The 115,343-nt window shown below is 30.0% G+C and carries 100 protein-coding genes (2 of these 100 running past the window's edge); 17 read left to right on the forward strand and 83 right to left on the reverse strand.

The window, feature by feature from the left end; genetic code table 11:
• Positions 1-43 carry the beginning of a BMC domain-containing protein gene (locus tag RSA29_RS00990; RefSeq protein ID WP_346932337.1) on the reverse strand. The gene continues 305 nt to the left of window position 1, outside the view, so only the first 43 of its 348 coding nucleotides appear in the window; it begins with the start codon at positions 41-43; its stop codon lies beyond the left edge, outside the window.
• Positions 44-284: 241 nt separating this feature from the next.
• Entirely contained in the window at positions 285-1,418 is a 1,134-nt protein-coding gene (locus RSA29_RS00995; RefSeq protein WP_346941767.1) for a 1-propanol dehydrogenase PduQ, read from the reverse strand.
• Between the two features lie 986 nt (positions 1,419-2,404).
• Between RSA29_RS00995 and RSA29_RS01000 the strand changes: the two genes are divergently transcribed.
• Entirely contained in the window at positions 2,405-2,947 is a 543-nt protein-coding gene (locus RSA29_RS01000; protein WP_346944338.1) for a hypothetical protein, read from the forward strand.
• Between the two features lie 40 nt (positions 2,948-2,987).
• Positions 2,988-4,064: a hypothetical protein gene (locus RSA29_RS01005; protein ID WP_346941765.1), complete on the forward strand. Its 1,077-nt coding sequence runs from the start codon at positions 2,988-2,990 to the stop codon at positions 4,062-4,064.
• A gap of 87 nt (positions 4,065-4,151) precedes the next feature.
• Here RSA29_RS01005 and RSA29_RS01010 read toward each other — a convergent pair whose 3' ends face one another.
• The 8 genes from RSA29_RS01010 to RSA29_RS01045 form a co-directional block, all read right to left on the reverse strand.
• Positions 4,152-4,904, reverse strand: coding sequence for a creatininase (locus RSA29_RS01010; RefSeq protein ID WP_346932341.1), 753 nt, complete (start codon positions 4,902-4,904; stop codon positions 4,152-4,154).
• Positions 4,905-5,034: 130 nt separating this feature from the next.
• Entirely contained in the window at positions 5,035-5,922 is an 888-nt protein-coding gene (locus RSA29_RS01015; protein WP_346941764.1) for a tocopherol cyclase family protein, read from the reverse strand.
• Complete coding sequence (locus RSA29_RS01020) at positions 5,915-7,360, reverse strand: FAD-dependent oxidoreductase (RefSeq protein ID WP_346941763.1); 1,446 nt, start codon at positions 7,358-7,360, stop codon at positions 5,915-5,917. Before RSA29_RS01020 ends, RSA29_RS01015 begins: the two co-directional genes overlap by 8 nt.
• Before the next feature lie 308 nt (positions 7,361-7,668).
• The gene (locus RSA29_RS01025; protein ID WP_346941762.1) at positions 7,669-11,196 is read right to left on the reverse strand and encodes a 5'-nucleotidase C-terminal domain-containing protein; all 3,528 of its coding nucleotides are present in this window, start codon (positions 11,194-11,196) and stop codon (positions 7,669-7,671) included.
• Positions 11,197-11,420: 224 nt separating this feature from the next.
• The gene (locus RSA29_RS01030) at positions 11,421-12,137 is read right to left on the reverse strand and encodes a phosphatase (protein WP_346941761.1); all 717 of its coding nucleotides are present in this window, start codon (positions 12,135-12,137) and stop codon (positions 11,421-11,423) included.
• 143 nt (positions 12,138-12,280) lie between these two features.
• A complete protein-coding gene (locus RSA29_RS01035) occupies positions 12,281-14,062 on the reverse strand; it encodes an ABC transporter ATP-binding protein (protein ID WP_346941760.1) in 1,782 nt (593 codons plus the stop codon).
• Complete coding sequence (locus RSA29_RS01040; protein WP_346941759.1) at positions 14,062-15,789, reverse strand: ABC transporter ATP-binding protein; 1,728 nt, start codon at positions 15,787-15,789, stop codon at positions 14,062-14,064. Before RSA29_RS01040 ends, RSA29_RS01035 begins: the two co-directional genes overlap by 1 nt.
• Positions 15,790-16,194: 405 nt before the next feature.
• Positions 16,195-17,385, reverse strand: coding sequence for a pentapeptide repeat-containing protein (locus tag RSA29_RS01045; protein WP_346941758.1), 1,191 nt, complete (start codon positions 17,383-17,385; stop codon positions 16,195-16,197).
• A gap of 365 nt (positions 17,386-17,750) precedes the next feature.
• Between RSA29_RS01045 and RSA29_RS01050 the strand changes: the two genes are divergently transcribed.
• Entirely contained in the window at positions 17,751-18,263 is a 513-nt protein-coding gene (locus tag RSA29_RS01050; RefSeq protein ID WP_346932349.1) for a ferritin, read from the forward strand.
• Positions 18,264-18,380: 117 nt separating this feature from the next.
• Here the strand turns inward: RSA29_RS01050 and RSA29_RS01055 are convergent, their stop codons facing one another.
• From RSA29_RS01055 to RSA29_RS01065, 3 genes are read right to left on the reverse strand one after another with little or no spacing between them, the layout of a single operon-like run.
• Positions 18,381-18,659, reverse strand: coding sequence for a hypothetical protein (locus RSA29_RS01055; RefSeq protein WP_346932350.1), 279 nt, complete (start codon positions 18,657-18,659; stop codon positions 18,381-18,383).
• Between the two features lie 28 nt (positions 18,660-18,687).
• The gene (locus tag RSA29_RS01060; protein WP_346932351.1) at positions 18,688-19,080 is read right to left on the reverse strand and encodes a hypothetical protein; all 393 of its coding nucleotides are present in this window, start codon (positions 19,078-19,080) and stop codon (positions 18,688-18,690) included.
• A 26-nt stretch (positions 19,081-19,106) separates the two neighbouring features.
• The gene (locus tag RSA29_RS01065) at positions 19,107-19,478 is read right to left on the reverse strand and encodes a DUF2089 domain-containing protein (protein WP_346932352.1); all 372 of its coding nucleotides are present in this window, start codon (positions 19,476-19,478) and stop codon (positions 19,107-19,109) included.
• A 422-nt stretch (positions 19,479-19,900) separates the two neighbouring features.
• Between RSA29_RS01065 and RSA29_RS01070 the strand changes: the two genes are divergently transcribed.
• Positions 19,901-20,272: a hypothetical protein gene (locus RSA29_RS01070; protein ID WP_346941757.1), complete on the forward strand. Its 372-nt coding sequence runs from the start codon at positions 19,901-19,903 to the stop codon at positions 20,270-20,272.
• Between the two features lie 64 nt (positions 20,273-20,336).
• Here the strand turns inward: RSA29_RS01070 and RSA29_RS01075 are convergent, their stop codons facing one another.
• From RSA29_RS01075 to nagA, 13 genes are all read right to left on the reverse strand, one after another.
• Positions 20,337-20,609, reverse strand: coding sequence for a hypothetical protein (locus RSA29_RS01075; RefSeq protein WP_346941756.1), 273 nt, complete (start codon positions 20,607-20,609; stop codon positions 20,337-20,339).
• Positions 20,610-20,929: 320 nt separating this feature from the next.
• The gene (locus tag RSA29_RS01080) at positions 20,930-21,682 is read right to left on the reverse strand and encodes an exodeoxyribonuclease III (RefSeq protein ID WP_346941755.1); all 753 of its coding nucleotides are present in this window, start codon (positions 21,680-21,682) and stop codon (positions 20,930-20,932) included.
• Between the two features lie 193 nt (positions 21,683-21,875).
• Positions 21,876-22,919 (reverse strand): ABC transporter permease, encoded by a 1,044-nt coding sequence (locus RSA29_RS01085; RefSeq protein ID WP_346941754.1) that lies wholly within the window; start codon positions 22,917-22,919, stop codon positions 21,876-21,878.
• Entirely contained in the window at positions 22,906-23,940 is a 1,035-nt protein-coding gene (locus RSA29_RS01090) for an ABC transporter permease (protein WP_346941753.1), read from the reverse strand. The genes RSA29_RS01085 and RSA29_RS01090 overlap by 14 nt, the downstream gene beginning before the upstream one ends.
• On the reverse strand, positions 23,927-25,525 hold the full coding sequence (locus RSA29_RS01095; protein WP_346941752.1) for a sugar ABC transporter ATP-binding protein: 1,599 nt from the start codon (positions 25,523-25,525) through the stop codon (positions 23,927-23,929). The genes RSA29_RS01090 and RSA29_RS01095 overlap by 14 nt, the downstream gene beginning before the upstream one ends.
• 116 nt (positions 25,526-25,641) lie before the next feature.
• The gene (locus RSA29_RS01100; RefSeq protein WP_346941751.1) at positions 25,642-26,781 is read right to left on the reverse strand and encodes a DUF3798 domain-containing protein; all 1,140 of its coding nucleotides are present in this window, start codon (positions 26,779-26,781) and stop codon (positions 25,642-25,644) included.
• A gap of 272 nt (positions 26,782-27,053) precedes the next feature.
• Positions 27,054-28,184 (reverse strand): Ig-like domain-containing protein, encoded by a 1,131-nt coding sequence (locus RSA29_RS01105; RefSeq protein WP_346941750.1) that lies wholly within the window; start codon positions 28,182-28,184, stop codon positions 27,054-27,056.
• 168 nt (positions 28,185-28,352) lie between these two features.
• Positions 28,353-29,789 (reverse strand): HAMP domain-containing sensor histidine kinase, encoded by a 1,437-nt coding sequence (locus tag RSA29_RS01110; RefSeq protein WP_346941749.1) that lies wholly within the window; start codon positions 29,787-29,789, stop codon positions 28,353-28,355.
• 4 nt (positions 29,790-29,793) lie between these two features.
• Positions 29,794-30,477 (reverse strand): response regulator transcription factor, encoded by a 684-nt coding sequence (locus RSA29_RS01115; protein WP_346941748.1) that lies wholly within the window; start codon positions 30,475-30,477, stop codon positions 29,794-29,796.
• A 397-nt stretch (positions 30,478-30,874) separates the two neighbouring features.
• On the reverse strand, positions 30,875-32,152 hold the full coding sequence (locus RSA29_RS01120) for an MFS transporter (RefSeq protein WP_346941747.1): 1,278 nt from the start codon (positions 32,150-32,152) through the stop codon (positions 30,875-30,877).
• A gap of 208 nt (positions 32,153-32,360) precedes the next feature.
• Complete coding sequence (gene truA / locus RSA29_RS01125) at positions 32,361-33,101, reverse strand: tRNA pseudouridine(38-40) synthase TruA (protein ID WP_346941746.1); 741 nt, start codon at positions 33,099-33,101, stop codon at positions 32,361-32,363.
• 188 nt (positions 33,102-33,289) lie between these two features.
• Positions 33,290-33,595: a hypothetical protein gene (locus RSA29_RS01130; protein WP_346941745.1), complete on the reverse strand. Its 306-nt coding sequence runs from the start codon at positions 33,593-33,595 to the stop codon at positions 33,290-33,292.
• A gap of 196 nt (positions 33,596-33,791) precedes the next feature.
• Positions 33,792-34,889, reverse strand: coding sequence for an N-acetylglucosamine-6-phosphate deacetylase (gene nagA, locus RSA29_RS01135; RefSeq protein ID WP_346941744.1), 1,098 nt, complete (start codon positions 34,887-34,889; stop codon positions 33,792-33,794).
• 257 nt (positions 34,890-35,146) lie between these two features.
• Here nagA and pdaA point away from each other — a divergent pair, with 257 nt between their 5' ends.
• Together pdaA and RSA29_RS01145 are read left to right on the forward strand one after the other, a co-directional pair.
• Positions 35,147-36,148, forward strand: coding sequence for a delta-lactam-biosynthetic de-N-acetylase (gene pdaA, locus RSA29_RS01140; protein WP_346941743.1), 1,002 nt, complete (start codon positions 35,147-35,149; stop codon positions 36,146-36,148).
• A 251-nt stretch (positions 36,149-36,399) separates the two neighbouring features.
• Positions 36,400-37,941 carry a PLP-dependent aminotransferase family protein gene (locus tag RSA29_RS01145; protein WP_346944339.1) on the forward strand — a complete coding sequence of 514 codons (1,542 nt, stop codon included), beginning with the start codon at positions 36,400-36,402 and terminating at the stop codon, positions 37,939-37,941.
• Positions 37,942-38,034: 93 nt separating this feature from the next.
• On the opposite strand, the gene hydF is transcribed toward RSA29_RS01145, so the two are convergent.
• The 7 genes from hydF to RSA29_RS01180 form a co-directional block, all read right to left on the reverse strand.
• Positions 38,035-39,285 (reverse strand): [FeFe] hydrogenase H-cluster maturation GTPase HydF, encoded by a 1,251-nt coding sequence (hydF, locus tag RSA29_RS01150; RefSeq protein WP_346941741.1) that lies wholly within the window; start codon positions 39,283-39,285, stop codon positions 38,035-38,037.
• Positions 39,286-39,296: 11 nt separating this feature from the next.
• Positions 39,297-40,676 (reverse strand): [FeFe] hydrogenase H-cluster radical SAM maturase HydG, encoded by a 1,380-nt coding sequence (gene hydG, locus RSA29_RS01155; protein ID WP_346941740.1) that lies wholly within the window; start codon positions 40,674-40,676, stop codon positions 39,297-39,299.
• A 158-nt stretch (positions 40,677-40,834) separates the two neighbouring features.
• Positions 40,835-41,884, reverse strand: coding sequence for a [FeFe] hydrogenase H-cluster radical SAM maturase HydE (hydE, locus tag RSA29_RS01160; protein WP_346941739.1), 1,050 nt, complete (start codon positions 41,882-41,884; stop codon positions 40,835-40,837).
• Between the two features lie 51 nt (positions 41,885-41,935).
• Positions 41,936-42,184 carry a TM1266 family iron-only hydrogenase system putative regulator gene (locus RSA29_RS01165; protein ID WP_346941738.1) on the reverse strand — a complete coding sequence of 83 codons (249 nt, stop codon included), beginning with the start codon at positions 42,182-42,184 and terminating at the stop codon, positions 41,936-41,938.
• A 600-nt stretch (positions 42,185-42,784) separates the two neighbouring features.
• Complete coding sequence (locus RSA29_RS01170; protein ID WP_346941737.1) at positions 42,785-44,149, reverse strand: hypothetical protein; 1,365 nt, start codon at positions 44,147-44,149, stop codon at positions 42,785-42,787.
• A 26-nt stretch (positions 44,150-44,175) separates the two neighbouring features.
• The gene (locus RSA29_RS01175; protein ID WP_346941736.1) at positions 44,176-45,522 is read right to left on the reverse strand and encodes a hypothetical protein; all 1,347 of its coding nucleotides are present in this window, start codon (positions 45,520-45,522) and stop codon (positions 44,176-44,178) included.
• A 353-nt stretch (positions 45,523-45,875) separates the two neighbouring features.
• Positions 45,876-46,913 (reverse strand): M42 family metallopeptidase, encoded by a 1,038-nt coding sequence (locus RSA29_RS01180; RefSeq protein WP_346941735.1) that lies wholly within the window; start codon positions 46,911-46,913, stop codon positions 45,876-45,878.
• 553 nt (positions 46,914-47,466) lie between these two features.
• On the opposite strand from RSA29_RS01180, the gene RSA29_RS01185 reads away from it, so the two are divergent.
• The gene (locus tag RSA29_RS01185) at positions 47,467-48,036 is read left to right on the forward strand and encodes a TetR-like C-terminal domain-containing protein (RefSeq protein ID WP_346934466.1); all 570 of its coding nucleotides are present in this window, start codon (positions 47,467-47,469) and stop codon (positions 48,034-48,036) included.
• Between the two features lie 32 nt (positions 48,037-48,068).
• Here RSA29_RS01185 and RSA29_RS01190 read toward each other — a convergent pair whose 3' ends face one another.
• Positions 48,069-49,790 (reverse strand): oleate hydratase, encoded by a 1,722-nt coding sequence (locus tag RSA29_RS01190; protein ID WP_346941734.1) that lies wholly within the window; start codon positions 49,788-49,790, stop codon positions 48,069-48,071.
• Positions 49,791-50,011: 221 nt separating this feature from the next.
• Here RSA29_RS01190 and RSA29_RS01195 point away from each other — a divergent pair, with 221 nt between their 5' ends.
• Entirely contained in the window at positions 50,012-50,905 is an 894-nt protein-coding gene (locus RSA29_RS01195; protein WP_346941733.1) for a DUF4349 domain-containing protein, read from the forward strand.
• Between the two features lie 80 nt (positions 50,906-50,985).
• On the opposite strand, the gene RSA29_RS01200 is transcribed toward RSA29_RS01195, so the two are convergent.
• From RSA29_RS01200 to RSA29_RS01325, 26 genes are all read right to left on the reverse strand, one after another.
• On the reverse strand, positions 50,986-53,055 hold the full coding sequence (locus tag RSA29_RS01200; protein WP_346941732.1) for an ATP-binding cassette domain-containing protein: 2,070 nt from the start codon (positions 53,053-53,055) through the stop codon (positions 50,986-50,988).
• A 12-nt stretch (positions 53,056-53,067) separates the two neighbouring features.
• Entirely contained in the window at positions 53,068-55,152 is a 2,085-nt protein-coding gene (locus tag RSA29_RS01205) for an ATP-binding cassette domain-containing protein (protein ID WP_346941731.1), read from the reverse strand.
• A 243-nt stretch (positions 55,153-55,395) separates the two neighbouring features.
• Complete coding sequence (locus tag RSA29_RS01210) at positions 55,396-56,556, reverse strand: iron-containing alcohol dehydrogenase (protein ID WP_346941730.1); 1,161 nt, start codon at positions 56,554-56,556, stop codon at positions 55,396-55,398.
• 187 nt (positions 56,557-56,743) lie between these two features.
• Positions 56,744-57,109 (reverse strand): MerR family transcriptional regulator, encoded by a 366-nt coding sequence (locus RSA29_RS01215; protein ID WP_346941729.1) that lies wholly within the window; start codon positions 57,107-57,109, stop codon positions 56,744-56,746.
• Positions 57,110-57,165: 56 nt separating this feature from the next.
• A complete protein-coding gene (locus RSA29_RS01220) occupies positions 57,166-57,624 on the reverse strand; it encodes a helix-turn-helix transcriptional regulator (protein WP_346941728.1) in 459 nt (152 codons plus the stop codon).
• A gap of 80 nt (positions 57,625-57,704) precedes the next feature.
• Entirely contained in the window at positions 57,705-58,349 is a 645-nt protein-coding gene (locus RSA29_RS01225; RefSeq protein ID WP_346941727.1) for a hypothetical protein, read from the reverse strand.
• Positions 58,350-58,512: 163 nt separating this feature from the next.
• The gene (locus RSA29_RS01230) at positions 58,513-59,562 is read right to left on the reverse strand and encodes a MerR family transcriptional regulator (RefSeq protein WP_346941726.1); all 1,050 of its coding nucleotides are present in this window, start codon (positions 59,560-59,562) and stop codon (positions 58,513-58,515) included.
• A 151-nt stretch (positions 59,563-59,713) separates the two neighbouring features.
• Positions 59,714-59,836 carry a hypothetical protein gene (locus tag RSA29_RS01235; RefSeq protein WP_346933546.1) on the reverse strand — a complete coding sequence of 41 codons (123 nt, stop codon included), beginning with the start codon at positions 59,834-59,836 and terminating at the stop codon, positions 59,714-59,716.
• A gap of 34 nt (positions 59,837-59,870) precedes the next feature.
• On the reverse strand, positions 59,871-60,662 hold the full coding sequence (locus RSA29_RS01240) for a histidinol-phosphatase HisJ family protein (RefSeq protein WP_346941725.1): 792 nt from the start codon (positions 60,660-60,662) through the stop codon (positions 59,871-59,873).
• 192 nt (positions 60,663-60,854) lie between these two features.
• Complete coding sequence (locus RSA29_RS01245) at positions 60,855-62,744, reverse strand: beta-galactosidase family protein (protein WP_346941724.1); 1,890 nt, start codon at positions 62,742-62,744, stop codon at positions 60,855-60,857.
• A 91-nt stretch (positions 62,745-62,835) separates the two neighbouring features.
• Positions 62,836-64,548, reverse strand: a complete 1,713-nt coding sequence (locus RSA29_RS01250; protein WP_346941723.1) for a methyl-accepting chemotaxis protein — start codon at positions 64,546-64,548, stop codon at positions 62,836-62,838.
• A gap of 282 nt (positions 64,549-64,830) precedes the next feature.
• Positions 64,831-65,880, reverse strand: coding sequence for an ABC transporter substrate-binding protein (locus RSA29_RS01255; protein ID WP_346941722.1), 1,050 nt, complete (start codon positions 65,878-65,880; stop codon positions 64,831-64,833).
• Positions 65,881-65,885: 5 nt separating this feature from the next.
• Positions 65,886-66,668, reverse strand: coding sequence for an ABC transporter permease (locus RSA29_RS01260; RefSeq protein ID WP_346941721.1), 783 nt, complete (start codon positions 66,666-66,668; stop codon positions 65,886-65,888).
• A complete protein-coding gene (locus tag RSA29_RS01265; RefSeq protein WP_346941720.1) occupies positions 66,665-67,495 on the reverse strand; it encodes an ABC transporter permease in 831 nt (276 codons plus the stop codon). The genes RSA29_RS01260 and RSA29_RS01265 overlap by 4 nt, the downstream gene beginning before the upstream one ends.
• A 1-nt stretch (position 67,496) precedes the next feature.
• On the reverse strand, positions 67,497-68,546 hold the full coding sequence (gene potA, locus RSA29_RS01270; protein WP_346941958.1) for a spermidine/putrescine ABC transporter ATP-binding protein: 1,050 nt from the start codon (positions 68,544-68,546) through the stop codon (positions 67,497-67,499).
• Between the two features lie 118 nt (positions 68,547-68,664).
• On the reverse strand, positions 68,665-69,204 hold the full coding sequence (locus RSA29_RS01275) for an XRE family transcriptional regulator (protein ID WP_346933553.1): 540 nt from the start codon (positions 69,202-69,204) through the stop codon (positions 68,665-68,667).
• 682 nt (positions 69,205-69,886) lie between these two features.
• Positions 69,887-72,976, reverse strand: coding sequence for a beta-galactosidase subunit alpha (gene ebgA / locus RSA29_RS01280; protein ID WP_346941719.1), 3,090 nt, complete (start codon positions 72,974-72,976; stop codon positions 69,887-69,889).
• Between the two features lie 185 nt (positions 72,977-73,161).
• Entirely contained in the window at positions 73,162-73,446 is a 285-nt protein-coding gene (locus RSA29_RS01285; protein ID WP_346941718.1) for a hypothetical protein, read from the reverse strand.
• 114 nt (positions 73,447-73,560) lie between these two features.
• Entirely contained in the window at positions 73,561-74,004 is a 444-nt protein-coding gene (gene aroQ, locus RSA29_RS01290) for a type II 3-dehydroquinate dehydratase (RefSeq protein ID WP_346941717.1), read from the reverse strand.
• Between the two features lie 133 nt (positions 74,005-74,137).
• Positions 74,138-74,956 (reverse strand): shikimate dehydrogenase, encoded by an 819-nt coding sequence (gene aroE / locus RSA29_RS01295; RefSeq protein WP_346941716.1) that lies wholly within the window; start codon positions 74,954-74,956, stop codon positions 74,138-74,140.
• A gap of 45 nt (positions 74,957-75,001) precedes the next feature.
• The gene (locus RSA29_RS01300; protein WP_346941715.1) at positions 75,002-75,280 is read right to left on the reverse strand and encodes a chorismate mutase; all 279 of its coding nucleotides are present in this window, start codon (positions 75,278-75,280) and stop codon (positions 75,002-75,004) included.
• A 307-nt stretch (positions 75,281-75,587) separates the two neighbouring features.
• Positions 75,588-75,932 (reverse strand): cupin domain-containing protein, encoded by a 345-nt coding sequence (locus RSA29_RS01305; RefSeq protein WP_346933559.1) that lies wholly within the window; start codon positions 75,930-75,932, stop codon positions 75,588-75,590.
• Between the two features lie 54 nt (positions 75,933-75,986).
• Positions 75,987-76,955 carry a patatin-like phospholipase family protein gene (locus RSA29_RS01310; protein ID WP_346941714.1) on the reverse strand — a complete coding sequence of 323 codons (969 nt, stop codon included), beginning with the start codon at positions 76,953-76,955 and terminating at the stop codon, positions 75,987-75,989.
• A 252-nt stretch (positions 76,956-77,207) separates the two neighbouring features.
• Positions 77,208-77,969 carry a peroxide stress protein YaaA gene (gene yaaA, locus RSA29_RS01315; RefSeq protein WP_346941713.1) on the reverse strand — a complete coding sequence of 254 codons (762 nt, stop codon included), beginning with the start codon at positions 77,967-77,969 and terminating at the stop codon, positions 77,208-77,210.
• A gap of 109 nt (positions 77,970-78,078) precedes the next feature.
• Positions 78,079-78,732, reverse strand: a complete 654-nt coding sequence (locus RSA29_RS01320) for a pentapeptide repeat-containing protein (RefSeq protein ID WP_346941712.1) — start codon at positions 78,730-78,732, stop codon at positions 78,079-78,081.
• 242 nt (positions 78,733-78,974) lie between these two features.
• On the reverse strand, positions 78,975-80,135 hold the full coding sequence (locus RSA29_RS01325) for an MFS transporter (RefSeq protein WP_346941711.1): 1,161 nt from the start codon (positions 80,133-80,135) through the stop codon (positions 78,975-78,977).
• 267 nt (positions 80,136-80,402) lie between these two features.
• Here RSA29_RS01325 and RSA29_RS01330 point away from each other — a divergent pair, with 267 nt between their 5' ends.
• A complete protein-coding gene (locus RSA29_RS01330) occupies positions 80,403-81,311 on the forward strand; it encodes a patatin-like phospholipase family protein (protein ID WP_346933564.1) in 909 nt (302 codons plus the stop codon).
• Between the two features lie 49 nt (positions 81,312-81,360).
• On the opposite strand, the gene RSA29_RS01335 is transcribed toward RSA29_RS01330, so the two are convergent.
• The 5 genes from RSA29_RS01335 to yeiL all read right to left on the reverse strand — a co-directional run bounded on the left by RSA29_RS01335 (position 81,361) and on the right by yeiL (position 89,754).
• The gene (locus tag RSA29_RS01335; RefSeq protein ID WP_346941710.1) at positions 81,361-83,454 is read right to left on the reverse strand and encodes a sensor domain-containing diguanylate cyclase; all 2,094 of its coding nucleotides are present in this window, start codon (positions 83,452-83,454) and stop codon (positions 81,361-81,363) included.
• Positions 83,455-83,535: 81 nt separating this feature from the next.
• Positions 83,536-84,918 (reverse strand): MATE family efflux transporter, encoded by a 1,383-nt coding sequence (locus tag RSA29_RS01340; RefSeq protein WP_346941709.1) that lies wholly within the window; start codon positions 84,916-84,918, stop codon positions 83,536-83,538.
• A gap of 108 nt (positions 84,919-85,026) precedes the next feature.
• On the reverse strand, positions 85,027-87,087 hold the full coding sequence (locus RSA29_RS01345) for a methyl-accepting chemotaxis protein (RefSeq protein ID WP_346941708.1): 2,061 nt from the start codon (positions 87,085-87,087) through the stop codon (positions 85,027-85,029).
• Between the two features lie 273 nt (positions 87,088-87,360).
• On the reverse strand, positions 87,361-88,569 hold the full coding sequence (gene rsgA / locus RSA29_RS01350) for a ribosome small subunit-dependent GTPase A (RefSeq protein WP_346941707.1): 1,209 nt from the start codon (positions 88,567-88,569) through the stop codon (positions 87,361-87,363).
• A 489-nt stretch (positions 88,570-89,058) separates the two neighbouring features.
• On the reverse strand, positions 89,059-89,754 hold the full coding sequence (gene yeiL, locus RSA29_RS01355) for a transcriptional regulator YeiL (RefSeq protein ID WP_346941706.1): 696 nt from the start codon (positions 89,752-89,754) through the stop codon (positions 89,059-89,061).
• 258 nt (positions 89,755-90,012) lie between these two features.
• On the opposite strand from yeiL, the gene RSA29_RS01360 reads away from it, so the two are divergent.
• Entirely contained in the window at positions 90,013-90,435 is a 423-nt protein-coding gene (locus RSA29_RS01360) for a DMT family transporter (RefSeq protein WP_346941705.1), read from the forward strand.
• 81 nt (positions 90,436-90,516) lie between these two features.
• Positions 90,517-90,972, forward strand: coding sequence for a DMT family transporter (locus tag RSA29_RS01365; RefSeq protein WP_346941704.1), 456 nt, complete (start codon positions 90,517-90,519; stop codon positions 90,970-90,972).
• Between the two features lie 47 nt (positions 90,973-91,019).
• Here the strand turns inward: RSA29_RS01365 and RSA29_RS01370 are convergent, their stop codons facing one another.
• The gene (locus RSA29_RS01370; RefSeq protein ID WP_346941703.1) at positions 91,020-91,640 is read right to left on the reverse strand and encodes a DUF488 domain-containing protein; all 621 of its coding nucleotides are present in this window, start codon (positions 91,638-91,640) and stop codon (positions 91,020-91,022) included.
• Between the two features lie 293 nt (positions 91,641-91,933).
• On the opposite strand from RSA29_RS01370, the gene RSA29_RS01375 reads away from it, so the two are divergent.
• Together RSA29_RS01375 and RSA29_RS01380 are read left to right on the forward strand one after the other, a co-directional pair.
• Positions 91,934-92,419: a permease gene (locus RSA29_RS01375; protein ID WP_346941702.1), complete on the forward strand. Its 486-nt coding sequence runs from the start codon at positions 91,934-91,936 to the stop codon at positions 92,417-92,419.
• Positions 92,420-92,424: 5 nt separating this feature from the next.
• Positions 92,425-92,952, forward strand: coding sequence for a permease (locus RSA29_RS01380; protein ID WP_346944344.1), 528 nt, complete (start codon positions 92,425-92,427; stop codon positions 92,950-92,952).
• A 130-nt stretch (positions 92,953-93,082) separates the two neighbouring features.
• Here RSA29_RS01380 and RSA29_RS01385 read toward each other — a convergent pair whose 3' ends face one another.
• The 5 genes from RSA29_RS01385 to RSA29_RS01405 are packed head-to-tail and all read right to left on the reverse strand — an operon-like array spanning position 93,083 to position 97,453.
• Positions 93,083-93,547 (reverse strand): DUF3990 domain-containing protein, encoded by a 465-nt coding sequence (locus tag RSA29_RS01385; protein ID WP_346941700.1) that lies wholly within the window; start codon positions 93,545-93,547, stop codon positions 93,083-93,085.
• A 25-nt stretch (positions 93,548-93,572) separates the two neighbouring features.
• Entirely contained in the window at positions 93,573-94,703 is a 1,131-nt protein-coding gene (locus RSA29_RS01390; protein WP_346941699.1) for a DUF5808 domain-containing protein, read from the reverse strand.
• 1 nt (position 94,704) lies between these two features.
• The gene (locus RSA29_RS01395; RefSeq protein ID WP_346933578.1) at positions 94,705-95,091 is read right to left on the reverse strand and encodes a GntR family transcriptional regulator; all 387 of its coding nucleotides are present in this window, start codon (positions 95,089-95,091) and stop codon (positions 94,705-94,707) included.
• 15 nt (positions 95,092-95,106) lie between these two features.
• Positions 95,107-96,747, reverse strand: a complete 1,641-nt coding sequence (locus RSA29_RS01400; RefSeq protein WP_346941698.1) for an ABC transporter permease — start codon at positions 96,745-96,747, stop codon at positions 95,107-95,109.
• The gene (locus tag RSA29_RS01405; RefSeq protein ID WP_346941697.1) at positions 96,740-97,453 is read right to left on the reverse strand and encodes an ABC transporter ATP-binding protein; all 714 of its coding nucleotides are present in this window, start codon (positions 97,451-97,453) and stop codon (positions 96,740-96,742) included. Before RSA29_RS01405 ends, RSA29_RS01400 begins: the two co-directional genes overlap by 8 nt.
• Before the next feature lie 372 nt (positions 97,454-97,825).
• Here RSA29_RS01405 and RSA29_RS01410 point away from each other — a divergent pair, with 372 nt between their 5' ends.
• A complete protein-coding gene (locus RSA29_RS01410) occupies positions 97,826-98,038 on the forward strand; it encodes a DUF3955 domain-containing protein (RefSeq protein WP_346941696.1) in 213 nt (70 codons plus the stop codon).
• A gap of 234 nt (positions 98,039-98,272) precedes the next feature.
• Here RSA29_RS01410 and RSA29_RS01415 read toward each other — a convergent pair whose 3' ends face one another.
• The 9 genes from RSA29_RS01415 to RSA29_RS01455 all read right to left on the reverse strand — a co-directional run bounded on the left by RSA29_RS01415 (position 98,273) and on the right by RSA29_RS01455 (position 108,039).
• Positions 98,273-99,046, reverse strand: a complete 774-nt coding sequence (locus tag RSA29_RS01415; RefSeq protein ID WP_346941695.1) for a GNAT family N-acetyltransferase — start codon at positions 99,044-99,046, stop codon at positions 98,273-98,275.
• A gap of 357 nt (positions 99,047-99,403) precedes the next feature.
• On the reverse strand, positions 99,404-99,922 hold the full coding sequence (locus RSA29_RS01420) for a L,D-transpeptidase (RefSeq protein WP_346941694.1): 519 nt from the start codon (positions 99,920-99,922) through the stop codon (positions 99,404-99,406).
• A gap of 146 nt (positions 99,923-100,068) precedes the next feature.
• Positions 100,069-101,268, reverse strand: a complete 1,200-nt coding sequence (locus RSA29_RS01425; protein WP_346941693.1) for a DHHA1 domain-containing protein — start codon at positions 101,266-101,268, stop codon at positions 100,069-100,071.
• 214 nt (positions 101,269-101,482) lie between these two features.
• Entirely contained in the window at positions 101,483-103,525 is a 2,043-nt protein-coding gene (locus RSA29_RS01430; RefSeq protein ID WP_346941692.1) for a translation factor GTPase family protein, read from the reverse strand.
• A gap of 257 nt (positions 103,526-103,782) precedes the next feature.
• Positions 103,783-104,394, reverse strand: coding sequence for a class I SAM-dependent methyltransferase (locus RSA29_RS01435; protein ID WP_346941691.1), 612 nt, complete (start codon positions 104,392-104,394; stop codon positions 103,783-103,785).
• Positions 104,395-104,411: 17 nt separating this feature from the next.
• On the reverse strand, positions 104,412-105,305 hold the full coding sequence (locus RSA29_RS01440; protein ID WP_346941690.1) for a radical SAM protein: 894 nt from the start codon (positions 105,303-105,305) through the stop codon (positions 104,412-104,414).
• A gap of 127 nt (positions 105,306-105,432) precedes the next feature.
• Entirely contained in the window at positions 105,433-106,740 is a 1,308-nt protein-coding gene (locus RSA29_RS01445) for an FtsW/RodA/SpoVE family cell cycle protein (protein WP_346941689.1), read from the reverse strand.
• On the reverse strand, positions 106,728-107,072 hold the full coding sequence (locus RSA29_RS01450; RefSeq protein WP_346933589.1) for a helix-turn-helix transcriptional regulator: 345 nt from the start codon (positions 107,070-107,072) through the stop codon (positions 106,728-106,730). The genes RSA29_RS01445 and RSA29_RS01450 overlap by 13 nt, the downstream gene beginning before the upstream one ends.
• A gap of 151 nt (positions 107,073-107,223) precedes the next feature.
• Positions 107,224-108,039 (reverse strand): MerR family transcriptional regulator, encoded by an 816-nt coding sequence (locus tag RSA29_RS01455; RefSeq protein WP_346941688.1) that lies wholly within the window; start codon positions 108,037-108,039, stop codon positions 107,224-107,226.
• Positions 108,040-108,324: 285 nt separating this feature from the next.
• On the opposite strand from RSA29_RS01455, the gene RSA29_RS01460 reads away from it, so the two are divergent.
• Together RSA29_RS01460 and RSA29_RS01465 are read left to right on the forward strand one after the other, a co-directional pair.
• Complete coding sequence (locus tag RSA29_RS01460) at positions 108,325-109,578, forward strand: OFA family MFS transporter (protein ID WP_346941687.1); 1,254 nt, start codon at positions 108,325-108,327, stop codon at positions 109,576-109,578.
• Positions 109,579-109,706: 128 nt separating this feature from the next.
• A complete protein-coding gene (locus RSA29_RS01465) occupies positions 109,707-110,351 on the forward strand; it encodes a glycosyltransferase (protein WP_346933592.1) in 645 nt (214 codons plus the stop codon).
• 197 nt (positions 110,352-110,548) lie between these two features.
• On the opposite strand, the gene RSA29_RS01470 is transcribed toward RSA29_RS01465, so the two are convergent.
• A complete protein-coding gene (locus RSA29_RS01470) occupies positions 110,549-112,108 on the reverse strand; it encodes an oligosaccharide flippase family protein (RefSeq protein WP_346941686.1) in 1,560 nt (519 codons plus the stop codon).
• 186 nt (positions 112,109-112,294) lie between these two features.
• Between RSA29_RS01470 and RSA29_RS01475 the strand changes: the two genes are divergently transcribed.
• Positions 112,295-113,134, forward strand: coding sequence for a patatin family protein (locus RSA29_RS01475; protein ID WP_346941685.1), 840 nt, complete (start codon positions 112,295-112,297; stop codon positions 113,132-113,134).
• 144 nt (positions 113,135-113,278) lie between these two features.
• On the opposite strand, the gene RSA29_RS01480 is transcribed toward RSA29_RS01475, so the two are convergent.
• Both RSA29_RS01480 and RSA29_RS01485 read right to left on the reverse strand, forming a co-directional pair.
• The gene (locus RSA29_RS01480; protein ID WP_346941684.1) at positions 113,279-114,589 is read right to left on the reverse strand and encodes a sodium-dependent transporter; all 1,311 of its coding nucleotides are present in this window, start codon (positions 114,587-114,589) and stop codon (positions 113,279-113,281) included.
• 475 nt (positions 114,590-115,064) lie between these two features.
• On the reverse strand, positions 115,065-115,343 hold the end of the coding sequence (locus RSA29_RS01485; RefSeq protein ID WP_346941683.1) for an AAA family ATPase. Its footprint extends 3,093 nt past the window's final position; only the last 279 of its 3,372 coding nucleotides appear in the window; its start codon lies off the right edge, out of view — the gene reads right to left on this strand; its stop codon occupies positions 115,065-115,067.

Here is a 115,343-nt window from a genome sequence, read left to right on the forward strand (position 1 = left end):
CTGGTACAAATTCTTGTATAATTCTTTGTTTATCCTCACCCACGCTATCACCTTACTTCCTTATATATGATATTAATTTTCACACTTCTAATTGCAAAACATTATTTTTAGTATTACCCACGTTTACTCAACTATTCTTAAATCCAAATATATTTTTAAAAATAATAAAAGCTCCTTGAAAATATAAATATTTCAAGGAGCATCGTTGCTCGAATTCTTACACTACTTTGTGCATAAGATGATTATATATTTAAACATTTACCCTGTCAATAATTTTTTCTTAATTATTCTTTAACTTTTCCGATGATTTCAATAACATCAAGCGGTGTTGGTACCTTAGGATTTGTTGCAGTACATGCATCTAAAAGTGCAAGGTCTGCAATCTCATCTTTTAAGGCACTTAAGTCTTCCATGGAAACTCCACACGCCTTTAATGTTGTAGGCATTTTCATTTCCTTTTGTAGCTTTTTAATTTCATTTATAAGACTTCTAACTCCTGCTCTTGCATTTCCACATGGCAACCCTAATAATTTTGCTATAGTTGCATACTTTTCTGCCGCTCTTGAGAAATCTTGATTTTCGTAACCAATAATATCCGCATTAAATTCTACAATATATGGTAACAATAATGCATTTGTTCTTCCATGGGGCACATGAAACTTCCCACCCAATACGTGAGCAATACCGTGATTTAGCCCTAGTGATGCTGCATTAAAAGCTATCCCAGCAAGACATGATGCATTATGCATTTTCTCTCTTGCCTCCATATCTGATCCATCCTTGTACGCTTTTAATAAATATTTAAAAGATAATACAAGTGATTTTTCTGCCAACGCATCTGAGAAATCCGAAGCATTTGTAGATACATAGGCCTCTAACGCATGGGTAATTACATCCATTCCAGTATCTGCTGTTATTGATCCTGGAACACTCTTCACCAATTCAGGATCAAGTATTGCTATATCCGGAAGTAAATCATCAGATACTAGTGGATATTTTGTGCCCTTTGCTTTATCTGTAATTACAGAAAAAGATGTTACCTCTGAACCAGTCCCACTAGTTGTTGGAATTGCTATAAATTCCATATCCTTAACCGATGTTATTTTTTTTGAAAAATCCATAATTGCCTTAGCTGCATCAATAGCAGAACCTCCACCTAATGCGATTAACACTTCTGGTTTAACTTTTTGAAGTTCTTCAATTCCTTTAACTATAATTTCAATAGGTGGATCTGGAACTATATCACTAAATATAGTTATATCAGCATTTTTCAATCTGTCAGTAACGTTGTTAATCATGCCCGACTTAACCATGAAAGGATCTGTGACAATAAAAATCTTTCTATTACCTATCATTTCTAGTCTTGATAATGCTCCTTGACCAAAATAAACCTCTGTTTTCATTTTAAAATTATTCATTATAAACTCCTTTCAACTATGTAGCATTAAATATAGTCTTCAAATTTATTTAAATATTTATACGGTAAGTTTAATTAAAAATAAACTCTTTATTAAATTCACACTATAAATAGACGCAAAAAGCTCCATAGGATTTTTCCTATGGAGCTTCGCCGCTCTTATTGTACTACATTGTACATATAAAATATACTCTCACATAAAATAAAAGTCAACGAAATTTATCCTCTATGCATTATTTAAATCTACTTAATTTATTACACTCTTAACAATTAAATAGATAATAAATTTTGAATATTTAGTCTTATGTCTATATTATACGTTTACACATCCCTATATTTGAAATATAATGTATTTAAATAAATTGTATTAGAAATAATTGCTAGCAGGAGGATCCTATGAACAGACAAACTTCTTATCCTAATGTGAAAAATAATATTATAACCCTGTATCCTAAAGAAACTAAGCATAATACATGGTATATAATTTCAATGTGCTTACTCTTCTTTTCTATGATATTTCATTTACTATTTTCTAATACCCTAAACATCACAGGACGGTTTCCTTCTATATGGATTATATTACTATTACTATCTATAGTTGTGTCTATTACTAACGGAGTAGAGTTTCGTTCATCCCTTTATATGATTATCATCTATATTCTTAGTATTTCTATGATTTTAAATTATTTATTATATAAAAATTCTATATATATACATAGTCATATTATTTTCATATACTGCTTTTGCTTTATTATAATTTATAAAACTATTAAAGAAATAACTTACAAAAAACATCTTAAAATATCTTTAACCCTAATACTGTTAACATGTTTTTTATTAACAAATTATTACATTGTTAACAATAGAATTATTAAAGATACATATCTTAACATACAAGCTAAAAAAGCCCTAAATATTAGCCAATTTTCTATTTTACCTGTAAGCTTATCGCAACTTGAATGTATAGATGAACTATCCCTTAAAAATGTGACTTATTTAAATGGTATAGAGTACATGAAATCTCTTGAAACACTATCTATTCATGATAATGGTTTAATATTAGACTATTCACCAATTGCAAATCTAAGCAACTTAAAAACACTGAGCCTTAATAAGGTTAATTTAAATATACTCAGTGATGTTGATACAATTGATAATGTTAATAATTTGAAAATTATATATCCTGAAAATGATTCTATTAAAACTCTTCCGCTATTTCCAGATGTAAATAATTTAACCATTAATTTTAGTGGAACTTTTAATCTTTCACTATTAAAAAATTTTCCTAATGTAAGGGAGTTTTCACTTTGTGTAGAAGGTCCTTTTATCTCTAACGGACTTGAAGTTATTAATAACCTAGAAACATTGAATTTATCATATGCTTATATCTCTAACTATAATAACCTTTTTGACATACCAACTTTAAAAAACATCACCTTAAGTAATTGTAATATAGTTGAACTAGATATTTTTTTACAAAAAGCTAATGAAAAAGGAATATCAGTAACTACAGATTTAACTACTAATTGATAATAAACTCTATAAATAAACTCTATATAAGGAGGTAAGAATGGATAATAATACTTTAATTGAAACTGTAAATTACAAAAAAAATTACTTCATCGCATTAATTACACTAATTATATTTGCACTCATTCAACTCTTTTCATCTGCCAGTTATGATATTAATGGCAATTCTCCAGGTGTGTGGATTTTGCTGTCAATAGTAGGTATAGCTGCTCACAGAGAAATTTGGAAAGAATATATTTTATTTCTTTTCCCTGTATTAAACTATTTCCTATTCAAATTTTTTAAAATTTATATACCTAACTATATTGTAATTTTTCTTATTCTAGCAATTGTTGTTATCTGCTATGCAATTAAAGAAAATTCAAGTAAAATAAAGTTTAAAATCTCCTTAGTTATAGTTATAGGTGCACTATTTTTCTCTACAAATTACTATCTTTACTCTACACGTATAATAAAAGATGGCAATCTTGAAGCCGAAATAAAACAATCTGAAAAAATAAAAAAACCTGCCTTTATTCCTGTAACACAAAGTGAATTAAACACTATAGAAAATATCTGGATTAGTAACGTAAAAAACTTAAATGGCATTGGTAATATGAACTCTCTTAATAAACTTTTCTTAGACGATGAAAATTTTATTATGGATTACAAGCCTCTTCTACAATGTAAAAATTTAAAACACATGTCCATTTGGTATGGGTATTTAGAAAAATTTAGCGAGATTGATACCTTTGAAAATTTAGAACACTTAGAAATTATTTTTCCTAAGAAAGGTTCACTAGATGATATGTCATATTTTCCCGACGTAAAAACCCTTGATATTCAGACTAATAATCCAATTAGTCTTTTAGGATTAAAAAACTTTCCTAATGTTGAACATTTATCACTATCAGTTTCAGAAATTTCAAACTTTGATGGAATTGAAAGCCTTACTCATTTAAAGGAACTAGAACTAAGCGATAGGCTCATTGAAAATTATGATAAATTACTTAACATAGATACTCTAGAAAAGATTATTTTATATAATCCCATAAACGCTAATGACGAGTTTATAAATGCAGCTAATGCAAAGGGAATAAAAACAGAAGTTGTCCCTACCTATTCATCTATATACTAAGATAAATTTGTATATAAAAATTACATAAACAAAGAAGTGGTAACCACTGCAATGATTTCCACTTCTCTTATTTATATGTACCTATATTTACATTCCAAATTCCATATTAACAATTTTGTTCATCTCATCTATTACTTCATTTACTATAAGTTCACCCTTTTTAGCACTGCTCGTTCTGGCAATTGAAAGTAATCCTGATGGTGGCACTATATCAGATGGTATAGGATAAACTTGATAATTTGGAGCCTTGTCTATTTTTTCATCAACTAATCTATCCATATGCACAAGTTCTGGCTCAAATTTCATAATTAGTGATGTTTCTGTTATTGCTGCATGCTCTAAAGCCCAACCTGGAAATGGAACTTCATCAAATATCTTATTTATAGTTTCTTCTGAAACTAAATCCCACCAACTCATAAGTACTATTTTTGAATTCATTTTTCTATCTCTACATATTAAATCTAAAGCTTCTGCTATAAATCCTTGGTTTTCATAATGACTATTCATCACTACTATTTTTTCTACACCGTCTCTTAGTAGTTCTTCTATTATATCTTTAACTATAGCCACTAAAGTACTTCCATTTAGATCTATAGTTCCTGGGAATAATGGTCCTCCCCCACTAGCTGGTTGTGATTTGTAACCATAGCTTATAGCCGGCATAACAATTCCATCAATTCTTTCAGCAAGTAATGTAGCCATGTTTTTAGATATTATTGTATCAGTATACAAAGGTAAATGGGGTCCATGTTGTTCAACTGCACCTATTGGAAGTATAACAACATCCTTCGATTTCCTTTCATTAAATTCATACCATGTCATATTCTCCATTAAATTCATAAGCCCCTCCAAATTTCACATTAGTTAATTTATACCCTCATTTTACCCCTTTTTTTCATAATAGTAAATATAAATCCTATTATAAACAAATTCACAACATAGTTCCAACTTTTTACTCACCTTTATTATTCTACGCTTCCACACATTCAAGACTACAATTATTGCTACTTAGATTAAATAATAATTTATCACTAGCATAAAATTTAAATGATGCTACACAAGCTGCATTTTCATGTATGGTTCTAGACATCTCACCTCGGTTTGGAGCTAATAATTTTTGTGGATTTTCACCCTTAACTTGAATCTCTAGCCTATACTTACCCCTTTTTAATTCTATAAGCTTATTAGTACAATTAATTATTTTTACTCCATTATAAGTAGCAAATCTGTATTCTTTACCCTTATAATATACAACACATATACACCCTTTAAAATTTAATCCCATAAAGGGTATATCTGCTATTGATACCATTACGCAACATTTATCTTTTTTAAAATCATTACATTGAACCCAATGATAAGTTTTAGGGAATGAGCTTCCCCAGTCCTTTTCAATATATCCTCTTCCACCACTTAAGTTTATTCTTTCACAATTAACGAATATTTCTCCACTTAATTCATGGTATAAACTTATAACTCCATGATTACATTCCATAAATGGTATAACTGAGAAAGGCCCCATGATATCATACTTTATTGGAGTTATTTCTCCATACTTTATACTGCCTGATATAGATATATCTTCACTTTCAATATTAAGTTTAATCCCCCTTTCTGAAAATATATTATTTCCTATAACTACTTCTAGACTTTTATTATCAACTAAAAATTCATCAAATGGATAGTTAATATTATATGAATTTGTATTTGTGATAACCTGAATAAACGCTAATCTATTTCCTTTATCATCAATATTTATTCCTGGTATAAAAGCTATTGTATTATTATCTTTTTGATGCTTAAAATACCACCCCTCAAAAAAGTTCTTTTTCTTACTAGCACCATGAAAATTATTCATTATTATTACTCTTAGTGGTAGGACTATCTATTATACTTCCATCATAATTAAACCTTGACCCATGACAAGGACAATCCCATGATAATTCATCAACATTCCATTCAAGCTGACACCCTAAATGAGGACATTTTGTTGATACAATATACCTCTTCCCATTTTCATCCTTATATACTCCAACTTTCTCTCCATTGTAGTCTACAATTCCCCCATGCCCATTCTGGATATGGACTATATCTTCATCCGGTATGTTAACTAGTTGTGCTATAAATTTTTTTGTAGTTTCTGTTCCATCCTTCATTAAATTCCCTATGGATGATGACATATCAAATCTACTTGGAGAATATACCTCTGAAAATTTATTCTTATTTCCTGATATCATATCTGCTAATATCATTGCAGCTACCATAGAATTTGTCATTCCCCACTTATTAAATCCAGTTGCAACATAAATATTAGGTGTAGACGATGAATACTTACCTATGTAAGGTATCCCATCCATGGTCATACAATCCTGTGCAGACCAATGATATTTCTCTTTGGAATTTGGATAAAGTTCTTTAGCTAAAAGTCTTAACTTATTATAGTTTCCCCCTTTCTCATTTTTCCCTGTTCTATGGGATTCTCCACCAATTAATAATAAATCCTCATAATTTCTAAATGAGTTACCATTTTTATTAACATCTAGGTACATACCCTCCACGTTACTTGCATTTTCTAATGCTAAAACATAGGATCTCTCTTGATGCATTTTCATAAAATAGAATCCTGGAACATTCATAATAGGGAAGTGAGTTGTCACAACTATTTTTTCTGCTATAATTTTACCTTCTTCTGTAATAACTACATTTTCTTTTTCCTTAATTTCAATAGCCCTTGTGTGCTCATATATAGTTAATTCCTTTGAAATTTCTTTCAAAAACTTGATTGGATTAAACTGTCCTTGATTATTAAATTTTAATGCAAGCTTAATATCAAAGGGTAAATTAATTTTCTCTACAAGCTCTGCACTAATTCCTAGCCTTTTTGCAGCCTCAAATTCAAGCTTAAGTTCTTCAACCTTATCCAAAGAATATAAATAAGCTGATTTTATTTGGAAGTCACAATCTATTTCATTCTCATTTATTATTTCTCTATATTTCTTTATTGCTAGCTCATTTGCATCCGCATATTGTCTTGCTTTTTCTTCTCCAAATTCTTTTATTAGCTTATTGTAAATTAAATTATGCTGTGATGTAATTTTTGCAGTAGTATTCTCTATATTTCCACTAGCAATTGTTCTAGCTTCAATTACAATAACCTCATGCCCTTGCTTTTGTAGCATGTATGCCGTTAATATTCCAGCTAATCCAGCACCTATTACAACTACCTCAGTCTTTATATTACTATTTAAAGATTCCATCTTTTTAAAACCACGACTTTTACTCCATACAGATTCCATATAATCACCTTGTATAATGAATATTCAACGAAAATTCATTGCACTTTTCCCTTCTTAATATTTTTTTACCATACTTAACATAAGCCGCTATCGATTAGTTTATTCTTTCATTCTTAGTATACCTTTTTTAAGATTATATACGCATATTTTTTCAATTCTCACATGACTAATTTAAACAAACTTTAATTCTCCGAGAAAAAAAACTACCCACAAATAAAAGTATACTTCTACTTGTGAATAGTTTTTTAATTAACATTATTTTCTATTAAGGTTATTACTAACTTGGTACTAAAATGTATAATTTGTTTTTATGCTGATTTTTTTCTCTTTATTATACATCCTCCTAATGCAATTGACATAATAGCAATCATATCTGCTGTTAATGGAATACCTGTTTGTGGTAATTCACTTGGTTTATTAGGATTACCATCTGTATCTGGATTTTCTGGTACTGTATTATCTATAGTAGTGTCTTCTCCTACCACTAATACTTCAAAATCTATATTAGGTACACCATTCACTTTCCAGTTTTCAGCCATTGCATCCCTCATAACTATATTCGTATTGACTACATTCTCAGCTTTTGAGAAATCATACTTATCTCCACCGGTTAACATAAAGTCATTTATAGCTACTGAATAATATTTACCTGCTTCAATCTTACTTCCATCATTTAATCTTATTGATGAAACCTTACCTGTCTCTTTATCGTACCAAACCTTTATGCCCGCAAATTGTCCCCATGCAAAGCCATTAGTATTAATACCATGCTCGATTATACTATATAAGTCTGAACCTGTAACATCAAGCTTTACAATAGTGTTATCGAATGGTAATATTTCATACATATCACCAACCGTTACATCACCTTTTTCTAAACTTCTTCTAACCCCACCACCATTAGTTACTCCAATTTGAGTTCCTACGATGTTTCTCATAGTTTCAGCCACAGTTACACCAAGTGGAGTCACTGCTGTATTTTTATCATCATGACTTAATCGTTCTTCTAAAACTGTTACTTTTTCTCCTAATATACCTTTTAAGTCATCTTGTATTTTATTTACTAAAGTTTCTACTTCTTTATCTACTGGAAGTGTCCCTTCAATACCTTGGAATACATGAACATATGGCTCTACATTCAGAAGCTTATTATTATCATCAAAAGTAAATGTTAACTTAGCTAAACCTCTACCATTATATCCACCTTCTACTACTGGTACTCCATCAACCTTTCCTGAAACAACAGCATGGTTATGACCCGCTATTACTGCATCTACTCCATCTACTCTTGCTATGTCCGCCGCTTCTCCTGTAATTACTTTAGTCTTGCTATCTTGATATGCACCACAGTGCGCTATAACTACTACTGCGTCTACATTTTCTTTATCTCTAACTATTTTAGAGTATTTATCAACTGTTTCTACTGGATCTAAAAACTCTACATTCTTAACATTTTCAGCTAAAGTTGAAGATGCTGTCTCTGGTGTAGAAATTCCTATCAAAGCTATTTTAGCTCCATTTTTCTCAACTATTTTATATGGTTCCGCATAGCTTACTATGTCCTGAGTTCCTTTATTAACTATATTAGCAGCTAAGAACTTAAATCCCCCCTGTTCTGACCAAGTATTAATATTATCAACACCCCAGTCAAATTCGTGGTTACCTATTGCTGCCCCCTCAAGCCCCATTGACTTAAGCATCGCAGTCACCGGTTGTCCAATTGTAAGATTAGAAATAGCCGTACCTTGATATAAATCTCCTGCTGCTACCGGTATAACACCATACATATCATTTTCCTTTGAATTATATTTATTAACGACTCCAGCAAGCTTTGCCGCACCTATATTTTTGCCAGACTCTAATACATTCCCATGAAAATCATTAAAACTTAAAATATCTACAGTGTTTTTGGTTAATTTTCTAAGTTCCGCCAACTTAGTCATTTCACCCTTTTGAGTTAATTGCAACACTACATCATTCCAAGTTAACGGCTTAGCAACCATGCCATAGTTGACTACTGGCTCAATAGTGGCATTATTAATTAATTTAACAACTTCATTTCTTAATTTTTCATTATATTTAATTCCTGTTAAATGCCAATTGTTATCTACATTTCTAGTAATTTCTCCACTTTTAACTTCAACTATATAATTTGCAATCATATCTCTAATATCTGAAAGTGGATCATTCGTAGACTCATAAATTTTTGAATGCTGACCTTCATCAAAAATTTTAGCAAGATTTGAGTTATATCTATAGTCATTTACAGTTAGGTAAACAACATCTATATCCTCGACTTTCTTGTCATCATTAAAATATAAGTTTTCTATCCTGTATCCTAATGGCTTAGAAATATTAATCTCATATTTAACTCCACTAAGCATGTCATATTTATAAGATGCAAACTTATCATTAAATGAAACAGTAAAGTCCCCTTCTTCAAATGTATTATATACATCTGCTGTCCACTCTAAATATTTTTTTATTTGCTTCCCTGTAGTTTTAATTGTATATAACTTATTATCAAATTTATATATATTAGCTAAATCGGCCTTTGTAATAGCTCCTGCCTTTAGGTTAGAAGCTGCTGATAGCATTGCTGCACCTGATACATGGTACACTTTACTTGGGTCTACGCCTATAGATGCTAACTGTTTATCACTATAATACAATTGAACTTGATTAATTAAGTCTGTTACCCCTTGATCAGTAACAAATGACTCTGGTATTCCATTTACTTCATCATTATTCGCAAGGTTTTCTCCAACTAATTTACCAATTGCACTTGTCGCATCAGCTACTGCAATATCATGATATATTTGTAACTTTGTATTTAGATTTTCATCTACTGCTGATTCCTTAGTCAATTTAATAACACTAGAAGTTTTATTTACAACCTTAAATCCACTATCAGTCTTTTCTACTTCTAAAATAGCCTTAGAAACACCTTGACCTCCATTAGTTGGTTGAGTTATTAAAACTCCATTAACCGTCTGATTTTGTATCGTTGTATGGCTATGACCTGCAACTATCATAGCTAACTCTGGATTTAAATTCGCTATATCTGTAGCGCTGTCCCCATTCCCATATTCTGAAGTTAAACCCATATGAGATGTTACTATAAATATGTCTGCTCCTTCTCCAGCTTTTATTTCAGATATAACTTTTTTAACTTCTTCATCAGGTCTTGTTGGTTCATATCCGACTAGCTTGTCCGCATCCCATCTAGTTATGTTGTTTGTTACAACACCAATTGTAGCAACTTTTATGCCACCGAATTCCTTTATAGTATATGGGTCAAATACGCGCTTACCATCTTTATAAAGATTTGCACATAATACATCAGTACCACCTGCTTTTGATTGTTCAGCTATTTTATTTAAAACTTTCATTCCATAATTAAACTCGTGGTTTCCTAAACTAAAGCTATCATATCCTATGGTATTCATGCCCAGAATCATCGGATTTGTATTTTTGTTTAAATATTCCTCTTTTAAAAATAAATGATTGTAATTTCCCTGTATAGTATCCCCGTTATCTACAACTATGGTATTAGGATTCTTGGCTGTTTCCTCCTTTACAATCGTTGCAATTTGGTTTAGTCCACCTACTGCTGATGACATCGTTGCATAATCGTAATTTTTGAATTTACCATGCAAATCGGTAGTCGACAATACTTGAATAGTAGTTTTTTCTGACTTATCTGCCTCCGCTAGAGTTGCATTTACTTTTTGATTATCATCTGCATATACTTTAATTGTATTTGCAGGCATAACCATGGTTATTAGCAGTGCTAATGCTGTCATAAATGCGGTTAGTCTTTTTTTAACTATCATACTCTTCCCCCCAAATATAATTTTTGATAAAGTTTATACTTACTAAACCTCATCACTATATATTTTATCGCTGTATTCTCCCCTTTTCAATACCTTTATTCTATTTATTTACATAACGGTAAATAAATAGAATAAAAACACCTTGATATGAAACTAATAAGTTATTTCACATTAAGGTGCTTATTTATATCTTTAAATCTTATACTTAATCTACATATCTACAGTTACATTTTCCTATTTAATATGTAGTCTAATGAATCTATACTAAAATTCAATACAAGTTCTTCTGGAAATTGCAGTTCTTCTAGTATTTTATAACAATATGAAAACTCTCCCACATCGTAACAAATATGAGCGTCACTTCCCATTATCACTTTTACTCCATGCTCTTTACATAGAAGTAATAGTTTCTTTTGGTTTTCTTGGGCATTGTCTCTAAAACTCCCTGGAACTAAAGATGAGTTATTTATCTCAAAAACCATGTTCTTTTTCTTAGCTGCTAAAACTAACTTTTCATAGTCTAATGCATATCTACTATCATCTGGATGACCTATAACTTTAACATTTGGATTATCCATTACTTTCAATAATGCATTTGTATTTTCTTCTAATGTTCCTGGATTTATGCAAGGTGGATGTAAACTAGCAATAATATAATCTAGCTCTAGTGCTAAATCTTCCTGTACATCTATCCTACCCTCAAAATCAATTATATTTGCCTCAATTCCCTTTAAAATTCTTACGCCCATAATCTCTTCTTTAATAACTCTCATATTCTTAAAATAAAAGTATGATGCTGTACCTGGCATACGCTCTGCATGATCTGCAATTCCAAGTATTTTTAAGCCCTTATTTTTAGCTTCTTCTATATTTTCTTTTAATGTACTAAACGCATGACCACTAGAAATAGTGTGTGTATGCAAATCTATTAGCGCTTTCATTAAATCACTCCTTACCGCTGTCGTTGCTTAAATAAATTCTACTTTTACATTATAACTCATAACTTGTAATATATCATAAATTTAAAGTTTAATACTTTCTAAGTTTCTATGTGTTTATCATTATTCATTAAAACTTTTACCTCTTAATTTGCTTCTTGCGCCCCAAATTGGCTATTATAAAGTTTTTCGTAGAAACCACCCTTTGCTATTAACTCTTCGTGATTTCCTTGTTCTATAATATTCCCATCATCCATAACTAATATTAAATCTGCACTACGAATAGTTGAAAGTCTATGTGCAATAACAAAACTCGTTCTACCTTTCATCAAATTCTTCATAGCTTTTTGTAGCAATAATTCTAGTCTAGTATCAACAGAACTAGTTGCTTCATCTAGTATTAATATTGTAGGATCCGATATTATAGCTCTAGCTATTGTTAATAGTTGTTTTTCACCTTGTGATATATTTGAAGCTTCTTCATTAAGAAACATATTATAACCATCTGGAAGTGTTTTAATAAAGTGATGCACATTTGCAATTTTTGCAGCTTCAACAATCTCTTCCTTTGTAGCTCCAAACCTTCCATATTCAATATTTTCATAAATTGTTCCATTGTATAACCAAGTATCTTGAAGTACCATTCCAAATATTGAACGTAAATCCTCACGTCTCATATCTCTAGTGTCTACTCCATCTATTTTTATAGTTCCGCCTTCTATGTCATAAAATCTCATAAGCAGATTTATTAAAGTAGTTTTACCCGCTCCTGTAGGACCAACTATTGCCACCATCTGACCACTTTTCACTTCTGCACTTAAATCATGAATAAGGTTTCTATCTTTGCTATATCCAAATTTTACGTGTTCAAAAGTGACATCCCCACGTGGATTTTCAAGTCTCAGTGAATCCTTTTTATCTTCAAGCTGTTCTTGTGCATTTAATATCTCAAATACACGTTCAACTGCTGCAAATGCAGATTGTATTGCAGATGATAATTGAGTTACTTGAGAAAGCGGTTGGTTTATTTGCCATATATATCTAATAAATGCCTGAAGATTACCGACTGTAATTAATCCACCAATAGAGTAAATTGCTCCAAGAACCCCGATTGCCGCAATGCCTAAATAACTTACTAAAGACACCAACGGAGACATTATACTTGATATAAACTGGGCTTTAAATCCATTCTTACAAAGATCATTGTTAATTTCTTCAAATTCTTCTATAGCGTCATCTTGTTTTCCATATAACTTTATTTCATTAAATCCAGTGTACATTTCTTGAACTTTACCATTTAATTTACCTAATGCTTCTTGTTGTTTATAAAACAAATTTTGTGATTTGCTAACTATAAATTTAGATACAAAATAACTAAGTGGTATTATAAGTGTCGCTATTAGTGCCATCTTCACATTAATTGTAAACATCATAACAAGTGCTAATGTTAATGATAGAATGGATGTTACTACTTGACTAAAACTTTGCTGTAGTGCATTTGAAATTGTATCTATGTCATTAGTTATTCTGCTTAATACATCACCATAGCTATTTCTATCAAAATAACTTATTGGTAATTTTCTTATTTTATCTTGCACTGCATTTCTTAAATCTCTCATCGTATTTTGAATGGCGTTTGTTAGTAAAAAACTTGATATGTATGTTGATACTGTACCAAAAATATATACACAAGCTAAGATACCTAATATCCTTAAAATATATGAAAAATTTACACTGGCACCTGCAATGCCCTTTGTTATATTGTACACATCACTTGTCAATTGTGTTATTATTAATCCCTCTGTCATTGGAGCAATCGCCGTAAAGACAGATGCTGATATTATGAATAAAATTGCACCAACAAAAGATTTTTTGTAAGGTTTTACAAATGGAGCTATCTTATTTATAGTATTTCTTAATTTTTTCATTATTTTAGCTCCTCCTCTGTAAGTTGAGATGAGGCAATCTCATGATATATTTCACAATTTTTAAGAAGTTCTCTATGGGTACCTATACCTACTACTTCTCCCTCATTTAACACTATAATCTTATCTGCATCCATAATAGAACCTATTCTTTGGGCAACTATTAGAACTACTGAATTCTTAGTTTCACTTTTTAATCTTGCCCTAAGTATTGCATCGGTTCTAAAGTCTAGTGCTGAAAAACTGTCATCAAAAATATAAATTTCTGGTTTTCTTACCACAGCTCTTGCAATTGATAATCTTTGTTTTTGACCACCAGATACATTTGACCCACCCTCACTTATTGGTTCATCAAATTTTTGGCTTTTATTGTTAATAAACTCATATGCTTGAGCTATTTTTGCTGAATTCTCAATCTCTACTTCATTGGCACTTTTCTTACCAAACTTAATATTACTACCTATACTACCTGTAAACAACAAGGTTTTTTGAGGTATAAATCCAATTTTTTTACGCAATGCCTTTAAATCATATTCCCTTACATCTACTCCATCTATTTTTATTTTACCCTCAGTGACATCATAAAATCGTGGAATTAGATTTATTAATGTACTTTTCCCACTTCCTGTACTTCCTATAAATGCAACAGTTTCACCTTTTTTTGCTATAAATGATATATCTTTAAGTACAGGTTCTTCTCCATCTGGATATGTAAATGTAACATTATCAAATTCAACTACGCTCCTAATTTGTGTATCCTTAACTCCATTTTCGGGACTTTTAATAAGCGGATCTTCATCTAATAATTCTTGTATTCTATTAGCTGAAACCTGTGCCTTAGGATACATAATAAACACCATAGAAAATAACATAATAGAAAACATAGCGTGAAATAAATATTCTATAAATGCAACTAATTGACCAACCTGAAGACTACCTACATTTATCATATTACTTGAAATCCAAAAGATAGCTAATATAGCTAGATTAAGAAGAAAAAAGAATGTCGGTTGAGAAACTGCCATAAGTTTATAAAGCTTCTTAGATACCGATGCATAGTCATTGTTTATACTTCCAAATCTTTCTCTTTCATGGTCATCATTACCAAATGCTCTAATAACTCTTATTCCAGTTAGATTTTCTCTTGATATACGATTTAACCTATCTAATTTTTTTTGTTGTTTATCCGATATTGGATGTGATAATTTTGCTATAATCACTACTCCAATAACTATGAATGGTACCGTTACGCCTAATACTACAGATAGTTGTAAATTCGTTCTAAGAATCATTATTAAACTTACAATAAACATAACTGGTGTAAGTAATGCTGTTCTTAGTAGTGTATTCGTAAACTGTAATAGTTGAAATGCATCATTCGTAGTTCTAGTAATCATAGAAGATACACCAAATTTATCATACTCACTATGGGAAAACTCCTGAGATTTTCTGAAAATATCATTCCTCATATCTCTAGTTATATTTGTTGAAATCTTCGAAGAACAATATCCAAGTAATATTGTGCCTAGAACTCCAATTATAGAAATTCCTACGATTATAAGCCCCATTCGCTTTATATATTGTATATCACTATTTAGTATACCCTGATCGATAACCTTAGCCATTATTGTTGGTATGCCTAATTCAACTAGTGCAAATCCAAATACTGATACTACATTAAGTAAAATAAGCATCTTGTAATTTTTTAAATATTTTAGTATTAATCTCATTTTTCAGACCTCGCCCTTTCATAATGCTTGATTATGTCCAAATTAATTATAAGGAATATTTCATATGTATATCTTAATTAAAACATTAATATATTATTCAAAACCTTAATTCCACTTATGGTTATTTATTGTTTATTTTAAAATATTTACGATTGAAAGTATATTTACATTGTTCATCATAATGTTTGTCCATTATTATATACTACACCATTCAAAGCATAATTAGTTAATTAGTTAATTTTTTTTAATATATGTTCACATTTTCTAACTAAAATGAATCTACTTATAGTTTTTAATACTTCATACCAGTTCAATATCCATTTGTTCTCTGCCTTTGAATTCAAATTATTAGTCCTAAAAATAAAAAACCGTCCCTTTTAAAAATAAGAGACGGAATTAGCCGTGTTATCTTACTAGTTTTCTTGTCAAAGTACCAATCCCGACTCCCATCATAATTACCCCTATGACCATTTCTAAATTGCAAAGCATATATGATATTGGAATTGTGGTTGCATTATCTGCTCCTAATCCAGTAAAGACTTCTACGCTTAAGTTTAAGGACCAGTTCAACTGGGTCATAAATTCTCCAAAATTGTGAGGAATCCCAATTCCCCATATATAACTAATTATTTCCCCCTCCATATCTAACCCAATAGCAAGATATAAAATTGTAAAAACAACTATCATAACTAAAGAACTTATTAATGGATATAGTATTCTTTCTCCATATCCACATGTAAGCCAATAAATATAAGATGTTATCTTAGGTAATACTTTCTTCAAACTTTTCCTTTGCATAGTTTTGCATAAGTAATAATACTCACCAAAATTATTCTTTAAGTTGTTTCCATTAAATTTATTGGCAATGGTTTCATAGACCATGTATAATCCTTCATATTCTGATTTAGTTTTTTCCCTAGGTTCAATCTTATCTATAAAAGTTTTCTCATCTATTTTAGTTTGTAACTTATCATTAAACTCTAAATCTTCTATATATGTGTTAACTATCTTTACGCCCGATAAATCCGCGTCTACTATATCAATTTTTTTCATTTCGGAATTTATTATTATAGTACTAGTCATATCTGTCATTTCAAAATTTGTATCCTTAAGATAACATTCACTAATTATTAGATAAGTAATATCAGTGCTTAAAAATTTACTATAAATTTTACATCTTTCAAAACTACAAGATAAATTATCTTTTACATTTAGTGATGGTACATTTTTAATTTCCTGTAAGATAAAAGAGCAATTTTCAAAGATTACTCCTCCTCCACCGAAATCACATTCTACAAAATTACATCCAACAAAAGTGCAATTTTTAAACTTAATATTATAAAACTTACACTTCATAAACTTACTGCATATAATATTTTTATTACTAATCTCACAAAACTCTTCTTCATTTTGCGTTTTTGAATTGTTTATTGTTCTTTTCTCAAACATCCTAAAGCTATATTTTTCATCAGGTTGAATTTGCAAACAACTCTTATCATTACTTATTTGTTTAAATAGTTTTTCATTATTATCCCTTCTATGACGAAGCTGCTGTTTTGCTACAACTACTTCCTCTTTAAAGTTTATATATGGCATAGTAAATTACCTCTCTTAAACTTTCTTAATATACTTAATAGTAAATATACTTATTTAGAGAACTATATCTTAATGCTAAATTCTAACTAGTTCTTTATTTGTATTACGGTCGCTCTATTTATATTGTGCATAATAATGATTTCCTATGTATTGACTAAGTTATAATTTTTACGATTTAATCCTTTTTAATATTTATCTGATATTTGATTAAATAATTTAATATAGTATATTTAATTATTTAATCAAAACGCACATTTATTTAGTACTTCTTGTTTGAATTTGATAAATTATAGAAAATCATGTAATATGATAATAACTTATTTAAGTTTTTAAAATAAAACTAAGGTTTATAAGGAGGTACACTAATGTTAAGCGAAAATTTACTAAAAAATCTTAATGATCAAGTTAACTTTGAGTTCTATTCTGCTTATACTTATTTAGCTATGGCAAGCTATGCTGAATCCGTTGATTTAAGCGGATTTGCTAATTTCCTTAAGGTTCAAGCTCAAGAAGAATTATTCCATGCAATGAAATTTTATGATTACATATTTCAAAAAAATGGTGTTGTTGAGTTAGAAACGATTGAAAAACCAGAGGCTACCTACGAAAGCATTACAGACGTATTTGAGAAGGGTTACAATCACGAACAAATTGTTACAAGTAGAATTTATAAATTAGCTGATATTGCTTCTGATGAAAAAGAGCATTCAACAATAAGTTTACTTAAATGGTTTATTGATGAGCAAGTTGAAGAGGAAAATAACTTCAATAGTCTTCTTAAGAAGGTTAGACGAGTTGAAAATAATTCAGCAGCTCTATATATGTTAGATGAAGAGCTTTCTACAAGAGTCTTCACCCAACCACCAACAACTGTATAGACAAATTATAAAAGTGGTATATTAGAATAATTTCTAATGTACCACTTTACATATTAACCTTAGTTATACTCTTTATACTACTAGTAATTTAAGATAAATCAATAATTAAAATTAATATTAAATTACTATTTTAATTGTTTCACCATCACTACTCTGTATATCTACTAGCACTAGTCCAGGATAATTTTTATTTAACTGCTTAATTGCTTCTTTTACAATCTTGGCTTGTTGCTTATTCATTCCCCTATTTTTTTCTTTAGTCCCATTCTTTGATACAGTAATAAATTTAGACTGTAGCGCCAATGGTAATATAAATGCACCCATAGAAATACAAAACCTAGGAATACAAATGCGGGTACTTTTTTCTGCCCCTTTATCTTTAATATCTATTATCATCACATAACTCCCCTTAATGAAACTACTTTTAAGCTATCTCAACTAATACCTTATCCCCATCTTCTGTATCAACTTCAACAATAGGCCCTATAATACCATTGTCAATAGCTTCTAAAATCATATCCATTTGAATATTGTATTTATCAATATTCCCAATTACTGTGGTACCTGAAGTTGCCATTATTTTTACAATTTCTAGAGGTATTGTAACCTTAACATTATCGCCATCATGAGATTTTACTCTTACATAAAGCATTCTTATACCATTTTTTGATTTCGGTATATTAAAAAAGTCACTATCATCCATAACCTTAGATTTTTCATCACCATTATTACCTAATGTTTCTAACAATTTGCTAGCCTGTTCCCCTGTAAGCTTACCCTCTTCTACCATTTTTAAAATCCTTAACTTATCATCCATGATTATTCCTCCTACCTTTATTTTTCTTACTTAATCTTATTTAATAGTTCTATTGCTTCTTCAGAAGTTATTTCCCCGCATTCAAGTCTAGTAATAATACTCTCTTTCTCTTTTACTTTAGCATTTTGCTTCTTTTCTACAAGACCTAAAGCTTCATTTACATCCTCAAGTTTTCCTCTTACTGTAGGGTATGATATACCCAAAGCTTTTTCAACATCCTTTATATTTCCTCTATATTGTAAAAATGTTTCTACAAACTTCAATTGTTCCTCACTTAATCTTTCAAATTTAGAAAATGTGAAATCATTTTCAATAATTGTATTACATTTTTCACATTGAAGTTTCTTTATCTTTATACTTCCTGAACACACAGGACATTTTGTTATGGCACTATACATGAACGTCACTCCCTTTAATTAATTATAATTCATATAGGAAATTTTGTAAACACATTTTTAAATAATATTAATATTAATATTAATATTATTCTATATAACCATATTTATTATTAATAAATTCAACCTTCTAATTAAATTGCTCTTATTGCGTATGTAAATCATGTTACATAAATAATAAATGTACTATAGGTAACAAACTAATTTAATTATTAAATTTTAATGTATACAAACTATAAATAATATAATTAAATTTTAACTATACCGCTAATTAAAATATGTATACCTATGAACATATTTTTAATATTGTTATAATATTTTTAAAATTTATGTAACTTAGTGGAATTCTATTTAACATTTCTAAATTTCATGTTATAATAACAATTAAACTATAAATATAAAAATTGGAAGGGAGTGAATTTTGTATGGTAATAAAACTTACAGTAAAAAGTATCATGAGTTTAGGTCTATGGGGAAGACTTTGTGATTATAAGGGGTGGGATAAACTTATAGTTAGAGAAGGTTTAATCTCTCTAGATACAGAAGTTGAATTTGATGATGAATTTTTAAAGAAGGATCTTGTACCAATAGAACAATTAAAGGTATTTTTATTTAATGTCGATACCGAAGATGCTAAATACTGTGGTACACTCCTTGCTAAAGACTTAGACGATGCTAAAATTAGAATTGGAACAATACACAATGTAACTAAAATCACAACAATTCAAGAGATTACTAAGGAACAATTATATAATATGAAGAATAAACACATTGTAATTTCAAGAATGCCTCTTTAGATTGCAAAAGAAAAATTAATTAAGCCCTAGTGTATAAAACTATATACACCAGGGCTAATTTTTATTAAAGCTCTTTAAACTCTATATTATGTGGATGATGAAGTACCGCATCCCTTTCTACTTTAAGAATAGACGTATTTAACTTCTCACCATTAATGTTTAAAGTTATATTGCTGTGGTCACCAAATCTTTTTAAAAATGTTTCTATATCAGAGCACTTAACACTAATTGGTAGTCCTTCACCATTATTCTTAAATATTATACCTATCGTTCTTCCCGCATTTCTAAAGGTCCTTCCCTTAATCTTTAAATCTCTTATACTAGCTTCTATTATCATAGTAATCCCCCCTCATTTGCCTAAGGTATCTTCAAAAATAAACAAGTCAGTATCCTCATTTATTTTGAGTTATACGTCGCCAGTCAGACCACTTATGTAGTTCTACTATCTGCCGAACCGCTTCCTTCTCTAACTCAAAATAGCCTTCATAGCTTTGACTTATTATTTGCTTTCAGATGCCTAAGTTTAATTTCTTTACATTATATTTAAGGGCATTCGATAATATTACCCAGAGTGCCAAAATAATTTTTTTACTAAACCTTATACATTCTAAAAAAACTTTCATAGATATATAATATCCATGAAAGTTTAAGTTCTACTTATTTAATAACGAGTTCAACTGGACAATGATCTGACCCTAAAATTTCATTATGAATCTTAGCAGATATCAAGCTATCCCTTAATTTATCTGAAGTACAGAAATAGTCAATTCTCCATCCTGCATTCTTCTCCCTTGCCTTAAATCTATAAGACCACCAAGAATATGCTTCCTCTAAATCAGGATAAAAATATCTAAATGTATCAATGAATCCTGCTCCTAAAAACTCAGTAAATTTATTTCTCTCCTCATCGGTAAATCCAGCATTTTTTCTATTAGATTTAGGGTTTTTAAGGTCAATTTCCCTATGTGCTACATTTAAATCCCCACAAACTATAACAGGCTTAATGTTATCTAATGCTTTTAAATATGTCCTAAAATCATCTTCCCAAACCATTCTATAATCAAGCCTTGCCAGTTCTGATTTTGAATTTGGAGTATACACTGTTACAAAATGAAAATTCTCAAATTCTAAGGTTATAACTCTTCCTTCTTTGTCGTGATCCTCAATTCCCATACCATACGTTACTCTTAATGGTTCAACTTTAGTAAAAATAGCTGTACCTGAATATCCCTTCTTCTCAGCATAATTCCAATACTGATGATATCCTTGTAACTCTAAATCTATCTGTCCTTCTTGAAGCTTACTCTCCTGAATACAAAATATATCTGCATCAACCTGATTAAAGAAATCCAAAAATCCCTTTTGAACGCAAGCCCTAATTCCATTAACATTCCACGAAATTAATTTCATATTTTATTCCTTCTTTCCACAATGAATAGTGTATCTTATTTCTAAACAAATTAATTTTGTATTTACTAAGCTGCAAAAACCACGGTTCCATAAACTATGATAGCAACAATCTCATCTAATAAATATCTACTTACCATACTGTTTTTCAATACTTTTCAGCTTATATCTATCTAGTTTTAACATAATTTCTACGTTAAAGCTTTATCCGTTGTCGTCTATCGTTTTTAAGATTTATTATAAATGCAAAAACTATAGTTCCATATGCTATAAATGTTCTAAAATATTCTCCAAGGGCAGGGTTATTAAACATTTTTGGTATAGCTATAGGCGATACTATAAACATGGTGTGAAATAGTATGATTCCTAAAAAAGCATTTTTTATATTCGCCTTACTTAAAGTTGCTCCACCAGCTAGAAGTGCTGCACAAGCAAATGTATCAATGTTTAAATGTCCAGAATATACATTTATGTTTCCAAGACTAAACATAAACATTATATGTCCCATGGAAGCAATTATTGTAGATATTACTATAGCCTGCCTTCTTATCTTATCAACATTTATTCCTAGCTGACTAGCTACTGTCATATTTTCTCCAACTGCCTTTAATTTATATCCTATTTTAGAATTCAATATATATATGATTATTAGAGCTACTAAAATGATTGCTCCAATAGCAACTATTTGATTCGCTTTAAATAATTTTGAGAATCCCATAAGATCCACCATATTTCTAACGCCTACTCCAGTGGATAATAGAATTTCCTTATTCCTAGGGGTTATTATAGTTCCATAGCCTACCATAAATACTAAATGATATACACTAGTTCCTAGAAATCCAATGATTATACTTGTTATCATTTCCTTCCCTTTAGCTTTATTTAATATAAATCCTATTAAGTTTCCAAAAATAGTCGAAAGAACTCCTGCGATAACTATAATTGCTACTATTCCCATAACCCCTGTAATATTAAAATCTAAAACTATAATAGCTGCTGACTGTGCACATATAGCTCCTATGGTAATTGCAAAGTTTAATCCCATTCCCGCAACTATTGGTATTATTAGTGATAGAACCATTATAATATTTCTTATGAATCGACTATATAACTCTCTCGATAAAAAATCTAATTTTATTCCACCAATGATTATTCCTAAAATACTCATTACAATAAAAATACAAGGGACTATGAGCTGAGTCTTTTCAAAGTCTTTAAAAAATGATTTAAGCCTTCCCATTTTTCTTCCTCCCTTTATATAAGAATGCGTATAATAAAATTCCATTAGTTATTATCATTCTTAGAACTTCTGATAGTTCTGGAATTAAGAGTTCATTAGCTACAGGTACTGATATTAGATAGGTTGTTTGAAATAAAAAAGTTCCAACTATAGCATGAATCACCGTAGCTTTATTTCTAGTAGCTCCACCTATTAATATTGCAGATATAGCTGGAAAAGCCATCATAAGCGGACCATCATAAAGCTGTATAAATCCATAGCTTTGAGAGTATACACATATTCCAATTGCAGCTATAGCCGTTGAAATTATTATAGCGATGGTTCTTGTCTTATTTACATTAACTCCCGATAGCCTAGCAAAATTTTCATTTTCTGATATTGCCTTCATCGCATGCCCTAACTTTGTTTTAAAAAGAAAATGTATTAGTAAAGATATAATAATTAAAAATATAATTAATCCAACTGGTATTTTAAATTGGCCTATATGTATAACTAAGCTATTATCCAAAATTCCACCGAATGTATTTTCAAGATTTATTTTTGGTCTTAGACCCTTACCTCCAACCGGGTAAAGCATTTGCCTATTTGTAAATGGTGCTATAGTCCAAAATATATTCATCAATGATACAAAAGAAAATCCTGCAAAAACTCCAACAATCTCTTCTTTGCCCTTACATCTGTTTAAAATCAAAGAATATATGTATCCAAATATTACACCTATGAGACTTCCTAAGAATATAGCTGTGAAGAAACCTAAGTATCCCTGTACATTAAATTGTATAGCTATACATATTCCTATAAGCCCTGCTATTATCCCAACCGGTAATCCAAAATTCATACCTATACCACAATTTATCATTGGAATTAATGATAAAACTAAGACACAATTCATTACAAGCTTAATAATTGATTCATTTATTAAGGTTATTGGATTCAATCCAATAGATATAACCGCCATAAATAATACTATTAAAAATACTATTATAATTGCCTGTGGTATCTTTATACTAATTTTTCTCATAACTCCTCCTCCTTCTTCCTGATATAGCTAAACTAAAGACCTCTTCGTCTTCATCCGGTGATAAAATATCAAATATTTCACCTTCATACATTACTACTATTCTGCTACAAATCCTTCTTAACTCATCTATTTCACTAGACGCAACTACCACAGTTGTATTTTGTTGCCTATTTATATCAAGAAGCATGTTAAGTATTAATTCCTTTGAATATATATCTATCCCTCTCGTTGGTTCGCCAATGAATAAAACCTTAGGATTTGTAGTAAGTGCCCTTGCAATACAAACCTTCTGTTGATTTCCACCACTTAATTCTCCTACATATTGGTTTTTATCTGTACATTTAATATTAAAATCCATTATCGCTTGTTCCGCATAGTTATCAATTTCCTTATTATTGAAAAATGATAAGGATTTTAATATTCCTTTTTTTAAAAACTTATGCTTACTTTGAACCGCTGTAAATACTATATTTTCCTTAATACTTTCATTCAACATGAGTCCAAGCTCTTTTCTTTCATCTGGTATCATTACAATACCACCTTCAATAACCTTTTCTGTGTTTTTTATATTAAGATTCTTACCTTCATATATAACTTCTCCATCTAAATTATAAAGATTCATAATTCCGTAGTTAAATATGTTCTGACCATGACCGGCAAGGCTCGTTATTCCAAGTATCTCCCCTTTAAACACATTCAAATCTAAATCTTTAAATTCCTTATTTCCATCAAATATATTAACTTTATTAAATCTTAATATCGCTTCATTATTCACGTTTTTAATTTCTTGATTCGAATTCTCACTACGTGCTCTAACTATTTTCTTAGCAATCATCTTAATCGCTATTTCTTCAATAGTAGTATCTTCTTTAATCTTGGTTTCCACTATTTCTCCATCTCTAAAAATAGTTATTCTATCACAAACATCCATTATTTCATCTAACCTATGTGTTATAAATATAATAGACGTTCCATTATCTCTAAGTTTTTTTATAATCTCTATAAATACCTTTGCATCCTCTTTATTTAAAGGTGCTGTTGGTTCATCTAATATTAAAACCTTTAAATTCTTTTTATCTATTTCTCTTGCAATCTCTATAAATTGTTTTAAGTTAAGTGGAATATTTTTAACCTTAGTATCTATATTAAGGTCAAGTGCTAGTTCTTCCATAGCTTTGCTAGCATCAATCATATTTTCACCTTTACTTACGTAGGTAAACTCCTCTGGCATAAAATTAAATCCCTTAAGGGTATTTTCTCTAGTTATTTTTATATTATAAGCTATATCTTCTCCATTAATTAAGGATAACTCCTGATGTACCATGCCAATTCCATTATAAATAGCATCACTTGGAGATTTTATTAACACCTTTTTTCCTTCTATAAAAACTTCCCCTGTGAATCCGCCCGTATTATGTATTACACTACTTCCAAAGAGAATATTTAGAAAAGTACTTTTACCAGAGCCATTTGCTCCAACGATTCCATGAACTTCTCCTTTTTTTAGATTAAAGTTCACATTCTTTAACACCTGAACCTCTGAAAAAAACTTATTAATATTTTTAGCTTCTAAAACTGCATCCATATTACTCGCCTCTTTTCATTCTTATTTAGAAAACTTCACTCTAAACTATATATTAATTTGCTAATTTTAAAAAGCCCTAAAGCGATTTTTATCTACTTTAGAGCTTTAAAATTATATTAGTATACTATTTGATCCATTATGAACATAAAGTAGTTTTTACTGCCTTCTTTTAATGGTGCAAAATCAACCTCTACATCAAAAGTATCTTTTGCAAATTTATTTAGGAACTCTACATTTAATACGTCCCCTGCTGTTTTACCATTATCAATTATATATTTAGCAAGTTCAACCGCATATTCTGGTAAGAATATTGATGCTGGTATTGGCCATCCACCAAGTCTTCCATCCATACCTTTTTCTTTAGCTTTTTCTGAAATCATATCATTAATTTTATCAAAATTTGTGATATCTGCTTCTTCTATCTCCAGATTCATTACTGTTGGATACGCTTGAGTTGGAGTTGGACAGCATTGTTCTGCAACTGTGTATTTTAATTCTAATGCTTTACTTAGTATAACTTCATACATTCCACAATTACTTCCAAAAATATTAGTCTCAGGACCATATTTCTCTATTTGTCTTGGAATATCTTCATTTAAAAACTGTTGCATAGCTGTTGGTCCATTTCCTGTTTGTGGATCTGGTGTAACAATTTCAACAAATTCCATTCCAAGTGCCTTACACGTTGCTTCCATCATATCTTTTCTCTTAGAAACACTTTCTTTAGCTAAGTGAGTTGGGAAAGAATAATGTATAAATGTCTTGCTTCCCATTGATTTCGCAAGCTCTACTATTGTTCTTCCTCTTTCTGCCCAGTTTGTATCTAAATTGATATCTATGTATTGGCTCATTAACTCTGGATCATCCCAGATTGGAGCGGTTATTGTTATTATGTCAGGTCTCTGCTCTTTAACCTTTTGAAGTGCTGGAAGTAATCCAGATTGTCCCGATACAACTACTATAGCCTTAACTGCCTCATCATTTGCAAAGTTAGTTATTTGACTTATAGCCGTCTCTATCTCAGTACTGAAATTTTCTGGCAAAGTAACATGTTCAACCATATCTGGATATTTCTTTTTCATATTTTCTCCAGCTCTAAATTCATCCTCTGCCACAGATAAAGTTGGTGTAACTATTCCAATTTTAAAATCGGTTCTCTTGTTTTCACCTGATTTATCATTTGACGTTGTATTTCCACAACCAACAAAAGCTAAACTAGTTAATACTAATACTGATGCAATAATTCTTTTTATCAATTGTCATTCCTCCTAAAATGTATTTTATTAATTACTTATTATACATTTCGTATTATATATTACATGAGTATAAATTGTAAACACTCTATGCCCCTCTATTACAAATATAAATACATACTATACTTTCATTTGTAATGCCTATATGACTCTTATTGTCTGTTTAAATTTCTTAATCATATTTTAAATCTATCAAGTTTACAACCTTATTTTTCATATTATTAAAAGCCCAATAAGATATTTATCCTATTGAGCCTTCTACCCTTTATAATAATCTATGGTGTAAATTGCTTTTCTACATTTACAACTATTCCATTTTTAATGTCAATCCAATATAATAATGGTCTGGCGTAATCCTTATACTTTTTATACTCCTCCTTACTGCTGTAACTAGACTCATTGTTATGGCTATCTATATAGGCTCTAATGGTATCATAATTTACCTTTACTAAATCTATTGAGTAATACTTTGATGGATCTACTTCATAATCTAACATTTTAAATATAGCATTTCTATCAACGGTATAAGTAACTAAAGATTTATTTGGATTTTTAATGAAATAACCATTAAGCAATCTAAAATTTTTATCTTCTTCAGTTGCTGCCATCACATTATTGTTACCATAATCACCATCAGTATTTGTTAAAATGAATTCCCCTTCCTCTGTTCTCCAGCCTTTACCTAATTTTCGTGCTTCTGCAAGAGCCTCTGCATCTTTATAAAATTCAGCTTCATCAAATGAAATATATATACCTTCTTCACTTTTATATAAATCATGTATAAATCCTACCATTCTACTATATGAATTTTCCTTAACCTCTAAATTTACTTTTATATTTTTCCCATGTTCCTTTGTAATACCTTCGTAACTAAACATTCCTATAACACTTGTATTTATACTATTTTCATTCCAAGTCACATAATCATTAATAATTTTATTATTTATTTTAACTTCTACCTGTTCAGGTAACTCATATGACTCATCCTGATATACAGATTTACTTATGATTACACTTTCAAAATTTTCTTGTATACTTTTCAATATAGATTTCATATTCTCTACATCTACATTATTTTCAATAGCTAGTTTTATAATAGCATAGGCATCATCATATCGCTTATATTTAAGGTATTCATCCTTTATATCAATATAAACTAGTTTATAACTTTTGCTTTTCTCCGTAGCTGCTTCATATGACGCTTTAGCTTCATCGTATTTTCCTTCTGATAAATATTTATTTCCTTCTTGAATATATTTATTTATTTGACTTTCTTCTATCTGTATATCTTTTTCAACATTATCAGATATAATCGTTTCCTTATCCTTTACACATCCCCCTAAAGCAATTATTCCTACACATATTATAAAGACTAACTTCCATATCTTAATACTGCTATTTTTCATATATATCACTCCTCATTTAATAACCCTAATATAATTATATGATTAATTTTTTGCCAACTATAGTAAAGTTATTTCCAAGTTGTTACTAATATCAATTTAAAGATATTTTTCTACCCTAATAATATTTTTGTATATGTCCACTAAACTATATTAGGTTAATACCCTAACTTAGTTTTCTATTTTAATAGGTATTTTAACTTTCACAATGATTTTTTCCCCATTTTCAATATCTATACTTCCATAGTGATCCTTTACAATTTCATTGCACAAATACAATCCCAACCCTCTGCTCTCAATTTCTGAATACTTGTTAGACTTAACAAAAGGTTCAAAAATATGGTTGTATATCTCTGTAGGTATAATTCCTGATTCGCTTTCTATTTCTAATTCATACTTGCCTTTAAGTATTTTCCCTCTAACATATATATTGAAATTAGGCTTTGAATACTTTATTCCATTATCTATAAGATTAATAAATAGTTCTCTTATTCTATTACTTTGTCCTATTATTACTCCATCTGAAATATTACTAATAATCTGAAGTGAATACTTGCTTGCCTTAATACTCATATCTTCACATATCTCTATTAAAAGATTCCCTACTTGAACCTCTCTTATTTCTTCATTTGTATACGATAATCCTTTAGATATCCGTATTAAATTTAAAATCAAACTATGTAGCCTTTCGCTTTCTAAATATATTCGTTCTATAGCTCTTTTATTAAACGCTTCATCCTGAATCATTTCATCTTTAAGCATTTCTGCATACCCTGAAATTGCAGTTAATGGTGTTTTAATTTCATGTGTCACATTATCAAAAAAAACCTTCCTTGCTTTTTCTAACACCTCAACCTTTTCTTTCTCTCCCCTTATTGTTTCTATTTGTTCTCTTATTTTCTCCTTCATATTTATAAATTCCCTAGATAATATAGATACTTCATCATTTCCATCTAATTTAATTGAAAAATTATAGTCTCCATCCCCTACCTTCTTTACACCTTCTGTTAATTTAATAATAGGTTTTGTAACCCTACTAATTATTAGAAATGATAAAATAAATATTAAAACAAATACTCCAACCTCAATTATAGTTATGAATAGTAATGTGTTGCCATTATCACTATATATTTCTTTATAGTCTTTCACTATACTAAGTATCCCTAACTTGTCCCCATTTATAAATATTGGATAGGACAAAACTCCATAAACAGTATTATTTTCATACTTTAAATTAACTACTGCTGATCCAGATTCTGCCGTTTTACTTCCACTAATCAATATATCATTGAAACTCTCAGTTGTATTTCCTATAATTATACTTCCATCATTATTTCTAATTTCCATTAAGCATTGAAAATTAGATGATATATATTTCTCCAAATAATTGCTATCTTTACTAAGTCTATCCTCCTCATATTCTAAATCAGTAGCTAGAAGTCTATATTTTATTGATTCTCTTGTACTATACATAATTTGTTTTAATGAATTATTAATAGAAGTCTCCATTCTTAATATTAGAATATATCTAATAGATAAATTAAGAATCAAACCAGAAATCATTAAAATTGATGATATCCCGAGAATAAATTTAAATCTTATTTTCAATTTTTCACCTCATTACATACCCTACTCCAAAAACTGTGTCTATTAATGACTTATCACAATTGGAGTCTAATTTACTTCTCAACCTTCTAATATGAACATCTACAGTTCTAATATCGCCATCATAATCCAACCCCCAAACTTGATTTAAAAGCTCCTCTCTTGAAAATACTCTATTTTTATGTTTTACGAGGAACTCAAACAAATCGTATTCTTGTGGCTTTAACCTAACTTCTTCATCATTTTTTAAAACTATCCTACTGTCAATATTTATTTTTACGTGAGTTGATATATCTATAAACTCACTTTCACCCTTAAACTTATATTTATCCACACATCTTAAAGCTGTTTTTACCCTGACTAATACCTCTTTTATATGAAAAGGTTTTGTTATATAATCATCTGCGCCTAGTTCTAAGCCTAAGATTTTATCTACTATATCATTTCTTGCTGTTAATATTATAATTGGGATTAAATATTTACTATTAATTGTTTTACAAAGTTCAAAGCCATTTTCATCTGGTAAGTTTAAATCTAATAAAGCTAAATCTGGCTTAAATTTTTCTACTATTTCTCTTCCTTCTTTTGCTGTAAATCCACTTCTTACACTGTATCCCTCTGACCTCAATGCCGTCGATAATATGTCATTTATGGATATTTCATCTTCTACAACTACAATCTTGATACTCATAAATCCCCCACCTTTAAATATGAATAACACAAAAACTATACGAAGCTAATTAGTACTTCATATAGCAATTTAATTTTTTATATTTTATTAAATCTACGCACGCTTCACGACCTTTATTTAGATTATATAGTATAATTTTCCAAACAACAACTTCATGCTTATCTTCAATAGCTCTTTACATATTATTTCCCCTGTAACCTGATACTTAATTAATTTCATTGCTGCCTATTTTGTATTAGGCGACTGTAAATAAATAACAATTCTAAAGGTGTTAAGAATATTTTGAGTTAAATAATGAAACATGGTCCACAGATGGTATCACCATCTAAGGATTCTGCCCACGTAGTATACCGCAAAATAATCAAACATACTGACTTGTTTATTTTGGTGATATGCCTTAATGTCTTCTATATTCTATATGTCTACTTTTAAAGCTACAATTGCATGATTTCTTCTCAACTGCATTGACCATAAATCCTCTTGATTTTATGTAAAAAAACAACACTCCAAAAACTAATATAATTGCTCCATATAAATAATTACCTCTATATCCATATTTATTTAAAATCCATCCTCCGATTAAATTTCCCAATGCAACAGAAACTCCATTCACTAACATTTTAACTGCAGCAAATATATCTCTATCCTCTGACTGTATATTACTCATCATAAGACTATCTAAGGATGAAACAATAATCCACGCAAAAATACATCTAATAATCAAAACCACAATAAAAATCTTTGTACTTAACCCTAATGATAAAACAAAACAACTTACTGTAGGAATCACAAATATTATTATATTAAATGCACTTACCCCAATTTTTTCTATTATTACAGGCATTAAAACTATCCCTATCATACTTAGACTTGTTAATGTAAATGTTATATATGATATTATGTTATTCCCTAAATTAAATGACTCCTTAAGTATTAAGTTATTATATGGTCCTACTGCACTAAATCCTATTGTTGTAATAAATAGTAGTGCAGAAAATACTTGAACCTTCTTATCTTCTCTTAAAAACACAATAGAGTTCTTTATAGATTTTTTTATCTGCTTCCCATCTACTTCACACTTATAATCTTTCGGTAATAACCAATATCTAATTGCACCTGCAATTACTATTAATATAATAGCTACAAAAAACAATTTTCCATACCCTACATTTTTGAAAATATATATTTTACTAATATTCCCTGCAATAACGGCACCAATAGCTCCACATATGAAATTAACTGCGCACTTATAACTGTAAACACAGCACTCATTTTGGCCTATTGCATAAGAATAAATCAACTGAATTTCAGTCACTTGTATAAGTGAAATACCTATACTTACTAGTATTTCTCCCACAACAATTAATATTAAAGTTGAAAAAATCATATGAAATAATATTCCAACGGCGAATATTATTAGCCCCAAACACAGTAAATTCTTCCGCCCTATAATCCTGATAAAGGGCCCAATAAAAAATCCTATCAATCCAAATAATGAGCCTATGAAAAAGATAACCCCAATTGTACTTGGAGATAATTCTATGAAATTGTAATATAGTATTTGCAAGAAGAAAAATATTCCTGTAGCAATTGCAAAAACCCCTTCACTGAAAACCATTATATGTACATTCCTTGGGAAGTTTCTTATAACCTCAAAATTTTTAGTTTTAATCATCTTATGTCCACCTTAAATATTTATTCTATATGTAGGTTAAACAAAATTCAAATAGTTATGCAATGAATAGCTTTAGATACTATTAATTTCATATAAAACTTAGTTTTAACAGTTGTACATAACTTTAATTTATACAAAAATAAAGAGAGTATCTCTACGCGGGTACTTTTTTAGTACCCTCCGTAGCTCTACTCTCATTTAAATATTTCTATTGATATTCAACTTCTTTTAAACATAAACCTTTAGCTTGTGCCATTGGACCTGCTTCTGATCTTTTCTTTTCTTCTAAAATTCTTGCTATATCACTAGGTTTTAGTTCACCCTTACCAACTTCTAGAAGAGTTCCTGCTATAATCCTTACCATGTTTAATAAGAATCCATCTCCATTAATCTCTATTTGAACCATATCTCCATCTTCTATTATCTCTATGAAGTTTATTGTTCTAACTGTTGATTTACTGTCAGATTTTAAAGCTGTAAAACTTTGAAAATCATGAGTTCCAATTAAAATATCAGCAGCTGCTCTCATAGCATTAAAATTAAGTTTTGCGTCTGTATGATATGTATACTTTCTACTAAATACGTCTCTATGCTTACTATTATTTATAGTATATACATAGGTTTTTGCTTTTGCATTATATCTTGCATGAAATCTCTCATGAACGTCAGTCACAGATTTAACTACGATATCATCTGGTAAATACTCATAAAGATAATCAAAAATATCTTCATTTGTTAATGTAGAGTGAGTGTGAAAATTAGCTACATAATTTTTTGCATGAACTCCTGTATCTGTTCTACCACAACCTACAACTTGGATATCTTCACTAGTCATCTTACTTAGCACTTTTTCAATTTTATCTTGGATTGTTGCTACATTATCCTTTTGCTTTTGCCATCCCTTGTATCTAGTTCCATCATATTCTATTACCAATTTTAAATTTCTCATAAATTCTCCTTAAGTATGTTTTTTATTTAATCTATTTTTTAATATTTTCCCAATATAATATTAGGTAATTACTATAAATTTATCTTTAAATTTATTTAACTATATTATTTCCTAGCTATCCTATCTTAGTATATACTTTTTACTAAGATAAATCTATTAAACCTTATTTTATTTTATATTTTTCTGTTTTATCCCTTACATCTCTTACTTATTCCATCATAAAGATACTCTAAATACTCAACATCTACATTCTCATTTTTTAACATATCAATCCGCTCTCTAGCCTTTTGTAATGATTCTTTAGCCTCAATATAATCTCTTTGCTTTATTGAATTACTTGTATACTCTAACAAGTAGTCTACCTTTAATACAATTTTAGCAAGATTCTCTCTGTCTTCATTTACTAGCTCTAGCAAAAGTGAATATATCTTCGGCGATGATTTTTTTCTATGGATATTTAACAACTCATTATTTTTACTATTCTTTTTTCCCATAATTTTAGTCCTCACTTTAAATTCATTTAATAATTTTTTAGGTATCTAAAAATAAATAACAAGTCAAAGATGTAAATAATATTTTTAATTACACAAAGACTCAGGTTCCGTAGATGGTAGCACCATCTAATAGTTCTACTATGCAGTGCAACACAAAATATTCGAACATACTGATTTGCTTATTTTTGGAGATGCCTTATGCGCTAAATACAACATTACCCTTACATAGCGTTTTTACAATGTTATATTTTTCATCTAAAATTACTATATCACAATCCTTCCCAATATCAAGACTTCCTTTTCTATCTAGAATTTTCAAATTTCTTGCGGGATTTGTACTTGCCATTGTCACGGCCTCTTCTAGGCTACATCCCGTAAACTCAATTACATTTTTAACTGCCTCTATCATAGTTAGACAACTCCCCGCCAAGGTATTATCTATTAGTCTAGCCTCATTCCCACGTTTTATTACTTTTTGTCCCCCAAGTTCATATTCCCCATCATAAAGGCCTTTAGCTTCCATTGAATCTGTTACCAATACTATTTTTTCAATACCTTTTATTTTATAAATAGATTTCACAGTATCTCTATGAAGATGTATCCCATCACATATTATCTCTACCGTTAATTCATCTAATGATAAACCAGCTGTAACTACACCAGGTCTTCTATGATGATGTGGACTCTGTCCATTATGAAAATGTGTAACACTTTCAAGACCTTCATATACTGCACTCTCTATTTCTGAAAAGGTTCCATCACTATGGCCTACTGAAGGAATAATATTATTTTTCACAAGGTATTTTGTAAACTCGTAGTTATGATCTAACTCAGGTGCATATGTTAATTTTCTTATTTTGTCCTTTGAAGCCTTTATAAACTCTTTCATAAGTGAAATATCTGGATTCAATATGTAATCTTCCAGTTGTGCCCCTTTATATTTTTTATTAAGAAATGGGCCTTCTAAGTGTATTCCTAAAATTTCAGCTCCAAGGACACTATTATAATCTATTATTTCTCCAAGATTCTCAAGTGCACTTTCAATGTTTCTACTGCTTTGAGTTATTGTAGTGGCAAGAAACGCCGTAACACCTTCTTCTGGCAATTTTCTCACAAATGATTCTATACTCTCGTAATTACAATTCATAAAATCAACTCCATATCCTCCATGTGTATGTTCATCTATGAATCCCGGAACCGCATAATATCCTTGTTCTATAACTAATGGTTTACCAACTTCAGCAATTTTACCATCTTTTATATATATTGTTGTATTACTCAATACCTTTATCATATATTATTACCGCCTTTTTAAATTTTATATTCTCCTTAACTTCCATTTTTACATTTATATCTATATAATCATTTATTTGTTTTATTTTATATAGTAATATAAATTTACCATATATTTTATTATAAAATAATTTTTATAAATATTAAATATTTTTATTAAGCATCCTTATAATAAAAATTTATTGTATTTTTTTTAACCTATACACACATCCTATTCGTATATTAATTATAATAATATATTATTAAAGGAGGATTAAAATGAACAACAACTCTATACAAAAATTTTCTTTAGTCCTTTTAATTAGCACCTGCTTCCTATTTGTAGGATGTTCGTCTAAGTCTGAATCTGTGACTAACACTACTCCTAATAAAGATGTGTTTAATACCATAACAGAACTAGATGAAAATATAATTAAAGGTACTTCTAAGGATGAAAAAGAAAAAACTCCATCGACATCTGGAAATGAAATTACTTCGTCTAATCCAAAAAATAAAGATGAAATTCCTCCAGCTACTAATTCTTCCACTGAGGAATCTATTCCTTCTACTTCAAAAGTTGAAGCAAATAGCCTAGATAACACTAAAATTGCCTGGTGGTTTAAGCCAAATAAACAGCATATTACACCTGAAATAAATCTTAAAATTGGTTTTGATTTAAATAAATATGATAGCCACTATGTAGGTGATACCAGCAGAAAAGTTCTATATTTGACCTTTGATGAAGGTTATGAAAATGGATATACTGCTAAAATATTAGACACATTAAAAGAAAATGATGTTAAAGCAATATTTTTTGTTACTTCGCCTTACTTGAAAAGTAATCCTGATTTAATAAAGAGAATGGTATCCGAGGGACATATTGTTGGAAACCATACAAATCATCATCCATCTATGCCAGATGTAACTGGTACCGATGAAAAATTTAATAATGAATTTTCAGATGTTGAAACCAAATATAAAGAAATAATAGGTACTGATATCCCTAATTATTTTAGACCTCCAATGGGTGAATATTCCGAGAAATCTTTAGCTATGACTAAAAATCTTGGCTATAAAACAGTATTTTGGAGCTTCGCATATCATGATTGGGATATAAATAAACAACCTGATCCCGTTAAAGCAAAAGAAACTATAATGAATGGACTTCATAATGGTTCAATTATGCTTATTCATGCAGTTTCAAAAACTAACACTGAGATTCTTGACTCTGTATTAAAAGAAGCTAAGGCTCAAGGCTACGTATTTGAATTATTACCATAGTTAATATCTATCTTTATAAATCCTTATATACACTCTTCTAATATATAGATAAATGACACCTAATGATATAAAAGTCTTTAGGTGTTATTATATTTAATTCACCTATCGCTACCCGCTATCCCGCATATTCATAAGAACTTCATACTCTACAACTATCACCGCTCTTTACAATGATTTCTATAAAATATATAATCATTGTAACGATACAATAATTGTATATTACCCATAGTGAATATATTTTGAAAGGAATTATGCCAATGAATATTGTTTCAATCGAATTAGACAGAAAATCAACTACACCTATGTATATTCAAGTTGCTCATAATATAGAGTCTTCAATCAAATCTGGAACTTTAAATGTTGGTGATAAACTACCACCTATTCGAAAGTTAGCTAGTGACCTAGCCGTTAACAATGTAACTATAGTTAATGCTTATAAGCAACTAGAGGTTAATGGCTATGTTAATGCTATAAAGGGTAGCGGATATTATGTTGCAGAGCAAGATATTCTTTATAAACAATATACTGCTGCAGCATCCGAAAAAACACCTATTGATACTGAAGATAACATCACGTCCTCTCACTCCACTGAGTATACCAATGATTTCAAATTAATGGCTAGTGGACAGATAAAAATCACCTCTAATACTATTAATTTTGCCAGTGCTACTCCTGACCCCAGTATTTTCCCATTTGAAGCCTTTAAATCTGCTTTAAATGAAGTACTAGACAGAGATAAAGGTTATGCCTTTGGCTATCAGGAAAGTAATGGCTATGAACCCTTAAGAGAATCCTTGTGTGATTATTTCCTCCGTGAAAGTAATATAATCGCTACTCCTGGTAGTATCCAAATAGTTTCAGGAGCTCAACAAGGCATAGATATAATTGGTAAAGCTATTCTTAAGCCTGGTGATTATGTTATCACAGAGAACCCTACTTATACTGGTGCTACCGCTGTATTTAAGTCTCGAGGTGCAAATATTATTGGTGTCCCAATAGAAAATGATGGAATTAACACTAAAATTTTAGAAGCTAACATTAAGCTTTATAAACCTAAATTAATATATGTAATGACCCAATTTCAAAATCCCACTACAATTTCTTACTCTAAAGAAAAACTGAAAGAGCTTCTAGCCCTAGCGGATAAATATAATCTATATATTGTTGAAGATGATTCTTTATCAGGACTTTCTTATGATAATTCGTCCACATCATGTACTTTAAAATCTCTTGATACTAAAAATAGGGTAATATACATTAAAAGTTTTTCCAAACTTCTAATGCCTGGACTTAGAATTGGTTTTTTAATATGTCCAAAACCTTTAATGGCTGAACTTCTAGCTGCAAAGCATACCACTGATATTTCTTCCTCGGGGCTAATTCAACGTGCCCTTCACCTTTATTTTAAGAATGGTCATTGGGAAGAACATCTAAACTACATGCGAGAGATTTATAAAGTTAAATTTGAAGTAATGGTTGAAGAATTAACTAAGCTTAAAATTTATGGAGTCAATTTCTTTAACCCCAGTGGTGGTCTTAATTTTTGGGTTACACTACCTAAAGGTGTCTTAGCAAGTGAACTTTATACAGAGTGTGCTAAAAAGGATATCCTTATAGTTCCTTGCAATGTCTTTTACGTAAATAAAGAAAAAAACATGGATAATGCTATAAGAATTAGCTATGCAGCTACTAACGTTGAGGAAATCCGTGAAGGAATGGCCTTAATTAAAGAATGTCTAGTAACACTTATAAATACACCTAAAAAGACATCTTATATCGGCTCACTTATTTAGACTTTATCATATAAAATAAGCGACAATTAATATAATCTTATCCTCTTGGATAAATACTTTATATTAACTGCCGCTTTTTATTTTATTATAATCCTATCTAAATACACTTAATGTCCTATCAAGTATTCCTGTTAAATATGCCATTATAACCCCATAATTTGTTATGGAAGTACCCTTAGCTTTACACATATCTATTCTGTTTAATACTGTTTTTCTATTAATCATACAGGCCCCACAATGAATTATTAAATCATAGTTTTCTATATCCTCTGGGAAGTCATGTCCAACTCTATAATCATAATTTAATTCAAAACCTACATGTTTATTAATCATTTTAGGTATCTTTACTCTTCCAATATCTTCATGAGAAACATTGTGGGAACAACTCTCTGAAATAAGTATTTTAGAGTCTTTTGTTAGTTCCTTAATCTTATTTGCACCTTCTACAAAGGCTGATAATTCACCCTTATGCCTTGCAAATAAAATCGAAAAGCTTGTTAGCTTAATATTTGCTGGTACAATTTCACTTACCTTTTTAAATGCTTGTGAATCAGTTATAACTAAATCCACATCCTTAATATCTTCAAGTGCAGCTTCTAATTCCGTATCTCTAACTACATAACTCTTTATACCGTGATCTAAACAGTCCCTAATGCACTGAACCTGTGGAAGTATTATTCTTCCCTTTGGAGCTTCTGAGTCTACTGGAACTACAAGAATTACCTTGCTATTGTAAGGTAGTAAATCCCCCACTATAGGAAGTTCATCTTCCTCCTCTTGAAGCTTTTCAACTAGCTTGTTTTTAAGGTCTTCAATGCCTTCCCCACTGGCAGTGGATACCAAAATTCCGCCAGCTATCTTACTTCGTAATTCCTTTAAATCTTTTTTATCCTTCTGTGGAATAAGTATTTCCTCTACAGCTTCATTTTTTAAAGCTTTAAGTACCTTATTCTCAACAGTGTCTATCTTATTTACTACTAGAATGTGTGGAATATTATACTTTTTTAAATTTAATCTAGCTTCTTCATAGGACTTCATATCTAAATCATTAACATCCATAACATATAGTGCGAAGTCTGTTCTTTTCATAATATCAAAGGTCTTATTACTTCTTAATTCCCCAAGTTCACTATTATCACCAAAGCCTGCAGTGTCAATAAATAATACTGGCCCTATTGGTATTAACTCCATAGCCTTTGAAACAGGATCTGTAGTCGTTCCCTTCAGTTCAGAAACTATAGAAATCTCTTGTCCGAGAATCTTATTTATTAAAGATGATTTACCTGCATTGGTTTTTCCAAATATAGCTATATGCTTTCTATTAGAATTTGGCGTAGTATTCATACTTTCCCCCCCTATATATAAAGGTCTCTTTCTCCCTGTTTCAACTTTTCTATATTGCTTTTTATTAATTCTCTAATATCTTCTCTCTTTATTTTTGCTGTTTGTTCATTGATTAATGCTTCTGCCTTCTCAACAATTTCTTTGTCACCATAATCTAAAGCATATTCCATCAATGTTGTCATCGCATTTGGTTCACATACATTTTGTATCTGTCCTGATTTTGCAAGTCTCATAAATCTCTCACCAGTTCTACCTTGTCTATAACACGCAGTGCAATAACTTGGTATATATCCATCCTCCATTAGAGCCTTTAATACTTCTAAAGGTGTTCTCTCATCGGAAGTTTTAAATTGATCTACATTCACATGGCCTTCTTCCTTCTCCTTGTATCCTCCAACACCTGCAATAGAGCCAGCACTTACCTGTGATACTCCATATTTTAATACTTCTTTTCTCATCTCTTGGGTTTCTCTAGTGGATAATATTAACCCTGTGAAAGGCACAGCTATTCTTAAAATTGCTACTACCTTTTTGAACATATTATCATCAATTATATTCGGGTAATCCTTTAAGCACATTCCCTCAGCTTCCTTTAGTCTTGGAACAGATACTGTATGGAAGCCAACTCCATATTTCTCTTCTAAATGCTCATTGTGCATCATAAGAGCCAATACCTCAAATTTGGGGTCAGCTAGGCCAAATAAAACTCCTGCTCCTACATCATCAATTCCACCTTCCATAGCTCTATCAAAAGCTGTTGTGTGATAATCATAGTTTCCTTTTATACAATTTGGATGCATAAGTTCATAGGTTGGTTTATGATAAGTTTCTTGAAATAAGATATAAGTTCCTATATTGGCCGCTTTAAGCTTTTTGTAATTTTCTACAGTAGTAGCTGCAATATTTACATTTACCCTTCTTATCTCACCCTTATTATTTTGAGTTTTATAAATAGTATCAAGACATTCTATAACATAATCAATAGGAGCATTTACTGGATCTTCTCCAAGTTCCAATGCCAGTCTTTTATGACCCATTTTCTCTAAAATTCTAACCTCTTCAGCTACTTCTTCCATAGTTAATTTTTTTCTATTAAACTTATTGCACCTTTTATATCCACAATAAGTACAATTATTTACACAGTAATCACTAACATAAAGTGGCGCAAATACAACAATTCTTTTCCCATATATAGACTCTTTTATATCCCCAGCTATTTTGTACATTTCTCTTAACTGTTCTTCATCTTCAGTTTGAAGTAGCATAGCTATATCACTATGGTTTAGTCCCATTCTATTTTTAGCCTTGTTTAGTACCTGACCTATTTGTTCCTTTGTTGCATCCTTAGCCTCTACCAATAAATTTTCAATATACTCATGATTAATAAACATATCCTTACCCCTTTATCACTTTATTTTTATTTTACTTATATCTTTATTTTGCCTATATTTATATTTGTGTTTATATCTTATCAGCGCCGCATTATACTAATCCTCTAAGTGAAATTGTAAAATCTTGTAAAACCCTTTTATTTCCAATCTTCAGCATCCTACTTTCTTACCCAACCAACGTTATGACCCTTAGTTACTTCTATTTCAAATCCAATGCGGTTAATTTTCTCTTCTATTTTACTTTTATATTCGGCAGCCTCATCCCCTGTATATACCTTTCCATCATATAGACTATATTTCTGTCTTACCTGACTTGGCGAAAGATTTGGCATAATAACGTTAGCTCCTGCCTTTATTCCTTTTTCTCTACCCATTTCATCGATAGTTCCAAGGGCTGTAGTTGCTGGCAATAATACCTTTGGAAGTAGTAATCTTACTAAAGCTAACATTATTACAGTCTTATCTACAGTTCCCGGTGCTTCATCTTTAAGAATCGTATCCTTATGTGGTATAAATGGACCTATTCCACACATTTCTGGCTTTAATTCCTTTAGAAATAATAAATCATTAACTAAGTCCTTATTTGTCTGACCTGGAAGTCCCACCATGAATCCTGCCCCTACTTCAAAGCCTATTTTTCTCAAATCCTGAAGACATTTTCTTCTGTTTTCAAAACTAGCTCCCGGATGAAATTTTTCATAAAGCTCTTTAGTCGCTGTTTCATGCCTTAAAAGATATCTATCAGCCCCTGCATCATATATTTTTTTATAAGACTCATAACTTCTCTCTCCCATAGAAATAGTTATGGCATTGTCTGGGTATTCACTTTTTAGACCTCTTATAATCTCTATAAGTTTTTCATCTGTAAAATAGGAATCTTCTCCACCTTGAAGTACAAAGGTCTTATACCCTAACTCATTTCCAACCCTTGCACATTCTAAAACATCTTCTAATGTAAGACGGTATCTTTCCGCCCTCTTATTTCCCCCTCTAATTCCACAATAAGCACAATTTTTATTGCAATAATTAGTAAGCTCAATAAGTCCTCTGATATATACTTTATTTCCATAAACCTTCATTCTTGTCTCATTAGCTTTTTCTATTAAAATAGCTTTACTTTCCTCATCTAGATTATCTAAAACATAAAGTAGCTCCTCAGAAGATAAATCATTAGTTTCATATAGCCTGTTTATTAATTCTTTAATCATACTATCCCACCCTCCTTGAAAATATTTATCTGATATCATCTATGTGTGTAGCTATATCTCTTTTTTAGAAATGGAGGTTTTCACAATAACGCCCTCTATGTTTCCTAGTTTTCCTGTAAGACTATTTATTTCATCTAACTCACCACTTATAACAATTGACACAACTGAAATTCCCTCTTCTAAAGGAATCCCCATTCTCCCTCTTATGCCTCCTCTAAATTTAGTTATTACTTCATTAAATTCATGCTGACAGGTCTCTGGATTTTCTAATATTGCACTTATTACCGCTATCTTCTTCATTCTATATTTCTCCTTCTTAATATCTGGTATAACCTTAGTTAAACAGATTATATTCACTTATTTTTACTAAGGCATCTGAAGATGCCTAACTATAATTAAATTGATTTTAAATTTATCCACCTATTATCTGACCTTATTAGGATTAAAATAAAAGAAAAGCCTAGTTTTCTCCTCACTGAAAGAAAACTAGGCTCAAAACATTCAATATTAATCCTTAAGACTTCTACATTTTATATTAATTATAGAAATCTTAATATAACAATAAGTAGTGACTATATCCTTAAATATATCATACCTATTGACCCTAATAAAATATTTAGAACTATGCTTGTTTCTTTCAGATTAGATTTCTCTTTTCTGTTAGATTCATTTTAATTAGAATTTATATTATTGAATTAAACGAAGATTTCTCTCTGAATATTCAATCAACTGTATATATTAAGAGTAATACATCTTTCCTTTTTTTTCAAGATGTTTGTTGTTTTTTAAATAAATTTATATAACTTTCATTACATCATTAGTATAACTTTACTTTTAATATACCCAAATGCTATAACTCTTAATTATATTTATATAAATATATTGATGTAAATACTATATCTAATTTCCTGAATTATTCATATCATTCATCATTTTATACCATTCCTCACTGATACTAGGTTGATTTATTATAATAACTCCCTGAAAATAGTCTGTTGTCATCCCTGGATTTTCCTTAAAATATTCATCATCTACAAGAGCGTCATTATTTTGGAAATACTTAAGTTCAAATTTTTTCTTATATGGACTTCTGCCATTGTCTAACCTTATTATTACATCCCCTTCATTCAGTGCTGTATCTTTTAATAATTTTTTTAGCTCTTCTCTTGCATTGGAAATGTTTGTATATGATTCATTTTCTAACTTTATAGGGTCACCGCCATAAATTGTATTAAAACTATATACCTTATCCTTATAATTCTTATCTTCATTCATAAGACAACCTAGTGATTTAATCCCATAAACCTCTCTTTGGTAGTTGCCACCTTGAATTGAATGCATGTAAAATTTTTCTTTTCCATACTCCTTATATATTTTTTCAAAGTTTTCATACATTAATTTTGAAGCAAGGTTTTGTATTGTTTTAAAATACTCCTCACCTCCATCTCCTGAAACTTTAGGAATGTATTGCAAATTTTTAATATTATTAATCACATGATTTATTCCATAAAAATCATCACCTAATGCTTTTTTATAACTTTTTAAATCCTTATTTATATCATTCTCAAAACTTTCTATAACCGCTAGAAGCTTTGCAGTATTATTCTTAACCTCCTCTGTATCCAGTCCATTATAATATATATTAATTCCCTCTATATCCTTCAAAAATTTATTTATTGTGCTTATTTGTTCTTCAGATAACTCTTTATGTTTTTCAATTAAGATATTAAAATAAACATTGACCTTTTCTTTTACTTCCACAGGCACGATTCCGATAACTTGTATTTTCTTCTTTTCACTCAGTTCCTTATTCTTCAAATATAGTTTTTTAAACATATCTTTTTTAGAACTACTTAAATATGAAAATTGTCGTTCCATATTATAATACTCATCTAAAAATTTTTCATCTCCACTTTGTAAGTATTCATTTAAAATAGCCGTCTGTGCATATCCATCTTCAATTAAAAAATACTTCAAATCCCAATCATCTATAAGATAAGTTAAAAACTTTTCTTGTAGATCATTGCTCTGCTTTATATGATATTGTCCTCCTGTAATAATAATTTTTTTATCTTCTATATCATTCTTAATTAATTTTAAATCTGAGTTGTTTTCATAATTACTTAAATCTAAGGCATTACTATTTTTCTTTACATAGTCTTCTTCCTTTACTGGTAATGAATATTTTAACCCTAATAATATTATCGCAAAGACCACAACAAATATAATTGCAATAGTTCCTTCCTTATTTAACTTAAATTTCACTGATATTCCCCCTTCTATGCCTACAACTAATCCCCTGAATTTTTTATCATTTCATACCATTCATCACTGATACTAGGTTGATTTATTACAATAACTCCCTGAAAATAATCTGTTGTCATACCTGGATTTTCATTGAAGCACTCATCATCTCTCATAGTGTCAAAATACTTAAGTTCAAATTTTTTCTTATATGGACTTCTTCCACTATCTAACCTTATTATTACGTCCCCTTCATTCAATGCCGTATCTTCTAATAATTTTTTTAGTTCATATCTCATATTTGAAAGATTTGTATATTCTCCACTTTCTAATTCTGCCCGTCCACCACCATATATTATATTAAGACTATATACCTTATCCTTAAAATTCTTATCTTCATTCATAAGCACCCCTAGTGTTTTAACCTTATAAATCTCTTTCTGGTATATACCACCTTGTGATGAATTCATGTAAACTTTTCCTTTTCCAAATTCCTTATACACTTTTGTAAAGTTTTCATGAATCAGCTTTATAGCAAAATTTTGTGCTAATATAATATCCTCCTCACTATTATTACCTATAATTTCAGTAATCCGCTGCAAATTCTTAATATTATTAATTACATGTTTTATCCCATAAAAGTCATCACCTAATGCTTTTTTATAACCTTTTGAATCCTGATCTATATCATTCTCAAAACCTTCTATAACCGCCAAAAGCTTTGCAGTATTATTCTTAACTTCCTCTGTGTCTTGTACATAATAGCTAATATTAAACTCTTCTATATCTTTTAAAAACTTATTTATTGTACTTATTTGAGTTTCAGATAATTCTTCATGTTTTTCAATTAAAATATTAAAATAAGTAATTACCTTTTCTTTTGCTTCCAAAGGCCCTATTCCTATAACCTGTATTTTCTTCTTTTCACTCAGTTCCTTATTCTTCAAATATAGGTTTTTAAACATATCTTTTTTTAAAGTACTTAAATATGAAAATTGTCCCTCCGTATTATAATACTCCTCCAAAAGTTTTTCATCTCCACTTTGTAAGTATTCATTTAAAATAGCCGTCCGTGCATATCCATCTTCAATTAGAAAATACTTCAAGTCCCAACTGTCTATTAAATAATTTAGAAATTTTTCTTGCATGTCACTAGTCTGTTTTATATTATATTGTCCACCTGTAATAATAATTTTTTTATCTTCTATATCGTTCTTAATTAATTTTAAATCTGAGTTATTCTCATAATTACTTAAATCTAAGACATTACTATTTTTCTTTACATAGTCTTCTTCCTTTACTGGTAATGAATATTTTAACCCTAATAATATTATCGCAAAGACCACGACAAATATAATTGCAATAGTTCCTTCCTTCTTTAATTTAAATTTCATTGATATTACCCCCAAAATAAATTCGTAATAATATAGTATATATTGTAATTAATTCTATTTTTTATTTTAATCTCCTTTATTATTTTACTTTTTCTATACTTAAAGATATCTCCATTTACAATTAAATTTAATATATATGTTCTTATTAAACTTATATGTTCCATTCTCTTAAAATAACTCATTGCAATAGCAAATTGGCCTTGGCCACTCTCCTAATGATAAAACTTAGATTTGATTGAAAACCAATCATGGAATATATATAACTCTTATACTTTCTATATAAAAAAAGAAGCAATATAATTTATAATATTGCTTCTCTCTTACTATTTATCTCAATAAAGTTATTAAAACTTCTATTTTGTTAAATAAGCGTATAATAATTTTATTGTTCCCTCAAGAGCAGTATAGTGGGTTCTTTCCATTCCATGGGATGCGTGAACTCCAGGTCCTATAAGAGCACCTTTTATGTTATTCCCTCCATGAAGTGCAGCACCAACATCTGATCCATACATTGGATAAATATCTATTGCATATTTAATTTCATTACCCTTTGCAAGGTTAATTAAATCAGTAGTCATATTGTAGTCATAAGGACCACCTGAGTCCTTAGCACATATAGAAACGTCATATTCTGTACAAGTTAAGTCCTCTCCTATACATCCCATATCTACAGCGATCATCTCTGTTATGTCTGCTGGAATATAAGATGAACCATGTCCAACTTCTTCATATACTGATATGAAAACCTTAGTAGTATAAGTTGGAACAATTTTTTCAGTACTTAATATATCCAATAAATTTATAAGACATGCAACGCTACCCTTATCATCTATAAATCTAGATTTTAAGAATCCACTCTCTGTTACTGTAGTTTTAGGATCTATAAATATAAAGTCACCAGCACATATTCCTAGGTTCTCTACATCTTCCTTAGATTTAACTACTTCATCAAGTCTTATTTCCATATTTTTAGCATCACGTGGTTTAGATTTAGCATCTTCAAATACGTGTGCTGCTGGACTTGTGCTTAAGAATGTACCATTATATATCTTTCCATCTCTAGTTCTAACCTTACAATATTCTCCGTCTAAAGTAGGAACAATAGGTCCTCCTATTAAAGTGAACTTTAAAGTACCACTACCTGAAATAGATCTAACCATAGCTCCTAAAGTATCTACATGCGCAGATAATCCAACTACTCTTTCGCTACTTTTCCCTGGCACTGTTATAATTCCACAACCCTTAACAGTTGTTTCAAATTCATAACCAAATTTCTCTGCCCATGAACCTATCATTTCCATAACATCATAACAGAATCCACTTGGACTATCTGTAAGTAACAACTGCTTCGCTGTATTTAAAACATTTTCCTTATTAACTGATATCATCATATTCCCCTCCTATGTAATATAAAGTTCATACTTCATAATATAACTTTAAACATGTAAATCTTTTAGCTTAGGACTATCAGCTTTAACATCTCCTCTTCATTAAAGTTGAGATAAACTCTGAAATATCCCTCGATAATTTTATAAGTACTGCAGTTAAATGTCTAAATAGTTATAATAATCATATAATTTAACTTCTCTTTTCATTATAATATTCATTTGCTTATTATTAAAGGGTTTCTTCAAACTTTTCTATGACTTCTTTCTAATAAATATATATTTGAAAAATTTCTACTCATTAATTTAAGGCATCTTCAAAAGATAAATAAATCAGTATCCTGCGTCAATAGACCCCTTAGATGGCTCTATCATCTGCGGAACCTGTTTCCTTTTAGATCTTAAAATATTCTTCACCTCTTTACTTGTTATCTATTTTCAGATGCCTAATATAGCAAATTAAATTCAAACATATTATAATTAATATAATTAGTATTATTTAACACCAAAATACTAATTATGTAGAACATATAAATTTCAAGAAATGGAGGCATTCCAAATGACACTAATCACAAAAAAAGCCCTTGCTACTTCATTAAAAAATCTAATGACAAAAAAATCTCTTCAGAAAATTACTATTAAAGATATAGTTATTGATTGTGGCGTCAATCGTCAAACCTTCTACTATTATTTTCAAGATATATATGATTTACTAGGATGGATTTATAAGACTGAAGCTGTTGGAAGTATTTCAAACTGCAAAACCTATGACACTTGGCAACAAGGTTTTCTTAAAATATTTCAATATGTAATTAATAATAAATCCTTTTGTATGAATACCTTTAATTCAATGGGAAGAGAACATCTTGAAACATTTTTAGAAGCTGAAATTTTCCATCTTCTCATTGATGTGGTTGAAGAAGTATCTAAAAACTCTTATTTATCTTCTACTGAAAAAGAATTCATTGCTAAATTTTACACCTTTGCCTTTATCGGCATTTTAACTTCATGGATGAAAACTGGTATGAAGGATAGTCCTGAAAGTATTATTGAAAAAGTTGAAAGATTAGTTAATGGGGATATTGAAAAGGTAATAAATAAAACTACTCAGTTACATTTGCATAACTAAGTAGTTAATTTATAATTTTATGATAAAGAGTTTTATCTATAAGATGTCTTTAATGCATCCTTTAAAACCTTTGGATTTTTCTTATATGGAGTTACAGGAATAACCTTTTTATTTTTTACATTTAAAAGTGTATATATAGCCATTTTTGCTGCGCGTACGGAATATTCTTCTGTAAATACCATATCTTCTGGAATTTCAACGAACTGACTAATCATAGCAAAGTTTGTTGAGCCTTTTGGGATAACCTGTGGTCTATCAGTCATCTTACGTGGTTGAAACTGAGAATCTATATAAGGCATCATACATGGAATAACATTGATTACAGTATCCATGATTTCATCTGTTTTATCTTCCATATGAAGATGATATAGAAGTTCTGTTAACATCTCTTCACCAGTACATTCACGCATTGGCTTTTTAACATAATCACCAATTTTTTCTGTATATAATCCATACCCCCAGAAAATAGTAGTATCAAGTGGCTGATTTTTAAAGTGTGGTTGAGCCGCAACAACAATACTCATTAACCAATTAGAATCTTTAAATGTCATTAAAGCCCCGCTACCAGGAATATTAGTTGAAAATTCTTCAATCAGTTTTAAGAATTTATTTCCTTTGCATGTTACTGTGAAACTTTCCCAGTTAGTCTGGTCTGGATGACCAAAGAATGGTTCTGGATTTCCAAGTCCCATTTTCTTCTTAGCTACCTTTTCCCAAAGTTCACCTGAGATTGGTTTATCTGGATTATATTCAGCTGGAGTATTAAAATCACCTAATGTTGCGCTATCAGTCATACATCCATTTGTCATAATACATATATCACCTTGATTTAAATTTATAACTCTTTCACCTTCACTATCTTCTAAATGTATTGCAGTTACTGTAATTTCATCTCCCTGTTTAAAATCTAAATCAGTTACTGTAGCATTAATACTAAAATCAATACCAAATTCATCTAAATAAGCTTTTAATGGAAGGATAACTGATTCATATTGATTATACTGAGTACGTGTAACCCCCTCTAAAGTTTCAATACGAGAGAATTCAAAAATCATACGTTCCATATATCTTTTAAATTCAAATAGGCTAGACCATTTTTGGAAAGCAAAAGTTGTCTGCCACATATACCAAAAGTTAGTTTCAAAGAAATGCGGCGTATTTCTAAACCATTGTTCTATAGTCATATCATCCAACTTTTCTTCCGATGTAACCATTAATTTTCCAAGTGCCATACGATCATCACTATTGAAACCCATGCTAGTCACATCTTGAATTACTCCATATTTATCAATTAAACGTGCTTGTGCATGTGTTGGATGTAGGTGGTCAAAATTAAGAATTTCTTCTGTTACAGTTTTACCCGGTAACTCTAGTGATGGAATACTAGAGAATAACTCCCAAAAATTTTCGTAGGTTTCTTCATTTAACATTCTACCACCGCGGCATAGGAAACCATTCTCAGCATCACCCGATCCATCATTGCTACCTCCAAGAATCTTCATTCCCTCGATAATATGAATATTTTCACCTTTAAAATTACAATCTCTCACAAGATAAGCTGCCCCTGCTAAAGACGCTAACCCACCACCAATGAAATAAACCTGATTTTCTTCATTATTTGTATAGTTAACTGTCACAGACCCAGTTTCTGATTTACCTTTAAGTTTATTTACAGTCACTGCTGCTAAAGCTGCTGCACTAGCTGCTGCTCCTATAGCAAGTAATATATTTTTATTGTTTGATTTTTTACTCATATAATATCCTCAACTTTCTATTTAATATTTTTCAACTTGTTACTTATTATTATAGTTTAAGGATATTCACTTGTATTTATACAATATTATATATTTGTCTAAAACCCCTCAGTAAAATAATTATAACAAATAATAAATACTTATTAATGCCACAATTCTATGTACTAAATCCACATACTGTTTCGTATATCTTATAGAATACTTTTATTAAGGAGGTTCATATGAAAAAGCTTTTAATCATACTCTCAATAATCATGACTTTATCCCTTGTTGGATGTGGAAATAAACTTAATTCTAGTGCTACTGGCAATACCGGAGATGCTCCCAGCCTAGATATGGGCTCCGACAAAAATCAAATATTCCCTGAAATTAAAGAAGATGCTATTATTAATCCTGACTCTACAGTAAATACCCAAGATAAAAAAATAATTAATAAAGCCGATTTAGTTATAGAGACATTAGAATTTGATAAGTCTTTAACTACTGTTGAAGAACTTGTAAAAAATTTCAAAGGATATATTGAGTCTTCAAATATATCTCAAGTCGGTATTAAGAGTAGCAACTATGGAAAAAATCGAAGCGCTTCTTTTGTAGTAAGAGTTCCAAAGGACAAATTTCAAGAATTCTTAAAGGAAACTACTAACCTTGGGTTAATTACAAGCCAACTTACCCATGGTGATGATATAAGTAGTACTTACTATGACAGTGAAACTCGTGTAAAGGTGCTAAAGGCTCAGGAAGATAAATATCTTTCTCTTCTAACCCAAGCAAAAGATATCAAGGAAATTCTTGAAATAGAGCGTGAACTCACAGAAATTCGTTATGAAATTGAAAAGTTTCAAGGCTCCCTAAAGCAAATGGATAATTTAGTAGACTATTCAACCATAAACATTCGTCTTCAAGAAGTTATAGAAACTACCAATATCGAATCTCCCGCTGTAACTTTGGGCGAAAAAATCGTTAAAGCTTTTAATGACTCTTTAAAAAGTTTAAAATTCTTCGGAACAGCTATTATACTGATTTTAGTTGCTAGTTTCCCATATTTAATAATATTAAGTATTTTAGGCTATCTAGGCTATATAATATCTAAAAAAGTAAGGATTAATAAAAAGTAATAGCTAACCCTATATGTCTATACAAAAAGGTTCATTTCAATTTGAAATGAACCTTTACTTTTTTATACTATATATTAAAATTATCTTCTTCTTAATGCATCTATTGGATCCATTTTAGAAGCTCTTAGTGATGGATAAAGACCTGATATCATACTTAATGCAACACAGAACAATAATATAAAGCCTCCATCTTGAAGTGGTAATTTTGCCACTTCCATATATGGAGCATTATTTGCAAAAGTTTGTAGAAAACTATAAACTAAATTATTTATTACTTTAGACACTCCTACTGCAATTCCTATTCCTATAAATGCTGATAGTATCCCTATAATAAATGATTCTGATACAAATATATTCATTATATCCCTTTTTCTAGCACCTATAGCTCTTAATATACCTATTTCATTGGTTCTTTCAAGTACAGATATATATATAACTATTGATATCATCAAGGCTGCAACTACAATAGACACTCCAGCAAAACCTATAAGTCCCATTCTAACTTGCTTCATTGTGGTATCAATTTGACCAGTTATAGTTTTCCCTGTCATTTCAAATTGGTATATCTCTTGAGTTGAGTTTAATTTTGCAATATCTGCTTCTATAGTTTCTGCATTTTTCCCATAAAGCACCATAGAAGCAGATTCTATTTTATTCTTATTTATATTAAAGTACTTTTCATAGTAATTAATATTCCATTCACTTTCTGTATAATATGTGTTCATTAAAGTAGTTGTATTTGCGATTCCAACTATTTTCCATGGTAGTACTGTAACCACCGGCTTTACATCGGGTTTCATCATCATATCAGCATGACTTGGCGTCTTAACAAATGAAACATAGATAGTCTTCCCAATTAAACTTCCTAATTCCTCATCACTTTTAACTATGTTTTTAGCTGTAGATAAGGAAATAACCATTTCATCTAAGGACCCCTCTGAAGGTAATGTTCCATATTGTATGTCACTCTTTACATCTTCGATTGACCCTGCTGACATCATATCTATCATTCTATCTATAGTAGTTGGATCCGATAACTTTTCAAAGAAGTTTTCCTCTTCTAATAATTCTTTCTCTAAAGAGTAGAAAGCTGCCATTGGTATATCTTCTCCCTGAACTGGAAAGTAGTAAGAATAAAAACTATTGTCTAAAGAGTTTATTTTTCCTATATCTTCATATTTTAAATTCTTATATTGACTTGGATTTTTCTCTAAATTTTCTCTAAACCCAACCATAACTGAATTTGTCGGAAAAATTCCATTTACCTGGGTATTTACTGATTCTGTAGTCCCTGACGTAATTGCTATAGCTAGCGCAATACCACCTATTCCAATTGAAGTCCCAATAGCAGTTGCTAAAGTACGCCATTTCTTAAGCCAAGCGCTTCTTAAGGATAACTTAAATGCCTTTCCTATAGACATCTTAGATTTTGTTTCTTTCTTTTTCAGTACATTGCTCGAAGATTTTACCGAACTAGAATTTTCCTCAATAGAAATAATTTTTCCATCTTCCATATTTATAATAATATCCGCATACTTTTCTGCCAACTCCGGTGCATGAGTTACCATTAATATAAGTCTATCCTTAGATATATCCTTAAGTAAATCCATAACTTGTTCGCCAGTTTTAACATCTAATGCCCCTGTTGGCTCATCGGCTAAAATAATTTCAGGATTATTTGCTAAGGCTCTAGCAATGGCAACTCTTTGACGTTGTCCTCCTGATAATAAATTCACTTTTTTCTTCATTTGGTCTAAAAGACCAACTCCCTTCAATAATTCTCTTGCCCTCTTATCCTTCTCAACCTTTGATTGCCCAGATAAATCTAATGCAAGCTGAACATTTTGGATAGATGTTTGAGAATTTAGAAGATTAAACTGCTGAAATATAAATCCTATAGTATTTTTACGATAACTATCTAAATCCTTGCTCTTTGCCTCTCTTAATGATTTTTCATTTACAACCACTTCACCTTTAAAATCACTATCCAAAGCCCCTAAAATATTCATAAGTGTAGTTTTACCACACCCAGAAGGGCCTACAATTGCTACTAATTTTCCATTTGGTAATTCAAAAGATACATCATCAAGGGCAGCAATTTCATGCTCACCAATTTTATAAGTCTTTTTTAAATTTTTAACCTTTAACATCTGCTTCCCCTCCTATTCATCACGTAATGCATCAACAACTTGAATTTTTGTTGCTCTCTTAGATGGCACATATCCTGCCATAATTGCTACAAGAACACTTATTACTATTAACCCAATTATTGTTGCAAAAGGGAATTTAACATTTGTAAATGGAATTCCTGACAGAGGAATATTTATAAGTTTTTCTGCATCCACCTTTAATACATCTTCTATAAATTTATTAGCTAAAGGCTGTATTAAGAACGCTACTACTATCCCTGTTACTCCAGCAAAGAATCCAATCAAAGCAGATTCTGCTTTAAATACACGAGAAACATCTTTATTTCTTGCTCCTACTGCCTTTAATATTCCAATTTCTTTTTTACGTTCAAGAACACTTGAAAACACTACAATTCCTATTAAAATAGATGAAACAACTAAAGCTACAGAAACAAAAACAATCATAACTGCCTGAGCTAAATTTATTAACATCTTCAAAGCTTCCTTTACCATAACTACTTGTGAAGAAGCCTTAAATCCTTTTTCTGCTGGATCTCTTCTCTCGCCAATACCACCATTTTCTTTAGCATTTATCCAGTCTAGTACAGTTTCATTATGTTTAACTTCATCTACCACAACTTCTGCATTAATAACTCTATTTTCTTTTCCTATAAAATAGCCTTCATCCCTTAACCAATTATAAACTGGTTCATAGGAATAATAAACAGCCCCAGAATTTAAAGCAATTTCATTAGCAATTCCAACAATGGTAAACTCTTTCGTATAGGTTCTAACCACAGTTTCATCACCAGTTAATGGATTAACGGCTTTTTCTTCAACACTCACCTTAATAGGTTTATCAATAGCCGATTTATAATCCGCTTCTGCATCCATACCAAGTTTTTTCACAATTTGCTTTGCCATATCTTTATTTACTAATAATTCAAAAGAATCATCCTTTGGTAACCTACCTTCTATAGCATGTTCTATATTTGCTAAATAATTTTCTCCTGCCAAAGAATTAAACGTTATTTTTTCTATTTTCTCACCATTTACTTCATAAATGGTATTAGATGTAATATCTAATGCCTCACGAATATCTACCACATTATTATTTTCATTAATTTTATCAAAAGCTTCTATTGTCTTTGGATATTCCTTAGCTTGAACTTCTTGATCTCTAAAGGACATTCCAACTTGTATTACATTTGCACTGACAAAGGAATTAGTTTGTCTATCTATATAATCATTAGCCCCATTCCCAAGTCCAACAACTAGTAAAATACCACCAATACCTATTGACCCCGCAATAGTTGTAATTGCAATCCGCCCTATTTTTTGTTTAATATTTCTTAAAGACAACTTTAAAGAATCTTTTAAAGACATACTTCCATTTTTCTTCTTTAATTCTGATTTCAACTGATTTTTATCAGCTTCAATTAAAATCTCATCTTTCATAATTTCTCCATCAAGGATTGATATAACTCTACTTGAATATTCATAAGCTAAAGGTCCATTATGAGTAACCATCAAAATCAGCTTATCTTTAGCTATCTCCTTAAGTAAATTCATTATTTGTATTCCGGTTTTCTTATCTAAAGCACCTGTTGGTTCATCTGCCAAAATAATATCCGGATCATTTGCAAGGGCACGAGCTATAGCAACTCTCTGCTTTTGACCGCCTGATAACTCTCCTGGTTTATGATTCATATGCTTTGATAATCCAACCTTCTCTAAAAGCATCTTTGCTCTTTCTATACGCTCCTTCTTTGATAATCCAATTAAATTCATAACCATTTCAATATTTTCTAAAGCCGTTAAATGCTCAATTAAATTGAAAGATTGAAAAACAAATCCAATATTATTTTTTCTATATAAATCCCAGTCTTTTGATTTATATTTTCCAGTTGATTTACCCTCAACAATTAGATTTCCCTCTGTAGGCTTATCCAACCCCGCAATAATATTTAATAAAGTAGATTTACCACAGCCAGATGGTCCAAGAATTGAAATAAATTCACCTTTATCAAACCCTAATGTTACTCCCTTAAGAGCATCAAACTTAACCTTATTTTCAACCACATATTCTTTTCTAATATTTTCTAATTTTAATAACATAAAGGCTCCCTTCCTAATTCATACAAATCAAATTCATGTAACTTATCTATTTGATTTAAATTATACATCTTTACATTATACATCATTGACCAAGGTATTCCATTATATCCTTAAAATTTATACAATAATATTTTCACTTATATCAAATAGTTTATCTAAATACTAAATATAGTAAAGAGCTATCTTAAATTTAAAGATAACTCTTTTGCCTGCTCATTATAATTACATTGTTTCATTTTCCTCCTACATTGCACCTTCAAGAATCTTACGGCTTATATCTAATGTAAGGTTTCCTGTTTCTGATAATCCTGTCATCCCATGCTTTTCTAATGAATTAATAACATCTTCTATTTTATCTGCTGTTACACCATAATCAGATAAATGGGTTTTAACCCCTAAACTTTCGAAGAATTCACGAGTTTTATTTATAGCTAACTCTATGCGTTCTTCCTCAGTTCCTTCTGTTATATTCCATACACGCTGACCATACTGTAGTAACTTAGCATACTTTTCTACTTTTCTAACATTCCAAATAGAAGGTTGTAAAACAGCGAGGGTTTTAGCATGATCAATTCCAAATAATAATGTTAATTCATGACCTATCATGTGAGTGGTCCAGTCTTGTGGAACTCCAGCACCAATTAAACCATTTAAGCCCATTGTTGCACACCAAACAAGATTTGCTCTAGCATCATAGTTTGTTGGTTCATCAATAGTCTTTCTACCTACCTCTATTAATGTTTGTAAGATACCTTCTGCTGCTCTATCTTGAAATCTTCCTTCAGCTGGGAATGTTACATATTGCTCAACTGTATGGATAAAAGTATCAATAATTCCATTTGCAACTTGTGTTTCTGGTAAAGTATATGTTAACTGTGGATCCATTATTGAGAACTTCGGAAATGCTTTATTACTAAAAATCGCAAGTTTTCCAAGCCTTGAAGTAATCACTCCACCATTATTCATTTCTGAACCCGTTGCTGGTAATGTTACAACTGTACCAATTGGTAATCCCTTGGCTACGGATTCTGGTACAAGTCCATAACTAAATAAATCCTCAGCATTTTCACCTTCATATGTAGATGCTAATGAAACAAATTTAGTTCCATCCATTACTGAACCACCACCTACAGCAAGTAGGAAATCAACTTTTTCCTTTTTTACAACCTGAACTGCTTTCATTAAAGTATCATACTTTGGATTTGGCTCAATTCCACCAAACTCAATCACTTCACGTTGTCCTAGTTCTTCCTTTACTTTATCTAAAGTACCAAACTTTTTAACGCTTCCTCCACCGTAAAGTACAAGAACCTTTGCACCCTTTGGTACAAGATTATCAAGTTGTGCTAAAGTATCTTTCCCAAATACTATTTCTGTTGGATTATAAAAATTGAAATTAATCATAATTAAATTACCTCCTAAAGTTATCATCTAAATTTTATATTAATTGTAGTTTACACCTTAGAGTTAACTCTAAGTCAATAAGATTAATGAAATTTATCTTATGCTACCCACTATAACACCCATATCTTCGTAAGTTGTAGATAATATCTGTCACACCTATATAACTATCTATATTATTAGATTAACTTTAACAGTTATCTTGCTTTCCATTATACCAATCTATTTTTTTATCAATCTTATTAGAACATAATCTAAGTTGATCCATCTGTTCCTCTAATTTTTTCTTATGATTTTTCAAAATTTCTTTTCTTTCTGGAATTGTATGTTCCCCCTCTAAACTTAATTCTACAATACGATGAATTTCACTTATAGACATCCCCGTATCTTTTAAACATTTAATTAACTCTATCCAAAGAATATCAGAATCTCTATAAACTCTAATACCACTTTCATTTCTTTCTATATTTGGTAATAACCCTTCTTTTTCATAATATCGTAATGTATAATTACTTAACCCAACACTCTCTGCTGCTTTACTAATTGTATACTCCACCCTAACACCTCACTTGCTATCAAAATACTATCTTTTAAATAATACTCAGCTTACAATTACTTTTTGATAGCTTTTAAAATATAAGTAAGTCCAAAACCCATAAACGCACCTACTGTTCCTAACATGAAATTTTCCGTAAATAACCCAATTGCTGTTCCAATCATAAAACATCCGAAAATTATATTTCCATCTTTATCTTCTTCTTCATCATCTTCATCTTCTTTTTCTTCAACCTCTATATCTTCATTCTCTCCTGATACAGCTTCTTTGCCATTGTTTTTTTCCTCATTATTATAACTAACTTCTATATTTTTATTCTTTACTAATTCATCTAAACTTATATTGAATAAATCGCTCAATGTTATTAGTTTATCTAACTCCGGATATGTTTGTCCAGATTCCCATTTAGATACGGCTTGACGAGATACATTTAATAATCCTGCTAATTGTTCTTGTGACAGCCCCTTATCTTTTCTAATTTTTTGTAGCTTTTCTCCAAAATTCACTATTATCACCTCACATAAATTATATATATACCTTTGTAAATACACTACCACCTACAGTTTGCATCTTTGTCAACTAGTAGTTGCAATGGCTATTTCACTCTATCCCTCAAGAATTTTTCAGCTTTTTTATCTTGAATAATTATTTTTCTACTGTCTGTAAGGATTATTGTAAATCCTTCATTTGTTTCATTAGAATATAGTATTTCTCCTGTAGAGAATATAAAATTGTCTATAATAATGCCCTCTGCATAAGAACCAACTCTTCTTCCAAAAATATTAGTCCCTGTTACATTGCTTGCATACAGTATGAAAATAGTTTGATCCTTTAATTTATGGTACTCTACCTTTGGACCATAAAGTCTATCAATAAAAATCAATATAATTGCTATAAAAAAACATATTCCTATTGGTGACCCATACCTTATACCTTTACTATACACCCCTATGACAAAGTAAATTTCTATGAAACATATAATTACCATGGTTATTATTTCAATAATTATTTTAAATTTAGGGTTTATTCCTAAAAAGTTAAGTTTATGCAATTTCAACTTTTCTATTTCAGCATTTATATTTTTAATAGTTGCATTTACAATATATTTATTTAAAATAATAACTCCGCATATAATAATTATTTTAAATAATAAATTATACTTTGAAAATAACACTGTAATTATTGTAATTGCTAACCCCATAATCCAACTCATGTATTTATTAAATTTCTCAGATAACATATTAATCCCTCCTCTATGCTATAGAATAACATTTTCAATTCTAAATTGTACATTTTTAATTAGAATATATCTTTATAAAAATTAAAGATAGACTTTAAATAAGCCTATCTTTTAAACAACAATTTCAAATATATTTTTATCATTTATTAAATATAAAAACATATTACCTTACCTTTATTATATAATTAAATCTATCTACTTTTCTATATTCTAGGCTCTTATTATATTTTTCAAATTCACTTTCTAGAAAATCAATATGTGAATAATACTCATCTTCTATTTCTGCTATTTGGTCTTCCGATAACCCTTTAAACGTATTTTTTTCATCCTCTATATCCTTAAACATTAAGTCGCCTATAATTAGGCTGCCATCATCCTTTAATACTCTAAGCATTTCTTCAATTGCTATAGATTTTTCATTTTTATTTAAGTGATGAAAAGCATAGGTTGAAATAATTACATCGAAACATTTGTTATCATAGGGTATTTTTAAAAACTCACCTAATCTAACCTTTAATTTAGGATATTTCTTTTTTGCCACTGTTAACATTTCTCTAGACTGATCTATTCCAACTATATTGCAATTATCATTTAAAAATTTACTTGCTAAATTACCAGTACCTATACCTATTTCTAATATATTGGGGTTGTTTACACTTAAATTGCTAGCTAAATCATATACACTTTGTAATATTTGATTATAATTTTCATATATTTTTAGTTCCCCTTTATCTTCTATAACTGCCTTATCATAAGTCTTTGCCCAATTATTAAAATCCCATCTATCTTTCCAATTGCTTTTAATATTATATAATTCATTGCTACTATTTATTATATTTAATGCTTCATTATCTATTTTATATTCTGCTGTTTCTTCATAAAGCTTATCAATTACATTTTCCAAGGATTTTCTTATAATGCTTAACCTATGAATTTCATTATTAACAAGTTCCCATTGATTATTAAAATGTGTTAAGCAATTCTCCTTTTCACTGTTATCTAATATATTCTTAATGTCATTGATAGCTAATCCTATTGATCTGTATATTAGTATGGACTGCAATCTAATTATGTCCTTGTCATTAAAATTTCTATATTCATTATCCACTCCCCTTAAAGGTGATAATAACCCTTTTTTCTCATAAAATCTGATTTTATTAGTAGTTATGTTGAACATTTTAGCAGCCTCACTTATCGTATAATTCTTTCCCATTGATTCATCCCCTTAATAATAGTTTTCTTAATATTATTGTAAACTTTAGTCTAGGGTTAAAGTCAATAAAAAAACTATAAAGATGAGTTAATCTTTATAGTTAATACCTTATAATGCTTTTTAATAACATTACAAATTTAAATACTTATTTCTATATTTCAAAAAATGCTTTTGAGTAGGTTGCTGTACCACTTACTCCATTTATCCCATCCGCTGTAAGTGCTAGAGCCATAAAACAATCTTCTTGTACTTCTTCATATATTTTAATATCCATTATTTCCGCTCTCCTCTTTACCTAATTCTAAATCTTAAATTATCTTATTCCCAATTGGCTCTCTATTTTTAAATGTAAATACATATTTAAATCCAAATCCCTCTAGAACTCTCAAAGCAGCTTTACAATATTCACCTACATCCTCAGTCTTATGTGCATCAGATCCAATGGTTATTATTTCACCACCTAAGGATTTGTATAGTTTTATTATTTTCAAGGAATTTTTCCTATTGTCATCCTTATTTCTGAACACCGAGGTATTTATCTCTATGCCCTTACCTCTCCCTATAATTTCTTTAAGTATTTCCTCAATAATATCCATATTATACTTAAAATCATATGCCCCTAAATCTTTATATGCATATCTATTCAATAAATCTAGGTGTGCTGCTATATCAAAATCACTATTTTTGACCATTTCATAAACATCATTAAAATATAATTCATAGGCTTCTTTAAAATTATAATTCTTAATTAAATCTTTAAGTCCCAGGTTGTTAATATTATGTACTGATCCAAGAATCACATCCAACTCTATGTCCTTTAATGATTCCTCATATCCTTCCCTCATAATATGAGGCTCGCAAATCTCTATACCCTTGTAAATATTTAGTTTGCCCGAAAATTTTTCTTTTGCACCTTGTATATCCTGTTGAAACCTACCAAAGTCCACGTAGCCAAAAGTTTTTCTTATGTCATTTACACAAAAATGTTCTGTAAAAGCAATATGTTCTATACCCTTCTCTATTGCCGAAATACACATATTTTCTATGGTCTCCTTTGAATCGAAGGAATTGTTTGAATGTGCATGAAAATCTTGTATCATAATTTTATCCTCACTTTTAAATCTTATATCATAATTATAACAAAGGTTTCTTTGGTATACAAAAAAGCCATAGTTTTGCCTATGACTTTTCTCTTGCTATTCCCTACACATTGCAACTAGCTAATTTTCCTCTTATGCACAATTTCAAAATTATATTATATTTCTACAGTGAATACCCTATACTTCTTAATACTACTTAAACTTAGGTTCTCCAACAAGTTCAATTACTGTATCACTACATCCATGCTGTTCAAATACTATTATTTCATTCTCTCCAACCTTTAATAATGGATATGGAAGGTATAATCTTAGTTGTGGTCCATCTTGCCAGTACCTACCTAAGTTAAATCCATTTATAAATATGATTCCCTTATTGAAATTGTCTAAACTTATAAACGTATCTCCAATATCCTCCTGAGATTCTATATTAAAGTTACCTCGATAGAATCTTGGTTCACTACTAATTTTACTTTCTTCTAAAACTTCTATTTTCATCTGTTCTTCTGCCTTCTCGAAGAAATTTAATTGTTCCATGCAATTATTATTTTTGTCAATTGAACATGATTCTTTCACATTATTCTTCTTAAATTTAAGTCCTGATAAATCCTTCATATCCAGGTTCCACACATCTACCCCAAATAGGAATTGACCTTGAATTCTTATTCCTTCTGTAATTCCTTTGAAATCCTTTATATATGGACCATAATTTATTCTTCCCATGTTTTCCACAAGGATATCTAATTTAATCCCATCTTTAGGTATTTGTAAAATTAACTTTGAATTTTCCACTTTTAACTTATCCGATTTCAGCTTAATTTCTCTGTTTCTATATTGTACCGCCACTTCTTCACCATCTATAAATATCTGTGCTCTATCATGAACATCTTGAATCGTAAGTGGTAAATCTCCCATTGGTCCATCTATTTTTTTAGAATATAATATATATCCATAGTCTTGATCATAGACTTCCATATTCTCCACTTGAGTATTTATTATCGGTGTAGCTAACCCCTCTAAACTCTCAAACAATCCACAACTATCATTTAATTTTATTGTTCCATATGCTTTTTTTGTGGATTCTTTTGGAATACCTGTGGTTATTTTCCCCTCAGAACTCTCAATTACCTCTCGCACTTTAAGATATTTATCTGTTATATCTCCGGCTTCTGTAAGTAGTGAATCATAATCATAACTTGTTGTTGTTGGCATATATTTATCTGTAAAATTAGCACCATTCATGAATCCAAAGTTTGTGCCACCATGAAACATATAGAAATTTACACTAACATCTCTATCTAACATTTCCTTTAGTATTTTTACTATTTCTTCACCATCTCTTCTATGATGAATATCTTGCCAATGATCAAACCACCCTATCCACCACTCCATACACATAAGTGGCATATCCTTTTGATGCTTTTCCAACATATCAAAGGATTCCTTAGGTCTAGATCCAAAGTTTGCTGTTTTATAAACGCCTTCTAAAGTTCCACCCTTCAACATAAAATCTGTAGGGCCATCAGATGTAAATAGCATAATATCTACGCCTCTATTAACTAATCCATCTCTAATATGTTTAAGATAGTCTTTATCATCCCCGTAACTACCATATTCATTCTCCACCTGAACTGCTATAATTGGTCCACCATTAGTGCATAAATATGGAATCAATATTGGAATCAATTCGTCAAACCAACTATCTACATGTTTTAAATATTCCTTTGAATTACACCTTAGTTTAATATTTTTATCCTTTAATAACCATGATGGAAATCCACCGAACTCCCACTCTGCACATATATATGGACCTGGTCTCACTATAACCATTAATCCTATTTCATCCGCTATTTTTATGAATTCTTCTAGATCAAAATAACTACTAAATACAAACTCACCTTTTTTAGGCTCATGTAAATTCCAAGCTACGTAAGTCTCCACGGTGTTAAATCCACATGCTTTTAATTTTAATAGTCTGTCCATGTATTGTTCTTTAAACATCCTAAAGTAATGGATTGCTCCACTTATAATTTTTACTTCATTTTCACCTTTTAAAAATTTGTTCCCCTGAATTTTAAATTGCATATATATCCCCACTTCTTATGTAACTTAGCACACAACTTCTATCCACAATATCCCTATTATAAAACAAACACTACCGCTTAAAATCTAATGGTTAAATCTTGAACTTACCCACCATTTCAGTAAGCTTTAGTGCAAGTTCTGCCTGTTCTTCAGCCGTCTTTGTAACTTGTTCCATCGCTTGTGATGATTCATTTATACCTTCATTTATTTCATTAGTTCCATTTGATGCATCCTGAGCCATTTGAGTCATGTTTTGCACCGCCATTGTTACCTCATTTATTGTAGCATTTATTTCCTCCGTCATCGTAGCTATCTCTTCTGACATACTACTTACAAAATTTGAATCATCATTATATTGAGTACCAACACCACTAAAATAGTCAAATTGTTTAATTACATTTTCGTCCATAAACTTAAGTATATCTCTGCTATTGTTAGATAAGTTCCCAAAAGCACTTTGAACTTTCTCGATCGTAGTCTTTACATTTCCTACTGCTACTGTAGACTGCTCTGCAAGTTTTCTTACTTCTTCCGCTACAACCGCAAACCCTCTTCCTTGTTCTCCTGCCCTTGCTGCTTCTATAGCTGCATTTAGAGCAAGTAAATTTGTTTGTGCTGCTATACTCGCTATAGTATCTGCCATGATTTTTATATCCTCTACAATCTCACCATCTTTAATAGCTTTTAATATTTCACTTTCATGTTCTAAATAAACAGCTTCAATTTCACTTATAGCTAATTCACTTTTTTCCTTTACTTCTATGGCTCTTTCTCTTATATTAACTGCGCTAGCGCTTCCCTCAGTAGCTTTTTCCGTAAGAATATTTATACTTGAATTTACTTCTTCTACAGATGCTGATATTTCTTCTGATGTTGCAGTACTTTCTTGGATACCAGCGTTTATCTCTTGTGTTGATGCATTGATAGTTTCAAATTTTGCGCTCATTTCTTCCATGGTTGCTGACAGTTCCTCACTTGAAGCACTCATATCTTCAGCGCTAATCGTAATATTTGTAATTAGATTTTTCATATTTACTACTGCCGCATTCAAAGCTCCTGCTAGAAGTCCAATTTCATCTTTAGAATCTACCTGAATTACTTCGATTAAATTTCCATGTTCAAGCTCCTGAGCTAAGCAAAGTATTTTATTAAGACGTTTTGTAATTCCTCTTGATACAATTATCCCTATGATTATAGCTAATGAAAATATTATTATAGAACTAAAAAATATCATAGCTTTCGAAGCACTAAATGTGCTTTTAGCAGATTTAATAGCTTCCTTTGCCAAATTATCACTTAATTCTATTAGTTTGTTTAACCCAACGTCCATATGCTCTTTCTCTTTTTTTATCTCATTAAGTTTAATTGATATATCGCCTTTATCTCCTGATAATACTACTTCGCTGTAACCGTCTCTAGCATTTCTATATTCCTTTAATTCACTTTGAAACTCATCAAATAATTGTCTATCCTCTTCTCTTTCAATCGTCGTTTTATATATTTCTATAAGTCTATTATTTTCTGAAGTAAGATCCTCAATGTTTTTCATCAAATTTTCTACTTGAAGTTTATCCTCTATATAAGCCATTAATTGTGTGTCAGAATATGACTTTAATAAGTTAGCATCTATAGTTCCTAGAGTACTTATACCAATTACATTATCCATATATAATTCCTCAGATACATTATAAAGTTTTTTTGCATTCCTCATGCCAATAAAACCTACTACTATTATAAATGTTGAAATTAACAAATAGCTTAAAATTAACTTTTTAGATATTTTCATATTGTTAAATAAACCCATTATTCCCCATCCTTCTCTCTTTAATATTCTTGTTCACTAATTATACTATATACATTTTTTATATTTATCACAATAAGATTACCATTAGATTGTAATAAATATTTACATAAAGGTATATTTTATTACAATTTTTATTATATTTTCCACAGTTAAATCATTTTTATTTAGAAAAACCACCATAAACTTCAACGTTTATGGTGGTCTTTTATGCCTTATAATTATTCTTAATTTAATTAAGAGCAATCCATAACTTTCATTAAGTCTTAAAATAATTCAAAGATACTATTTAGATTTTATCTGGATCCATCTATCATCATATAATTTAATCTTATCTCCAAGATCTTTAAATGATTCACACTTAGAAAGAATAGCTTTGTCCGGATATGCAACTGGATTATTTTGCACTTCCTCATCTAATAATTCAAGAGCAGCTTTATTAGGTGTAGAATACCCTATATATTCTATATTAGTAACTGCATTTTCAGGATCTAACATGAAATTAATAAATAGTTCTGCTTCTTTTTTATTTTCAGCATCACTTGGTATACACATTCCATCTACCCATTTATTTGTACCAGTCTTTGGTATTGCATACGCTAAATTTTCATTTTGTTCCATAAGTGTAACTGCATCTCCAGAATAAATTATTCCCATAGCTGCCTCTTCACCTAAAAGTCTATCCTTACCTTCATCATTAACATAGGCAAGTACTAAAGGTCTTTGATCAATTAATAGCTGTTTTGCTTCATCAAGTTCTTTTTCATTTACACTGTTTTGAGAATATCCTAATTTCATTAGTGCAATTCCCATAGTATCTCTAACTGAATCAAACATCAGTATCTCATCTTTGTATTTTTCATCCCACAATATATCCCAGCTATCTACATTTTCAGTAACTATGGTTTTATTATAAAGGATTCCAAAAGTCCCCCAAAAATATGGAACACTATATTCATCATTTGAATCGTATGATGGTTTCTTAAAGCTTTCATCTATATTCTTGTAATTTGGAATGTTGTTGAAATCTATTTTCTGAATTAAGTTCTCATTTTTCATCTTCTCAATCATATAATCCGATGGAACCACCAAATCATATTTTGATCCGCCACTTTTTACTTTTTGATACATAATCTCATTTGTATCATACTTTTCATATATTACTTTTATACCTGTCTCATCTTCAAATTTCTTAAGTAAACTCTCATCTATATAATCACCAACATTATATATGTTTAAAACCTCATTTGAAGGTTTTGATCCACATGCTGTAAGCATTGTTGTCATTAAAATTCCTGTACATGCTATGGCTATAACTTTTTTAATTCTTTTCATCTATCTTATTCCCCTCTCACTATTGATTGCTTCTTATTAGATAATAGTAATAACACTAAAACTGTTACAAACATTAAAGTTGTAAGTGCATTAATCTCTGGTTTAATCCCTCTTTTTGCCATTGAATAGACTTCAATAGATAAGTTTGTTACACCATTACCAGTTGTAAAGAAACTTATAATAAAGTCATCTATAGACATAGTAAATGCTATTAAAAAACCTGAAATTATACCTGGTTTTATCTGTGGAAGTATGACATTTCTAAGAGTATACATAGGTTTAGCCCCTAAATCCATAGCTGCTTCTTCAATATTTGCTGGAAGTTGCTTTAACTTAGGCAACACTGATAACACTACGTAAGGTATATTAAAGGTTATATGTGCTAGTAACATAGTTAAAAGGCCTAATTTCATTTTAAAGAATATAAAAAGTATCATAAGTCCTATACCTGTTACTATATCAGGGTTTAACACTGGTAAATAATTTATATTAAGAAGTAACGCCTTCTTTCTACCTCTCATTTTGCTTATTCCGATGGCACTAATTGTTCCAATAATTGTAGCTATAAGCGATGAAATAATTGCTACTACCAATGTAGTTATTAGTGCAGAAATTATTCTGTCGTTATGAAATAATTCCTGATACCACTTAAATGTGAAGCCTTCCCATTTTGCCATGGACTTAGAATCATTAAATGAAAATAATGCTAAAGCAAAGATAGGTGCATATAAAAATATAAATATTAAAATTAAATAAATATTAGAAAAAACTTTTCTAATTTTTATCATATTAAGCCACCCCCTTTTTCATCTTTATCAGAGAATTTTGAGGTAAGTCCCATAGATATCAATATTAATATCATCATAAGTATAGATACTGCAGAACCAAAGTTCCAATCTCCTACCGTTGTAAATTGTTGCTCAATTAAGTTACCAATTAACATATACTTACCACCACCTAGTAGTTGTGAAATTACGAAAGTGGATACAGCTGGCATAAACACCATTGTTATACCTGATATAACCCCTGGTAAGCTAAGTGGAAAAACAACCTTTGTAAAAGCTTTTACCTTACCTGCGCCCAAGTCATAAGCTGCATTTATTAAATCTTGATCCATCTTCAATAAAGATGTGTATATCGGTAAAACCATAAATGGAAGAAAATTATATACCATTCCAAGCAATACTGCTGTATTTGTGTATAGTATATCTACCCCATTAAGACCTATCATTGAAAATAAGTTATTTAAGAGTCCATTTTTTCCAAGTATTGCAAGCCATGCATAAGTTCTAAGTAAAAAATTCATCCACATTGGAAGAATAAATAACATAATAAGTATCCCTCTTCTATGACTTGGCATTTTTGATATTATATATGCAATTGGATATCCAAGTAGTAAACATATAACCGTTGACTGTAAAGCTAAGTTTATAGATCTAAAAAATACTTTGATGTATACAGGATCCATAAGTCTCTGAAAATTAGCTAGGGAAAATTTAATACTCCCACCTGTATTCTCAGTGAAACTAAAAAATATAATTAAAAGAAGTGGCACAACTATAAATAAGGAACTCCATATTACATAAGGATAAGCTAAATATGATTTTCTCTTCATTTTATTCTTCTCCTGATTTTGTCATAATATGAATATCTTCCGGATATATATCCATCCCTATTTCTGTACCTATTGCAAAGTTCTTAGTATTATGTAGAATAAATGTCATACTATCCTCTTCTACTTCTAATTCATAGTGAACTCCCTTAAATACAGATGATTTAACTGTTCCTTTTAAGTTTCCTTCTTCTTTACCTACAATTTTTATATCTTCTGGCCTTATTACTACATCTATGTTCTCATTTTTTGCAAATCCTTTGTCCACACATTTAAATAAATGGTTACAGAACTCAACTTTAAAATCTTCATGCATTATTCCTGTGGTAATATTACTTTCTCCAATAAATCTTGCCACAAATCTATTCATAGGTTCGTTATATATATCTTCCGGTGTTCCCATTTGTTGAATTACACCCCTATTCATCACAACAACTGTATCTGACATAGTTAACGCTTCTTCTTGATCATGGGTAACAAATATGAAAGTTATCCCTAATTGTTTTTGTATTCTTTTAAGTTCTATTTGCATTTCTTTTCTTAATTTCAGATCCAATGCTCCTAATGGTTCATCTAACAATAATACCTTTGGCTCATTTACTATAGCTCTGGCTATAGCTATCCTTTGTTGCTGTCCTCCACTTAGTGAATCTGTTTTTCTTTTTTCAAAGCCCTGAAGATCAACAAGTTTTAGAACATCCATAACTTTTTTATCTATTTCTACTTTAGACATCTTTTTAATTTTAAGTCCAAACGCTATATTTTCATAAACATTCATATGAGGAAACAATGCATATTTTTGAAACACTGTATTAATCTGTCTTTCATAAGGTGGCACATTATTTATTTTTTTATCTTCAAATGTAATTTCACCATCATCGCAAGTTTCAAATCCTGCAATAATTTTCAAGGTAGTAGTTTTACCACAACCACTAGGCCCAAGTAAAGTTACAAATTCATTTTTCTTAATATCTAAACTAATATTATCTAATACCTTATGTTCATCAAAAGTCTTTGATATATTTTTAATTTCAATTATATTATCAATCAAAATAAACACCTCTTCTCCAAAATGGTAATATTGTTATACTTCACAATGGATTCTCTCCACAGCTTACTACAACTTACTATATAAAATCATCCTATAATATAAACTAAACTCAATTCAGCATCTAAAATGATGGCGGAGTACTTACCCATATTACAGTAGCTTCTGTTTTCCCTGCATTTGAAATATAGTGATTAGCTTTTGGTTTAAAATAAAAACTTTCACCTTTACGTATCTTATGAACAGCATCACCCAAATGAAGGTTTATGATTCCATAAAGTACAAGTCCAAATTCTTCACCTTCGTGTGGTTCTTCCTCTTTATATCTTCCCGAAGGTTCTAAAATTAGCATTATAGGCTCCATTTCATTTTTTTGAGCATCTGGAACCAGCCACTTTAATTTATATTTTAATTCTTCATCTTCAGTTTCAAACATATCATCATCTGTGAATTTAACTCTCTCATTCACCTTGTCACTAAAAAACTCATTTATATTCGTCCCCAATATCTGTAATATATCCATTAGTGTTGCAATGGACGGGGATGTAAGATCATTTTCAATTTGCGAAATAAACCCCTTAGATAACTCACATCTATTTGCAAGTTCCTCCTGAGTTAATTGCTTTTCAATTCTAAGTCTTTTAATCTTCTCACCAATTTGCACAATCACACCTCCAACTTGTGTATTATATCTAAACTGTATGTTTACATTTACTAAACAAACAATACTATTTTATATTTTTTGCATAAATAAATCAATAGATTTTTTAAATTTTATCATATTTAACTTATATTTTTTTATTAGATAACCTTTGGTTTTTACTCATATTATAATATCTATGTTTATATTAATAGTTTTTATGTTTAGTAATACTAAATTTTTTCATTTCTTAGATGTTTTTTATTAAAATTTTAAATTTTAATTATAATCACGAAATGCTTACCTATCCATTTATAAATCACCTAAATTTTCATTATTATTTTTCAATTCACACAATCGTCTATTTTAATGTAAAATAATGTAATAACTAACATTTTCCACATATTTGTCCACAGTTTAATCAACAGGTGGTGGATAACATTTCACTTATCCACCACTATTCTGAATATTTCACAAATTTTATCCACAGTTTGCATTGTTCTGCTATTATCATGTTCCAACTTTATATTTTATCACTATTATTACGAGTTTATAAATTTATTTGACTCATGTTTTTTAATTTTTCTACATAAATCTATTCCCATTTATATAAGCAAATAAAAAATAGGCAATTAGAATTCTTCCGAAGACTAATTACCTATTTAAAATTATTATATTAGAACTCTCTAAACCATAATCATAATTATTATATTATGGTCTCCTTGCTAAGCGCCACTGCTGATATTTCCTTATTGCTATATAAAGATATCTTCATACTCATTATAAATGGCTCAAACTTGCACTTATATTTTTCTAGCTGGCTCTGTCCACAGGAATTAGTTCCAAGACCATTTTGTTTATAGTCTAGATTTAATACAATGTAGTCCCTTTTATTTAGTTCTACCGTATGCTTCGCCTTCTCTAAATCCTTAGCTTCATAATACATAGCGCTAAAATTTAATCTTTCATCAGAAACCGCCATAATACCTATGCCCCTATCATTAGTTAATGTTGTCCATTTTGTATCTGTTCTATTTCCATTTTCTTGTGGAGTTACATAGTTTGTAAACAATCCATCTACAGTATTTTTATACACTCCAATATTATTACACTGCTTAGAATCTTCATAGCTTTCTCCTGGCCCTCTTCCATACCACTGAGTATTAAAGAAGTCCTTATTAATATCTAATTTTACTCCTATCCTCGGTAACATCTTTGGAGCATTTTCAATCTTACCACTAGGAATTCCACTAACCTTAAATAATATATCTCCTGATGCATATATTTTATATTCATATTTTGACTTATAGTACCAAGCGGAATTAGTTGTGCCATTTACTGTTGATACCTTAACTTTCACATAATTATCTTTCACTTCATAGTTAAACTCTTCTACTACTTGATGCCATAGATGTGCAAAATATTTTTTATAGTAATCCTCTAATAAATACATATCATTATCAATTGGAGCTCTCCAGAAATTAAGAATTGGTCCATGGTTAATAACTCTAATTCCATTCTTTGTTCCTTCAATGATTTCTCCTTTTACCTTATCGAATATTATTTCAAAGGATTCACCCATAATTACTAATTTATAACCTTCTTCAACTACATTTAAATAGCCTTCTTTTTTCACATAACGTTCTTCTCTTGTTACAGGAATCATAAATTGTGCTGCAGCTACCTCATGACCTGTTTGTGCCCAATTATTATCCTTATTTAGTCTATATGATAAATTCATATAATAATCAGTTGCTGCCTGAACATTAAAATTCTTATTATAGTTTACAGTGACTTCCTTGCTACTTCTTGCAGGAATATCTTCTAATGAAACCTTACCACTTTCAATTACTTTATTATCTTTTACAATAGAGTAAATTAAATCGAAGGAGTCTAAATTGCAGAAATCTTGCCTATTCACTATTTTTATTACACCATTTTTAATATCAACAGCTTCTGTGTTTACTGGTTCTATAATCTTCTTATACTCCAAAAGGCCTGGTGATGGGGTTCTATCTGGCATTAACAATCCATCGATGCAAAAATTTCCATTGGTAGGGTCATCGCCGTAGTCTCCTCCATATTTATAATACCCTTCCCCTATCTCATTAACCGTATATATTCCATGGTCAAACCATTCCCAAACAAATCCGCCTTGAAGCTTATCATGTTTATAAAATAATTCTTGATACTCTTTTAAATTTCCTGGTCCATTTCCCATAGCATGGCAATATTCACATAATATATGTGGATGATTTTTCTCATTAATTATCTTATCCATAAGCAGTCGTTTAGGATCTTCATGCTCTATCCAAGTATACATAGTAGAATATACATCTGCATATTCCATATCGCTATCACCTTCATAATGCACAAGTCTTGTATCATCAAGTTCTTTGCACCTCTTTGCCATAGCCTTAAAGTTTCTTCCTGTAGAAGATTCATTTCCAAGTGACCACATTATAATACATGGATGATTTTTATCTCTCTCAATCATCCTTTCTAATCTACTTACATATGCAAGTTCCCAAGCTTCATCATTGCTTATCATGTCATACTCGCCTGTAAGTTCAAAACCATGACATTCTAAATCTGTTTCATCAATTACATACATACCATATTCATCACATAAATCATAAAGCCATGGAGAATTTGGGTAGTGAGCCGTTCTTATAGCATTAATATTATATTGCTTCATAAGAATTATATCAGCTTCTATTTCTTCTTTTGCAACAACCCTTCCGTTTAACGGATTATAATCATGTCTGTTTACACCCTTAAATTTTATTGCCACTCCATTAACCGTAAATATTTCACCCTTAAGTTCAACTTTTCTAAATCCAACCTTATGGGGAATAACTTGTACAACTTCATTGTTTAACTTAAGCGTAACAAGTAAAGTATATAAATCTGGAGTTTCAGCCGTCCATTTTAGAGGGTTCTTTATATCTGCTTCTATAATGTGTTCATTACCACACACTTCTTCAGATTTTTCTAGCACAAGCTTTCCATTTTCATCTATCAATTCATAGGTTAAAGTAAATCTTGACAATTCACTATCCCCTTGTAACCTCATTTTAGTTTTTACTATTAATCTTCCATCCTTATAATTTTCATCTAAATCTGTAACTACAGTTATATCTTCAATGCCTTCCTTAGGCTCCATATAAACTTCTACATCTCTAAAAATTCCACTAAGCCACCACATATCCTGATCTTCTAAATAAGTTCCATCACTCCATTGGTAAACCCTTACTGTACATTGATTTTCTCCCGGTCTTAATGCCTTTGTTATATCAAATTCAGCTTGTAACCTAGCTCCTTTACTATATCCAATTTCCTCTCCATTAATCCAAAGATTAAATGCAGAATCAACTCCATTGAACCTTAAAATCACTCTTTCTTTTAACCATTCTTCACCTATGTAAAAATTTCTTTTATATATTCCAGTAGGATTTTCTGTTGGTACATAAGGTGGATTAATCGGGAAGTTATACCACACATCTGAGTAGTGCATTTTCCCATACCCTTGAAGTTGCCAATTCCCAGGCACAACTATATTATTCCACTTGTCCACATTGTAATTTTCATCTGAAAAATTCTCTGGTGAATATTCTGGCGCATCTAAAAACAAAAATTTCCATTGTCCATTAAGTGATTTAAATCCATGCGTATATGCGCTTTCATTTAATAGTGCACCCTCTCTAGTATTAAAACTAAAGAAATATCCCCTGCCTATTAGCCTATTAATATTATCTACCTTAATATCTTCCCATAACTTTACCCTTCTATCCATAACCCACTCTCCTATATTCATTATTACACTGATATATTTATTTTATTTTACAGTATTAAATTTTAACCCTTAATTCTATTATAATATTTATATCAGTAAAATTAAACATAGTTTTAGTAAATCTTTTATTTATATATAAGGAGCTAGATTATTACTAATCTAACTCCAGATTTAATCATATATATTTACTTCTCATCTTCTTCATTCTGATCAAGTAATCTATCAAATTCTCTTATATCACTCCAGTCATACAAATTAATATTTTCTTTAGAATGATATAATTTGAACTTTTCTACTGTGACTTTAACCTCAGCTTCATATTCAATGGTAAAACCTATATTCTCCCCATATAAATAGCCCAATTCAGTTATCTCCCCAAATGCAACTTCATCATCATTATAATAGAATCTTACTCCACTTTCAGTTAATCTTGTATATACTTCTATTATTTTATCATTAATGTTGCTCATATATTTACCTCACTTCTTATTACCTAACAAATTGTTGCATTTATTAGTTCTTAATATTCACTTCACCAGTGCCCTTGTACATATTTAGATGTATATTCCAATCAATTCTCATACTTAACTCAAGTTATTCATACTATTTTCTAATGCATTTATACCCATAATATATCCAAACTCTCCAAAACCACATATTTGTCCTATACAAGCTGAAGCCGTTACTGACTTATGCCTAAACTCTTCTCTACTATGAATATTAGATAAATGAACCTCTACAGTTTTTATGTTTACACTTTTAATGGCATCATGAATAGCATAACTATAATGGGTATATGCACCTGGATTAATTACTATGCCATCGTATTTCTCATAATAAGCCTCTTGAATAAAATTAATAATTTCACCCTCAACATTACTTTGAAATAATGCTATTTCATGACCCAATGCTTCAGCAGTATTTTTTATATAGTCTTGAACCTTATTAAAATCCTTAGCTCCATATATATTTTTCTCTCTTATCCCTACGAAATTCAAATTAGGCCCATTAATTATCATAACCTTCATATTCTTCCCCCTTAAAACCCTGAATAATTCCCTTGATTTTTATATCTCTTATTCAAACAGGTAACTCTACCTGTGTATATTTCTATATAATAGTAAAATTACAACTTAATAAATACATCTACTTTTTAATAACTTAACTAAATTCTCTATTTAGGATTTCATATATATCTTTAATTACACTTTCATCTATAGATCTATTTTGCCAAATTTCCTGAGCCTTAACCCCTTGACCTATAAGCATATAAAGGCCCCCTACGGTTTTCTTTCCCAATTCCTTACCCTTACATAACAATTGTGTCATTGCAGGGTTATATATTATATCAACAATAGTATCAAAATTTTCAATAATATAATCTTCTACAGGTGATTCATCTTCATGTGGAAACATACCAACAGGGGTTGCATTCACTAACATATCACCCTTAATATCATTGAGTTCGGCATACCCTATTATCTCTGCTCTTTCATCTCTTAATCCATCACGTCGTTCTTTATTTGGATTTCTACTTGCAATATAAACTTTCTTAACCCCATTATCTAATAAATAATGCATAACACTCTTTGTCGCTCCACCATTTCCTAATATAACTACAACCTGATGGTCTAGTTTAACCTTATGTACATCTAACATATATCCAAATCCATAATAATCAGTGTTATATCCATATAGTTTATTATCTATTAATGATATGGTATTAACAGAACCTATCCTCTGAGCCTCTGGTGATACAACATCCAAATACTGAATAATTTCTTCCTTATATGGTATTGTAACACTTGCACCTTTTATATTTAGTACCTTAACCCCGTCTATAAACTCATTTAAATCACTCTTTTGCACTTCAAATAGCTTGTATGCTCCATCAACTTCGATAGATTCAAATATTATCTTATGTATTCTTGGTGATAAACTATGCCCTAACTTTTCTCCTAATAATCCATAAAACTCCATAATACTACTCCTTTTAACCACTAACTAACACTACGCATTATTTTTTTATTTATCGCTCTTTACTACCGACTCTTGAATACTTCTACTCAACTCCATAAGATTAAGAAAAAATCGTCTTGTAACTAACTCATATTCTTTATTATTTAATCTATCTACACTTTTGTTTATAATCTCAGACTCCCTACCGCTATTGTATATAGGTATCTCATTTTCCTTTTTATAATTTGCAACCCTTATAGCTATATCCATTCTTTTCTCAAATAACCTTATAATTTCACTGTCTATTTCATCTATTTCTTTTCTACATTCCTCTAGTTTATTCATTCTTACTATTCCACCCTTTATTTCCTTCTATCTTATTAATTTTTAGTTTTGTATTTATATGATGCCTAGCTAAGTTTTTCTAACATTCATCTGGAGTTAGGTACTACTCTTAGGCAAACTCCATCTGAATATAATAATACCACTTATACATATATCTTTTCTAGCAAAAACAGGATTCAAATAATTAAATCCTGTTTCCTTTTAATTCTACTATCTATTTCATATTACACTTTTTATAATCCCAATTGTCTAATATTCACATTAGTTATATTGCAATAATACTAAATCCATTTGATATTCCATTCTTTTATTGATGTGGTTCAAATCCTGCTCCTGACTTTGTTACTTGAACTGCAGCCATTTCACACTCAGTACCATTAATTATTTCATGCCATTCGCCAGCTGGTACAAAAACTGTACTGCCTTCGCATATATCGTAAGCTCCATCTCCAACCATCATTTTTCCTTTACCTTTAAGGATCACAAATATTTGATCTCCACTTGGATGTCTATGCTTATTTAATATTTGATTTGGCTTAAAAAAATACACCTCTGATGTTATGTCTGTTCCCACAAACACCGGTACCTTTGGTACTGCTTTATCTCCATACTGATTTAAACTATTATTAAGCAAATTTTTAATTTTTTCCATTTCACTCAAGACCTCCTTTTTAAATTTATAATTGTAAATTCCCAACTCTCCTTATTATCTCTTCTTATTAAATATCCTATCCCTAATTTCCCTTTTCTTTTTTCTCCACCAATTTTCATTTTCATTTGCTTTTTCATTTTCATTCTCATTTTCTTTTCTTTGGACTTCTTTTTGTATCGATTCCTGCTTTAACTGCTCTTTATATTGATATCTAGCAATTTCAAAAATAGGTTCTAAAAGATTTTTAGTATCTTCATATCCTCTTTGAATTCTCTTAGTTTTTGCTTCATCATCTAAATTTAATAAGCCCTCTAATATTTTTGTTTCCATGTCTGATGGTATTATTTCAATAATTTTAGCATTGGGGAAATCCTGTCGGTTTACAGTACCTAACTTATCTAGTAATACGGCTATTATAATATCACAGCCATCTTCATATACTGGCTTTATTGGTGTATTATCTGTTAATCCACCATCTAAATATGTCTTATCATAAATTGCTTCACTTTCATATATCATTGGTACGCAAGCTGTAGCCATTAATATACTCTTAACTATATCATCTTCATAATCATTTAATTTAAAATACTTTGCTGTAAACTCTGGCATTTCGGTACATGACACATAACAATTTATTCCTGAAGCTCTAATTTTTTTAACATTAATATATCTATTTATAATATCTGTAGCTCCATCCCTGGGTACATCTCCATGTTCCAATTTACTCGCCATATACTTTTTAGCAAAAGCCATTGTTCGACTACCTACTGCTAATGTTATTCCTTTTTTTATTAACTCTCTACTATTAATAGGCATCATTTTTTCTAATGTAACTTCTTCCCATAACCTTTCCGCTTCTTCGAAATCATTTTGTGCAAATAAAGCTGCATTAAATGCACCTATAGATGTACCCGAAATGGCTTTTATGTATCTATCTATTCCTAATTCCTTGATAGCCTTCCATACTCCAATTTCATAGGCACCTTTTCCTCCTCCACCGGATAATACTAACCCAATCTTCATTGCTTCATCCCCCTTTGTGAGTAATATCTTTTAATTATATTTTCTATTACTTCCTAATAGAATAAAAAGCTTGTATATATCACAAGCTTTTTATTCTATGGCTATTATAATGCTTCCCTATTTATAAACTTTATAATACAACTTGAAACTAAATATTTATCACACTATTTATTTATCATATACTAATTCAATTATATGAATTTATTTTTATACTTACAAAGAAAATAAAAACCTTTCTACTAAGATTGCTATTTACCGTGTAAACACAAGTATATTTTCACTGCTTAACTCATCACTGTACCTGTATCCGCCTTCACAAAATCCTTTTATACCATCTATGGAGTCTATACGGTTGCTTACTACATAAGTTACCATTTCGCCTCTAGCTTTCTTTGCATAAGTTCCTATAATTTTGTATTCACCATCTCTATTTTCTTTGAACTCAACATCATATATCCGTACATTACCTAGCTTACTTCTATTTATAACCTTAGAATACTCCAAAGATGCTAAATTCAATACTGCTTTTTCATTAAAATCTTCTACTTCCTTTATTAAACTTTTAGTTATTTTATCTGACCAAAATGAATATAAATCCGTAACTTCTGAACCTTTAATTTTAGTAGCCATTTCTAATCTATATTCCTTAATCAAATCTAGAGGTTTCAAAACGCCAAATAGGCCTGATAAAATTCTTACACGCTCTTGCGCAAACTCTATCTGTTCCTCTGTATACTGAAAAGGGTTCATTGATTTATATACATCACCACTAAATGCAAACAACGCTTGCCTTCTTTCTAAATCCTTTTCATTAAATTTTTGATATCTATTATAATTTACTTCTGCTAACTTTTCACTTACTTTCATTAATTTTTCTATATCTTCAACTGTATAATTTTTAAGTATACTAGCAAGATAACCTGCCTCATGCTCAAACTGCGGCATAGTACTCTTATCTATTAATAAATTTTTTTCTAAATTTATGGATTTTGTTGAAGAAATTACTGTTATCACATTATCACCACTTTACATTAGGCACCTAAAAATTAATCACAATTCAAAGATGTGAAAAATATTTTGAATATGCCTTAGTTGAATTTTAAGACTTAAAACCGTATTTTATTTATTCTTTAATAACTATACCTAAAATCCTAGAAAGTGACAACGCTTGAATCGGTGACACTATAATTCCATACAAATCTCTAATATCACAACTTAAACCTTCTATATCACTATCAGAAAAATCAATTCCCTTTACTGTAGCTTTTATTATATCTGCCTGTCTCAGGTTAACATTTTCGAAGGTAACCTTAGCGAGCTTACTATTTTCAAAACTAACACTATTGAAGGATGAATCTATGAAATTAATACCTTTCAAGTTTGCAAAAGATATATTACTATAGTCACCATTGCACTGATTAAATGTAATGTTTTGTAACGAAGCATCTGCTAAATTGATACCTACAATCTTGCAATTTATCATCTCTACTCTATGGAGAATCCCATTGCTAAAGTCAGCATTAGATAAATCACAATTCTCAAATCTTACGTCTGTTAAATCTATAAATCTAAAGGCTACCTCCCTAAAGTTTACATTTCTAAATAAAGCTTCTGAAACACTTATATGGTCTGCCCTCTCTCCATCTATATCAATGTTACAAACCATAATTTCACTAAAATAATCCTCATTTTCAATCCTTCTTTTTAATGATTGAACCTCCTTTAGTTCCCTTGGAATTTTAGGTGTTAAAATCTTGTTTATTTTTTTCTTATCCATAATTAGATTAGTTATAGTATAATGTATATGAAAATAAATAATAACTCAAAATAGTCGAATATACTTAATTATTTATTTTTTCAATATATCTAAAATATAAACTATAACCAATCCTCACCACCCTTCATGCTACTGATATGTTAAATTATATTTTTATTGTAACTCACAATGCTTTTAATAATTACATTAAAATAATCCTATTACTTAAATTATTCATTTAAATACATCTTATATTCTAACACTTATACACTTTTATTCTTAAAATATAATCCCATAGGAATTATTGCAATTATATTTATAAGTAGACAACATATCAAAGCTCCTTCTACTGAAATCCTTGATGCCGCTGCTATTATAATATTGCTTAATGAGGCCACCACGTTTCCTATCATTGCATATGCTGATAAAATTGTTGCTCTATTTATGCTTTCTATGCTCTCATTTTTTATAGTTTCCGTAATAGGTTGAGTCAATGCAAAGGCTCCCTCAATTATAAATATTAATGTAATTGTTATATATGATATGTCGCTTATCAATAAGAACACATTACAGATTATAACCAGTAGTAAAGCTCCATTAAAAAGCTTTTTCTCTCCGATTTTCTTTTTAATTTTATATGCTCTGATACTTATAAATGTAGCACTCTGCATAAGTGCAAGCAATATTCCAAACCATTTAATATCTACTCCACTTTTAATATAGAGGGGCTGATTTAAGAATACACATATACTGTGGGTAGTTTCACCAAGTACCGCCACGCCAACAACAAATGCAACTATTTTCTTATTTTCAAAAGCAATTTTTACACTATTCATTATACTACTCTTTACGTCCCCATTTTCTTCTTCTTTTTCACCGGTATTTGCATTCTCTACATTTTTTAAGCCCATACTTATTAGAAATGCAATAGTATACGGTATTATAGTTGCAAATGCTACTAAATCTAATGATACATTTACCAATACTCCACTCACAAGTGATGCAACTAATAATCCCGCAGTCCCAGCAGCTCCGTATATACCAAATACTTTATCACTGTCATCATTATTTATTGATGAATATAACATTGCACTGTCACATCCAGATATACCTGATATTGCAATTGCCGAAACTATAGCTTCCATTAAAAAACCTAAAAACGAATAGGAAAAATAAAATATTACTTTTGATGTCAAGAATAGCCCATAAGATATGACCAAGGTCTTCTTATACCCTATTTTATCTGCAATGATTCCCCAGGGTATCTCAAAAAACATCATTATAATTAGAAAAATACTTTCCAGTAAAAATATATGACTTAGTTCAAGGCCTCTTGATTCTCTAAATATAACTGAAAATGCCCCATAGAAAACCAACCCTTGCAAAAATGAAATTATATATAATATATATTTATTAATTTTCATAACCACTCAACCTTTCATTGCACAACAAATAAACCTACTAACTAGGTTTTTATTTTAACTTTTACGTTGCAATTTAAGGAATAAGTGCGGCCATGTGGCATTCCCCTTTCTGTCCATATTATATTTTAATTATACCCTTTAAATTATTAATATGTAAGTAAATTAATGTGATGATTTTAATATATAAATTTATTTGTATACCATTATATTCACTTATTTACCTCATAGGTAATACACTAATTATATAAAAATTAGTGGAGGTATATTATGACCATCTTTAGAATTATTTCCTTTGATGGTGGTGGAATTCGTGGTTCACTATCAACTCGTATCTTAACTCGTATTTGCGCTAAATATCCCCAGTTATTATCACACACTGATTTATTTGCTGGAACATCAACTGGCGCTTTAATTGCCCTTTCTCTAGCATATGGAAAAGATGCAGCCTATATTGATAATCTTTATAACTATGAAACTATCAAGTCTGTTTTCACCCCATCTCATCTAAACATATTTAAACCTAAGTTTAAAAATAAAAACCTTAAAAATATGGTTAGTTGTGTATTTCCTGAAAATTTAACTTTAGGCAACTTAGAAAAATATGTTTTTGTTCCATCCTTTAATTTAAAAGGCTTCTCTTCTGATAATTGGCAAACAGTTTTTTTTAATAACCTTTCTAAAGGATCAACATATTCTTCTAATGTTATCGATGTAGCAATGTCTAGCTCTGCTGCACCAACTTACTTTCCAACCTATAATAACTTTATAGACGGTGGTGTTATTGCCAATAATCCAAGTGCTGCTGCCATGATTTCTGTTATTAAAACCATTAAACCTAGACATCCCCTTACGGATTTTAGGATACTCTCTATAGGCACAGGTGTAACCATTAATAAGATCACTGCAGATACCTCCTCCTGGGGAGTATTCCAATGGATGATAAGCCCTATGTCTAATGTTAAGACACCGCTTCTTACAATACTTTTAAACGACACTCCTCTAGAAGATTTGTACTGTAAAGAGCTTCTAGGTAATAATTATTTTAGAATTAATCCTACCCTTAAGCATAAAATACCTCTGGATGATTATGAAAAAATTCCTCTTTTAAAAAGTGCTGCAGATGAACTTGACCTTACAGAAACCTTCAAATTTATAGAAAACTTTTATTTGAAATAAAAATATAGGTGATTAATTAAGTTATTACACCCCTTTAATCACCTATATATTAAATATAATTTTCATACTTAACGATTCTATTTTTCCCCTCAGCCTTTGCTATGTATAAAGCTTCATCAGCATATTTTATACAATTTTCTATATTTTTTTCTTTTCCTTCGCTAATAAAAATACCTAAGCTAGCTGTTACATGTATATGGGGTGTTATTTCATCTGGAATTTCTTCACTCTCAATAGCTTCTCTTATTTCTTCTGCAATTGAATATATTTTCATTTTGCTAATTTCAGGTAATATAACTAATATCTCTTCTCCGCCATATCTGCCGCTAAGCCCATATTCTCCAACAACATTATTGATTATACCCCCTATAGCTCTTAACACTGAATCGCCTGCACTATGCCCATATCTATCATTAACACTTTTAAAATTATCAACATCTATCATTATAGATGCAATTCTTTTATTAGATACACTGCATTTTTTAAAAATTTCTTCACCCTGCTTAAAAATTTCTTTTCTAGATAAAAGTCCAGTTAAATAATCATGGGATGCAAAATATTTAGTCTGGTTGTATAAATATGAATTTTCAAGAGCTATAGCCACATATGAACCTAATATTTTTAATTTATTTAAATCATTTTCTGTATATGCATTCTTTTCATAGCTCTGTATATTTAAAACACCAATGACTTTATCTTCAATAATCAGAGGACAATACATGGCTGAATTACTATTTAATAGGAAATTAACTTTATTAATCTCTGTTATATACTTTTTATAGTCTTTATTTATATCATTAATTAGTAATGTACACTTATTCCTAAAACAATATGCTCCAAGGCTCTGTTCGTCATATATGCTAACTTTTTCTACTATTGAATTTTCTCCCAAATCAATAAAAATAGAATATTCCAGCATTTCTTCATTCAATTTTCCGATTCCAACAATACCCGCCTTCATGATCATAGATATTTCTTTATTAGTGTTAGCTAATATATTATCGAAATTAAGATTTGAAGTTATCTTTTGTCCTATATTTGAAAGCATATTAATCTCATTGTATAGAGATTTATATAATGTGACTTCATATTTATTTCTTTCACCTTCAAAACTTGAAAAACGAGCATTGTTATCATTACTATTTAGCATATTTTCTATACTGTTATATTTTTCATAATATACTAGAGCCTCTTTAAATTCGCCCATCTTCTTATATGTTTTATAAAGCTCATTATATATATCTTTAATTAATAAATTACACTTTATCTCTTTTGAGACTTCTAGTGCCTTAAGTAAACTTTCTATGGCCTTTGTGTGCCTAAATCCTCTTTCACTATAAAATTTAGCATATTCAATCAAAGTATATCCATAAACATCTTTACAATTTTCATTTTGTGCTATATTTAAAGCCTTATCAAAATTCGCCTTTGCCTCTATTTCATTTCCAAGCTTCCCGTTAACCATACCTCTTATCCTATAGCTATCGCTTTTCATTGCTTTAATATCAGCTCTATTAATAATTTCTATCGAATCATCAATAAATTTCATAGCTTTATCCAAGCTTCCTATCTGATACTCTACTTCAGCCATAGTTTGATACATACTAGCCTTGACAATATCATTATCTACATAATGTGAATTCCATAAATCACCCATAATATTCTTTGCCTCTTCATATTTATGAGCCCTAGTATAGTTTAAACATATATTGTTAATGAGTATAACTATATATTTTTCATCATCTATTCTACGTGCAACTTCCAATGCATTTGTGCCATATTGTATGCTTAGCTCATAAAATCCTAACTGAAAATAAGCTATCATCAATCCATTTGCAGTATATATCTGCCCCTTCTCATTACCTGCGTCATAAAATATTCTATAAGCTTCAAGCTGGTAATCCACGCTTTTATCATATTCTGCCGTATCATTATAATACCATCCTATAAAGCCTAAACTCCAAGCTTTTCCTATTAAATAATTATTTTCATTGCAAATCCTTAATACTTCTTCCATAACGCTCTTAGCATATTGGGGATTTCTAATTATTTCCCTGTTCCCCCACTCTTTAAAGAATTCTATATGTTCTTCACTATTTATAAGCTTCTGAAACTCTTCTCTTAATTCCGGATACTTATCCATAAAGTTAACATCCCCCTTGTATAATCCACATAATTATATGGATTCACCCCCAATTTTATGCCCCATTTTTTACACTATTGCTTAATTTTCTTGAACTTCTATTTCGGATGAAAAATCTCTTGTTACATCTCTTACCCATTTTCCACTTCCTACTCTAATCATGGCAACAAAGGACTTTATTATCTCATCTGATTTTATTATGAAGAATACCGGTATAATTGGCATGTTAAATACCCTTACCGCTATAAATCCACCAGGTATAGCTACCAACCACATGAATACAAGATCATTTATAAGTACAAATTTCGCATCTCCACCGCCTCGTAATACACCCATCATTAAGTTAACCCCTAATGCTTGGAATACTACAACAACTGAAGTTACACTCATAATTTCCATCGCTATTATTTTAGTAGCTTCTGGAACATTATATAATTCTACAATTAATGGTCTTATTAAATACACTATTACACCTGCCATAAGTCCCATAAGTATGCTAAACACCCCAATAGTAAATGCATACTCCTTAGCTTTATGTTTTTTACCTTCTCCAATAGTATTACCAATTATTACAGCAGTTGCATTAGATAATCCAAATATAAATACTGTTACAAATTGATGTGCTACTCCATTAATACTATTAGCGGCTACGGTACTTGTTCCAAGCTCTGCTACAATTACTGAAATCATAGATGCACCTGTGGACCATAGTAATTCATTAAATAATACTGGTGTACATGTAGATATAAAATCTTTTAATATAATTTTATCTACCTTAATTAAATTCTTAGGTCTAAGCTTTATCTTATCTTCAAAGTACTTCATAAATACTAAAATTATTATAAATTCTACAATCCTTGCTAATACAGTCGCTATAGCCGCACCCTGTATTCCCATTGCAGGACATCCAAATTTCCCAAAGATAAAAATCCAGTTGAAAAATGCATTTACCGCCAATGATGCACTATAAACCACCATAGATATTTTTACAGTTTTTACCCCTCTAAGCATCATTATAGTACAATTTGTTACACCATAAAATAAATATCCTATGGATACTATTCTAAGATAACTAGCACCACCTTCAATTACTGCTATATCATTAGAAAATATGCTCATAAATTGTGTTGGCAATATTGCTGCTATTCCTATAAAAATAACTATTATAGCAATGCATACTCTATACATTATAGAAAGTATCTTATGTATTGTATCCACATCTTTTTTTCCCCAATACTGAGATATCATAATATTAGAACCACCTGCTAATCCAAACATCAATATCATAAGTATAAAGAATAAATTATTTGCTATAGCTACTGATGATAATTGTACTTCCCCCAAAGATCCAACCATCAATGTATCTATCATACTTACAGCAAATGTAATTAAATTTTGTATTGCTATAGGCACAGATATACTAAAAAGCAATTTATAAAATTTTTTGTCACTGGTTATTTTCATATCTACACCCTCTCACTTTTATTAAATATTCGAGGACATTATACCATATTTTTCACAAAAATACCATATACCTACATAAATAGGTATATGGTATTCTAAAACATTATTCTATATATTAAATTTACCTATGGAGACCTTAACATTTTGAGATAAGTCAATTAACTCTTCAGCACTAATACTTACATTATCAAATGCTATGCTCTGTTCTTCTATTGATTGGTTAACTTCTGCAGTTACCGACGCAACATCTTCTGCCTCAGCCGCAACGTCCCCTATGGATTTTAATACTTCATTTTTTTTATTATTAACCCCATCTACATCTTTGCTAATACTTCTAGTTATATTTATCATATCATTTAATGCAACTTCCATAGTTCTAAATGCATCTTCTACTTCTTTATATGCTCCCGCTTGTCCATCACTGATCTTTTCTGATTCAACTAATGTTCTCTTAGTTACCTCAACTATGCCTTGAATATTTCTTATAATACTTGATATATCATTAGTTGCTCCTTGTACCTCATCAGCCAAACCTCTTATCTCTGTTGCTACCACAGCAAACCCTTTTCCTGCTTCTCCTGCTCTAGCCGATTCAATTGATGCATTTAGAGATAATAAACTTGTTTGTGCTGATATTTTATCAATAACTTTAATTATATTTGATATATTAGAAATTTGAGATATCATTTCTTCTACTGTATTTTTAACAGCTTTAAAACTTTCTCTAGATTTGTCATTAGACTCAGATAAATAATTTACCTTTTTAGTACTTACAACTAATGAACTAGCTACTAACTGTCCTTGATTTCCCATTTTTTCATTCTTACTTTCTAACTCTTCAATGCTATTACCAAGCCCTATAGTTTTCTCACTACTTAGTTGAGCATCAGTAGCTTGCTTTGTAGTACTATCAAATATCATAGCAACTTGCTTTGTAATTTCACTATTAGATGCTGATACTTCTTCACTTATGGCACATAGGTTAGTTGATGCATCTTCAACCTTTTGTACAGTTTCTAAGGTTTCATTAATTAATACAGATAGATTGTCTATCATTGTATTAAATCCTCTAGATAAGTTTAGAATTTCGTTACTTGAAGTTGACTCATCAACTCTAATTGTTAAATCCCCTTCTGCTATCTTATTAACCTGCCCTGTCATTTTCTTAATTGGAGCAGAAATAGATACTGAAAGTAAGTATATTATAACCGTAGCTATACTAAGTAGCACTATGGATATTCCTAATAAAGATACTTGAAGTTTGGTTACTGGTTTATATATATCTTTTACGCTTCCATATGTAAATACCTTCCACCCTATTTCGTTTATAGTATCATAGGCTGCTATATCTTTTACCCCATTACTAGTATATTCAATAACTCCATTATCTCCAGAGTTACCTGTTGCTATATCATTAACATCTTTATTATCAAAGGGTAACCCTATTAACTCTTTATTAGGATGAAAAACTAGATTTCCCTTATTATCAGTAATAAACCCATCTAATGAATCTTTTCTATATTCTTCAATAATTTGTTCATAGGCACTAGTACCTAATACAGATGTAATTACACCTATTAATTCCCCATCTTTATATACCCCAGTAGAAATCATATTTACATTTGCCTGTAATCTAGAGGATTCTACCACATCACTTATAACCATATCTTCATTATTCATTACACGTGTAAAATAATCACGTTCACTAACATCTGTACCTACCGCATCTGGAAATACAGATGAATATATAATTCCTTCTTTATTCATAGCATACATATTAAGTACATCTTCATTGTTGTCTCGCTCTTCTAAAAATCTTTCATTAAACATATTTTGTAAAATCTTAACTCGGTCCCCACCCTTATTAATGTCATCTTGAGAAATCAATAATAACTCAGCTAAATCTTCATTCTCAGAATATGTATATAATTCGTTTATAGCAGCTTTAATTCTATAATGAAGCGTTTCACTTATTCCATTAACTCCTGTAGCCAATTTTTGTTCCGTTTCTTTTTTAATGCTTTTCCCACTAATCGTAAGTGACACAATCGATAGTATAGCTATCGCCGTAAATAATACTACCCCTATCATGATAATTAGTTTTGTTCTTAATGATTTTACCTTTTGTTTTACTTTTTTATCCCTTTTCCCCTTTAATTTAATCCCCATAATTTTTTACCCCTCATTCGCATATTATTCTTTGTATTTTACATCATTTCTTATTATCGAAATATTTTTGTACTTCTTTAGCACGCTAATACAACATCATAGTTTTTATCCCATGATGTTGTATTATATTATAAGGTTTATAATTAAATAGTATTCACACCCAAATTTAATGATTTATCTTAATGTTTACATCCAGAGCCGTAACCACCTTTTTCTGAATCTGCATTTTTAAATACATGAGCTTGAGAATTTTTCAAATCACCTTACTAACTCTTATTTTTTACCTTTTCTAGTCTTTCTTTCATTTACTAATTGTTTAGCTTTCATTCTCTGATCATGATTATACAATTCTTTTTTTAGCTTTTCATAACTTCTAAATCTTTCTTCTGACAAGCTACCATTTTTAATAGCCTCTTTTATTGCACACTTAGGTTCGCTTTTGTGTTTGCAATCTGAAAAATAACATTTTTCAGCTATCTCCTCAATATCACTAAATGTAGATTCTATATCACCCTGACTTAACTGAAGCTCTCTCATTCCCGGAGTATCTATAATTACTCCGCCTTTAGCCATAACAAATAACTCTCTATGGGTAGTAGTATGTCTACCCTTGTCATTCTCTCCAACTTCCTTTGTAACCTGCAGTTCTTGACCTAAGAGCCTATTAATTAGCGTAGACTTTCCAACACCTGAAGATCCAATAAAAACTATAGTATCACTAGGCTCTATGGTATTTTCAACAATATCTACCCCTTCTCCAGTTAAAGAACTTACTGTTATTACCTCAATGCCGAAGGCTACAGACCCTATCTCTATAAGTTTTTCTTCAATATTATCACATAAATCAGCCTTAGTTAGTATTAAAATAGGAGTAGCTCCACTATCCCATCCTATATTTATATATCTTTCTAATCTCCTAAGATTAAAATCATGATTTAAGGACATTGTAATAAAGACTTTATCCACATTTGCTGCTAATACTTGCTCATCACTTTTCCCACCTGCAACCTTCCTACAAATTACAGTCCTTCTAGGTAATACTCCATGTATTATGCATTCTCCATTTCCAATACTCTCAAACGCAACCCAATCTCCAACCGCGGGATAATCCTTTTTATTAATTAATTCATATTGTAATTTTCCTGATACACTTCCTGATACCTCACCACTTCTTGTTATTACTTTATATACACTTCTATACTGCGTACCTACTCTCCCTAATGAATATTTATCAAAATTACTTCTCCAACACTGCTCTATTATTTCATTGAACCCAATTTTATTAAGAGCATCGTAATTCTCAATATCTATTTCCCCTTCAACCTCTTTATCAATTTTCATATCTGTTATTTTTTCTATTTGGCTTTCTATTTTATCATTAACTTTTCTATCTAATACTATCTCTATTTTAAATTCACCTTCACTTTTAATATTTATATTTTCTTCTGATTTTTCTTTAATAATTAAATTTTTATTACTCAATATATCTGCCTCCACTAAATTTTATTTTTGGGCGCAAAAAAGCCCTGGATAGTTAATATTAGCTACTCCAAGGCAATAGTTTTTAAATTTAAAATTATAAATGTAAACTTTAAAATTATAGATTATCTTTAAAATTATAAATATAAAATTAAATATTAAAGATTATGGTTTATCTTTAAATTTAATTCTAAATTCTAAACTTTTGACTTATAATTCTCAATTCTCATTTCTTAATTTGAAACTTTGAAGTAGCTGTATATGATATTTTTATTTTCTCTGCTTTTATTATTTTACTCATAATACAACAACTCCCTTCAAAATTAATTTAACTTTCATTTTAGTATAAATATACTCTGATTAAAATTATAAATTTAATTCTTGAAAACCCATGACGAATTTCATCCTCAAGCGTTAATTTCTAATTCTTAAATTATAATTTATAATCTATAATTCATAATAGCACATTAAAACTTATTTGTAAATATATAGTTATTTATATAGATCTATAGCAAGGTTTTTTATTAGCTTTTCATCTATTATTTCATAAAAGTGTCCACTTTTTTTAATCACTCCACTAGTAACCCATTTATTTAAAGTTCTAAGAAGATGTCTATAACTAGTTCCTAATAGTTCACTAATTTCAGTTAAGTTTTCATCAAATACCCAAATTTTTTGAGACATTAGATTAACCTCTTCCTTTGTAGCCATTATATAACTTGCTAATCTATTTTCTAATGGGTATAACAAGTTAATAGATCCATTCTTTGATGATCTTTCTAATTTACTTCCTAAAGAATCACATATAAATCTCAAAAATTTTGAATCATTTATAAGTTCATCTCTTACTTTATCTAGCCTCATTCCAATACAATAAGTTTCTTCTATAACTTGGGTGTTTGTGGTAGCCTTGGCACCGTTTATTAGTTCTAAATCCCCCAACATCATAAATGGAGAGTAAAAGCATAACAATAAGGACTTTCCATTTTTTAGTCCCACATACACCTTAGCCTTTCCATCCACAAGAAAAAAAAGATAATCTATACTCTCATCTTCCTTGCATAAATACTCATTCTTTTTAAACAAAAACAACTCCATGTGTTTACTCATATCCTTAGTAAATACATTATTAATTTTATATCTTTCAATATATTCCTTCATTAATTTTACATCATCTATACTATTCATATATTTCTTCCTACCTTTAATTTATACTTTAGTTAAACTTGGAATAATTCCATAAAGTTTGTAAATTCTTACTTAACTATGACATATGTCATAATACTTCTCAAGCATTTTATGATAAAGTGAGATTTATTGAGTTGAATTTTTATATCTACTCAATTTAGATTAACTAATCAAGATTATTGGCAGCTATTACAGATAACTTAGAATATCAAAGCCGCCATACATGGTATAAATAATAAACTCTTTAAGGAGGTTAATATGTATAATTTTATTTCTATATTATTAGGTGGATTAATTGCGCTTATGATTAGTGTTAACGGTATGTTATCTGGTAGTTTTGGTAACTATACTGCAACAGTAATTATTCATGTAGTTGGTCTTATAGCTATAATTTTAGTGCTAATAATAAAAAAAGCAAAGATATCCTTTAAAGAAAAACTTCCTATTTTACTATACAGTGCAGGTGCCATTGGTGTATTCACCGTGCTATTTACAAATCTTAGTTTTTCTATCCTTGGAGCCTCTCTAACAATTTGTTTATCATTATTTGGACAAGTTATTGCATCTATGATAATTGACCACTATGGATTACTTGGAATGAATGCAATTAAGTTTGAGAAGAAAAAACTCCTAGGTCTAGGCATTATGGTTCTAGGTCTAATTGTCATGACAATATGCTAAACAAATATCATTATATTAAAAATACATAATGGGGAGGTGAACTTTAGTGAAATTAATTTATATTTTCACTAAAGATAATAAATGTTTTATATTGCAATTATAGTTTCAATTATCTCTGGCATATCCAATGTTATATCAAGAATAATAAATTCTAACCTAGCAAATAAAATTGGTGTTCTTGAAAGTACATTTTTCAATTATGTAGTAGGTTTGTTTTTTGCTACTATATTTTTGATCACAAGCAATGAATCTATTTTTATATCTATGGATTCGCTACAATCTATTTCTCCTATAGCATACCTGGGTGGACTTATGGGAGTTGTTGTAGTTTGTTTATCTAGTTATCTTACTCCTAAAATTTCTGTATTTTATCTAACCATCTTTCTATTTGTAGGACAATTATTTGTAGGTGTGTTTTTAGATTTCTTGACCTTAGGTGAACTATCTGTAGGTAAAGTTATTGGTGGCTTGCTAGTTGTTATTGGCTTAACATATAATCTTATACTGGATAAAAAAGCAACTACTTTATCTAAATAAGTAGTTGCCTTTATTTCAACATGTATAATTTTATTCCTATACAACTTTTATTTATCCTTTAAATGTTCTAATCTATATCCAATCTCTTTATTAGCAAGCCTATATCCCTGTTCTATTAACTCTTCCTCAGTAGGTTCATTCCCCAAAATACTATCTATAGACATCTGTTTTCTATGCTTAAAATATTTTTCTAGTGTATTTTGTTCCATATCCTCTTGGGACGATAAAGAGTAATCATCTAAAATATGTTTAACCTGAAATCCATTATCTCTAAGTGCTCTTCCAACCAAAATACTTCTATGGCATCTTATAGGATCTTGCATTGCTCCAAGCATAGCTATCCTATAACCTTTTTCACATCCATTCCTTACTCTTTCAATTCCATTTATAAAATCTTCCTCATAAATTACTTTTTCGAAATCCGAATACCCCTCATCATAATAAGATATCTTATTTTCTCTATTGGCTGCAAACTCCTTTGCCATATAAATATATATAAACCCCTCTTTTGTTAGAGTTTCTCTTATTGTTTCCTTATCAAACTGAATATTATATTTAGAATATGGAATTCCTCTTATATCTACGACACAATCTATATTATACCGCCTTAGCATATCTATTAACTTTTCTACTGTATAATTGGAATGCCCAATTGTAAATATCTCCATGTTGTCATCTCCTATCCAATAAAAAATTATAAACTTCTACTAACTTTATATTATACCGTATATATTAACACTTTATTCTTTGACTTAAAACTTACCTAAAATCTAAACTTTTTAACAACGCTAATGTGAATCTCTTATCAACACTAGTTTAAGCTATATGAATATCACGATTAAAACTTAAATTCAAGCACTCTAGCTCTTATCAATCTAGCTTAAATTATATCCTCATTTTAAAATCACCGCCATCATTTCATATGCATATTATAACTTATAACCTTAATTGGAGTGATATTATGACCGGTGTTATTTTATATACCTTAGCTTCTATATTACTTGTCATCTCTTGCTTTAAAAGTAGAGATAAAACCATAAGAGCCATTAAAATTGCCTTTAAATCCTTTGAAAATATAATGCCTCAGTTCTTAGGAATTATTATTACTGTTGGTATACTTCTATCCCTTATTAATCCCCATACAATTTCTAAATTAATAGGTTCAAACTCTGGATTCATTGGAGTTACTATATCGTCAGTGATTGGTTCCATAACTATGATGCCTACATTTGTAGCATTTTCCCTCGGTAATACCTTACTTCAAAGTGGCGCTGGTTACCCACAAGTAGGCGCATTAATTTCTACTCTTACTATGGTAGGTATTATGACCTTCTCCCTAGAATCTAAATATATAGGAAAAAAAGCTGCCTTTCTTAGAAATTTTATAGGATTTTTATTCGCCTTTATAGTAGCTTTCTTAATTGGAAAAGTTGTGATTTTGATATGAAAATCATGTGTAGAATATTAAAAAGATATTCCTTTTTTTTCATTTCATCACTTGTACTAATAATATTTTTTTTCTTTAACTTCAATTTAGGAAATAATAGCTTCCTAAGCGCCAAATCCAGTTTTATTCAAATGCTTAGCGTGCTTCCTCCTATTATGATTCTCCTTGGCCTTATTGATGTATGGATTCCTAGAGAGACTTTAGTTAAATATATGGGGAATAATTCAGGTGTAACTGGTGTAGCAATTGCATTGCTTATAGGTTCTATTGCTGCTGGTCCTATGTATGCCGCCTTTCCATTTACTGCCGTTCTCTTAAGAAAAGGTGTGAAATTTAGCAATGTAATTATATTTATGAACGCTTGGTGTGTTACTAAAATCTCCACACTACTATTTGAAGTTTCAGCTATTGGATTTAAATTTACTATTGCTAGATTAATAATAGATATTCCTGGTGTCATAATAATGGGATATGTTGTACATTACTTAATGGGCAAGGATAAACTTGCTAATCTTTATGATTCCTATGAATAAAATATAATCTAAAAAAAGCTGACCAGTTCGATTTGAACTGATCAGCTTTTTTCTTAAATATTTGATGATAAAAAGTTATTATTAATTCCACTTACCTCTAAATTAAATGTTATACGCGTAATAGATATTCTTAGATTTGATAACTCTTAATATAATCTATATGATCTAATGTTTTTATTGTGTGAAAACTTATTTGATGTGTTGGGTACTTAAATTTCATTAAGTCAAAAAACTTTTGCTTATTCATCTGACCTTGTGTGTATGCTTCTATATAGTCATAAATGGTGTCATCTGCCATTGCGCCAACAACTACATCATAATCATGCGTTTTTCCACTTCTGCAATCTACAACAAAGTCCAGCCATTCATCTGTGTAATCCTCGAATATCTTCACCTTTAAGTGCTCAATATCTTTTAATCTATAAACATTAACTATTGATGTATTAAATTTACTAGCCCATTTTTCTGCCTGTTCATACATCTCCGTACAGTAAAATCCCCATGAAAAATCTTTAGTAAATCTATGTTTGCGAATTTCCGGAAATTCTATCTCCATAAAGCTACCATGATATATTAACTTATCATTTATTTCCATATAATCACTCCTAACTTGCTTTACCTTAACTAATAGCTATACTTACAACAATATTGATAATTATAAATATAATTAATCCTCCTGTGGCAAGCCAAGCTTTTGGACTTGCAAAGTTTATTGTCCAACCTATTCCAGTTCGCTTTTCAACCATCCATGCCGGGTCATTTTTATTATAGTAGAAACCACCTAGTATCCACTTATCGTCATCATCCTTATAAAGTTCATCTTTTTCATTTAAACTTTTAAGATTTTTCCCACCTTGACCCATCTTTATGAAAGCTCCTATAAAAATAATTATAGTTAAAAATTCAATTATCACAAATACATAGTTTATTATTGTAATATCATAATTATTTAGTATCGAATATTGCATCACAGAGAACATAACCATAATTTGAATAGCTGTGACCATCATCATAATTGAGCCAAGTCTTTTGAACTTTTTCTTTCTTATAACTGTGGTTTCAATGGATCCACTATTTAAATCAGCTTTTGAATTGTTAATTATTACATTTACCACATACATGGTAATTGCTATGAACAATTGAGAAAGAGGAAATTGGTATATTATAAACTTTCCTCTTAAGGTATTAGTATCAAAAATTCCAAAGGTTGAATTAGGGATATCCATCATCTGTGGAAGACTATTATATTCAAATAATGTTACTAATACCATAACTATAGGAAATATAACTAAAAACAAAAACCACTTCGAAGATATTGGCTTATACTTTTCATCCTTCTTAGGCTTTCTAAGCGTAGTATCCGTAACAACTATATTCTTTTTTTTATATGTCCAACCTCTTTCCCTCTTAAGCTTCTTAGTTTTAAAGTAATATGGAATAAATATACCATTGGAAACTAGCAGTAACCCTATTGTCATAGTGCCAATTATCACTTCCAGAGTATCATCACTTAGATTAGATACTTTAACACCAATGATATTTACAACTACAAATACCACTAAAAATATCAATAACACTAATTTCTTATAAGCCTTACCTAAGTCTATCAATTCCTTTTCCTTTAAATACTCCATAGGAAATCTAACCCCGAAAAATATTCCGTTGTTTGACATCCTATTTATAAAGTAAGTTACCAAGAATAATACTATAACCATTGAATTTATTGTAATTAATCCTATTAGTCTATCCATATTACTTATCTCCCTCTTGGAACTGCTTAAAAAGTTCTTCAACCTCACTCTTAATCAGTTCTTTATCTATACCTCTATTATAACATTCCGCCATATAATAGGATAAGTTATATTTAAATTCCTCTTCAAATTTTTCTTGAGAAATTCTTAAATCTAGGGATATGAAAGCTCCTCTTCTTCTATCAATTTTAAGATATCCTTCATCCTTTAGCATTGAATATGCCTTGTTCACCGTATGCATATTCACTCCAATGTCTTCTGCAAGACCTCTAACAGAAGGAAGTTCCTCTCCATCCTCAATTTGTCCCTTTGCAATTCCTTCTATAACTTGATTTTTAATCTGAAGATATATAGGTATCTCCGAGTCAAAGTCTATTTTTAAAATCAATTTCTCATCTCCTATCTAACAACTTAATTTGTTAAATAATTTTTCACCCTTTGTTTTTAGTATTATTATTGATATTGCATCTAAAACCACAAGTAATGTTGTTATTCCACCAAGATATACATAAATATTAGTTATTTTAAGGTACTTAATAGAAAGATAGCATATTCCAATTACTATTGCTACTAAAATTATACCCATAAACATGCTCATCATAGAGCTTAAACTTTGCTTAACTACTTGAGTTTCATTTTTCCAATCTAACTTTGGAAAGTATAAGTTAATTATTATTCCTGATACTGATACAAATACTGCAAGTAGTGTTGTTATTGCAAATGTGAACATTGCATTAATCAGAGTTAAATCTAATCCTATCCAGAATAAAACTATACATAAAATTATGCAAGGTATTAAGATAACTAAATTTACCCCAATCTTTCCCTTGAAAATATCCATTGCACTAACTGGTGATGACTTTAAAATCCAAAGATTTTTCCCCTCTAAGGAAATAGATGAACCTGTTGTACAACTCATTCCTACACCCAATGCGATTATTATTAAAGGCATAAATTGAATTAAATCCATCATTGCAGGCATCATCATTGATACATCCACATCACTAGATTGAACTAATAATTTAATTAATCCCTCTCCACCAACAAATAATGATACACCTGCTGCTATAATAACTAAAATCACTCCCACTGAAGTATTCATAACATAAATTGGAGATGAAAGATATCTTTTCATTTCCTTTTTAAATAGAGAAATCACCTGTGATGAAGTTTTTAAGGATGTCATCTTATAATTTGATTTCTTATAAGTTTCGCCCATTCTTAAATTTATAGATTTAAAGCTTCTAGCAAAAATTGCTATAAATATAACAAATGGAACTGAAGACCATATAATTAACTTACCTAATGAAGCTATATTAAAATTTGCTAATGCATCAGCATAATAAAATGCTGGTGGATATATTTTGTTTATGCCATCCGCTATAGAACTACTATTAGCCATAACATAGTTCATAATATCATTCATTTTAAAGGATGCCGCCATAAATCCAACTAAAAATACCATACTTAATATAATTAATATTGCATTTTTATGTCTTGTCTTAGACGATATATAGCTAAGTCCAAATGCACAAACTGATGCTAAAACTATAGGTATAAGTGGTATAAATATAAGTGATATTACCATGAAAATAAAGAATACTGGACTTACACTTACATTTCTAAAATATACTATAGATGTTGGTATTATTATAAGTGCTGTAAATAAATAATTTAATAGTAACAATTCCAACATTTTACTTGTAAGAATTATACCTGGTTTTATTGGTAAACTCATTAAATTTTCAAAATCTGCTGAGCCAAATAAAACTCCTTGAGCCTTATAAACTGAAGTGAAGAAAGCAAACATTACACTCATAGCTGCCGAAGCGATTAAAATTAAATCTAACATTCCAAACTGCTTGAGCATTACCGCCATTGCTGATGCATAAAAAATAATCAACGCACCTATTGCTACAATTCCTATTAAAAAACTTGCTCCAACGAAGGTATTTTTAGCTCCATTGCCTCTTGCTTTTTTTATATTATTTATACCCAATGAATTTATGATATTTGTTTTTAATAAAATTCCTAATTTACTCATTATCAATCAACTCCATAAACATTTCTTCAAGACTTCCATCACCCTTAACCTGCTCTGTAGTTCCTGACGCCACAATTTTCCCACCCTTAATAATCGCAATTTTATCACATAACTTTTCAGCCACCTCTAAAACGTGAGTTGAGAAGAATATTGCTCCGCCTTCATCACATAACTCTCTCATAAAGCCCTTTAAAACATGTGCAGCCTTTGGATCTAAACCTACAAAAGGCTCATCTAGGACCAAAAGTTTAGGTTTATGAATCAAAGCAGATATTAAAGCTAATTTCTGCTTCATCCCATGAGAATAAGATGAAATAACATCTCCAAGAGATTTAGTCAACTCGAAGGCATCACTGTATTTTTTTACAAGTCTTTCTCTATCACTCTTAGAAACCTCAAAAATATCCCCAATAAAGTTTAGATATTGAATTCCTGTTAGTGAATTATATAAATCCGGATTATCTGGAATATATGCTATATCTCTCTTACACTTCATCGATTCCGTTTTTATATCATTGCCATTAATTAAAATAGTTCCATCTTCAAAATCTAAAATTCCTACTACTGCTTTAATCGTTGTAGTCTTTCCTGCCCCATTATGCCCAATGAAACCAAAAATCTCTCCTTGCTTCACCTCTATAGAAATGTTATCTACAACCTTTTTTCCTTTACTATAGGACTTTGAATAATTTTTTATTGTTAACATTAAACCCACATCCTTATTCTTTGTTATATCTGTTATATATAATATATAACAGAGATAACAAAAGTTCAATAAGATAATTAAAAGTTTTTACAAATATTTTAATTGAATACATATTTAAGCCCCCTATCGACTATAATATTTTACAACCTCAATTATCCATTATATAAATCATATCCATGACAGAAGGAACCTCCACCGTATTTTTCCATTTCTAACGAGGATTGTTTATACATATGCACACTGGAATTAATTCCCAAATTAAAGTTGCGGAGCATAATTATATATTGAAAAACGATAATAAATTATTGACTTTAGATATAAACACTGTTAAAGTATAATTAAATCAAAATTTAATCTATGGAGGTAATAATCATGAAAAAGAATATCTTTAACGCAATACCATTTGTAATTTCAATTGCTTGTATAATAGCCTATAATATCATAGGTACTGAGATTTTAACTGACGGAACACTGGTAGAGCCATTTTATTTAATACCACTCACATTTATATTCTTATTTATAGGCATACTAGGGTTAGGTATCAGAGGAATTTTTTATCTTAAAAATAAAAAGGTAAATATATAATAGAAACTTTACCATCATGACATGTGACATTTTGAAATATTAGCAAACTTAAATCACCAAAACCTTCCACTATTGCCCATCTAGTGAAAATCCTAAAATAACACTAAAACTTAAAGGACCTAACCCTTCAATTATGGGTTAGGTCCTGTTTGATTCTGTATTTACCGAGATTGTTCCTATAAATTTCTTCATAAAATTAAAATTTAACTAATTGCATAACTTTAATTCTTAGTTCTACTTTTTATAATTAATATAATATGTATCATAAGCTTCTTTAAATACATATCCTAGCTTTTTAGCTAAATCAACAGACTCAAGATTAGCTGCATCCCACGAAGGATATTTTCCGTGCTCTAGACAATCTAAAATAAGCGCTGATGCTGCTACTGTAGCTAGTCCCCTTCGTCTATGGTCTGGGTGTGTATCAACCTCGATTTCAATTCCCTCATCATACACACTATATGAAGATGCTCCACATACAACTTGTCCTTCATGCATAATACAATACCCTATGCTTTTATTAACGTAGTCATCTACAGACCCATATTGAGAAATGAAATCTTCTGATAACTGTTGAAAAGATAAATGATTTGCTATATCCCTATCTATTTTTCTGAGTTCATATCCCTTTGGTAGCCTTGATAAGAATGATTTTATTTTATTAACATCTAAATATTTTGAATCCTTTTCAAATGAATATCTTTGGAATTTTACTACCTCACAGCTATAAAAAGTTTCTATACGTTGTTTCCACTCATCCCCATTAACAATAACTAAAGTATAGTCCGGCAAATTAACCAATAACTCCTCTACAGCCTTTGCTTTAGAATCTCCAGCATAGAACACAAAGATCCCAACTATAACTTGTGCAACGGTAGGGTTATCAAGATCGTCAACCCACACTTCTCCCATATGACCTTGAAATGCCGAAATAACCATTGTACAATCAATATCTTTAAACATAGAAAATAATTGCTTTTTTAAATTACTACTTGCTTTATAAATCACTTAATTACCTCTTTTCATAAATTACTAAATTATTGTCCTAAAAATACTACTCTCACCAACTATATCCTAATTGGTCCATTTTTACAATAATTATACACAAATTCATTAATAATCCTTCAGCTTGACTTTTAACATATATTCATCTCAATAGTAACTGTTAATTTACCCTTGTCATATCTAACCTACGAATATTCAGTAATAGTCTGTATTTTAAAAAGAGGACCTTCAGGCGTTGAAATCTATTTTTAAGGTATCTTAAAATAAATAACAAGTCGAACATACTGACTTATTTATTCTTTAAGATGCCTAAACTTCAAACTAACCCGAAAATCCTCTTATTTTATACATATCATTAAATTACTCTATATGAATAGAACTTCTCTCAGGAACATTATCATATATCCATTTTGCATTTTCTTTTGCCAACCTTACACAACCATCCGAAATACGCATTCCAAGTCTTCCATCCTTTACACTTCCATCTAAGTTGTACAATATAGAATGGAAGAGGTAATTCCCCTTAATTTGTGTATAATAATAACATTTATATCCATGCTCTACTCCAAAGTATAACCCCTTTATCCCAACTTTAAAATCACCTTTAATAGTTGGAGTAGACGGCTTCCCTATTGAGCATAGATATGATTTAACTAAGTTCCAAGTATTATTATCACCCTTGGTAAATACATTAGTCTTAAAATTTGCAAGATCCACATATATTAAGTATTTTGTATTACTCTTTAAACCCTTGTCATTTACTTTCTGCGTAATTTCACTCTCATAATCGCCTCTATAGGCTTTCTGAAGTTTTACCTTGATCATAGCATTATAAGATTTATCTTTAACTTTATCTAGAATACTTTTTAGATTTTTCATAGCCTTCTCCACTACAATACTATATTGACTATATTATGATATTCTACATCTATATGTTACTAAATATAGATTCTTCCTCATCCACTTCTGGTGAAATTCTATGAAATATCGCCTTGTACATTTTTAATGTTAATGTTTTTTAATCCCTACATTTTTTGTTTTATTTTATTAATAGCATAATCTAAAGTTGAATCAAGATTATTATTATTTTTTCCTGCTCCCTGAGCTTGATGGCTGCTTCCGCCACCCTTTCCATCAATCAAAGTAATTGCATCTTTTAAAAGCTCATTCATAGATATTCCTTTAAAATCCTTAGATGCTGCAAATATAAGATTAGCTCTATCCTCAGCCTTTACAGCCATTAATACTACTGTATTACTATTTTCTACAATTTTAGATGCAACTTTGCTTACATGTTTTACATCTTCCTTATCGTATATTTTTTTAACTACGGTAACATCACCAAGTTTTTCACCTAATTCTATCATTTCCTTTACTTGATATATAGCTACCTCTTCGGTTATTTTCTTGTTTTTATCTAATGCTTCTTTAAGCTTTTCATTTAGATTCTTTATTCCATTTATAGCCTCATCTTCGCTTGAATTTAGGTATCTACATACACTTGTTGTGAATCTATCTTTCTTAAATGAATCCTCAACAGCTCTTTTTCCCGCTACGTATTCTATTCTCGTTGCACCCTTATGCTTCTCCCATCTTCTTACCTTAATCATTCTAAGTTCTAAAGTTGAGCTAGGATGCACTCCACAACAAGCATTTATATCTAAGTCATCAATTTTAACAACTCTTATTTCTTCATTTGTATTAGGAAGAGCTCTTCTAAGTCCCATCTTTTTTAATTCTCGTTTATCTGGAGTTAAAAATTCAACCTTTAAATCATCACTAATAATAAGATTGGCTGCTTTTTCTGCTTCCCTTATCTTATCTTCCTCCAATATTCCCTCTATATCTACAGTACATATTTCTCTTCCCATATGAAATCCAACTGTATTGGCATTAAATAATTTATAAAAACATCCTGATAAAATATGCTGTCCTAGATGTTGATCCATCCCATCTCTTCTTCTTTCCCAATCTATAGAGCATTTTAGTCTATGAATCTTCATAGGCTTCTTTTCTAAAACATGATAAATTACACCCTCTTCTTCATAGACATCTATAACTTTCTCATTTTCTATCATACCTAAATCACAAAACTGTCCTCCTCCACCAGGGAAAAAAGCTGTTTTATCTAGTACCACATGGAATTTTCCATCCTTCTCTTCCACCTTATCGACCTCTGCCACAAAATCCTTTATATATTGATCATTGTAATAAATTTTTTCCATTATATTTCTCTCCTTTAGTTAACTCTAATCATCTTAAAATAAATAATAACTCAAAATATCCGAGGATACTGACTTATTTATATTTTGAAGATGTCTTATCTGAATTCTTATTTAATTATATCTTATATACTCTAATTAAGTTTATACATTTTATTCTCTAAAACCCATTAAGGATTTCATCCTTCATTTTTAATTGGAACTTATATCTTATCTTTTATTTTAAACAATGCATATAGCTTTTAACTTCATCCCAAGGAACTGAATATCCTACACCCTTTGCACAAAATATTGAAGATGAGGTATACTCCGGATCTGCATTCTTATTATATCCCTTAGTTTCTATTATTTCTTCTGTATTATGACAGATATCATATCCATGAAAAATAAGATTTAAACTTCCTTTTCCATGGGTAAATGCTTGAAATTCTAAAGAATAATTCATAAAAGTTGCAACAGGACCTCGCCCTGTAATTACAACTCTGTTACCATAACTTCTAGGCTCTTCAAATTCTCCACTCATTTTCTGTATGTCACTAATAACTCTTCCCATTAAGTTCATATCTACATCTATTTTGAATTTATAATATGGTTCTAGAAGCATGTTTTCTATAGTTTCTAACCCCTGCCTTAACGCACGCTTTGTCGCTTCTCTAAAATCCCCACCCTCAGTATGTTTATTATGGGCTCTTCCCGTAAGTAGAGTTACTTTTATATCTGTAACTGTTGAACCTGTAAGTATTCCTCTATGCTCTCTTTCAAAAATATGAGTTCTAATTAAATTCTGATTACCAGTAGTTAAAAAATCACTGTGGCATTTATTTTCATAGGTAATTCCTGAACCTCTTGGACCCTCTTCTAACTTTAGCTGAACTTCTGCATAATGACGAAGTGGCTCGAAGTGACCAAACCCCTCAGTTTCCCCTTTAATTGTTTCTTTATATAATATCTCTGGAGTCCCAAATTCAACTTTTAAACTAAATCTATCAATAAGAATTTCCTTTAGAACTTCTAATTGGATTTTACCCATTATACTTATATGAATTTCTTGAAATTCTTCACTCCAAACTACATTTAAGCTATTCTCTTCACTTTCTAATATCCTAAAGTACTTAAGTACGTCCCTTGAATTTAGCTTTTCATCCACTTCCACCTTAGCTCTTAATGTTGGTACCATATCATATGTTAATTTTTCTTCTATTCCAACCGCCATACCTGGGCATAGCGAAGTAATTCCAACTAATCCCAAAACTTCCCCTGGATAGATGATATCCCTAACCTCAAATTTGTTTCCACTATATCTTCTAATCTCATTTATCTTTTCTCTTTTTTCTTCACCATCTATGTTATAAATCACTTCATCTTTAACTTTTAATTCTCCACTTAAAACCTTTAAGAAAGTAACCCTATTTCCCTTTTCATCATACCGAACTTTAAATACTCTCCCCTTAAGTCTTTTGTTACTACTATTATTTCCACAATTTATACTACTATCTTTATACTTTATATAATCATCATTTTCCTTACTTACAAAAGTATTATTTTCAAAAACTTTTTCTATATAATCAGTATAACTAAGATTATGGAATATTTCTAAAAATTCTTCAACCCCCTGATCTAATAATGCTGATCCCTTAGTTCCTATAAAAATCTTATTTTCTTTAACAAGCTGTTTAAGTTTTTCTATCCACAACTTAGAATCGTATCCATTCTCCAAATAAAATTCAAATAATTCTTCATCTCTTTCTGCAATAAACTCAATAGTTTCCTCATTTAAATTATTCAAGTCTCTATCTGATATTAAACAAATATCATCAGTTAAAGTATTCTTAACTTCTTCTATTACTCTATCTAAATCAGCACCCTCTCTATCCATTTTATTTATAAATATAAAGGTAGGAATATTATGCTTTCTAAGTAGCTGCCAAACCGTTTCTGTATGTCCTTGCACTCCTTCTACTGCACTTATTAAAACTATAGCATAATCTAATATACTAATAGTTCTTTCCATCTCAGGAGAAAAATCTATATGACCAGGGGTATCGATTAGATAATACTCGCAATCCTTATAGTTAAAAACTCCAATATCCGAAAAAACAGTTATTCCTCTTTCCTTTTCTATCTTATGACTATCTAAGAAAGCTTCCTTATGATCAACTCTCCCTCTAGTTCTAATACTCTTTGTATGATAAAGTAATTGCTCTGAAAATGTAGTCTTACCAGCATCTACATGAGCAAAAATCCCAATGGTCTTCTTCATGATAAAACTCCCCTTTTATTCTTTAGGTCTCTTCAAAAATAAATAAGTCATTATCCTCGACTACTTTTACTTATTATTTGTTTTCAGACTCCATAATACTATTAGGTTTATTTTACCACAAAAAAGATCCTGCATAGTAAGACTCTTTTACCTATAATCAAAATTCTATGAACCCCTTTAATTATAATAAGCCTCAAATTTGTTAAGTTTAATCTGTGGAATAACTTAACAATTTCGAGGCTTATTACTTCTTCTTATTACTTCTTAATCCCACACATACTAAATAGCTCATATGGATGCAATTTATCTCCAACCATTTTATTACTTGAATAAAATACATTAGAAGATATTTCTTTTAACCCTACTGATTCTAATATTTCTTCCATTTCCTTAATTTCAAAACCATTATGACCATCATAATCCTGTATTTCCTCATGGAAGGTTCCATCATCTTTACGTAACTCAATAATTATAATTTTTCCACTTGGATTTAACATTGTATATAACTTTTTTAATATTGCTGGCAATTGTATAATATGATGCAATGCCATAGATGTATAAATCACATCAAACTTTTCATCTTCATTAAAAGTCAGTACATCCCCACACCAAGTATTCACATTTGTTATTTTGCTTTCTTTTACCTTTATTCTCAACTCTTCTATCATACCTTCCGATAAATCCATTAGCATAATTTCCGAGAACTTATGAGTTAAATTAAATGATATTAAGCCTGTTCCACACCCAAAATCTAATGCAGTTAAACCCTCTCCACTTATAATATAATTTTCTATTTCCTTACTTATTTTTTTAGCCCTTTGTACCCTATAATCAGTATCCCACTGTTTTGCCTCTTCATCAAAATACATATTCCCATCCCCTTTATTTAGAAAAAACTAATTTGCCCTTCCTCATAGCTACTTCTATAATCTTTAATTATATCCTTCATTTTATATAATATTTCATGCTTTTTACATTCTTCTTTAAATACTTCCCACAATTTCTTCGAATTTTCAGATTCATATTCATATCTATCTCCATAAGTGTTAATATACTGATTAACGAAGTTTTCCTTTGGAAACAAGCTTCTCACTTTATCATAGTAATGAGCTCTTTGATTTCCCCTTAGTGTAAGTCCCATTCCATAGGCAAAAATAAATTTTGCACCAACCCTATGAGCCTCATTAATTATATTTTTAATATTATCCTCATTATCATTGATAAAAGGAAGTATAGGCATAAGTAGTATTCCTGCATATATTCCATTATCCCTCAGCTGTTCTATTGCCTTAAACCTTTCAGTAGAAGTCGCCACATTTGGTTCTATTTTCTTACATAATTCATCATCAAATGTTGTTATAGTTATCTTAATTAATACTGGGGAATGAGAACTTATTTTCTTTAATATATCAATGTCTCTTGTAATAAGAGGACTTTTCGTAGCTATAGAAATTCCAAATTTATATCTATTAACTTCTTCTAACGCTCCTCTAGTTAGATTAAGTTGCTCTTCAAATGGGTTATATGGGTCACTCATCGAACCTGTACCTATAACACCTTTTCTTCGCTTTCCCTTTAATTCTTTACCTATTGATTCTATAGCATTTTCTTTTGCCCTAACTCTATCAAAATCTTCTATCTGATAACACTCACTTCTTGAATCACAATAAATACATCCATGGCAACAACCTTTATAAATATTCATATTGTAATTAATATCAAACCATGAATTATTATCTGTATATTGTGATATTAACTTTTTTGCTTTTATATACTGCATCCTACATCCTCTTTACTTCCAAATATCTATTAAGCTTAAATAAGTTTTATTTATCACCATATATATCCTTAACAAAACATATAACTTACCTTGCACCAAGCCATAGCACCAACAAATGCACCACCAACTAGGATAACTCTAAATAAGATGTATTCCTATATTTATATACATTAGAAACTATACTAATAGCTAATATATTAATAACTAATTGGCTTCCTCCGTAGCTAATAAATGGCATGTTCACTGCAAATGTCGGTAAAAGTGTCATGTTAACTAAAATATTGAACAAAAATTGAACTACAAACAATGAACCAATTCCACTAACTAATAACTTCCCATAACTCTCCTTAGTCTTTCTCCCAATAAACACTATTCTAATTACAAATGCAAGAACTAAAGCAATTAATATTATTCCTGCAATCCACCCAAAGGAATATACGATATAACTCAGTATAAAATCTGTATGAATTTCAGGTAACATATTAGAAGTAAAGTTTGTACCTCTACCAATAAATACTGCTGAATTTCTTACTGCTTCTAATTGATTATAAATCCATCCTGCTCCATTTGGCTCCAGTGAAGGATTTGCAAAAGCAAAAATTCTCCAACGTCTATAAGGCTCACTAAAAATATAAGATAAAAATATAGTTCCCATTAGTCCAAATGAAGTGATAATATGTGTTAACTTTACACCAGATAAAATTATTAGTGTAGTTACTCCAACTAAATAAATGATTAAATTTACCGAAGAGTTACCTAAAATTAAAAATATACATGGTGTAAAAGCTAATACAAATCCTACCAATGTATTTTTAATACTTCTCCAATCCCACTTGTCAAATATTCCCGCGAGCGAAATTATCAAAAAAAATGGAGCTATATTAAATGTATTAAATGCAATATTACCAACTCGCATCCACCCGATTAATCCATTCACTGCATCTGAACTAAAGAGTGTATATGCCAATAGAATTATTGTAGAGCCATAAAGATATTTCGAATATTTTTTCAATTCTCTGTAATCAATTTTCATAAGTCCAATTGCTAATATTCCCCCACCTACAGCATATACTATTGTTTTTGCTAAAAAATTTGTGTAATTTCCTTGAGATGTAACATTATTAGATTGAATAACCCCTAAAGTAAATATACCAACTAATATAAATAAACTAGCTATTCCAATTAAAACCCAATCCGAAGTAGCTTTATGAACCTTATTTAAATTACTTCCTACAATACTTGGAGATCCCATTCTAGAAATTGCTCTTTCAATTGCCTGATCTTCTGTTAATCCATAATGTATATATTCCTCAGCAATTTCATCTATATGACTTATAAGTTCAGTCTTTACACTTTCATGGACCTTCTTATTCTTAATTAGGCTACATACCTGGTTTACATATTCATAAATATTACTATTTTCTATTGTAGGCATAAGTCTCCCTCCCCTAATACCTCATTCACAGTTGAACTAAATAACTTCCACTCTTTTTCTTTTTCTTTTAATATTCCTTTTCCATCTTCCGTTATCTTATAATATTTTCGCTTACGCTTTCCTTCCCCTTGCTCCCAATAAGCTTCTATAAAATATTCATTTTCTAACCCATGAAGTATTGGATATAATGTACCCTCCTTAAAAGAAAAAATTCCTTTTGATCTATCTTCAATCTCTTTAATCATCTCATACCCGTACATATCTTTACGATTTAGCAGACTTAATATAAGTATTGTCGTACTACCCTTTAAAAGTTCTTTATTAATTTTCATAAATATTCTCCTCTACTTAGATTTACTATGCATTGTATATCTATGTATAATTGTAACACGCCCTGAAAAATTTGTAAACAAATTTATCCATTTCACTATTGTATTATTATCAATTAAATCCTATTTCCTTTTCCACATAAAATAAGTTTCCTTATACCCTTCTAATAGGTATTTGTATTTCTGAAATATACTCATGCTCTGAATCTGAAAAATCGTAATCTACAATATTCTTTTCTATGGAATCTCCAACTATTTCATACCCATTGTTATTAATCCATTTTATAAGTAATTTGTAATGTTTACCCATATCTCTATATGGCCCTAAAAAAGCTATACACGCATAATCATTTCCTGGAATCACCTTTACCCTTTCGCATGGTTGAGATTCAAGTGTTAAAACTTCAATAAAATATCTGAACTTGTTTAGAATTCCACTATTCATATTTTCCTTTGACAATGAGGTATATATTTGCCCCTCTATAAGCCATGAACTATTTTTTAGGTATCTTTCATTTTGCTTAAATGCCTCTATAATTTCAAAATCATTCTCAACATAATTCATATCTAGGAAAACACCTATTCGTTCAGGAATTTTTTTTATTTTTATCTGATCCAACTCTCCATTTATGCTTTCTAATAGACCAACTTTTGCATTAATTTTCTTCTTCAGATTTATTAGCCCAATGATTTTAGCATCAATCTCACTTTCCTTATTTTTAAGTAAATCCAACAAATTATTTCTATTTTTATTATTCATATATGTCTTTATTTCCTCTAGAGAAATATCAAGATTCTTAAGAAAAAGTATTCTGCTTAATTTGAAAAAACTTCTAAGGCTGTAATATCTATATTTACTTCCACTGTTGCACTCGGATTTTAACAGGTCAATTCTATCATAGTGCCTAAGTGTATCTGTGCTTACATGAAAAAGTTTTGCCAGTTCCCCTATCAAAAATTTATTTTTCATAACTACGTTCTCACATTCCTTCCATTAATCCCTATAAGTTACTTAATTCTCAGCATATCTATTCGCAATTATGATATCAATTGCTAATACTAATATTACCATACTCCCCATATCGTAAATACTTAAAATTGTAATTAATTCAATTTTAAGTATTGACCTTTGAGTAACTCAAACCTTTATAATCATAACGTGTACTATCTGTAATCTAAAATAGGTATAATTAATAGCTAGTGATTCGGATAAATACTCTGAGGTATAATTTTTATAATAATAGGGAGGTCTATCATGGAAAAAAGTGTAACAATAAAGGATGGTTGGAAGGTTCTTCTAGCTGGTTTGTGCATCAATCTTACAATTGGGGTGGTTTATTCCTGGAGTGTAATTAAAAAAGTACTTATCAGTCAGTGGGGGTGGTCAAATAGTGAAGCATCCCTTCCATACACCGTAGCAATAGTTGTTTGGGCTCTTTGTAATTACTTCGCAGGAATTCTTCAGGACAAAATCGGTCCTCGCAAGGTTGTAACCATGGGTGCAATCTTTACAGGTCTCGGACTTGTGTTATCAAGCTTTGTTCAAAGCGTGCCAATGCTAACTCTAACCTATGGAGTGTTAACTGGTGCAGGTATAGGCTTTGCTTATGCTTCCGTAACTCCCCCTGCCCTTAAATGGTTTCATTCTTCAAAAAAAGGTATGGTCGCTGGAATTGTTGTAAGTGGTATGGGTTTAGCATCACTTTATATAGCTCCTATCACAACTTCATTATTAAATAATTATGGTATATCCAAAACCTTCTTTGCCTTAGGTTCATTTATACTAGTAGTAAGTACCTTAGTGGCTCAAATGATTAATAATCCTCCTTTAGATTATATACCTCCTGTCCCTAAGAATATCTCAAAAACTGTAGCTTCAAAACCAGAGGTTAAAAACTATGTATGGAAAGAAATGATCAAAACTAAAGAGTTTCATCTACTATGGATTATGTTTGCTTTTGCCTCTTCAGCAGGTTTAATGATTATAGGCAACATTGCTACAATTGCGAAATCACAAGCAAATATGGAAAATGGCTTCTATCTAGTAGGGCTTCTTGCAATATTTAACGCTAGTGGTAGACTTGCTGCTGGATTTTTATCTGATAAAGTAGGCAGAGTAAGAATGATGATGATTGTGTTTGTATTACAAGGAGTAAATATGTTAATGTTTGCTGGATATTCTACACCTCTTGCTATTTCAATAGGGACAGCCCTTGCCGGAATAGGTTATGGTGCACTTCTAAGTCTTTTCCCTTCCGCAATATCAGATTTCTACGGAGTTAAAAACTTTGGTGGCAACTACGGTATATTATATACTGCTTGGGGTGTAGCTGGAACTATCGGACCAATAATTGCTGGCCTTGTTTTTGATAGTACTGGGGCTTACAACTTAGCTTATATAATATCTGCTGGTTTACTTGCAGTAGCATTTATACTTGCTTTCTTTACAAATCCAATAAACATAAGCGTAAATAAAAATATTAGTGCTACTACAAAGATTGCTAACTAATTAAATCCACTTTTTATCATCACAAAAGGGTTTGTTTCAAAAGTACATACATATATATTCACAGTATATATGTATGTACTTTTGCACAAACTAAAATAGAAATTGAATGATAAAAGGAGTGTATAACCATGAAAAAATTTATAAAAACCCTGTTAATCCCATTATTCTTATTAGTTCTAATTCCATTTAAAGCCCAAGCCTTAGATTTTTCAGCTTCTGAAGATATTCCTTATAACAAATCTACCTGCAATTTTAAAATGGCAGAAAGAAAACTCTGGATAGATCATGTTTCATGGACTAGAAATTTCATTATAAGTGATTTATCCTCACTTGAAGATAAAGAGGCTGTATTAGAGAGACTTCTTAAAAATCAAGATGACATTGGAAATTCAATCAAACCTTATTACGGAGAAGAAGCTGGAAATAAACTCGCTACTCTATTGAGGGAACATATAGAAATCGCTGGCCAAGTCGTTAATGATGCTAAAAGTGGAAATACCGATGCTTTAGAACAGTCTAATAAATTATGGTATGAAAATGCTGATAAAATAGCTGATTTTCTTAGTTCTGCTAACCCTAATTATTCAAATAAAATTCTAAAAGATATGCTACATAAACACTTAGATTTTGTTACTGCTCAAGTTGTAGCTAGGTTAAATAAAGATTGGAAGTCCGACATTGCCTCATATGACAAAGGTGAAGACCATATGATTATGTTTTCAGATATGCTTACTGATGGTATAATTAAACAATTTCCAAAGAAATTCAAATAATTAACAGCTTATTATTTCTTACAAATATTATATTTAACGTTTAGTAACAAGAAGGGGATTCAATAATTAAATTGAATCCCTTCTTGTTACTAAGTGACATTATGTGAAATCTTAAAAATCATACTCTACAATGTTCTTTTCTATTTGCTCTCCAAGGATTTGATATCTATTCTCATCAATCTCTTTTCTCTTTAATTTTATTTTGTCCTATTGCTTTTCAAATAATTTGACTCAATCCCATCGAATAATCCAACTATAGCAAAATATATACTTACTGTTGCTATTATTGCTAAAGTAGTTGTAATTCCAATGGTTAATCCATATCCATCTAACCTTACCCCTATTTGGAAAACTTTTAAAGTCCTCCTTAGTAATCCTATAATAAGAATCGATGTTACTCCTGCTAATGTAGGTTTTAAAACCCAATTAATTAAGTCAAACTTAATTTTAGTCACCCTCATCACTCTATTAAAACTTAATATAACACTAAATCCAGTGCTTATAAATGTTGTAATTATAACCCCATTTACACCTTTTATAGGTAGTAAAAAATATATTAATATAATCCTTAATACTGAGTCCATCACATTATATTTTAGTGAACTAACCTGTTCATTTAATCCTTTTAGTAAACTATTTGAAACCATTCCTATGTACATTATAGGAATTATATAGGAAAAAACTTTAAAGAGTCGTCCAATTTCTGAATTGTTGTATATAGCCACTCCTAATTGATTATTGAAGTTGTTAAATATAAAAAATCCTGCAATACCTATAAGCAAAGTAAATCTAATCGCTCTACAAACTAAGCTATTTACTCTCTCTTCATTGTTAGCAGCTTTAGCTCTAGATATTTCTGGGACCAATATTGTTCCCATAGCTATAAGCAATGCTGCTGGAAACATTATTATAGGCATTACCATTCCCATAACTCCACCTAAAACGCTCATAGACTCTTTAACCGACATCCCATACTTAGCGAGCTGTGTTGGTATTAAAATTGTCTCTACAGTTCTAAGCCCTGAACTTATATATGAACTCCCTGCAATTGGCACCGCTATGGAAACAAGTCTCCCTATTAAATTACTCGTATCACCACTGATTTTACTTCCCTTTATGTTATCCTTTAATTTATATACTATTAATACATATAAACACTCTATAATTTCACTTACTGTTGTACCTAAAACAATGGCTACACAGGCATACTTAATACCCATTGGCAAAAGTAATGTCAACACACTTACACTTATCCCTATCTTTACAAACTTACTTATTATCTGTGATGTTACAGGAATCACCACATCTCTAATAGCATAAAAATACCCCTTAATACAAGATGATATTGCTACAAAAGGAATACTAATAACAAGAACCCTTATAGCTAGCACGGTTCTTTCATCCTTTAAAATCACTACTCCTATATATTTTGAAAATATTATAGTAAGTGTACATATAAGCATACTTAATACAGATGTTATAATACAAGATTTTAGTAATACATATCTAACATTGTTATAAGATTTCTTCCCAATTTCTTCTGATACAATTCTAGTAACTGCCACACTTATCCCTGATATGGCCAAGGTAGTTGCTAACATAGTAACAGTTGTAATCAGCTTATATACACCCATACCTTCTGCTCCAATATTATTTGATATATAAACTTTAAATGTAATATCTACACTTCTCATTATTAAGGCTGTTATAGTTAATATAATTGCATTTACATAAAGATTTTTTCTTCTTTTTTTCATATAGTACCCCCAGTATATGGCATATACTACTATATGTTAATCTAGAGTCAATAATCACCCTAAGTTTAACTTTTAAAATTAAACTTACATTTAGAGACCTTTTTAATCTATATATCATTCCATCTATAACCCTCGCATGTTATAATATGTATTAAATTTATAATTAAATACAAAGGAGTTGTTCCCATGAGTAGTCTAATTCTTGAAGGTGGCACCTTTAGACCTATCTTTAGTGCTGGCGTAATGGATGCCCTTTTAGATAACAATATTATTTTTCCATATTGTATTGGTGTTTCAGCGGGAATCACTAATGGATTTTCATATATATCTAAACAACCAAAGAGAAATTATGATATTCTTATAAATCATAGAAATGATAAAAGATATATTGGCTTTAGAAACTTCTTTAAATGTAAGAGCCTATTTGGTTTAGATTTTGCCTTTGATGAAATTCCTAATAAGCTCTATCCCTTCGATAATGAAACATTTCAATCTTATGAAGGTAAAATATTAGTTGGGGTAACCAATGCCAAAACAGGTAAAACTGAGTATCTAAATGGTAAAGAGGTAGATAACAGTTGTAATATGCTAAGAGCTAGTTGTGCTATACCACTATTTTTCCCACCTGCAATTATCAATAACAATGAATATTTTGATGGTGGAATCTGTGATCCTATTCCAATACTTAAAGCTATTGAAGATGGAAATAAAAAGCATTTAATTGTATTAACAAGACCTAAAGGTTATATTAAAGAATTAGGAAATGGCAACATATTTGCTGCTAAAATTCTTAAAAGTAAATACCCGAACTTAATATCCCCACTCCTCACTCGACATACCCTTTATAATGAAAGAGTGAAATATTGTGAACAGCTTGAAAGAGAAGGCAAAGCTATAATTTTAAGACCAACAGCTGAAGATGGTATAGATAGCTTTGAAAAAGATATTAATAATATTAAACATGCATATAATCATGGGTATAATACAGCTATTGCTAGGCTCGACGAAATAAAACAGTTGTTATAATGTAATCAATTCTACTTCCTTACCTATAAAATAAGGCTGTGTTTCAAGTTGCCTCTAAATCCATATCCATAATCTACTCCATGGATTAATGGTAATGTAACACATAATTAATATTAGCTTAAAACACAGCTTTTTGTTTAAACTTTATATTCCACCATATACAATTCCTAGCACTATAACTAAAATAGTTATAGTTGTGAACCCATACTTAGAAAACATATAAAATCTATTTCCTAACTTAGTATCTGACCCCATATTTATTTCTCCTAATACATTATCCTTATCATACATGTAGTAAAATACTATAAACACAATTAACGCAGCTGCTGGAGATACTACAATTGTAATTAAATCTGCAAAGTTATTAAACAAGTTCATATTTAAATTTAGTGGTATTGATAATAAAAATGCTGATATAGCAATTAATATAGTAGATGTTTTTCTACTTAACCTTGTCTGTGACATAAATGATTCTACTGGTCCCTCTAACATATTTATAGATGAACTTATTGCCGCAAACAATATACTTAAAAAGAATAGTATCATTAAAATTTGTCCACCTGGTATTGCTTTAAATATAGTTGGTATTGTTATAAATAATAGTGGTGGACCTGCTGCTGGGTCTAGTCCAAATGAAAATACTGCTGGCATTATTACAAAAGATGCAAGTAGTGCTGATACAGTATCTAGTATTGCTGTACTAACTGCCGATCTTGGTATATCTATATCTTTTTTAATATAGCTACCGTAAACAACCATTCCACATCCATTTAGTGATACTGTAAAGAACGCTTGACCAAGAGCCATAACCCAAGTGCTCACTTTAAATAAGTATTCCCACTGTGGTGTTAATAAGTATTTAACCCCATTCATTGCCCCTGGTAAAGTTAATGATCTAATTGCTAATAATATGAATATACCAAAAAGTAATGGCATTATAATCTTATTAATTTTCTCAATACCTTTAGAAATTCCTACACATACAATTGTCAAAGCTAATGTTATAGCTAACATATTCCAAAATATAGTCTGTGAACTTCCAGCAAAACTATCAAAATATGTAGGTATGTCCACATTGTTTATATTTCCATTAACACTTAATGATAAATATTTCATTATCCAACCTACTACTACATTATAAAACATAAATACACCTGCAAGACCTATCGCTGGTATACATCCTACTAATGCTCCACCTTTAAATCCTTTATTCTTAAACCCTTTTTTTATTCCAGTTAAAGCTCCACCCTCAGCATTTCTACCAAATGCAAATTCTGTTATTAATCCTGTTGAACCTAGAATAAGTACAAAAATGAAATATGGTATTAAAAACACCGATCCACCATTTTGCCCTAATCTGTATGGGAACATCCATATGTTTCCGAGACCCACTGCTGCGCCAATACAGGAGATAATAAACCCTGTTCTACTTGTAAAATTCTCTCTCTTCTTCATATCTTAATACGCCTCCTTAAAATAAATAAAACCACATAGATTTATACTATGTGGTTCAAAATCAGAAAGATTTTAAAATATAAAAACCACATAGACATACCTATGTGGCTAAATTGCTAAATTATTGAGTATAGCAAATTTCCCCAACCATCACAGATACAAACCAAAGTTGTATTGGCTTGCATCTATAATTATTTTATAAATACAAAGCCTATCTATAATAGTTAAGATAATATGCATTATTAACTTTTAATAATTGAAAGTTAAACTTACTACTCATTTTAATTCTCCTAAATTGTATATTTTAATAGATACTACCATGTTGATATATACATTGTCAACCCTGTTCTATTTAATCCCCTGCTTATTCTACCATTGAATTTAATAATACACCCTAGATCATTAACACTTATTTCACGAATATATCTTACTTTAAATAACCCGATGACACCTTTGTATCACCGGGTTATACTTATTAATTAATTGTATTTTTATTTAAAAATTCCATCCTGCTAATTGATATATCCTTAGAATTTATAATGTTAATATCCTTTTGATTTAATTTTTCATCATAAGCTCTAATACTTTGAACTCTTATTAAGTTATCTAAATATTGTTTTATCATCAGTCCATTTTTAAGTGCTAAATGTAAACTTTCCTTCATCTCTATTATTACTTGATTTAATGCTTTCTCTCCATTTTCACTTAAAGAATATCCTTTTCTACTTAATGTACTTAGGGCAATATTAAATAA

Source organism: Clostridium sp. (assembly GCF_036660475.1).
Lineage (GTDB): Bacteria > Bacillota > Clostridia > Clostridiales > Clostridiaceae > Clostridium_J.

Excerpts from the sequence above, each read along its gene's own strand:
- RSA29_RS01010 (WP_346932341.1), bottom strand. The coding sequence starts at position 4,904 with ATGAATTTAATGGAGAATATGACATGGTATGAATTTAATGAAAGGAAA.
- RSA29_RS01255 (WP_346941722.1), bottom strand. The coding sequence starts at position 65,880 with ATGAAAAGAATTAAAAAAGTTATAGCCATAGCATGTACAGGAATTTTA.
- RSA29_RS01455 (WP_346941688.1), bottom strand. The coding sequence starts at position 108,039 with ATGAAAAATAAATTTTTGATAGGGGAACTGGCAAAACTTTTTCATGTA.
- RSA29_RS01235 (WP_346933546.1), bottom strand. The coding sequence starts at position 59,836 with ATGGATATTAAAATATATGAAGAAGTACAAGAAGATTGTTTTATGGCT.
- RSA29_RS01365 (WP_346941704.1), top strand. The coding sequence starts at position 90,517 with ATGTTTTATATTGCAATTATAGTTTCAATTATCTCTGGCATATCCAAT.
- RSA29_RS01405 (WP_346941697.1), bottom strand. The coding sequence starts at position 97,453 with ATGTTAACAATAAAAAATTATTCAAAGTCCTATAGTAAAGGAAAAAAG.
- RSA29_RS01095 (WP_346941752.1), bottom strand. The coding sequence starts at position 25,525 with ATGGATGCAGTTTTAGAAGCTAAAAATATTAATAAGTTTTTTTCAGAG.
- RSA29_RS01025 (WP_346941762.1), bottom strand. The coding sequence starts at position 11,196 with ATGATAGTTAAAAAAAGACTAACCGCATTTATGACAGCATTAGCACTG.
- RSA29_RS01245 (WP_346941724.1), bottom strand. The coding sequence starts at position 62,744 with ATGCAATTTAAAATTCAGGGGAACAAATTTTTAAAAGGTGAAAATGAA.
- RSA29_RS01120 (WP_346941747.1), bottom strand. The coding sequence starts at position 32,152 with ATGATTAAAACTAAAAATTTTGAGGTTATAAGAAACTTCCCAAGGAAT.
- RSA29_RS01440 (WP_346941690.1), bottom strand. The coding sequence starts at position 105,305 with ATGCAGTATATAAAAGCAAAAAAGTTAATATCACAATATACAGATAAT.
- RSA29_RS01075 (WP_346941756.1), bottom strand. The coding sequence starts at position 20,609 with ATGATAATAGAAGCTAGTATAAGAGATTTAAAGATTAAGGGAAGGACC.
- RSA29_RS01250 (WP_346941723.1), bottom strand. The coding sequence starts at position 64,548 with ATGGGTTTATTTAACAATATGAAAATATCTAAAAAGTTAATTTTAAGC.
- RSA29_RS01020 (WP_346941763.1), bottom strand. The coding sequence starts at position 7,360 with ATGGAATCTGTATGGAGTAAAAGTCGTGGTTTTAAAAAGATGGAATCT.
- RSA29_RS01345 (WP_346941708.1), bottom strand. The coding sequence starts at position 87,087 with ATGGGGATTAAATTAAAGGGGAAAAGGGATAAAAAAGTAAAACAAAAG.
- RSA29_RS01325 (WP_346941711.1), bottom strand. The coding sequence starts at position 80,135 with ATGAAAATTAATAAATATATATTATATATAATTTCATTTTTGCAAGGG.
- RSA29_RS01330 (WP_346933564.1), top strand. The coding sequence starts at position 80,403 with ATGACCATCTTTAGAATTATTTCCTTTGATGGTGGTGGAATTCGTGGT.
- hydF (WP_346941741.1), bottom strand. The coding sequence starts at position 39,285 with ATGAATACTACGCCAAATTCTAATAGAAAGCATATAGCTATATTTGGA.
- RSA29_RS01470 (WP_346941686.1), bottom strand. The coding sequence starts at position 112,108 with ATGAAAAAAAGAAGAAAAAATCTTTATGTAAATGCAATTATATTAACT.
- RSA29_RS01420 (WP_346941694.1), bottom strand. The coding sequence starts at position 99,922 with ATGAAAAATCTAAAAAGTATTCTAGATAAAGTTAAAGATAAATCTTAT.
- RSA29_RS01450 (WP_346933589.1), bottom strand. The coding sequence starts at position 107,072 with ATGAAAATTAATAAAGAACTTTTAAAGGGTAGTACGACAATACTTATA.
- hydE (WP_346941739.1), bottom strand. The coding sequence starts at position 41,884 with ATGATTAAAGAATTAATAAACAGGCTATATGAAACTAATGATTTATCT.
- RSA29_RS01370 (WP_346941703.1), bottom strand. The coding sequence starts at position 91,640 with ATGGAGATATTTACAATTGGGCATTCCAATTATACAGTAGAAAAGTTA.
- RSA29_RS01260 (WP_346941721.1), bottom strand. The coding sequence starts at position 66,668 with ATGATAAAAATTAGAAAAGTTTTTTCTAATATTTATTTAATTTTAATA.
- RSA29_RS01145 (WP_346944339.1), top strand. The coding sequence starts at position 36,400 with ATGCCAATGAATATTGTTTCAATCGAATTAGACAGAAAATCAACTACA.
- RSA29_RS01445 (WP_346941689.1), bottom strand. The coding sequence starts at position 106,740 with ATGCCTACAATAGAAAATAGTAATATTTATGAATATGTAAACCAGGTA.
- RSA29_RS00995 (WP_346941767.1), bottom strand. The coding sequence starts at position 1,418 with ATGAATAATTTTAAAATGAAAACAGAGGTTTATTTTGGTCAAGGAGCA.
- RSA29_RS01465 (WP_346933592.1), top strand. The coding sequence starts at position 109,707 with ATGAAAAAATTTATAAAAACCCTGTTAATCCCATTATTCTTATTAGTT.
- RSA29_RS01240 (WP_346941725.1), bottom strand. The coding sequence starts at position 60,662 with ATGATACAAGATTTTCATGCACATTCAAACAATTCCTTCGATTCAAAG.
- yeiL (WP_346941706.1), bottom strand. The coding sequence starts at position 89,754 with ATGAATAGTATAGATGATGTAAAATTAATGAAGGAATATATTGAAAGA.
- RSA29_RS01030 (WP_346941761.1), bottom strand. The coding sequence starts at position 12,137 with ATGAAAGCGCTAATAGATTTGCATACACACACTATTTCTAGTGGTCAT.
- RSA29_RS01320 (WP_346941712.1), bottom strand. The coding sequence starts at position 78,732 with ATGGATAAGAAAAAAATAAACAAGATTTTAACACCTAAAATTCCAAGG.
- RSA29_RS01400 (WP_346941698.1), bottom strand. The coding sequence starts at position 96,747 with ATGAGTAAATTAGGAATTTTATTAAAAACAAATATCATAAATTCATTG.
- RSA29_RS01335 (WP_346941710.1), bottom strand. The coding sequence starts at position 83,454 with ATGGATAAGTATCCGGAATTAAGAGAAGAGTTTCAGAAGCTTATAAAT.
- RSA29_RS01310 (WP_346941714.1), bottom strand. The coding sequence starts at position 76,955 with ATGAAGATTGGGTTAGTATTATCCGGTGGAGGAGGAAAAGGTGCCTAT.
- RSA29_RS01425 (WP_346941693.1), bottom strand. The coding sequence starts at position 101,268 with ATGGAAAAAATTTATTACAATGATCAATATATAAAGGATTTTGTGGCA.
- RSA29_RS01285 (WP_346941718.1), bottom strand. The coding sequence starts at position 73,446 with ATGAGCAACATTAATGATAAAATAATAGAAGTATATACAAGATTAACT.
- RSA29_RS01230 (WP_346941726.1), bottom strand. The coding sequence starts at position 59,562 with ATGGGAAAGAATTATACGATAAGTGAGGCTGCTAAAATGTTCAACATA.
- RSA29_RS01185 (WP_346934466.1), top strand. The coding sequence starts at position 47,467 with ATGACACTAATCACAAAAAAAGCCCTTGCTACTTCATTAAAAAATCTA.
- RSA29_RS01410 (WP_346941696.1), top strand. The coding sequence starts at position 97,826 with ATGAAAAAGAATATCTTTAACGCAATACCATTTGTAATTTCAATTGCT.
- hydG (WP_346941740.1), bottom strand. The coding sequence starts at position 40,676 with ATGTTTATTAATCATGAGTATATTGAAAATTTATTGGTAGAGGCTAAG.
- RSA29_RS01080 (WP_346941755.1), bottom strand. The coding sequence starts at position 21,682 with ATGAAATTAATTTCGTGGAATGTTAATGGAATTAGGGCTTGCGTTCAA.
- RSA29_RS01360 (WP_346941705.1), top strand. The coding sequence starts at position 90,013 with ATGTATAATTTTATTTCTATATTATTAGGTGGATTAATTGCGCTTATG.
- pdaA (WP_346941743.1), top strand. The coding sequence starts at position 35,147 with ATGAACAACAACTCTATACAAAAATTTTCTTTAGTCCTTTTAATTAGC.
- RSA29_RS01430 (WP_346941692.1), bottom strand. The coding sequence starts at position 103,525 with ATGAAGAAGACCATTGGGATTTTTGCTCATGTAGATGCTGGTAAGACT.
- RSA29_RS01435 (WP_346941691.1), bottom strand. The coding sequence starts at position 104,394 with ATGTATTTTGATGAAGAGGCAAAACAGTGGGATACTGATTATAGGGTA.
- RSA29_RS01385 (WP_346941700.1), bottom strand. The coding sequence starts at position 93,547 with ATGGAAATAAATGATAAGTTAATATATCATGGTAGCTTTATGGAGATA.
- RSA29_RS01130 (WP_346941745.1), bottom strand. The coding sequence starts at position 33,595 with ATGGGAAAAAAGAATAGTAAAAATAATGAGTTGTTAAATATCCATAGA.
- aroQ (WP_346941717.1), bottom strand. The coding sequence starts at position 74,004 with ATGAAGGTTATGATAATTAATGGGCCTAATTTGAATTTCGTAGGGATA.
- truA (WP_346941746.1), bottom strand. The coding sequence starts at position 33,101 with ATGAGAAATTTAAAATTGGTAATAGAATATGATGGAACTAGATACAAG.
- RSA29_RS01375 (WP_346941702.1), top strand. The coding sequence starts at position 91,934 with ATGACCGGTGTTATTTTATATACCTTAGCTTCTATATTACTTGTCATC.
- RSA29_RS01200 (WP_346941732.1), bottom strand. The coding sequence starts at position 53,055 with ATGTTAAAGGTTAAAAATTTAAAAAAGACTTATAAAATTGGTGAGCAT.
- RSA29_RS01050 (WP_346932349.1), top strand. The coding sequence starts at position 17,751 with ATGTTAAGCGAAAATTTACTAAAAAATCTTAATGATCAAGTTAACTTT.
- RSA29_RS01340 (WP_346941709.1), bottom strand. The coding sequence starts at position 84,918 with ATGAAAATAACCAGTGACAAAAAATTTTATAAATTGCTTTTTAGTATA.
- RSA29_RS01065 (WP_346932352.1), bottom strand. The coding sequence starts at position 19,478 with ATGTATAGTGCCATAACAAAATGTCCTGTGTGTTCAGGAAGTATAAAG.
- nagA (WP_346941744.1), bottom strand. The coding sequence starts at position 34,889 with ATGATAAAGGTATTGAGTAATACAACAATATATATAAAAGATGGTAAA.
- RSA29_RS01190 (WP_346941734.1), bottom strand. The coding sequence starts at position 49,790 with ATGAGTAAAAAATCAAACAATAAAAATATATTACTTGCTATAGGAGCA.
- RSA29_RS01180 (WP_346941735.1), bottom strand. The coding sequence starts at position 46,913 with ATGATGATATCAGTTAATAAGGAAAATGTTTTAAATACAGCGAAGCAG.
- RSA29_RS01390 (WP_346941699.1), bottom strand. The coding sequence starts at position 94,703 with ATGGATAGACTAATAGGATTAATTACAATAAATTCAATGGTTATAGTA.
- RSA29_RS01475 (WP_346941685.1), top strand. The coding sequence starts at position 112,295 with ATGAGTAGTCTAATTCTTGAAGGTGGCACCTTTAGACCTATCTTTAGT.
- RSA29_RS01070 (WP_346941757.1), top strand. The coding sequence starts at position 19,901 with ATGGTAATAAAACTTACAGTAAAAAGTATCATGAGTTTAGGTCTATGG.
- RSA29_RS01090 (WP_346941753.1), bottom strand. The coding sequence starts at position 23,940 with ATGAGAAAAATTAGTATAAAGATACCACAGGCAATTATAATAGTATTT.
- RSA29_RS01085 (WP_346941754.1), bottom strand. The coding sequence starts at position 22,919 with ATGGGAAGGCTTAAATCATTTTTTAAAGACTTTGAAAAGACTCAGCTC.
- RSA29_RS01055 (WP_346932350.1), bottom strand. The coding sequence starts at position 18,659 with ATGATAATAGATATTAAAGATAAAGGGGCAGAAAAAAGTACCCGCATT.
- aroE (WP_346941716.1), bottom strand. The coding sequence starts at position 74,956 with ATGGAGTTTTATGGATTATTAGGAGAAAAGTTAGGGCATAGTTTATCA.
- RSA29_RS01210 (WP_346941730.1), bottom strand. The coding sequence starts at position 56,556 with ATGATTAATTTCAATTTTTATAATCCAACAGAAATAGTATTTGGGAAA.
- RSA29_RS01040 (WP_346941759.1), bottom strand. The coding sequence starts at position 15,789 with ATGAGATTAATACTAAAATATTTAAAAAATTACAAGATGCTTATTTTA.
- RSA29_RS01225 (WP_346941727.1), bottom strand. The coding sequence starts at position 58,349 with ATGTTATCTGAGAAATTTAATAAATACATGAGTTGGATTATGGGGTTA.
- ebgA (WP_346941719.1), bottom strand. The coding sequence starts at position 72,976 with ATGGATAGAAGGGTAAAGTTATGGGAAGATATTAAGGTAGATAATATT.
- RSA29_RS01105 (WP_346941750.1), bottom strand. The coding sequence starts at position 28,184 with ATGAAAAATAGCAGTATTAAGATATGGAAGTTAGTCTTTATAATATGT.
- RSA29_RS01015 (WP_346941764.1), bottom strand. The coding sequence starts at position 5,922 with ATGAATAATTTTCATGGTGCTAGTAAGAAAAAGAACTTTTTTGAGGGG.
- RSA29_RS01480 (WP_346941684.1), bottom strand. The coding sequence starts at position 114,589 with ATGAAGAAGAGAGAGAATTTTACAAGTAGAACAGGGTTTATTATCTCC.
- RSA29_RS01175 (WP_346941736.1), bottom strand. The coding sequence starts at position 45,522 with ATGAAATTTAAATTAAAGAAGGAAGGAACTATTGCAATTATATTTGTC.
- RSA29_RS01265 (WP_346941720.1), bottom strand. The coding sequence starts at position 67,495 with ATGAAGAGAAAATCATATTTAGCTTATCCTTATGTAATATGGAGTTCC.
- RSA29_RS01005 (WP_346941765.1), top strand. The coding sequence starts at position 2,988 with ATGGATAATAATACTTTAATTGAAACTGTAAATTACAAAAAAAATTAC.
- RSA29_RS01035 (WP_346941760.1), bottom strand. The coding sequence starts at position 14,062 with ATGAAAAAATTAAGAAATACTATAAATAAGATAGCTCCATTTGTAAAA.
- RSA29_RS01195 (WP_346941733.1), top strand. The coding sequence starts at position 50,012 with ATGAAAAAGCTTTTAATCATACTCTCAATAATCATGACTTTATCCCTT.
- RSA29_RS01205 (WP_346941731.1), bottom strand. The coding sequence starts at position 55,152 with ATGTTATTAAAATTAGAAAATATTAGAAAAGAATATGTGGTTGAAAAT.
- RSA29_RS01305 (WP_346933559.1), bottom strand. The coding sequence starts at position 75,932 with ATGGAAAAAATTAAAAATTTGCTTAATAATAGTTTAAATCAGTATGGA.
- RSA29_RS01380 (WP_346944344.1), top strand. The coding sequence starts at position 92,425 with ATGTGTAGAATATTAAAAAGATATTCCTTTTTTTTCATTTCATCACTT.
- RSA29_RS01060 (WP_346932351.1), bottom strand. The coding sequence starts at position 19,080 with ATGGATGATAAGTTAAGGATTTTAAAAATGGTAGAAGAGGGTAAGCTT.
- RSA29_RS01300 (WP_346941715.1), bottom strand. The coding sequence starts at position 75,280 with ATGAATAAACTAGAGGAATGTAGAAAAGAAATAGATGAAATAGACAGT.
- RSA29_RS01045 (WP_346941758.1), bottom strand. The coding sequence starts at position 17,385 with ATGCCATATATAAACTTTAAAGAGGAAGTAGTTGTAGCAAAACAGCAG.
- RSA29_RS01165 (WP_346941738.1), bottom strand. The coding sequence starts at position 42,184 with ATGAAGAAGATAGCGGTAATAAGTGCAATATTAGAAAATCCAGAGACC.
- RSA29_RS01460 (WP_346941687.1), top strand. The coding sequence starts at position 108,325 with ATGGAAAAAAGTGTAACAATAAAGGATGGTTGGAAGGTTCTTCTAGCT.
- RSA29_RS01115 (WP_346941748.1), bottom strand. The coding sequence starts at position 30,477 with ATGAGTATCAAGATTGTAGTTGTAGAAGATGAAATATCCATAAATGAC.